At 44.8% G+C, this 112,071-nt stretch carries 126 protein-coding genes and 1 tRNA gene (2 of these 127 running past the window's edge); 92 read left to right on the forward strand and 35 right to left on the reverse strand.

The window, feature by feature from the left end; all coding sequences use genetic code 11:
* From rpsJ to dsbD, 31 genes are all read left to right on the forward strand, one after another.
* Positions 1 to 173, forward strand: partial view of a 30S ribosomal protein S10 gene (gene rpsJ / locus A8O14_RS00300; protein ID WP_011901899.1) — the 3' portion only. It extends 139 nt beyond the left edge of the window; only the last 173 of its 312 coding nucleotides appear in the window; its start codon lies beyond the left edge, outside the window; it ends in the stop codon at positions 171 to 173.
* A 197-nt stretch (positions 174 to 370) separates the two neighbouring features.
* Entirely contained in the window at positions 371 to 1,027 is a 657-nt protein-coding gene (rplC, locus tag A8O14_RS00305) for a 50S ribosomal protein L3 (RefSeq protein WP_068949633.1), read from the forward strand.
* An 11-nt stretch (positions 1,028 to 1,038) separates the two neighbouring features.
* A complete protein-coding gene (gene rplD, locus A8O14_RS00310) occupies positions 1,039 to 1,659 on the forward strand; it encodes a 50S ribosomal protein L4 (RefSeq protein ID WP_011901901.1) in 621 nt (206 codons plus the stop codon).
* Positions 1,656 to 1,970, forward strand: coding sequence for a 50S ribosomal protein L23 (gene rplW / locus A8O14_RS00315; protein ID WP_068947693.1), 315 nt, complete (start codon positions 1,656 to 1,658; stop codon positions 1,968 to 1,970). The genes rplD and rplW overlap by 4 nt, the downstream gene beginning before the upstream one ends.
* 2 nt (positions 1,971 to 1,972) lie before the next feature.
* Positions 1,973 to 2,803 carry a 50S ribosomal protein L2 gene (gene rplB / locus A8O14_RS00320; RefSeq protein ID WP_068947694.1) on the forward strand — a complete coding sequence of 277 codons (831 nt, stop codon included), beginning with the start codon at positions 1,973 to 1,975 and terminating at the stop codon, positions 2,801 to 2,803.
* Between the two features lie 19 nt (positions 2,804 to 2,822).
* On the forward strand, positions 2,823 to 3,101 hold the full coding sequence (gene rpsS / locus A8O14_RS00325) for a 30S ribosomal protein S19 (protein ID WP_011901904.1): 279 nt from the start codon (positions 2,823 to 2,825) through the stop codon (positions 3,099 to 3,101).
* A gap of 7 nt (positions 3,102 to 3,108) precedes the next feature.
* On the forward strand, positions 3,109 to 3,441 hold the full coding sequence (gene rplV / locus A8O14_RS00330; RefSeq protein WP_197712017.1) for a 50S ribosomal protein L22: 333 nt from the start codon (positions 3,109 to 3,111) through the stop codon (positions 3,439 to 3,441).
* An 8-nt stretch (positions 3,442 to 3,449) separates the two neighbouring features.
* A complete protein-coding gene (gene rpsC / locus A8O14_RS00335) occupies positions 3,450 to 4,277 on the forward strand; it encodes a 30S ribosomal protein S3 (protein ID WP_068947696.1) in 828 nt (275 codons plus the stop codon).
* A 2-nt stretch (positions 4,278 to 4,279) separates the two neighbouring features.
* Complete coding sequence (gene rplP / locus A8O14_RS00340; protein ID WP_011901907.1) at positions 4,280 to 4,693, forward strand: 50S ribosomal protein L16; 414 nt, start codon at positions 4,280 to 4,282, stop codon at positions 4,691 to 4,693.
* 14 nt (positions 4,694 to 4,707) lie between these two features.
* Positions 4,708 to 4,902 carry a 50S ribosomal protein L29 gene (gene rpmC / locus A8O14_RS00345; protein WP_068947697.1) on the forward strand — a complete coding sequence of 65 codons (195 nt, stop codon included), beginning with the start codon at positions 4,708 to 4,710 and terminating at the stop codon, positions 4,900 to 4,902.
* 12 nt (positions 4,903 to 4,914) lie between these two features.
* Positions 4,915 to 5,184, forward strand: a complete 270-nt coding sequence (gene rpsQ, locus A8O14_RS00350; RefSeq protein ID WP_011901909.1) for a 30S ribosomal protein S17 — start codon at positions 4,915 to 4,917, stop codon at positions 5,182 to 5,184.
* Between the two features lie 184 nt (positions 5,185 to 5,368).
* Positions 5,369 to 5,737 carry a 50S ribosomal protein L14 gene (gene rplN / locus A8O14_RS00355; protein WP_011901910.1) on the forward strand — a complete coding sequence of 123 codons (369 nt, stop codon included), beginning with the start codon at positions 5,369 to 5,371 and terminating at the stop codon, positions 5,735 to 5,737.
* Positions 5,738 to 5,746: 9 nt separating this feature from the next.
* Complete coding sequence (gene rplX / locus A8O14_RS00360) at positions 5,747 to 6,055, forward strand: 50S ribosomal protein L24 (protein WP_068947698.1); 309 nt, start codon at positions 5,747 to 5,749, stop codon at positions 6,053 to 6,055.
* A gap of 16 nt (positions 6,056 to 6,071) precedes the next feature.
* A complete protein-coding gene (gene rplE / locus A8O14_RS00365) occupies positions 6,072 to 6,614 on the forward strand; it encodes a 50S ribosomal protein L5 (RefSeq protein ID WP_068947699.1) in 543 nt (180 codons plus the stop codon).
* A 9-nt stretch (positions 6,615 to 6,623) separates the two neighbouring features.
* A complete protein-coding gene (rpsN, locus tag A8O14_RS00370) occupies positions 6,624 to 6,929 on the forward strand; it encodes a 30S ribosomal protein S14 (protein WP_011901913.1) in 306 nt (101 codons plus the stop codon).
* Between the two features lie 24 nt (positions 6,930 to 6,953).
* Complete coding sequence (rpsH, locus tag A8O14_RS00375) at positions 6,954 to 7,349, forward strand: 30S ribosomal protein S8 (protein WP_068947700.1); 396 nt, start codon at positions 6,954 to 6,956, stop codon at positions 7,347 to 7,349.
* A 10-nt stretch (positions 7,350 to 7,359) separates the two neighbouring features.
* Positions 7,360 to 7,893 (forward strand): 50S ribosomal protein L6, encoded by a 534-nt coding sequence (gene rplF / locus A8O14_RS00380; protein ID WP_068947701.1) that lies wholly within the window; start codon positions 7,360 to 7,362, stop codon positions 7,891 to 7,893.
* A gap of 13 nt (positions 7,894 to 7,906) precedes the next feature.
* On the forward strand, positions 7,907 to 8,260 hold the full coding sequence (gene rplR / locus A8O14_RS00385; protein WP_068947702.1) for a 50S ribosomal protein L18: 354 nt from the start codon (positions 7,907 to 7,909) through the stop codon (positions 8,258 to 8,260).
* 18 nt (positions 8,261 to 8,278) lie between these two features.
* Complete coding sequence (rpsE, locus tag A8O14_RS00390; protein WP_068947703.1) at positions 8,279 to 8,797, forward strand: 30S ribosomal protein S5; 519 nt, start codon at positions 8,279 to 8,281, stop codon at positions 8,795 to 8,797.
* 24 nt (positions 8,798 to 8,821) lie between these two features.
* The gene (rpmD, locus tag A8O14_RS00395) at positions 8,822 to 9,010 is read left to right on the forward strand and encodes a 50S ribosomal protein L30 (protein WP_068947704.1); all 189 of its coding nucleotides are present in this window, start codon (positions 8,822 to 8,824) and stop codon (positions 9,008 to 9,010) included.
* A gap of 27 nt (positions 9,011 to 9,037) precedes the next feature.
* Positions 9,038 to 9,478, forward strand: a complete 441-nt coding sequence (gene rplO, locus A8O14_RS00400; RefSeq protein ID WP_068947705.1) for a 50S ribosomal protein L15 — start codon at positions 9,038 to 9,040, stop codon at positions 9,476 to 9,478.
* 16 nt (positions 9,479 to 9,494) lie between these two features.
* Entirely contained in the window at positions 9,495 to 10,832 is a 1,338-nt protein-coding gene (gene secY, locus A8O14_RS00405) for a preprotein translocase subunit SecY (RefSeq protein WP_068947706.1), read from the forward strand.
* Between the two features lie 4 nt (positions 10,833 to 10,836).
* Positions 10,837 to 11,055 (forward strand): translation initiation factor IF-1, encoded by a 219-nt coding sequence (gene infA / locus A8O14_RS00410; RefSeq protein ID WP_068320132.1) that lies wholly within the window; start codon positions 10,837 to 10,839, stop codon positions 11,053 to 11,055.
* A gap of 34 nt (positions 11,056 to 11,089) precedes the next feature.
* The gene (rpmJ, locus tag A8O14_RS00415) at positions 11,090 to 11,206 is read left to right on the forward strand and encodes a 50S ribosomal protein L36 (RefSeq protein WP_012357167.1); all 117 of its coding nucleotides are present in this window, start codon (positions 11,090 to 11,092) and stop codon (positions 11,204 to 11,206) included.
* A 24-nt stretch (positions 11,207 to 11,230) separates the two neighbouring features.
* Positions 11,231 to 11,596 (forward strand): 30S ribosomal protein S13, encoded by a 366-nt coding sequence (gene rpsM, locus A8O14_RS00420; protein ID WP_068947707.1) that lies wholly within the window; start codon positions 11,231 to 11,233, stop codon positions 11,594 to 11,596.
* 18 nt (positions 11,597 to 11,614) lie between these two features.
* A complete protein-coding gene (gene rpsK, locus A8O14_RS00425; protein ID WP_015420254.1) occupies positions 11,615 to 12,022 on the forward strand; it encodes a 30S ribosomal protein S11 in 408 nt (135 codons plus the stop codon).
* A gap of 116 nt (positions 12,023 to 12,138) precedes the next feature.
* Positions 12,139 to 12,762: a 30S ribosomal protein S4 gene (gene rpsD, locus A8O14_RS00430; RefSeq protein ID WP_068947708.1), complete on the forward strand. Its 624-nt coding sequence runs from the start codon at positions 12,139 to 12,141 to the stop codon at positions 12,760 to 12,762.
* Between the two features lie 23 nt (positions 12,763 to 12,785).
* The gene (locus tag A8O14_RS00435; protein WP_068947709.1) at positions 12,786 to 13,766 is read left to right on the forward strand and encodes a DNA-directed RNA polymerase subunit alpha; all 981 of its coding nucleotides are present in this window, start codon (positions 12,786 to 12,788) and stop codon (positions 13,764 to 13,766) included.
* Positions 13,767 to 13,782: 16 nt separating this feature from the next.
* Positions 13,783 to 14,178 (forward strand): 50S ribosomal protein L17, encoded by a 396-nt coding sequence (gene rplQ / locus A8O14_RS00440; RefSeq protein WP_068947710.1) that lies wholly within the window; start codon positions 13,783 to 13,785, stop codon positions 14,176 to 14,178.
* Positions 14,179 to 14,245: 67 nt separating this feature from the next.
* On the forward strand, positions 14,246 to 14,596 hold the full coding sequence (cutA, locus tag A8O14_RS00445; RefSeq protein ID WP_068947711.1) for a divalent-cation tolerance protein CutA: 351 nt from the start codon (positions 14,246 to 14,248) through the stop codon (positions 14,594 to 14,596).
* Positions 14,593 to 16,269 carry a protein-disulfide reductase DsbD gene (gene dsbD / locus A8O14_RS00450; RefSeq protein ID WP_068947712.1) on the forward strand — a complete coding sequence of 559 codons (1,677 nt, stop codon included), beginning with the start codon at positions 14,593 to 14,595 and terminating at the stop codon, positions 16,267 to 16,269. Before cutA ends, dsbD begins: the two co-directional genes overlap by 4 nt.
* 3 nt (positions 16,270 to 16,272) lie before the next feature.
* Here the strand turns inward: dsbD and hemB are convergent, their stop codons facing one another.
* Positions 16,273 to 17,298 (reverse strand): porphobilinogen synthase, encoded by a 1,026-nt coding sequence (gene hemB, locus A8O14_RS00455; protein ID WP_099092294.1) that lies wholly within the window; start codon positions 17,296 to 17,298, stop codon positions 16,273 to 16,275.
* On the reverse strand, positions 17,276 to 17,941 hold the full coding sequence (gene yihA / locus A8O14_RS00460; RefSeq protein ID WP_068947713.1) for a ribosome biogenesis GTP-binding protein YihA/YsxC: 666 nt from the start codon (positions 17,939 to 17,941) through the stop codon (positions 17,276 to 17,278). Before yihA ends, hemB begins: the two co-directional genes overlap by 23 nt.
* 115 nt (positions 17,942 to 18,056) lie before the next feature.
* Here yihA and A8O14_RS00465 point away from each other — a divergent pair, with 115 nt between their 5' ends.
* Positions 18,057 to 18,782 (forward strand): c-type cytochrome, encoded by a 726-nt coding sequence (locus A8O14_RS00465; RefSeq protein WP_082913057.1) that lies wholly within the window; start codon positions 18,057 to 18,059, stop codon positions 18,780 to 18,782.
* Between the two features lie 71 nt (positions 18,783 to 18,853).
* Here A8O14_RS00465 and lysA read toward each other — a convergent pair whose 3' ends face one another.
* Together lysA and lptM are read right to left on the reverse strand one after the other, a co-directional pair.
* Positions 18,854 to 20,152 (reverse strand): diaminopimelate decarboxylase, encoded by a 1,299-nt coding sequence (lysA, locus tag A8O14_RS00470; protein WP_068947714.1) that lies wholly within the window; start codon positions 20,150 to 20,152, stop codon positions 18,854 to 18,856.
* A complete protein-coding gene (gene lptM, locus A8O14_RS12000; RefSeq protein ID WP_071608662.1) occupies positions 20,152 to 20,337 on the reverse strand; it encodes an LPS translocon maturation chaperone LptM in 186 nt (61 codons plus the stop codon). Before lptM ends, lysA begins: the two co-directional genes overlap by 1 nt.
* Before the next feature lie 2 nt (positions 20,338 to 20,339).
* Between lptM and cyaY the strand changes: the two genes are divergently transcribed.
* Complete coding sequence (cyaY, locus tag A8O14_RS00475) at positions 20,340 to 20,768, forward strand: iron donor protein CyaY (protein WP_228385082.1); 429 nt, start codon at positions 20,340 to 20,342, stop codon at positions 20,766 to 20,768.
* Here the strand turns inward: cyaY and aroB are convergent.
* The 4 genes from aroB to A8O14_RS00495 are packed head-to-tail and all read right to left on the reverse strand — an operon-like array spanning position 20,765 to position 24,149.
* Positions 20,765 to 21,847, reverse strand: a complete 1,083-nt coding sequence (gene aroB / locus A8O14_RS00480; protein WP_191904678.1) for a 3-dehydroquinate synthase — start codon at positions 21,845 to 21,847, stop codon at positions 20,765 to 20,767. The genes cyaY and aroB overlap by 4 nt on opposite strands.
* Positions 21,848 to 21,855: 8 nt before the next feature.
* A complete protein-coding gene (locus A8O14_RS00485) occupies positions 21,856 to 22,380 on the reverse strand; it encodes a shikimate kinase (protein ID WP_071608663.1) in 525 nt (174 codons plus the stop codon).
* Positions 22,381 to 22,392: 12 nt separating this feature from the next.
* Positions 22,393 to 23,493 (reverse strand): type II and III secretion system protein, encoded by a 1,101-nt coding sequence (locus A8O14_RS00490; RefSeq protein ID WP_099092295.1) that lies wholly within the window; start codon positions 23,491 to 23,493, stop codon positions 22,393 to 22,395.
* Positions 23,490 to 24,149, reverse strand: a complete 660-nt coding sequence (locus tag A8O14_RS00495; RefSeq protein ID WP_145915326.1) for a hypothetical protein — start codon at positions 24,147 to 24,149, stop codon at positions 23,490 to 23,492. The genes A8O14_RS00490 and A8O14_RS00495 overlap by 4 nt, the downstream gene beginning before the upstream one ends.
* Before the next feature lie 119 nt (positions 24,150 to 24,268).
* On the opposite strand from A8O14_RS00495, the gene A8O14_RS00500 reads away from it, so the two are divergent.
* The 16 genes from A8O14_RS00500 (at position 24,269) to hisD (ending at position 42,812) form a co-directional block, all read left to right on the forward strand.
* A complete protein-coding gene (locus A8O14_RS00500; protein ID WP_068947717.1) occupies positions 24,269 to 26,605 on the forward strand; it encodes a penicillin-binding protein 1A in 2,337 nt (778 codons plus the stop codon).
* 12 nt (positions 26,606 to 26,617) lie between these two features.
* On the forward strand, positions 26,618 to 27,322 hold the full coding sequence (locus A8O14_RS00505) for a transposase (protein WP_068947718.1): 705 nt from the start codon (positions 26,618 to 26,620) through the stop codon (positions 27,320 to 27,322).
* Between the two features lie 184 nt (positions 27,323 to 27,506).
* On the forward strand, positions 27,507 to 32,252 hold the full coding sequence (locus A8O14_RS00510) for a glutamate synthase-related protein (protein ID WP_068947719.1): 4,746 nt from the start codon (positions 27,507 to 27,509) through the stop codon (positions 32,250 to 32,252).
* 50 nt (positions 32,253 to 32,302) lie between these two features.
* Positions 32,303 to 33,766 carry a glutamate synthase subunit beta gene (locus tag A8O14_RS00515; RefSeq protein WP_068947720.1) on the forward strand — a complete coding sequence of 488 codons (1,464 nt, stop codon included), beginning with the start codon at positions 32,303 to 32,305 and terminating at the stop codon, positions 33,764 to 33,766.
* Between the two features lie 10 nt (positions 33,767 to 33,776).
* Positions 33,777 to 34,625, forward strand: coding sequence for an ABC transporter ATP-binding protein (locus A8O14_RS00520; RefSeq protein WP_068947721.1), 849 nt, complete (start codon positions 33,777 to 33,779; stop codon positions 34,623 to 34,625).
* Positions 34,625 to 35,422 carry a lipid asymmetry maintenance ABC transporter permease subunit MlaE gene (gene mlaE / locus A8O14_RS00525; protein WP_068947722.1) on the forward strand — a complete coding sequence of 266 codons (798 nt, stop codon included), beginning with the start codon at positions 34,625 to 34,627 and terminating at the stop codon, positions 35,420 to 35,422. Before A8O14_RS00520 ends, mlaE begins: the two co-directional genes overlap by 1 nt.
* 21 nt (positions 35,423 to 35,443) lie before the next feature.
* A complete protein-coding gene (gene mlaD / locus A8O14_RS00530) occupies positions 35,444 to 35,926 on the forward strand; it encodes an outer membrane lipid asymmetry maintenance protein MlaD (protein ID WP_068947723.1) in 483 nt (160 codons plus the stop codon).
* 53 nt (positions 35,927 to 35,979) lie between these two features.
* Complete coding sequence (locus tag A8O14_RS00535) at positions 35,980 to 36,684, forward strand: MlaA family lipoprotein (protein WP_228385083.1); 705 nt, start codon at positions 35,980 to 35,982, stop codon at positions 36,682 to 36,684.
* Between the two features lie 59 nt (positions 36,685 to 36,743).
* Positions 36,744 to 37,385, forward strand: coding sequence for an MlaC/ttg2D family ABC transporter substrate-binding protein (locus A8O14_RS00540; protein WP_068947725.1), 642 nt, complete (start codon positions 36,744 to 36,746; stop codon positions 37,383 to 37,385).
* Between the two features lie 15 nt (positions 37,386 to 37,400).
* Positions 37,401 to 37,658, forward strand: a complete 258-nt coding sequence (locus A8O14_RS00545; RefSeq protein WP_068947726.1) for an STAS domain-containing protein — start codon at positions 37,401 to 37,403, stop codon at positions 37,656 to 37,658.
* A gap of 4 nt (positions 37,659 to 37,662) precedes the next feature.
* Positions 37,663 to 38,415, forward strand: coding sequence for an ABC transporter ATP-binding protein (locus tag A8O14_RS00550; protein ID WP_068947727.1), 753 nt, complete (start codon positions 37,663 to 37,665; stop codon positions 38,413 to 38,415).
* Positions 38,412 to 39,212 carry an ABC transporter permease gene (locus tag A8O14_RS00555; protein ID WP_068947728.1) on the forward strand — a complete coding sequence of 267 codons (801 nt, stop codon included), beginning with the start codon at positions 38,412 to 38,414 and terminating at the stop codon, positions 39,210 to 39,212. Before A8O14_RS00550 ends, A8O14_RS00555 begins: the two co-directional genes overlap by 4 nt.
* A gap of 35 nt (positions 39,213 to 39,247) precedes the next feature.
* Complete coding sequence (locus A8O14_RS00560) at positions 39,248 to 39,496, forward strand: BolA family protein (RefSeq protein WP_068947729.1); 249 nt, start codon at positions 39,248 to 39,250, stop codon at positions 39,494 to 39,496.
* Positions 39,497 to 39,550: 54 nt separating this feature from the next.
* A complete protein-coding gene (gene murA / locus A8O14_RS00565; protein WP_068947730.1) occupies positions 39,551 to 40,825 on the forward strand; it encodes a UDP-N-acetylglucosamine 1-carboxyvinyltransferase in 1,275 nt (424 codons plus the stop codon).
* Positions 40,826 to 40,845: 20 nt separating this feature from the next.
* A complete protein-coding gene (gene hisG / locus A8O14_RS00570) occupies positions 40,846 to 41,472 on the forward strand; it encodes an ATP phosphoribosyltransferase (RefSeq protein WP_068947731.1) in 627 nt (208 codons plus the stop codon).
* A gap of 17 nt (positions 41,473 to 41,489) precedes the next feature.
* Positions 41,490 to 42,812 carry a histidinol dehydrogenase gene (gene hisD, locus A8O14_RS00575; protein ID WP_068947732.1) on the forward strand — a complete coding sequence of 441 codons (1,323 nt, stop codon included), beginning with the start codon at positions 41,490 to 41,492 and terminating at the stop codon, positions 42,810 to 42,812.
* A gap of 24 nt (positions 42,813 to 42,836) precedes the next feature.
* Here hisD and hisC read toward each other — a convergent pair whose 3' ends face one another.
* Positions 42,837 to 43,904 (reverse strand): histidinol-phosphate transaminase, encoded by a 1,068-nt coding sequence (gene hisC / locus A8O14_RS00580; RefSeq protein ID WP_068947733.1) that lies wholly within the window; start codon positions 43,902 to 43,904, stop codon positions 42,837 to 42,839.
* A gap of 116 nt (positions 43,905 to 44,020) precedes the next feature.
* Between hisC and hisB the strand changes: the two genes are divergently transcribed.
* The 10 genes from hisB to tatC are packed head-to-tail and all read left to right on the forward strand — an operon-like array spanning position 44,021 to position 49,644.
* Positions 44,021 to 44,608 (forward strand): imidazoleglycerol-phosphate dehydratase HisB, encoded by a 588-nt coding sequence (hisB, locus tag A8O14_RS00585; RefSeq protein WP_068949639.1) that lies wholly within the window; start codon positions 44,021 to 44,023, stop codon positions 44,606 to 44,608.
* Positions 44,609 to 44,657: 49 nt separating this feature from the next.
* On the forward strand, positions 44,658 to 45,314 hold the full coding sequence (gene hisH, locus A8O14_RS00590) for an imidazole glycerol phosphate synthase subunit HisH (RefSeq protein WP_068947734.1): 657 nt from the start codon (positions 44,658 to 44,660) through the stop codon (positions 45,312 to 45,314).
* Between the two features lie 20 nt (positions 45,315 to 45,334).
* On the forward strand, positions 45,335 to 46,096 hold the full coding sequence (gene hisA, locus A8O14_RS00595; RefSeq protein WP_068947735.1) for a 1-(5-phosphoribosyl)-5-[(5-phosphoribosylamino)methylideneamino]imidazole-4-carboxamide isomerase: 762 nt from the start codon (positions 45,335 to 45,337) through the stop codon (positions 46,094 to 46,096).
* Complete coding sequence (gene hisF / locus A8O14_RS00600; protein WP_068947736.1) at positions 46,096 to 46,854, forward strand: imidazole glycerol phosphate synthase subunit HisF; 759 nt, start codon at positions 46,096 to 46,098, stop codon at positions 46,852 to 46,854. The genes hisA and hisF overlap by 1 nt, the downstream gene beginning before the upstream one ends.
* 25 nt (positions 46,855 to 46,879) lie before the next feature.
* Positions 46,880 to 47,275 (forward strand): phosphoribosyl-AMP cyclohydrolase, encoded by a 396-nt coding sequence (gene hisI / locus A8O14_RS00605; protein ID WP_068947737.1) that lies wholly within the window; start codon positions 46,880 to 46,882, stop codon positions 47,273 to 47,275.
* A gap of 48 nt (positions 47,276 to 47,323) precedes the next feature.
* Positions 47,324 to 47,725, forward strand: a complete 402-nt coding sequence (locus A8O14_RS00610; RefSeq protein WP_068947738.1) for a phosphoribosyl-ATP diphosphatase — start codon at positions 47,324 to 47,326, stop codon at positions 47,723 to 47,725.
* Between the two features lie 6 nt (positions 47,726 to 47,731).
* A complete protein-coding gene (locus tag A8O14_RS00615; RefSeq protein WP_068947739.1) occupies positions 47,732 to 48,088 on the forward strand; it encodes a histidine triad nucleotide-binding protein in 357 nt (118 codons plus the stop codon).
* 25 nt (positions 48,089 to 48,113) lie between these two features.
* On the forward strand, positions 48,114 to 48,335 hold the full coding sequence (tatA, locus tag A8O14_RS00620) for a Sec-independent protein translocase subunit TatA (protein WP_068947740.1): 222 nt from the start codon (positions 48,114 to 48,116) through the stop codon (positions 48,333 to 48,335).
* Positions 48,336 to 48,387: 52 nt separating this feature from the next.
* Positions 48,388 to 48,864 carry a Sec-independent protein translocase protein TatB gene (tatB, locus tag A8O14_RS00625; protein WP_068947741.1) on the forward strand — a complete coding sequence of 159 codons (477 nt, stop codon included), beginning with the start codon at positions 48,388 to 48,390 and terminating at the stop codon, positions 48,862 to 48,864.
* 12 nt (positions 48,865 to 48,876) lie between these two features.
* Entirely contained in the window at positions 48,877 to 49,644 is a 768-nt protein-coding gene (tatC, locus tag A8O14_RS00630; protein ID WP_068947742.1) for a twin-arginine translocase subunit TatC, read from the forward strand.
* A 5-nt stretch (positions 49,645 to 49,649) separates the two neighbouring features.
* Here tatC and A8O14_RS00635 read toward each other — a convergent pair whose 3' ends face one another.
* A complete protein-coding gene (locus tag A8O14_RS00635; RefSeq protein WP_068947743.1) occupies positions 49,650 to 51,110 on the reverse strand; it encodes a tetratricopeptide repeat protein in 1,461 nt (486 codons plus the stop codon).
* 208 nt (positions 51,111 to 51,318) lie between these two features.
* Between A8O14_RS00635 and A8O14_RS00640 the strand changes: the two genes are divergently transcribed.
* A complete protein-coding gene (locus A8O14_RS00640; protein WP_068947744.1) occupies positions 51,319 to 52,491 on the forward strand; it encodes a porin in 1,173 nt (390 codons plus the stop codon).
* A 133-nt stretch (positions 52,492 to 52,624) separates the two neighbouring features.
* Here A8O14_RS00640 and A8O14_RS00645 read toward each other — a convergent pair whose 3' ends face one another.
* On the reverse strand, positions 52,625 to 54,631 hold the full coding sequence (locus A8O14_RS00645; protein WP_068947745.1) for a tetratricopeptide repeat protein: 2,007 nt from the start codon (positions 54,629 to 54,631) through the stop codon (positions 52,625 to 52,627).
* A gap of 61 nt (positions 54,632 to 54,692) precedes the next feature.
* On the opposite strand from A8O14_RS00645, the gene A8O14_RS00650 reads away from it, so the two are divergent.
* Together A8O14_RS00650 and A8O14_RS00655 are read left to right on the forward strand one after the other, a co-directional pair.
* A complete protein-coding gene (locus A8O14_RS00650) occupies positions 54,693 to 57,026 on the forward strand; it encodes a tetratricopeptide repeat protein (protein WP_068947746.1) in 2,334 nt (777 codons plus the stop codon).
* Positions 57,027 to 57,080: 54 nt separating this feature from the next.
* Positions 57,081 to 59,141, forward strand: a complete 2,061-nt coding sequence (locus tag A8O14_RS00655) for a tetratricopeptide repeat protein (protein WP_068947747.1) — start codon at positions 57,081 to 57,083, stop codon at positions 59,139 to 59,141.
* Positions 59,142 to 59,151: 10 nt separating this feature from the next.
* Here A8O14_RS00655 and mscL read toward each other — a convergent pair whose 3' ends face one another.
* Positions 59,152 to 59,574 carry a large conductance mechanosensitive channel protein MscL gene (mscL, locus tag A8O14_RS00660; protein ID WP_068947748.1) on the reverse strand — a complete coding sequence of 141 codons (423 nt, stop codon included), beginning with the start codon at positions 59,572 to 59,574 and terminating at the stop codon, positions 59,152 to 59,154.
* A gap of 137 nt (positions 59,575 to 59,711) precedes the next feature.
* Between mscL and petA the strand changes: the two genes are divergently transcribed.
* The 7 genes from petA (at position 59,712) to A8O14_RS00695 (ending at position 64,490) form a co-directional block, all read left to right on the forward strand.
* A complete protein-coding gene (gene petA / locus A8O14_RS00665) occupies positions 59,712 to 60,314 on the forward strand; it encodes a ubiquinol-cytochrome c reductase iron-sulfur subunit (protein WP_068947749.1) in 603 nt (200 codons plus the stop codon).
* A 23-nt stretch (positions 60,315 to 60,337) separates the two neighbouring features.
* Complete coding sequence (locus A8O14_RS00670; protein ID WP_068947750.1) at positions 60,338 to 61,738, forward strand: cytochrome b; 1,401 nt, start codon at positions 60,338 to 60,340, stop codon at positions 61,736 to 61,738.
* A 40-nt stretch (positions 61,739 to 61,778) separates the two neighbouring features.
* On the forward strand, positions 61,779 to 62,552 hold the full coding sequence (locus tag A8O14_RS00675; RefSeq protein WP_068947751.1) for a cytochrome c1: 774 nt from the start codon (positions 61,779 to 61,781) through the stop codon (positions 62,550 to 62,552).
* Positions 62,553 to 62,647: 95 nt separating this feature from the next.
* A complete protein-coding gene (locus A8O14_RS00680; protein WP_068320223.1) occupies positions 62,648 to 63,259 on the forward strand; it encodes a glutathione S-transferase N-terminal domain-containing protein in 612 nt (203 codons plus the stop codon).
* 29 nt (positions 63,260 to 63,288) lie between these two features.
* Entirely contained in the window at positions 63,289 to 63,696 is a 408-nt protein-coding gene (locus A8O14_RS00685; RefSeq protein ID WP_068947752.1) for a ClpXP protease specificity-enhancing factor, read from the forward strand.
* Between the two features lie 53 nt (positions 63,697 to 63,749).
* Positions 63,750 to 64,373 (forward strand): FkbM family methyltransferase, encoded by a 624-nt coding sequence (locus tag A8O14_RS00690; protein WP_228385084.1) that lies wholly within the window; start codon positions 63,750 to 63,752, stop codon positions 64,371 to 64,373.
* A 41-nt stretch (positions 64,374 to 64,414) separates the two neighbouring features.
* Positions 64,415 to 64,490: transfer RNA gene (locus A8O14_RS00695), tRNA-Thr, on the forward strand.
* Positions 64,491 to 64,536: 46 nt separating this feature from the next.
* Here A8O14_RS00695 and A8O14_RS00700 read toward each other — a convergent pair.
* Entirely contained in the window at positions 64,537 to 65,427 is an 891-nt protein-coding gene (locus tag A8O14_RS00700; protein ID WP_068947754.1) for a hypothetical protein, read from the reverse strand.
* 45 nt (positions 65,428 to 65,472) lie between these two features.
* Positions 65,473 to 66,294, reverse strand: a complete 822-nt coding sequence (locus A8O14_RS00705) for a hypothetical protein (RefSeq protein ID WP_068947755.1) — start codon at positions 66,292 to 66,294, stop codon at positions 65,473 to 65,475.
* A 63-nt stretch (positions 66,295 to 66,357) separates the two neighbouring features.
* Here A8O14_RS00705 and A8O14_RS00710 point away from each other — a divergent pair, with 63 nt between their 5' ends.
* The 3 genes from A8O14_RS00710 to A8O14_RS00720 all read left to right on the forward strand — a co-directional run bounded on the left by A8O14_RS00710 (position 66,358) and on the right by A8O14_RS00720 (position 68,671).
* Positions 66,358 to 67,068, forward strand: a complete 711-nt coding sequence (locus A8O14_RS00710; protein ID WP_068947756.1) for a hypothetical protein — start codon at positions 66,358 to 66,360, stop codon at positions 67,066 to 67,068.
* A 162-nt stretch (positions 67,069 to 67,230) separates the two neighbouring features.
* Positions 67,231 to 67,764, forward strand: coding sequence for a glycosyltransferase family protein (locus A8O14_RS00715; protein ID WP_228385085.1), 534 nt, complete (start codon positions 67,231 to 67,233; stop codon positions 67,762 to 67,764).
* Between the two features lie 10 nt (positions 67,765 to 67,774).
* On the forward strand, positions 67,775 to 68,671 hold the full coding sequence (locus A8O14_RS00720; protein WP_068947758.1) for a glycosyltransferase family 47 protein: 897 nt from the start codon (positions 67,775 to 67,777) through the stop codon (positions 68,669 to 68,671).
* Between the two features lie 2 nt (positions 68,672 to 68,673).
* On the opposite strand, the gene A8O14_RS00725 is transcribed toward A8O14_RS00720, so the two are convergent.
* The 11 genes from A8O14_RS00725 to A8O14_RS00780 all read right to left on the reverse strand — a co-directional run bounded on the left by A8O14_RS00725 (position 68,674) and on the right by A8O14_RS00780 (position 81,449).
* Positions 68,674 to 70,002, reverse strand: a complete 1,329-nt coding sequence (locus tag A8O14_RS00725) for an MFS transporter (RefSeq protein WP_068947759.1) — start codon at positions 70,000 to 70,002, stop codon at positions 68,674 to 68,676.
* 20 nt (positions 70,003 to 70,022) lie between these two features.
* Complete coding sequence (gene rmuC / locus A8O14_RS00730; protein ID WP_068947760.1) at positions 70,023 to 71,297, reverse strand: DNA recombination protein RmuC; 1,275 nt, start codon at positions 71,295 to 71,297, stop codon at positions 70,023 to 70,025.
* 12 nt (positions 71,298 to 71,309) lie between these two features.
* Positions 71,310 to 71,618 (reverse strand): Grx4 family monothiol glutaredoxin, encoded by a 309-nt coding sequence (gene grxD / locus A8O14_RS00735; protein ID WP_068947761.1) that lies wholly within the window; start codon positions 71,616 to 71,618, stop codon positions 71,310 to 71,312.
* 89 nt (positions 71,619 to 71,707) lie between these two features.
* Positions 71,708 to 73,270 (reverse strand): tetratricopeptide repeat protein, encoded by a 1,563-nt coding sequence (locus A8O14_RS00740; RefSeq protein ID WP_068947762.1) that lies wholly within the window; start codon positions 73,268 to 73,270, stop codon positions 71,708 to 71,710.
* 43 nt (positions 73,271 to 73,313) lie between these two features.
* Entirely contained in the window at positions 73,314 to 74,168 is an 855-nt protein-coding gene (prmC, locus tag A8O14_RS00745) for a peptide chain release factor N(5)-glutamine methyltransferase (RefSeq protein ID WP_068947763.1), read from the reverse strand.
* Positions 74,169 to 74,187: 19 nt separating this feature from the next.
* A complete protein-coding gene (gene prfA / locus A8O14_RS00750) occupies positions 74,188 to 75,267 on the reverse strand; it encodes a peptide chain release factor 1 (protein ID WP_068947764.1) in 1,080 nt (359 codons plus the stop codon).
* The gene (hemA, locus tag A8O14_RS00755) at positions 75,268 to 76,584 is read right to left on the reverse strand and encodes a glutamyl-tRNA reductase (RefSeq protein ID WP_068947765.1); all 1,317 of its coding nucleotides are present in this window, start codon (positions 76,582 to 76,584) and stop codon (positions 75,268 to 75,270) included.
* A 286-nt stretch (positions 76,585 to 76,870) separates the two neighbouring features.
* Positions 76,871 to 77,647, reverse strand: coding sequence for a uracil-DNA glycosylase (locus tag A8O14_RS00765; RefSeq protein WP_068949640.1), 777 nt, complete (start codon positions 77,645 to 77,647; stop codon positions 76,871 to 76,873).
* A 4-nt stretch (positions 77,648 to 77,651) separates the two neighbouring features.
* Complete coding sequence (locus tag A8O14_RS00770; protein WP_068947766.1) at positions 77,652 to 79,439, reverse strand: M61 family metallopeptidase; 1,788 nt, start codon at positions 79,437 to 79,439, stop codon at positions 77,652 to 77,654.
* A 14-nt stretch (positions 79,440 to 79,453) separates the two neighbouring features.
* The gene (locus A8O14_RS00775; protein WP_068949642.1) at positions 79,454 to 80,182 is read right to left on the reverse strand and encodes a DsbC family protein; all 729 of its coding nucleotides are present in this window, start codon (positions 80,180 to 80,182) and stop codon (positions 79,454 to 79,456) included.
* Positions 80,175 to 81,449 carry an FAD-dependent monooxygenase gene (locus A8O14_RS00780; RefSeq protein WP_082913058.1) on the reverse strand — a complete coding sequence of 425 codons (1,275 nt, stop codon included), beginning with the start codon at positions 81,447 to 81,449 and terminating at the stop codon, positions 80,175 to 80,177. Before A8O14_RS00780 ends, A8O14_RS00775 begins: the two co-directional genes overlap by 8 nt.
* A 40-nt stretch (positions 81,450 to 81,489) precedes the next feature.
* On the opposite strand from A8O14_RS00780, the gene ychF reads away from it, so the two are divergent.
* The gene (ychF, locus tag A8O14_RS00785) at positions 81,490 to 82,584 is read left to right on the forward strand and encodes a redox-regulated ATPase YchF (protein WP_068947767.1); all 1,095 of its coding nucleotides are present in this window, start codon (positions 81,490 to 81,492) and stop codon (positions 82,582 to 82,584) included.
* A 70-nt stretch (positions 82,585 to 82,654) separates the two neighbouring features.
* Here the strand turns inward: ychF and A8O14_RS00790 are convergent, their stop codons facing one another.
* On the reverse strand, positions 82,655 to 83,005 hold the full coding sequence (locus A8O14_RS00790) for a hypothetical protein (RefSeq protein ID WP_068949644.1): 351 nt from the start codon (positions 83,003 to 83,005) through the stop codon (positions 82,655 to 82,657).
* A 134-nt stretch (positions 83,006 to 83,139) separates the two neighbouring features.
* Here A8O14_RS00790 and A8O14_RS00795 point away from each other — a divergent pair, with 134 nt between their 5' ends.
* Positions 83,140 to 83,508, forward strand: a complete 369-nt coding sequence (locus A8O14_RS00795) for a hypothetical protein (protein WP_216217831.1) — start codon at positions 83,140 to 83,142, stop codon at positions 83,506 to 83,508.
* A gap of 169 nt (positions 83,509 to 83,677) precedes the next feature.
* On the opposite strand, the gene trpC is transcribed toward A8O14_RS00795, so the two are convergent.
* The 5 genes from trpC to rpe are packed head-to-tail and all read right to left on the reverse strand — an operon-like array spanning position 83,678 to position 88,303.
* Positions 83,678 to 84,481: an indole-3-glycerol phosphate synthase TrpC gene (trpC, locus tag A8O14_RS00800; RefSeq protein WP_068947768.1), complete on the reverse strand. Its 804-nt coding sequence runs from the start codon at positions 84,479 to 84,481 to the stop codon at positions 83,678 to 83,680.
* A gap of 10 nt (positions 84,482 to 84,491) precedes the next feature.
* The gene (gene trpD / locus A8O14_RS00805; RefSeq protein ID WP_068947769.1) at positions 84,492 to 85,517 is read right to left on the reverse strand and encodes an anthranilate phosphoribosyltransferase; all 1,026 of its coding nucleotides are present in this window, start codon (positions 85,515 to 85,517) and stop codon (positions 84,492 to 84,494) included.
* A 5-nt stretch (positions 85,518 to 85,522) separates the two neighbouring features.
* A complete protein-coding gene (locus A8O14_RS00810) occupies positions 85,523 to 86,089 on the reverse strand; it encodes an anthranilate synthase component II (protein ID WP_068947770.1) in 567 nt (188 codons plus the stop codon).
* Positions 86,073 to 87,578 carry an anthranilate synthase component I gene (trpE, locus tag A8O14_RS00815; RefSeq protein ID WP_068947771.1) on the reverse strand — a complete coding sequence of 502 codons (1,506 nt, stop codon included), beginning with the start codon at positions 87,576 to 87,578 and terminating at the stop codon, positions 86,073 to 86,075. Before trpE ends, A8O14_RS00810 begins: the two co-directional genes overlap by 17 nt.
* Positions 87,578 to 88,303: a ribulose-phosphate 3-epimerase gene (rpe, locus tag A8O14_RS00820; RefSeq protein ID WP_068947772.1), complete on the reverse strand. Its 726-nt coding sequence runs from the start codon at positions 88,301 to 88,303 to the stop codon at positions 87,578 to 87,580. The genes trpE and rpe overlap by 1 nt, the downstream gene beginning before the upstream one ends.
* 49 nt (positions 88,304 to 88,352) lie before the next feature.
* Here rpe and apaG point away from each other — a divergent pair, with 49 nt between their 5' ends.
* From apaG to A8O14_RS00835, 3 genes are all read left to right on the forward strand, one after another.
* Positions 88,353 to 88,727 carry a Co2+/Mg2+ efflux protein ApaG gene (gene apaG / locus A8O14_RS00825; RefSeq protein ID WP_068947773.1) on the forward strand — a complete coding sequence of 125 codons (375 nt, stop codon included), beginning with the start codon at positions 88,353 to 88,355 and terminating at the stop codon, positions 88,725 to 88,727.
* 135 nt (positions 88,728 to 88,862) lie between these two features.
* Positions 88,863 to 89,993 (forward strand): murein transglycosylase A, encoded by a 1,131-nt coding sequence (gene mltA, locus A8O14_RS00830; protein ID WP_068947774.1) that lies wholly within the window; start codon positions 88,863 to 88,865, stop codon positions 89,991 to 89,993.
* Between the two features lie 25 nt (positions 89,994 to 90,018).
* Entirely contained in the window at positions 90,019 to 90,795 is a 777-nt protein-coding gene (locus tag A8O14_RS00835; RefSeq protein ID WP_068947775.1) for an enoyl-CoA hydratase, read from the forward strand.
* A gap of 13 nt (positions 90,796 to 90,808) precedes the next feature.
* Here the strand turns inward: A8O14_RS00835 and A8O14_RS00840 are convergent, their stop codons facing one another.
* The 4 genes from A8O14_RS00840 to bioA all read right to left on the reverse strand — a co-directional run bounded on the left by A8O14_RS00840 (position 90,809) and on the right by bioA (position 95,379).
* On the reverse strand, positions 90,809 to 92,005 hold the full coding sequence (locus A8O14_RS00840; RefSeq protein WP_068947776.1) for a M20 aminoacylase family protein: 1,197 nt from the start codon (positions 92,003 to 92,005) through the stop codon (positions 90,809 to 90,811).
* 80 nt (positions 92,006 to 92,085) lie between these two features.
* Entirely contained in the window at positions 92,086 to 92,805 is a 720-nt protein-coding gene (gene bioD, locus A8O14_RS00845; RefSeq protein ID WP_068947777.1) for a dethiobiotin synthase, read from the reverse strand.
* On the reverse strand, positions 92,805 to 94,037 hold the full coding sequence (locus tag A8O14_RS00850) for an aminotransferase class I/II-fold pyridoxal phosphate-dependent enzyme (protein ID WP_068947778.1): 1,233 nt from the start codon (positions 94,035 to 94,037) through the stop codon (positions 92,805 to 92,807). The genes bioD and A8O14_RS00850 overlap by 1 nt, the downstream gene beginning before the upstream one ends.
* Positions 94,030 to 95,379 (reverse strand): adenosylmethionine--8-amino-7-oxononanoate transaminase, encoded by a 1,350-nt coding sequence (gene bioA, locus A8O14_RS00855; RefSeq protein WP_068947779.1) that lies wholly within the window; start codon positions 95,377 to 95,379, stop codon positions 94,030 to 94,032. Before bioA ends, A8O14_RS00850 begins: the two co-directional genes overlap by 8 nt.
* Positions 95,380 to 95,468: 89 nt before the next feature.
* Here bioA and bioB point away from each other — a divergent pair, with 89 nt between their 5' ends.
* From bioB to A8O14_RS00930, 15 genes are all read left to right on the forward strand, one after another.
* The gene (gene bioB / locus A8O14_RS00860) at positions 95,469 to 96,506 is read left to right on the forward strand and encodes a biotin synthase BioB (RefSeq protein WP_082913059.1); all 1,038 of its coding nucleotides are present in this window, start codon (positions 95,469 to 95,471) and stop codon (positions 96,504 to 96,506) included.
* A gap of 10 nt (positions 96,507 to 96,516) precedes the next feature.
* A complete protein-coding gene (coq7, locus tag A8O14_RS00865) occupies positions 96,517 to 97,146 on the forward strand; it encodes a 2-polyprenyl-3-methyl-6-methoxy-1,4-benzoquinone monooxygenase (protein WP_082913060.1) in 630 nt (209 codons plus the stop codon).
* A 295-nt stretch (positions 97,147 to 97,441) separates the two neighbouring features.
* Positions 97,442 to 97,870 (forward strand): division/cell wall cluster transcriptional repressor MraZ, encoded by a 429-nt coding sequence (gene mraZ / locus A8O14_RS00870; RefSeq protein ID WP_068949647.1) that lies wholly within the window; start codon positions 97,442 to 97,444, stop codon positions 97,868 to 97,870.
* A gap of 12 nt (positions 97,871 to 97,882) precedes the next feature.
* Positions 97,883 to 98,833: a 16S rRNA (cytosine(1402)-N(4))-methyltransferase RsmH gene (rsmH, locus tag A8O14_RS00875; protein ID WP_068947780.1), complete on the forward strand. Its 951-nt coding sequence runs from the start codon at positions 97,883 to 97,885 to the stop codon at positions 98,831 to 98,833.
* Positions 98,830 to 99,096, forward strand: coding sequence for a cell division protein FtsL (gene ftsL / locus A8O14_RS00880; RefSeq protein ID WP_068947781.1), 267 nt, complete (start codon positions 98,830 to 98,832; stop codon positions 99,094 to 99,096). Before rsmH ends, ftsL begins: the two co-directional genes overlap by 4 nt.
* The gene (locus tag A8O14_RS00885) at positions 99,093 to 100,865 is read left to right on the forward strand and encodes a peptidoglycan D,D-transpeptidase FtsI family protein (RefSeq protein WP_068947782.1); all 1,773 of its coding nucleotides are present in this window, start codon (positions 99,093 to 99,095) and stop codon (positions 100,863 to 100,865) included. The genes ftsL and A8O14_RS00885 overlap by 4 nt, the downstream gene beginning before the upstream one ends.
* Positions 100,862 to 102,412 carry a UDP-N-acetylmuramoyl-L-alanyl-D-glutamate--2,6-diaminopimelate ligase gene (locus tag A8O14_RS00890; RefSeq protein WP_068947783.1) on the forward strand — a complete coding sequence of 517 codons (1,551 nt, stop codon included), beginning with the start codon at positions 100,862 to 100,864 and terminating at the stop codon, positions 102,410 to 102,412. Before A8O14_RS00885 ends, A8O14_RS00890 begins: the two co-directional genes overlap by 4 nt.
* Positions 102,412 to 103,854 carry a UDP-N-acetylmuramoyl-tripeptide--D-alanyl-D-alanine ligase gene (locus A8O14_RS00895; protein ID WP_068947784.1) on the forward strand — a complete coding sequence of 481 codons (1,443 nt, stop codon included), beginning with the start codon at positions 102,412 to 102,414 and terminating at the stop codon, positions 103,852 to 103,854. Before A8O14_RS00890 ends, A8O14_RS00895 begins: the two co-directional genes overlap by 1 nt.
* Positions 103,845 to 105,014, forward strand: a complete 1,170-nt coding sequence (mraY, locus tag A8O14_RS00900) for a phospho-N-acetylmuramoyl-pentapeptide-transferase (RefSeq protein ID WP_068947785.1) — start codon at positions 103,845 to 103,847, stop codon at positions 105,012 to 105,014. The genes A8O14_RS00895 and mraY overlap by 10 nt, the downstream gene beginning before the upstream one ends.
* Before the next feature lie 13 nt (positions 105,015 to 105,027).
* Positions 105,028 to 106,650: a UDP-N-acetylmuramoyl-L-alanine--D-glutamate ligase gene (murD, locus tag A8O14_RS00905; RefSeq protein ID WP_068947786.1), complete on the forward strand. Its 1,623-nt coding sequence runs from the start codon at positions 105,028 to 105,030 to the stop codon at positions 106,648 to 106,650.
* Positions 106,647 to 107,918 (forward strand): putative lipid II flippase FtsW, encoded by a 1,272-nt coding sequence (gene ftsW, locus A8O14_RS00910; RefSeq protein WP_068947787.1) that lies wholly within the window; start codon positions 106,647 to 106,649, stop codon positions 107,916 to 107,918. The genes murD and ftsW overlap by 4 nt, the downstream gene beginning before the upstream one ends.
* Positions 107,915 to 108,988, forward strand: coding sequence for an undecaprenyldiphospho-muramoylpentapeptide beta-N-acetylglucosaminyltransferase (gene murG, locus A8O14_RS00915; RefSeq protein ID WP_068947788.1), 1,074 nt, complete (start codon positions 107,915 to 107,917; stop codon positions 108,986 to 108,988). Before ftsW ends, murG begins: the two co-directional genes overlap by 4 nt.
* A complete protein-coding gene (murC, locus tag A8O14_RS00920; RefSeq protein ID WP_068947789.1) occupies positions 108,985 to 110,421 on the forward strand; it encodes a UDP-N-acetylmuramate--L-alanine ligase in 1,437 nt (478 codons plus the stop codon). Before murG ends, murC begins: the two co-directional genes overlap by 4 nt.
* Complete coding sequence (locus A8O14_RS00925; protein ID WP_068947790.1) at positions 110,414 to 111,421, forward strand: D-alanine--D-alanine ligase; 1,008 nt, start codon at positions 110,414 to 110,416, stop codon at positions 111,419 to 111,421. The genes murC and A8O14_RS00925 overlap by 8 nt, the downstream gene beginning before the upstream one ends.
* A gap of 8 nt (positions 111,422 to 111,429) precedes the next feature.
* Positions 111,430 to 112,071 carry the 5' portion of a cell division protein FtsQ/DivIB gene (locus A8O14_RS00930; protein ID WP_228385087.1) on the forward strand. The gene runs 204 nt beyond the window's last position, so the window shows 642 of its 846 coding nt (coding positions 1-642); its start codon is at positions 111,430 to 111,432; its stop codon lies beyond the right edge, outside the window.

Below are 112,071 nucleotides of genomic sequence, written 5' to 3' on the forward strand. Positions count from 1 at the left end.
AGCGTTTTGATATCTTGCGTTCACCACACGTGAACAAGACATCCCGTGATCAGTTAGAGATCCGTACCCATCTGCGTTTGATGGATATCGTTGATCCTACCGAGAAAACAGTAGATGCCTTGATGAAATTAGACCTCCCAGCAGGTGTGGACGTCGAAATTAAGTTGCAATAATTTGTTGTTTCCGGTCTTTTTGCTTGTAAAGATCAGTATTTCGGGATAGAATCTAAGGCTTCGCTCGATTATTTGGGTGAAATTTTAGGCTTTATCAGCATTAAAAACTTTGTAAGTTATTGATTTAGAAGTACTTTTACTTGTAAATCACTTAAATTAATTTTGCCGACCAATCGAAGTCGGCGTGGAGCATGAATATGAGCTTAGGCTTAATCGGCCGCAAGGTCGGCATGACCCGTCTATTTACGGACGAAGGGGAAGCAATTCCTGTCACCGTAATCGACGTGAGCGACAACAGAATCGCTCAAATCAAGACCCAGGCAACTGATGGCTATGATGCTATCCAGTTGGCACATGGCACACGTAGAGCTACTCGCGTTACCAAAGCAATGGCTGGTCACTTCGCCAAAGCTGGAGTGATGGCTGGTAACGGTCTCAACGAATTCCAATTAGACGCAGCAAAAATCGCGGAAATGACACCAGGACAAGTAATTCCTGCTGACGCTGCATTTACTGCTGGTCAAAAAGTGGATGTACAAGGCGTATCGATCGGTAAAGGTTACGCCGGTACCATCAAGCGTTATCACTTCGCTTCTGGTCGTGCATCCCACGGTAACTCTAGATCACACAACGTACCAGGCTCTATCGGTATGGCGCAAGATCCAGGTCGTGTTTTCCCAGGTAAGCGCATGACTGGCCACCTTGGTGACGTTACACGTACCGTACAAAATTTAGTCATCGCACGCATTGATGCAGAACGTAATCTCATCATGGTTAAAGGCGCTATTCCAGGCGCCCCAGGCGGTAAAGTTATTGTTACTCCAGCGGTGAAAACACCGTTGAAGAAGAAATAAGGAGAGCGAATATGGAACTTAAGCTTCTCCAGGACAACGGTACTTTAGGTGCAGGCGTACAAGCTTCGCCAGAAGTATTTGAGCGTGAATATAACGAAGCATTGGTACACCAAGTTGTAGTGGCTTACCAAGCAAATGCACGTAGCGGTAACCGTGCACAAAAAGACCGTGAGCAAGTTAAGCACACAACTAAGAAACCTTGGCGTCAAAAAGGTACTGGTCGTGCACGTGCTGGTATGAGCTCTTCCCCGCTGTGGCGTGGAGGCGGCCGTATATTCCCAAATTCTCCAGAAGAGAATTTCAGCCAAAAAGTAAACAAGAAAATGTACCGCGCTGGTATGAGATCTATTTTGTCTCAGTTAGCACGCGAAGGTCGTTTGAATGTAGTTGATCAATTTAGTCTCGATGCTCCAAAGACCAAAGTTTTAGCTGACAAAGTTAAGGCAATGGGCTTGGATTCAGTCTTGATTATTGTTGATCAGGTTAGCGAGAATTTGTACTTGGCATCACGTAATTTGCATAAGGTTGCTGTATGTGAACCGCAGCACGCTGATCCATTAGCTTTGGTGCAATACAAAAAAGTATTGGTAAGCAAAGCTGCGATCGCAAAAATTGAGGAGTTGCTGAAATGAGCCAAGTCCGTAAAAACGATCACAACCTGATGAAGGTTCTGCTTGGTCCTGTTATCTCTGAGAAAGCCACTATGGTTGCAGAGAAAAACGAACAAGTAGTTTTCCAAGTAGCTCGCGATGCAAACAAGAGCGATGTAAAACAAGCAGTTGAATTGCTCTTCAAAGTGCAAGTGGACTCAGTTCAAATCGTGAATCAAAAGGGTAAGCCTAAGCGCTATGGCCGTTTTGAAGGTCGTCGTGACCACACTAAGAAGGCCTACGTGAATTTGAAGCCAGGCCAAGAAATTAACTTTGAAGCGGAGGCGAATTAATCATGCCTTTGATGAAAACAAAACCGACCTCACCAGGTCGTCGTTCAATGGTCAAGGTGGTCAATCCTGACCTCCATAAAGGCAAGCCTTTTGCACCATTGTTAGAGCCACAGTTTCAAAAAGCGGGCCGTAACAACAACGGTCACATCACTACCCGTCATAAAGGTGGTGGTCATAAGCATCACTATCGTGTTGTTGACTTCAAACGCAACGACAAGGATGGCATTCCAGCTAAAGTTGAACGCTTGGAATACGATCCAAACCGCAGTGCAAATATTGCATTGATCGTGTTTGCTGATGGTGAGCGTCGCTATATTCCTGCTGCTAAAGGCATGACTGTTGGTCAAGCAATCATGAATGGTTCTGAAGCGCCAATCAAATCTGGTAACAACTTGCCGATTCGCAATATTCCAGTTGGTAGCACTATTCACTGCGTTGAAATTCTCCCAGGTAAAGGTGCACAAGTTGCACGTTCAGCTGGTGGTTCAGCGGTATTGCTAGCTCGTGAAGGCGTATACGCTCAAGTGCGTTTGCGCTCTGGTGAAGTTCGCCGTGTTCTGATTGAGTGCCGCGCCACTATTGGTGAAGTTGGTAATGAAGAGCACAGCTTGCGTCAAATTGGTAAAGCAGGTGCAAATCGCTGGCGTGGTATTCGCCCAACCGTTCGCGGTGTGGCAATGAACCCAGTAGATCACCCACACGGTGGTGGTGAAGGTAGAACTGGCGAAGGCCGTGTACCTGTATCTCCATGGGGCACACCAACCAAAGGTTATCGCACACGTCGCAATAAGCGTACAACTTCGATGATCGTTCAACGTCGTCAAAAACGTTAAGCGATAAGGATAAATAGATATGACACGTTCAGCTAAAAAAGGCCCATTCTGCGACGCCAGCTTAGTAAAAAAAGTTGAAGTTGCACAAGCCAACAAGGACAAAAAGCCGATCAAAACTTGGTCACGCCGTTCAACAATCCTCCCAGACTTTATTGGTCTGACGATTGCTGTACATAACGGTCGTCAACACGTTCCGGTTTATGTATCAGAAAACATGGTGGGTCATAAGTTAGGCGAATTTGCCTTGACCCGTACTTTCAAAGGTCACGCTGCTGACAAGAAAGTAACGAAGAAGTAAGGGGATGATGATGGAAGTTAAAGCTATTCACAAGGGTGCCCGCATTTCTGCGCAAAAGACACGTTTGGTCGCCGACCAGATCCGTGGTTTGCCAATTGCTCGCGCATTAAACATTTTGAACTTCAGCCCCAAAAAAGCTGCCTTCATTGTGAAAAAAGTAGTTGAATCAGCGATTGCAAATGCTGAACACAATAAAGGTGCTGACATTGATGAGCTCAAGGTATCAGCGGTAATCGTTGATAAAGGTACTTCCTTGAAGCGCTTCACAGCACGCGCTAAGGGTCGTGGCAATCAAATCGAAAAACAAACTTGTCACATTAGCGTGACCTTGAGTAACTAAGGAAAGATATGGGCCAAAAGATTAACCCCACCGGATTCCGACTCGCGGTAACGAAGAATTGGACATCACGTTGGTATGCGAACAATACTGACTTCGCAAAGATGCTGAAAGAGGACGTAGATGTCCGTAGCTATTTAAAGAAGAAGTTGAAGAATGCATCCGTTAGCAAAGTTGTGATCGAGCGTCCTGCTAAGAACGCACGCATCACTATCTATAGCTCACGTCCAGGCGTTGTAATTGGTAAAAAAGGCGAGGATATCGAAGTTCTCCGTCGTGAATTACAAAAGCGTATGGGTGTTCCAGTTCACGTGAACATTGAAGAAATTCGTAAGCCTGAAGTTGATGCGCAATTGATTGCTGACTCTATTACTCAGCAGCTCGAAAAACGTATCATGTTCCGTCGTGCTATGAAGCGTGCAATGCAAAGCGCAATGCGTCTTGGCGCGCAGGGCATCAAGATCATGTCTTCTGGTCGTTTGAACGGCGCAGAAATTGCTCGTCGCGAATGGTACCGTGAAGGTCGTGTTCCACTTCATACATTGAAGGCTGATATTGATTACGCAACATCAGAAGCTGAAACAACATACGGCATCATCGGTGTAAAAGTTTGGGTTTACAAAGGCGACACATTGGGTCGCGGTGCAGAAGCTCAAGTAGCCGCGCCATCTGCTGAACCAGCTGCCGAAGAAAAGAAAACTCGTCGTGCTCCAAGCAAAACAGCTGCTCGTAAACCAGCTGCTGGTGCTGACAAGCCATTAGTTGCTGCTAAGCCAGCAGTAAAGCGTGTGCGTAAGGTAGAAACACCTGCAGCAGACACGCAGAAGTCAGGAGAGTAAGCATGCTACAACCAAAGCGTCGCAAGTATCGCAAGGAACAAAAAGGTCGTAACACTGGCGTGGCAACACGCGGTAGTTCAGTAGCCTTTGGTGACTTTGGATTGAAGGCCGTTGGCCGTGGTCGTTTGACTGCTCGTCAAATTGAGTCAGCACGTCGTGCAATGACTCGTCACATTAAACGTGGTGGCCGTATTTGGATTCGCATTTTCCCAGATAAGCCAATTTCACAAAAACCTGCTGAAGTACGTATGGGTAACGGTAAAGGTAATCCAGAGTACTACGTAGCTGAAATTCAACCAGGCAAAGTGCTCTACGAGATGGACGGTGTTGATGAGCAATTGGCGCGCGAAGCTTTCAAGCTTGCTGCTGCTAAGTTGCCTTTGCAGACCACTTTCGTGATTCGCCACTTAGGTTGATCGGGATAGAGATTATGAAAAATAAAGAATTAGCAGCTAAAGATCTGACTGCCTTGAACGCAGAATTGACAGAGCTCTTAAAGACAAACTTTAAGCTCCGTATGCAAAAGGGCACTCAGCAACTCACCAATACCAGCCAATTGGGTAAGACTAAGCGCGACATTGCTCGTGTAAAGACTTTTATTGCCCAAAAGACTGCACAGAAATAAGGAAAAAGGGATATGACAGAGTTATCTAAACCCTTGCGCCGCACCCTCGTGGGCCGCGTTGTTAGCGACAAAATGCAAAAAACTGTGACGGTCTTGGTTGAGCGTCAAGTGAAGCATCCCGTGATTGGTAAGTACGTTGGCCAGTCCAAAAAGTACCACGCTCATGACGAAGCTGGCACATACAAGATGGGTGATACCGTTGAAATTGCTGAATCTAAGCCAATTTCACGAACTAAATCTTGGGTTGTGACCCGTTTGGTTGAGGCTTCAAAGGGTATCTAAGGTATTTTTAAGGGATTTTGGAGAAGTTTCTTCCCAAATCCCTGTTTTACGTAGTAGAATAGAAGGCTTCTCTGGTTTTATTGGAGAAGCAGTGTTTTTCATTAATTCCGGGTTTTAGCTTTCGTTAAAGCCCATAGACGGAACCAAGACTGTTTGCCTTTGGCCAATAAGTTGGGGATTAGAAATGATACAAACCGAAAGTAGATTGCAGGTCGCCGATAACACAGGCGCCAGTGAAGTTTTGTGCATCAAGGTATTGGGCGGCTCTAAGCGTCGTTACGCCAGTATCGGTGATGTCATCAAAGTCAGCGTTAAGTCAGCTGCTCCACGTGGCCGTGTAAAAAAAGGTGATATTTATAACGCTGTTGTTGTGAGAACAGCTAAGGGTGTTCGCCGTCCAGACGGTTCATTGATTAAGTTCGATGCAAACGCTGCGGTATTGCTCAACGCTAAGTTAGAGCCAATTGGCACACGTATCTTCGGACCAGTGACACGCGAATTGCGTACTGAGAAGTTCATGAAGATCGTTTCTCTCGCCCCCGAAGTGATTTAAGAGGCTGATATGAAAAAGATTCGTAAAGGTGATTCCGTAGTTCTCTTGACTGGCCGCGATAAAGGCAAGCAAGGAACTGTTACAGCCGTTCTCGATGAGAAGTTAGTCATCGAAGGCGTGAATATTTATAAAAAGAGCGTTAAGCCAAACCCAGCTGCTGGTGTAACCGGCGGCATGATTGACAAGACTATGCCTGTTCACATTTCTAATGTGGCTTTGGTTGACGGTAACGGCAAACCATCACGTGTTGGTATCAAACTCGTAGACGGTAAAAAGCAACGTTTCCTCAAAACCACTGGCGCGACATTAAGCGCATAAAGGGCACGGAGAAATTATGAGCACACGTTTTCAAGAACACTATCAAGCTAAAGTTGTTGCTGATTTGATCGCCAAGTTCGGCTATAAGTCTGCAATGGAAGTTCCGCGCATTACCAAAGTAACCCTGAACATGGGCTTGGGCGATGCAGTGAACGACAAGAAAATTATCGAAAATGCAGTTGGCGATTTAACTAAAGTTGCGGGCCAAAAGCCGGTGGTAACTAAAGCGAAAAAAGCGATTGCAGGTTTCAAAATTCGCCAAGGCTATCCAATCGGCGCCATGGTCACCTTGCGCGGTCAGCGCATGTACGAATTCTTGGACCGTTTCGTTACCGTTGCATTGCCTCGCGTACGTGACTTCCGTGGTATCTCCGGTAAAGCATTTGACGGCCGTGGTAACTACAACATCGGCGTTAAAGAACAGATCATTTTCCCTGAAATTGAATACGACAAAATTGATGCCCTCCGTGGTCTCAATATCAGTATTACGACGACTGCTAAAACCGACGAAGAAGCAAAAGCTTTGTTGGCAGCATTCAAATTCCCTTTCCGCAATTAAGAGGCTAACGTGGCAAAACTATCCCTGATTGAGCGCGAGAATAAGCGCGCAAAAACTGTAGAGAAGTACGCTGTAAAGCGTGCCGAACTCAAAGCGATCATTGCTGATCAATCACGCAGCGATGAAGAGCGCTATGAAGCTCGCTTGAAGCTACAGGCACTTCCACGTAACGCAAGTCCGATTCGTCAAAGAAATCGTTGTTCATTAACCGGTCGCCCACGTGGCACATTCCGCAAGTTCGGTTTGGCTCGTAGCAAGATTCGTGAAATCGCCTTTCGCGGCGAAATCCCCGGTTTAACCAAGGCCAGCTGGTAAGCGGCGAAAGAATTAGGAGAACTCATGAGTATCAGCGATCCAATCGCCGACATGTTGACCCGGATCCGCAATGCGCAAGCAGTGCAGAAGCCCCTGGTCACAATGCCGTCGTCAAAAGTTAAAGTAGCTATTGCAAAAGTTTTGCAAGATGAAGGCTATATCGAAAGTTTCGAAATCAAAGGTGAAGCAGCAAAGCCAGTGCTCCACATTGATCTCAAATACTATGCAGGCCGTCCTGTTATCGAGCGTATCGACCGTGTTTCTACACCAAGTTTACGTATCTATAAAGGCCGCCATGACATTCCAGAAGTAATGAATGGCTTGGGCATTGCAATTATTTCAACCCCTCAAGGCGTAATGACAGACCGTAAAGCACGTGCAACAGGCGTGGGCGGCGAAGTTATTTGCTACGTAGCTTAAGGAGCGAAATATGTCCCGCGTAGGTAAATCACCAATTACAGTTCCAAAGGGCGCTGAAATCAGCATCAATGGTGCAAATATTACTGTCAAAGGCCCATTGGGCACATTGACACATAACTTGCATCCGACGGTTGGTTTGAAACAAGAAGATGGTGTATTGACAGTGGTTGTAAACAGCGACTCTCCAGAAGCTGGTGCACAGTCAGGTACGGCACGTGCTTTGGTTAACAACATGGTTGTAGGCGTAACTTCAGGCTTTGAACGTAAGCTCAGCTTGGTAGGTGTTGGTTACCGTGCTCAAGCCCAAGGCGAAACATTGAAGTTGCAACTCGGTTTCTCGCACGACATTATTTACAACCTTCCTAAGGGCGTAAAAGCAGAGACTCCATCGCAAACTGAAATCATTATTAAAGGCTCCAACAAGCAGCAGGTTGGCCAGGTCGCAGCAGAAGTTCGCGCATATCGTTCACCAGAGCCATACAAAGGCAAAGGTGTTCGCTACGTGGATGAGGTTGTGCATCTGAAAGAAACTAAGAAGAAGTAAGCGAGATTAGAAAATGAATAAAGACGAATCCAGACAAAGACGTGCTCGGCAGACTCGCATTCGCATTGCTGAAGCTCAAGCAAATCGCTTAACAGTTATCCGTAGCAATTCCCATATTTCTGCACAGGTGTATAGCCCATGTGGAACCAAAGTTGTAGCAGCTGCTTCAACAATGGAAAAAGATTTGCGCCAAGCGATCAAAAACGGCGGTAACGCTGAAGCGGCAAAACAAATCGGCAAGTTAGTTGCTGAGCGTGCTGTTAAGGCAGGCATTGTTGATGTTGCTTTTGATCGTTCCGGTCATCGTTACCACGGCCGTATTAAGGCCTTAGCTGAAGCTGCGCGTGAAGCCGGCCTGAAGTTCTAATAGGGTTTAGGAAAAAACATGGCAAAAATGCAAACTAAGATGCAAAACGAAGAGCGTGATGATGGTCTTCGGGAGAAGATGATCGCTGTTAATCGTGTAACTAAAGTGGTTAAGGGTGGCCGTATTCTCGGCTTCGCTGCACTCACTGTAGTTGGCGATGGTGATGGCCGCATCGGCATGGGTAAAGGCAAATCAAAAGAAGTTCCAGTTGCCGTTCAAAAGGCAATGGACGAAGCCCGTCGCAAGATGATCAAAGTTTCCTTACGTAAAGGTACTTTGCAACACACCGTTACTGGTCAACATGGCGCATCACGCGTTTTGATTTCTCCAGCTAAAGACGGTACTGGAATTATTGCTGGTGGTCCAATGCGCGCAATTTTTGACGTAATGGGTGTAACCAATGTGGTTGCTAAGTCACTCGGTTCTACAAACCCGTACAACTTGGTTCGCGCAACGATTGATGGTTTGAGCAAGATGAGTACTCCTGCTGAGATTGCTGCTAAGCGCGGTAAGTCAGTTGAAGAGATTCTCGGCTAAGACCAAAAGATTAGGAATCTACAAATGACAAAATCAAACTCCAAAGTCAAACTGCAATTAGTGCGCAGCTTGATCGGTACACGCGAAAGCCACCGTGCAACTGTACGTGGCTTAGGCCTCGGTCGTATCAATTCAGTTTCTGAATTGGAAGACACTCCAGCTGTTCGCGGCATGATTAATAAAGTTTCTTATCTAGTTAAAGTCATTGGCTAATAACTAGCAAGTAAATAGGCGAAGAATATGCAACTCAACACAATTAAACCTGCAGAAGGCTCCAAGAAAAACCGTCGTCGCGTAGGTCGTGGCATTGGTTCTGGTCTTGGTAAAACTGCAGGCCGCGGTCACAAAGGTCAAAAATCTCGTTCCGGTGGATTCCACAAAGTTGGATTCGAAGGCGGTCAGATGCCTATGTATCGTCGTTTGCCAAAACGCGGTTTCGTGTCTTTGACACGTCGTCACGTTGGTCAAATTACTTTGAACGACTTAGCAAAAATCAACTTGCCAGAAGTGGACTTGTTGGTATTGAAGGCTCACGGTTTTGCTGGTGAGCAGATCAATGCAGTTAAGGTTATCAAGACTGGTGAACTCAAGATTGCGGTAACCCTCAAGGGCATCACAGCAACTGCCGGCGCTAAAGCAGCTATTGAAGCGGCTGGCGGCAAATTGCTTGAGTTGGCTTAATCGGTTTTTATTAGATATGGCATTAGCACCTACCAATAACGCAAGCACTGCAGCAGCAGGAGGCAAGTTCGGCGATTTACGTCGTCGCTTGGTTTTCCTGGTGTTGGCTTTGCTCGTTTATCGTTTGGGTGCGCATATTCCTGTTCCTGGTATCGATCCAGATCAGTTGGCACAGTTGTTTGCTGGTCAAAAAGACGGCATTTTGGGAATGTTTAACTTGTTCTCAGGTGGCGCTTTATCTCGCTTCACCGTATTTGCCTTGGGAATCATGCCGTACATTTCTGCATCGATCATCATGCAGTTGATGACGATTGTGGTGCCTGCATTGGAGTCTTTGAAGAAAGAAGGCCAAGCTGGTCAACGCAAGATTACTCAATACACCCGTTACGGCACTGTCTTCTTGGCGACTTTCCAAGCTTTGGGAATTTCAGTTGCATTGCAAGCTCAACCAGGTTTGGTTATTAACCCAGGTTTGATGTTTGAATTAAACACAGTGGTTACTTTGGTAACTGGCACGATGTTCTTGATGTGGCTTGGTGAGCAAATTACCGAGCGTGGCTTGGGTAATGGTATTTCCATCATTATTTTTGGCGGCATCGTTTCCGGCTTACCAAATGCATTAGCAAGCTTGCTAGAGTTGGTTCGTACCGGCTCAATGAATATTATTTCTGCTCTCTTGATCGTGGTGATCGTAGTAGCAGTAACTTACTTTGTGGTGTTTGTGGAGCGTGGTCAGCGCCGTATCTTGGTGAACTACGCTAAGCGTCAAGTTGGTAATAAGGTTTATGGCGGTCAGTCTTCATACTTCCCACTGAAATTGAACATGGCAGGCGTAATCCCCCCAATTTTTGCTTCTTCAATCATTTTGTTCCCTGCAACGATTGCTGGCTGGTTTACGTCAGGCGAGCCAACCAATATGTTCAGTAGAATCATTAAGGACTTAGCTGCAACTTTAGCTCCAGGTCAGCCTGTGTACACAATCTTGTACGCAGCTGCGATCATTTTCTTCTGCTTCTTCTATACCGCTTTGGTATTTAACAGCCGTGAGACTGCTGAGAACTTGAAGAAGAGCGGTGCCTTTGTTCCTGGTATTCGTCCGGGTGACCAAACAGCGCGTTACATCGACAAGATCTTGGTGCGCTTAACTTTGGCTGGTGCGATTTATATGGTTTTGGTGTGCTTGTTGCCAGAATTTTTAGTGTTGAAGTACAACGTGCCGTTTTATTTCGGCGGTACTTCATTGTTGATTATTGTTGTTGTTGCAATGGATTTCATGGCTCAAGTTCAGTCATTCGTGATGCAGCAGCAGTACGGCTCTTTGATGAAAAAAGCCAACTTTAAGATGGGCGCTTAACTGAATGTCTAAAGACGATGTAATTCAGATGGCGGGTGAGGTTGTAGAGAATTTGCCGAACGCGATGTTTCGCGTGAAGCTGGAAAACGGACATGTGGTTCTAGGGCACATTTCTGGAAAGATGCGGATGCACTACATCCGTATTTTGCCGGGAGATAAGGTGACGGTGGAGATGACTCCTTACGACCTTACGCGCGCCAGAATCATTTTCCGTGCGAAGTAAAGATTAAGTAGTACCTATTTTTAAGAGGTGAGTTATGAAAGTTTTAGCATCCGTTAAGTGTATTTGCAGAAATTGCAAGATCATTAAGCGCAAACGCGTTGTGCGTGTGATCTGTTCTTCAGACGCACGTCATAAGCAGCGTCAAGGCTGATCTGGTTAATTAAGAGGAAATCTCATGGCACGTATCGCTGGGGTAAACATCCCAAATCATCAACATACTGTTATTGGTTTAACAGCAATTTTTGGCATTGGCACAACTCGTGCTCGCAAAATTTGTCAGACTACAGGTGTTGCAATCGACAAAAAAGTTAAAGATCTTACTGACGCTGACTTGGAAAAGTTACGTGATGAAGTAGGTAAGTTCATCACCGAAGGTGACCTTCGTCGTGAAGTAACTATGAGCATCAAGCGTTTGATGGACTTAGGTTGCTACCGTGGCGTGCGTCATCGTAAGGGCTTGCCTGTACGTGGTCAACGTACCAAGACCAATGCGCGTACCCGTAAGGGCCCACGTAAGTCCGGCATCGCACTGAAGAAATAACCAAGAAAGTTTATTGACATGGCAAAACAACAATCCGCTTCCGCCGCCTCACAGCGCGCTCGTAAGAAGGTTAAAAAGAACGTTGCTGACGGTATTGCACACGTTCACGCTTCTTTTAACAACACCATCATTACGATTACTGATCGTCAAGGAAATGCGCTTTCATGGGCAACTTCTGGTGGCCAAGGCTTCAAAGGCTCACGTAAATCAACACCTTTTGCTGCTCAGGTAGCCGCAGAAGTTGCTGGTAAGACAGCTATTGAATGCGGTATCAAGAACTTGGAAGTTCAGATCAAAGGCCCAGGCCCAGGTCGTGAATCAGCAGTTCGTGCATTGAACTCATTGGGCATCAAGATCACTGAAATTCAAGACGTAACTCCAGTTCCACACAATGGTTGCCGTCCTCCTAAGCGTCGTCGTATCTAAGCTGGGAAGTTGGCAGTACAAGTTTTAGTAGTTTTTTATTAAAGCCCACTGTTCATCTGATTTAAAGGGTGAACTCACCGCCGGTCGTAAGACTGCGGCAAAGAAAGGAAAGCATCGTGGCACGTTACTTAGGGCCTAAGGCCAAATTAGCACGTCGGGAAGGTACCGACTTATTTTTAAAGAGCGCACGTCGCGCCCTGTCAGACAAGTGCAAGTTAGATACTAAGCCTGGTCAACATGGTCGTACATCTGGCTCAAGAACATCAGATTACGGTAATCAATTGCGTGAAAAGCAGAAGGTTAAGCGTATCTATGGCGTATTAGAGCGTCAATTTCGTCGTTACTTCGCTGAAGCTGAGCGTCGTAAGGGTAACACTGGTGAAACATTGCTCCAGTTGTTAGAGTCACGTCTCGATAACGTGGTCTATCGCATGGGCTTTGGTTCTACACGTGCAGAAGCACGTCAGTTGGTTTCTCATGGCGCCATCATGCTTAATGGCGGTGCTGTGAACATTCCATCTATTCAGGTTAAACCTGGTGACGTTGTTGCAATTCGTGAAAAAGCGAAGAAGCAAGCACGTATTACGGAATCACTCAATTTGGTTCAGCAGATGTCTGCAGTCACCTGGGTTTCAGTTGATGCAACTAAGCTGGAAGGAACATTTAAGCAAGTGCCCGACCGCGAAGATATTAGCGGTGAAATTAATGAAAGTTTGATCGTCGAATTGTATTCACGCTAATTAGGCACTCTCAAGGAAAAAATATGCAAACAAATTTGCTCAAGCCAAAGATTATTTCTGTTGAAGCGCTTACCGCCAACCAAGCTAAGGTTGTTATGGAGCCGTTCGAGCGTGGCTATGGCCACACACTCGGAAATGCATTACGTCGCGTACTCTTGTCCTCGATGGTTGGTTATGCACCAACTGAAGTAGCTATTGCAGGTGTAGTACATGAATATTCCACTTTGGATGGTGTTCAAGAGGACGTAGTAAATCTCTTGTTGAATCTCAAAGGTATCGTATTTAAGTTGCAATCCCGTGATGAAGTCACTATCAATTTGCGTAAAGAAGGCCCAGGCGTTGTTACTGCAAAAGATATCGACCTGCCACACGATGTAGAAATCATCAATCCTGATCACGTAATCGCTCACTTGTCTGCTGGTGGCAAGTTGGATATGCAGATCAAGGTTGAAAAAGGTCGTGGTTATGTTCCAGGTAACGTTCGTCAATACAATGACGAAACTACTAAGATCATTGGTCGTATCGTATTGGATGCTTCATTTAGCCCGGTTAGCCGTGTTAGCTATGCTGTTGAATCTGCTCGTGTTGAGCAACGTACCGACCTTGATCGTCTCGTAATGACTATCGAAACAAACGGTGTCTTGTCTCCTGAAGAAGCAATTCGTCAAGCAGCTAGCATCTTGGTTGATCAATTGGTTGTATTCGCAGCTCTTGAGAGCAGCGAAGCTTCTGGTGATCTCGCACCAAGCCGCTCTTCAATGGTTGACCCAATGTTGATGCGTCCAGTTGATGATCTCGAGCTCACAGTTCGCTCTGCAAACTGCTTGAAGGCTGAGAACATTTACTACATTGGTGACTTGATTCAACGTACAGAGAATGAATTGTTGAAGACGCCTAATCTGGGTCGTAAGTCTTTGAATGAAATCAAAGACGTATTGGCTGCTCGTGGCTTAAGTCTTGGCATGAAACTCGAAAGCTGGCCTCCAGCTAACCTCGAGAAATAATTAGAAAGGAAGCATCATGCGTCACGGAAACGGCTTACGCAAACTAAACAGAACATCTTCACATCGCTTGGCGATGCTGCGCAACATGTCCAATTCACTTTTGGAACACGAAGTGATTAAGACCACTTTGCCAAAAGCAAAAGAATTGCGCATGGTTGTTGAGCCTTTGATTACCTTGGGTAAAAAAGATAACTTGGCAAACCGTCGCTTGGCATTCAATCGCACACGTGATCGCGATATCGTGACTAAACTCTTCACAGAGCTCGGCCCACGCTATGCAACACGTCCAGGTGGCTATCTTCGTATTTTGAAGTTTGGCTTCCGTCATGGCGACAATGCTCCAATGGCATTGGTTGAGTTAGTTGATCGTCCAGAAGTTGAAGAAACAACAGCTGTAGCAGAAGAGGCTTAAGTCTCCCAGCTATTGAAAAGCCAGGCTTCGGTCTGGCTTTTTTCATTTATAGGTTTATAAATACGGTATGCCTCAAAACCGCTCAGTCAATCCCAGCAAGCTTTTGGTAGTCGTCACCAGTCTTCCGAATGTGGAGGCTGCTAAGGGCTTGGCTCGTGCCTTGGTAGAGGAAAATTTGGCGGCTTGCGTGCAATTGATTGATGGCATGCAATCTGTCTATCGCTGGGAGGGTAGGGTTTGCGAAGAGCATGAAGTGCTTCTCTCTGCAAAAACTACCGCCAGTAAATGGTTAGATATTTCAAGCTTTATCCAAAAGCAGCATCCCTATGATATCCCAGAGATTCTGGCATTTTCACCGGAGCAATATGCGCAGCAATATGGTGAATGGGTACAAGCTGAGGTAAATTCAAAGACATGAAAATTCAATCTTTTCTGAAAGCAGTTATCACAGCACTTGTGTTGTTCTCAGCACAGGTTTTTGCGTCAACTGATTTCTTGCCCCCAGAAAAAGCCTTTCGAGTAGAGGCTACTTGGTTAGAAAACTCAAATCAGGTTGAGCTTGAATTCTTGCCTGCTAAAGGCTATTACCTCTATCAAGAATCGTTGCAATTTGAGGTAGGCTCAGAAGCTGGGAAGCTATATAAAATAAGGCCAAAACTGCCATTAGGCGTTGAAAAGTTTGATGAAACTTTTCAGAAAAAACTGCAAGTTTATAAGCAACCATTCTTGGTGTTGCTTGATGTCAAGCCTGTAGCGGGCAAGCCAATTCATATTGAAGCAAGTCTTCAAGGTTGCGCAGAAGCAGGCATTTGTTATCCACCAATGACCATGAAATTTTTATTGGCCGCACCTGGTGTTAAGGCTGCACCAATTCCTGAAGTTTTTGAAGGTGCGCAAACTCAACAAAATACTGATGCTGAATTTAGCTTGACTGATTTATGGCGTGAGCGTGATGACGTGAATGCAATCGGTCGCTTCTTGCAAAACACTTCTACCGCATACTTATTTCTTGCATTCTTTGTCTTGGGTTTGGCTTTGGCCTTTACGCCTTGCGTTTTGCCAATGCTCCCAATTCTTTCAAGCGTAATTTTCGGCACCCAAGATGGCAAGGCAGTATCTAAGGGGCGTGCGAGCGTATTGGCATTGGCCTATGTCTTAGGAATGGCCTTGGTCTATGCCTTGGCTGGAGTGCTGATGGCTGCCCTTGGGGGTAGCGTTCAAAGAGCTCTGCAGAGCCCATTTGCTCTAGCTGCCTTTGCACTTCTGCTTTTAGGCTTATCTGGCAGCTTATTTGGCTTATATGACCTCAGATTGCCACAATCATGGCACCACCATATTGATCGATTAGCTGGGCGCCAAAAGGGCGGCAGTATCGTCGGAGCTTTCGCTCTAGGTGGAATCTCCACCTTAGTTGCCAGTCCCTGTATTACCGCCCCATTAGCTGGTGTGTTGGCTTTTATTGCTCAAACCGGCTCCATGAGCTTAGGCGCAGGACTGCTTTTTGTGATGGCCTTAGGAATGGGCTTACCACTTCTCTTTATTGCAATTGAGGCACGTATTTTGATCCCATCCACAGGTATTTGGATGGTGTATTTGCAGCGTACTCTGGGTGTTTTATTAGTGGCCACAGCAGCCTGGATCGCCTCCCCACTGATTCAAAAAAATGAAGCAGCTGGGTCAGCAAAAATTATTAACGGTCAAAGCATTCGTCAAGTTGGAAATTTATCTTTTGTGGTGATTCATTCGCCAGCAGATTTAGATGTGCAACTGAATAAAGCCAAACAAGTACAGAAATTGGTCCTGCTCGATTTTTATGCTGACTGGTGTATCAGCTGCAAAGAAATGGAAGTGAATACCTTTGCTAATCCAGAGGTCAGCATGGAACTTCAGCCCTTTGTTTTGTTACAGGCCGACGTGACTGCCAATAGTCCTGAGAATCAGGCGCTACTACAGCGCTTTGGTTTATTTGGTCCCCCCGGTATTTTGATCTTTAATCAAAATTCTGAAGAGCAAAAAGAGAAACGTGTGATTGGCTATATGCCGCCACAGCGTTTTTCTGAGCGCTTAAGAAAAGTAAAACAAGCTAACTAACTTTTACTTTGTTGCTTTAAGTAAGCGCGCTGCCTCTAGAGCAAAATAAGTCAGCACACCATCCGCACCCGCACGTTTAAAAGCCAGTAAAGACTCCATCATGACGGCATCGTGATCGAGCCAACCATTTTGTGCTGCAGCTTTAAGCATCGCATACTCCCCGCTCACTTGATATGCGTAAATAGGGTAATCAAATTTTTCTCTAACGCGGCGTACGATATCTAAATAGGGCATGCCTGGTTTGACCATCACCATGTCTGCACCTTCGCTAATATCGAGAGCAACCTCCCGCAAAGCCTCGTCCCCATTGGCGCAGTCCATTTGATAGGTTTTTTTATCGGCTTTACCTAGGTTCTTTGCAGAGCCTACTGCATCTCTAAACGGGCCATAAAAAGCAGATGCATATTTGGCTGAGTACGCCATGATACGGGTATGAATTAAATTCTTTTGCTCAAGCGCTTCACGAATTTTTCCGATGCGACCATCCATCATGTCTGATGGTGCAACGATATCGACACCTGCCTCCGCTTGCGTAATTGCTTGCTTTACCAAGATCGCAGTTGTTTCATCGTTGAGAATGCGACCTTGCTCATCGAGTACACCATCTTGGCCATGGCTTGTATAGGGATCAAGCGCAACATCAGTCATGATGCCTAAATTGGGAAAACGTGTTTTCAGCTCGCGAACAGCCGTGGGAATAAGACCATTTGGATTAAAAGCTTCTTTACCATCAGGCGTTTTTAACGATGCCTCGATTACTGGAAATAATGCCAATACTGGAATACCAAGGTCAACGCACTCCTGTGCAACTGGTATGAGTAAGTCTAATGAAAGCCTATTCACACCAGGCATAGAGGCTACTGCTTCAGATTTGCCTTGGCCTTCAAGTAAGAAGACGGGGTAGATCAAATCATTTGCAGAAACAGAATTTTCTTGCATAAGACGGCGTGACCAATCATCACGACGCATGCGACGAGGGCGATGCCCTGGGAAGTTAAGCAAAGAGTTAGCTGGTGATTTCATCTTCATGAGTTTCTGATTCAAATAGCCATTTAATAACTAAATTATCTGCCTCTTCAAGTCCAATACGTTTGGTGCTTGAGAATAATTGTGCCGTAAGTTGTTTTGATTCACCCATACCGTCAGGAAGCGCAGGGTCGTATTGTTGAAGTTGTTTGCGAACCGCCTCTAAAGCATGTTTGCACTCGCTTTTATTGAGTTTGTCGCACTTACTCAGCAGAATGTGAATTGGCTTACCTGTTGGCACAAACCACTGAATCATTTGTTCATCTAAATCAGTAATACCGCGTCTGGCATCCACAATCAGCACCATGCCCACCAGTTGTTCTCGTTCCTGCAAATAGTCGCTTAGAAGGGTGTTCCAGTGGTATTTAGTCTCGTGGTTCACGGCGGCATAGCCGTAGCCTGGTAAGTCCACTAAATAGGCCAAAAGATCGTCTTTTGAGAAAAGACCAAAATAGTTGATGTGTTGGGTGCGCCCAGGGGTCTTGCTGGCAAAAGCAAGCCTTTTTTGGTTGCAAAGGACATTAATGGCGCTCGATTTGCCCGCATTTGAGCGACCTGCAAAGGCCACCTCACGTAGGGCCGTGGTAGGCAGGTAATGGGTGTCATTGACTGTGGTGGCGAATCGGGCTTGAAAGAGTTTAGACATGTCCAGAAGCTATTGTAAAATCACGCAAAATCATGAAATATCTCATGGTGTTGGGTAAAAAGGTTGTAAATGTAGGGCCCAAACACTTTTAGGAATTTTTGCCAAGGTAAACATAATGCGTCAAACCTCCCAAATCTCCAAATTCACTAGCTTGCGTGCTGGTTTTGCAGCCCTCTCCATTTTCGCCTTGATTGGTGTTTCTGGGGTGGCAATTGCATCCGATGCTGCTCCTATGGCTCCAGCTGCTGAAGCGAAAGCTGCCGTACCAGGAAAGCCAAAGGTTGATCTTGCTGCTGGCGAAGCTTTGTATTCGAATGGTGATGCTAGCCGTGGCATAACAGCCTGCTTAACTTGCCATGGTCCTAAAGGTCAAAGTGCAACAGGTACATGGCCTAAGTTATCAGCTCAACATGCTGCCTACACAACTAAACAATTGAAAAACTTTAAAGAAGGTAGCCGTGCAAATCCAGTCATGATGGGTATGGCTGCAAACTTAACAGAGCAAGATATGCAAAACATTTCTGCATTCTTGTCTAGGCAGCCGATTTCACAAGGCCTTGCGCAAAACAAAGACACCATTGAATTAGGTCAAAGCATTTATCGTGGTGGCATTGCGGCAAAAGGTGTTCCTGCTTGTGCTGCATGTCATAGCCCAACTGGCGCTGGTATCCCGGCTCAGTATCCACTCGTCGGCGGACAGTGGGCTGAGTACACTAATGCTCAATTGCTTGCATTCCGTGAAGGCGTTCGTAAGAACAGCAGCCAGATGACCACAATCGCTACTAAGCTTTCTGATAATGAAATGAAAGCAGTTGCTGATTACATGGCTGGTTTGCACTAAGCAATTACAAAGCTTTAAATAAAAACCCCGCTCATGTAGCGGGGTTTTTATTTGTCTAAGAAATTGAAAAATTATTTTGGTAAAACACTTTCATTTGCGAATAAATCAGCAGTGTTCTCACGTGAACGTATGACATAAGCATTTTTGCCATCAACCATAATCTCTGCTGGTTTTGGGCGTGTGTTGTAGTTTGATGCCATCACAAAACCATAAGCGCCTGCAGAAAGAATAGCCAGAAGATCGCCTTCTTCAACAACAAGACTTCGATCTCTACCAAGCCAGTCACCTGATTCACAAACAGGGCCAACGACATCATAAGTCAGACCCTTCGCTTCTTTAGTACGTGCTGGAACGATGCCGTGATGCGCTTCATATAGAGCAGGGCGCATCAGTTCAGTCATTGCCGCATCTACGATGCAGAAATTCTTTTCGGCGCCTGGCTTGAGGTATTCAACTGTGGTCAGAAGTACGCCAGCATTGCCCACCAAGGATCTTCCGGGCTCCAGCACCACGTCTAAATGAGCAAAACCACGCTCTGCTACATGGTTTAAAAGTGTATTAGTGAACTCTGTAATGTCGGGCGGAGTTTCATCGCCGTAAGAGATTCCCAGACCTCCACCCAGGTCCAGATGGTGAATGACGATACCTTCTTTTTTGAGGTGCTCTACCAAATCTAAAACTTTATCAAGGGCATCTAAGTAGGGTGCAGTCGTCGTGATTTGAGAGCCAATATGACAATCAATGCCAACTACATCAATTTGAGAAAGTTGTGATGCTTCGCGATAAGTCTTTAAAACTTCGTGATAGGCAATACCAAACTTATTTCCCTTTAAGCCTGTAGAAATATAAGGATGCGTTTGTGCATCGACATCAGGATTGACTCTTAAAGAGATGGGTGCGCGCAGATTAAGTTCGGTGGCAACGCGATTTATTTTGTGTAGCTCTGCAATGGATTCCACATTGATGCATTTGACGCCTGCTTTAAGCGCAGTCGCAATTTCAGAGGCTGACTTGCCAACACCTGCAAATACTAGGCTCTTTGGGTCTGAACCAATTGCTAATGCACGAGCCAGTTCACCACCACTTACCAAATCAAAGCCTGCACCGAGTTGTTTAAAGTAATCAATCACTGCTAAATTGCTGTTAGCTTTCATGGCGTAATGAACGCGGGCGCGACGAGCGCCTTTTGTATCCACGCAGGCTTTGTCATAGGCTTGGTAAGCCTCAGTCAATGCTTTTTTGCTGTAAACGTAGAGTGGCGTACCAAATTCTTTTGCTAAATCTGCCAGTGGAATTTCTTCGGCAAACCAATTGCCGTCACGCTCAGTAAACCCAGATAACTTTGGAAGAGGAATTGCTTTGCTTGTCATTACTTAACCGAAGAAGAGGGGGTGGTGCTAGTGGGTGACGGATAGAGCGTACCTTTAGTCTCTGGTTCTGTAGGAGCCGTAGGGGCGGGTGGCACATTTGGCATATATAGAGGCCCCCTAACCCCACATCCAACAAGGGATATTAGGAGGCTAATACCGAGGGCTCTATTAAGAATCGCTATCATGAATGTCTCTAAAACGAATGGTTGAATATAGCATGCAGGGCTCGGATATGAATCCAAATAATTCAGGTGTTGAAACCATTGATGACAAGCAGTTTTACCAATTGGGTAGCAATTTACTGCAGTCAATTGAGGTTGCATTAGAAGCCGCTGACGACCAGTTGGATCTGGATTTAGATGTCGAGCGTCAGGGTGGTAATGTTATCAATATTCACTTTCGGGATAAAAGTGTGATTGTGGTCAATACCCAGCCACCTTTACATGAAATATGGGTGGCGGCTAAATCCGGCGGATATCACTATCGCTGGGCTGGGACTATGGCCAAACCTTTGTGGCTCGATACCAAGACTGGTAAGGAGCTGTTAAGTGATTTATCAGAATTCGCTAGTGCCCAAGCAGGGCAACCGGTCAAGATTCAGCTGATCAAAGCTTAAGCGGCGCCAGTTGCAGCTAAGGTCTCAATCACCTGAGCGTTTGGCACGCTCTTGATTTGGGCCTTACCCATTTTTTCTAAAACAACGTAGCGGATCTGACCACCCTCTGTTTTTTTATCCACTTGCATGAGCTCCATGTAGCGCTCGGCACCAAATTTTGGTGGGGTGATCGGAAGATTCATCGACTGAATAATCTTCGTAAGACGCTCAACTTCCGCCTTGCTAATGAAATTCAGTCTGCAAGATAAATCTGCACCAAGCACCATGCCACAGCCAACAGCTTCACCATGCAACCATTCACCATAACCCATGCCAGCTTCAATCGCGTGGCCAAAGGTATGGCCAAAATTCAGGGTAGCCCGGATACCGCCTTCTCTCTCATCAGCAGAAACGACTGCGGATTTAATTTCGCAAGAACGCAATACGGCATGTCCCATCGCATCGGTATCGCAGGCCAGCAATGTTTTTGAGTTAGCTTCGATCCAATCCAAAAATTGCTCATCAGCAATGGCGCCATGCTTGACTACTTCTGCAAGACCTGCGGAGAGCTCACGTGGGGGTAATGTCTTGAGGGTGTTGAGATCTGCAATCACAGCAGCGGGTTGATGAAAGGCGCCAATCATGTTTTTGCCTAGAGGATGGTTGATGCCAGTTTTTCCACCAACAGAAGAATCTACTTGGGCTAAAAGTGTTGTGGGCACTTGAATAAAACGAATGCCACGCATGAAGCTAGCAGCCGCAAAGCCAGTCATATCGCCAATAACGCCACCACCCAGAGCTACCAACATCGTTTGGCGATCGGCGCCAAACTTTAGTAGGTCATCAAAAATGAGTTGGAGATTTTTCCAGTCTTTATAAGACTCACCATCAGGCAGAACAATCGTTCGTACTGGTTTGCCAAAGGTCTCTAAAGTTTTAGTAAGGCGTTGCGCGTACAAGGGGGCAACAGTTGTATTGGTCACGATGTAAATCGAGGTTGATTTTTCACAAGCGTTAAAGAGTGCAGGCTGATCAATTAAGTCAGTACCAATATGGATGGGATAGCTGCGGTTACCAAGATCAACTTCAAGTGTTTTCATCATAGTTTTCAAGCGGAAAGTTCAAGCTGCATGATTAAGGTATTGACCAGTTGATTGACACTAGGCTTGCCAGTTTCAATTACATGATCAGCAATCTCGCGATACAAAGGATCACGAATTGCATATAAATTTTCTAGAATTTTTTTTGCATCCCCATTACGAAGTAAGGGACGACCTTCGCCACCTTTGGTGCGATGCCATAACTCAACTGGATTAGCGTGTAGGTAAATGACAGTGCCTTGTTCGCTCAAAGCCTTGCGATTGTCAGGGAGCAGTACTGCACCACCGCCAGTAGCGAGAACGATATTTTTTTCATTGGTGACTTCACGAATAGCTTGCGCTTCGCGCTTGCGAAACCCTTCTTCGCCTTCCATCTCAAAGATGACCGGTATTTTTACGCCACACCGCTCTTCAATGACATGATCGGCATCTAAAAATCGACGCCCTAACTTTTTTGCGAGCACTTTACCAACGGTCGACTTACCGGCACCCATCAGGCCGATTAGGAAGATATTGTTTGTCGCAGAGTTCACCTCCTGATTTTATTAGTGTTTATCTAGAACGGTAGGAGTTAGGAAGACCAGGAGTTCAGTTTTATCTTTTAATTTGGATTTATGGCGAAATAAGTGGCCAATAAAGGGGATATCCCCCAATAACGGTACCTTGACCTCATCCTCTCTTTCGGTGGTTTGGAAGATTCCGCCAATAATTGCAGTCCCACCATTTTCAACGGTGACTTCTGAACTCAAGCTTTTGGTATCGATTGCATACCCTTGCTCTGTTTTCATGCCAATAGTGTCTTTGTTGATGCCAACCAACATCGAGATCTTTCCATCTGGATGAATTTTAGGTAGAACCTCTAAGCGCAGGTTGGCTTTTCTGAACTGCAATTTACTGCCATTTTGTGATGTGGTTTGATAGGGTAGTTCAGTACCTTGCTCAATCGTTGCCTTCACCTGATCTCCAGTCATGATCCGTGGGTTGGACAGAATCTTTCCCTGACCCTCTGATTCGAGTGCTGAAAGCTCCAGTTGCAAAAGACGACTGGCGTTTTTGGAAACTAAGGTTGCTGCGACTGCAGCAGGGTTAAAGCCATTTAAGCCTGCGCCAGCTAAATCAAAGTTGCCATCTATCTTGTTGTCTGGAACTCCACCAAAAGAGTGGGCCTGGTAGCCTAGCTTTGCACCAAGTTCTCGGGCGAACCGTTCGTCTGCCTCAACGATACGGGCTTCAATCAAGATTTGCTGGGGGCTATTGATGTGGTCTCCACCAAAAGGTAGTGCTGCGTCTTCGCGTCGATATTTCTGAAATGCTGCAATTTCTGCGTGTGGACCAATCCAATAAATATCTCCATTTCTGATTAAGCGCAAACCTCTGCTAGCCAAAATGGAGTGCAGAGCAGTTTGCCAAGGAGTATGGTGAAGTTCGACTGTGATCTTGCCTTTAATGGACTCACTTAATAAAAAATTGGTACTACCTAGCTTGGCAAGAATTTGTAAAAGTTCGGCCACATCAATGTCGGTAAATTGCAAGCTGATGGGTGCCTCAAATTGCTGCTTAGGTGTAGTCGAGCCCTTTGCAGATGGATCTAAAAAAATCACAAATAGACTTAACCCTAGGATGAGGTTTTTGAGTTGAATGGTCATTCAGTTTTGGATGGTTTGAGTGTGAGGGATTTGCCTTGGGAGTGGCTGAAGGTGGCAAGCTCTTTTTCAATGTTGTGCAACCTCCAATCACCCAGCGCTGAGGATCCTTTTTCAAGCATGACCGTTCCCTTTCCATTGTGGAAAAATGCCCGCTGCGACGAGTTGATTTGGCTAAGCCCCAAGTAGCGCCAACTGCGTAGTTCCGCTTCGAAAGGGATTGCTATAGGCTTAGGTTTTGAGACTATAGAAGGTGTATTCTTTCTTAGTGAGTGAATGCTCACTTCTAATAAGTCAATTGATTCATATAAATCATCTTCAATTTCGAGGACTTGTTCGTGTAAAGATGCTAGCTCCTTTCTTAGCTCAATAATCTCCTTTTGATTGCTCTCAAGTGGCAAGTCTTGATGGGAATTCATAGAGTCGTAAGCAGTAAATAGGGCAAGCCCGAGACCAATGAGTCCAATACCTAAAGCGATGAATAAGCCAATCTTTTTCAGATCTGCCAGGGGTAGAGTTTGGCTTGGGGGCTCTGATTTTGGAGGGGCCTTGGGGCTGCTGGATTTACGAATTCCATGGGGGTCTGGGATTGCTGGATCATCCCCAAGTTCGCTCAGAATTTCATCAAAAGACTGCGGGGAGATATGGCGTGATGGCATGCCCATATTTTGGGAATATGGGTGACAAAAAACTATCAGTCTTTATTGACTTGGTAGTCAGAAAACAAGGGTTTTGGAGCTTTCGGTGAAATTGCCTAAGCACCCTATAATTTGAGCATATGGCGCTTCCCCCAAAAGACAAGCAGACGTTTAATCAGCGTCCTATTCGTCAGCCCGACAGACGTCCACGTCAACCTCGAGTAGACCCAGGCTCGCCTCGTAAATCTTCAGGCAGTCCCCTTATTAAAGCACTCCTCATTATTGGAGTTGCTGCTGCATTGGTGGTAACGCTTTTGTTGGGTTACGCCTTTTTGGTAGCCAAACCTAATTTGCCAAAGATTTCCGCATTAACGGATTACAACCCTAAAACTCCTTTGCGTATTTATACGGCTGACAAAGTATTGATTGGTGAGTTTGGTGAAGAGCGCCGCAAGGTTATTCCTTTGAATGAGATTCCCATGAGCATGCGTAATGCGGTACTAGCAATTGAGGATGATCGCTTCTACTCCCATGGCGGTGTCGACTATGTGGGCATTCTTAGGGCTGCAGCAACAAATCTGCGGGGCCATCTCTCTCAAGGCGCATCGACTATCACGATGCAGGTCGCTCGCAACTTCTTCCTCAGCAATGAGAAAACCTTCAGTCGCAAAATCTATGAAGTCTTGTTGGCTTGGGAAATCGAGTCACAGTTAACCAAAGACAAGATTCTTGAAATCTATATGAATCAAATTTTCTTGGGTCAGCGTGCTTTTGGATTTTCTAGTGCGGCACAAATTTATTTTGGTAAAGAATTAAAAGACATCACGATTGCAGAATCTGCGATGTTGGCAGGTTTGCCTAAAGCACCTTCAGCCTATAACCCGGTAACCAACTTTAGGCGCGCCAAGATTCGTCAGGAATACATCTTGCAGCGTATGCGCGATCTTGGCTATATCAGCACTGAGGAATATCAAAAAGCAATGGCTGAAGAATTGCATATTCGCGGGCTAGGCAATGAGTTTGCGGTACGCGCAGATTTTCCTGCAGAGATGGTGCGTCAACTGCTCTTTAATCAATATGGAGAAGCGATTTACTCTCAAGGCATCGATGTTTACACCACTATTTTGAAGGCTGACCAAGATGCCGCCTATAAAGCGGTTCGTCGTGGAATCTTTGAATACGATTTGCGCCATGCTTACCGTGGGCCAGAAGGCTTTATCGAGCTACCTGAAGATCCAGTCAAACGTCAGCGTGCTATCGATGAAGCTTTGCTAGCCTATCCTCAGTTAGATGATTTGCAGTCTGGTGTAGTTTTGGATGTGAAGCCAAAAGAGATGCAGGTCATGATCTCTACAGGGGATACGATCACGATTAAAGGTGAGGGAATGAAGTTGGCTGCTGCATCTCTGACGGATAGCACTCAGCCCAAGAAAAGACTTCGTCCAGGTGCAATTGTGAGGTTGCTGTCAGAAGGGGGTATTTGGAAGCTAGCGCAGTTACCACAAGTAGAAGCCGCTTTTGTTTCGATGAATGCCGAAACGGGCGCGATTCTATCTTTGGTTGGTGGCTTTGACTTCCGTCGGAATCAATTTAATCACGTTACTCAGGCTTTGCGCCAACCAGGCTCCTCTTTCAAGCCCTTCATTTATGCTGCAGCAATTGAAAAAGGCTTTACGCCCAGCACGATGGTCAATGATGCGCCCCTCTCAATCGGTAGCTTAGAAACGGGTAGCCAGGCTTGGGAGCCAAAAAACTATGACGGTAAATATGACGGCATGATGCGTTTACGTAACGCATTGGCTAAATCTAAGAACTTGGTTTCCGTTCGTATTATTCGTGCGATTGGTCCTTCATATGCTCAAGAATATATTCAGCGCTTTGGCTTTGAGCCAGAGAAGCATCCACCGTACCTCACCATGGCTTTGGGTGCGGGATCTGTAACCCCTTTACAAATGGCTTCTGCATATAGTGTATTTGCTAATGGTGGTTATCGTGTTGATCCGTTCTTAATCGATAAGATGGTTGATGCTAAGGGTGCCGTTTTATTTGAAGCTAAACCTATTCGAGTGGGTGATGGCGCGCCTCGCGTCCTAGATGCACGTACCGCTTTTGTAATGGATAGCATGTTGCAAGAAGTCACTAAGACGGGTACTGCCGCGTCAGCACGTGCCAAGCTAGGGCGCAGTGATATCGCCGGTAAGACAGGCACCACCAACGAATCCCACGATGCTTGGTTCGCTGGGTATAACCCGAAAGTAGTTGCGATTGCCTGGATTGGATTTGATAAGCCAGCAAGCTTGGGTGATCGTGAAACCGGTGGTGGCCTCGCCTTACCAATGTGGATTTCGTATATGTCCACTGCCTTAAAAGATGCTCCACAAGAGTCACGTGCTGTTCCAGAGGGCGTCACTCAAGCTGATGGCGATTGGTTTATCCCAGAGTTCTCTCGTAGTGGTGGGGTTCGCGAACTACAGTAGTTCGTCATCATCATGGCTCGGCAAGCGCGCACTGTTATACCTGGCCAAGTAATGCATGTGATGGTTCGTGGCAACAACCGCGAAACGCTTTTCTTTAACGATGATGATCGTCGTATTTATTTAGAGTGGTTACGCGAAGCAGCTAGACAATTTAGATGTGCTGTCCACGCCTTTGCTTTAATGCCCAATCATGTACATTTACTGCTGACCCCTCAAAATGAAGATTCGTTGGCAAAGACAATGCAATCTTTAGGTCGTCGTTATGCACAGTATTTCAATCAACAACATCAACGATCGGGAACCATTTGGGAGGGAAGATACCGCTCTTCGCTGATTGACCCAGACTATTTTTTACGCTGTCAGCGCTACATTGAGTTAAATCCAGTACGAGCCGGTTACCAATCTAGCCCCCAAGATTCAGACTGGACAAGTTTTGCTACACACATTGGCGGTAATGCTGAACCATGGCTGGTTGATCATCAGTATTTTTGGAAATTGGGTAACACCCCTTTTGAGCGTCAAATGAAATGGGTAGATTTTGTGAAAGAGGGCGCTCCCCACTGGGAGGATCGCCAAATTACGGAATCCTTAATCCGCTCCAAGCCCTGGGTAAGCGATATTTATGCAAAAAAGCTATTTAAAGACACTCCTGAATTAACTCAGATCCGCCATCGTGGCCGCCCAAAGAAAATAAATTCTTTAAATTCAGTAAGATAGGGATTTTTAGCCATTTTTAGGGTTGTGAATTATTTTAACTCTGTCCCCATTTTAAAAATTCATTTTGGTGCGGCATCAAAATAAATGGGACAGACTCATTTTATTTCTATTGCATCGATATGGGTATTCACCTATATTTGATCTTCCAAAAGTTATTGAGCCTTTGTCGTTCCTCGGAAATACTATGACTACACAATTAAATTCAGATCTTCGCCCAATTGCACAGGGTCTATACGATCCACGAAATGAGCATGACGCTTGCGGCGTAGGTTTCGTTGCGCACATCAAAGGCAAGAAATCTCACGAGATCGTTTCTCAGGGTTTAAAAATTCTAGAGAACTTAGATCATAGGGGTGCGGTTGGTGCAGACCCATTGATGGGTGACGGTGCCGGTATCTTGATTCAGATTCCTGATACCTTGTATCGCGAAGAAATGGCCAAGCAAGGCATTACATTGCCACCATTTGGTGAGTATGGCGTTGGCATGATTTTCTTGCCAAAGGAACATGCATCCCGTTTAGCTTGCGAACAAGAATTAGAGCGCACAGTGCGTTTAGAGGGACAAGTTGTTTTGGGTTGGAGAGATGTCCCGGTTGATGTGAAATTGCCGATGTCGCCAACGGTGCAAATGACAGAGCCATTCATTCGTCAAATTTTTATCGGTCGTGGTCGCGACATTATGACAACCGATGCGCTTGAGCGGAAGTTGTATGTGATTCGCAAAACTGCAAGTCATGCAATTCAAGATTTGCATTTGAAGCACGGTAAAGAATATTTCGTTGCTTCGATGTCTGCGCGCACCATTGTTTACAAAGGTTTGCTCTTGGCAAATCAAGTAGGGGCCTACTACCAAGATCTGCAAGATCCACGCACTATATCGGCGCTAGCCCTTGTGCATCAACGCTTCTCGACCAATACATTCCCTGCTTGGGAGTTGGCTCACCCATATCGCATGATTGCTCATAACGGTGAAATTAATACCGTTAAAGGTAACGTAAATTGGGTTAACGCACGCGAAGGCGCAATCAGCTCTCCAGTGCTCGGCGATGATTTACAAAAATTATGGCCATTGATTTATCCAGGCCAATCAGACACCGCTTGCTTTGATAACTGTTTGGAGTTGTTGGTGATGTCGGGTTATCCATTGGCTCAAGCAATGATGATGATGATTCCTGAGGCATGGGAACAGCACACATTAATGGATGACAATCGCCGCGCATTCTATGAGTATCACGCAGCAATGATGGAGCCATGGGATGGCCCTGCTGCGATGGCATTTACTGATGGCCGTCAAATTGGCGCAACCTTGGATCGCAATGGTTTGCGTCCAGCACGTTATTACGTAACTGATGATGATTTAGTCATCATGGCTTCTGAAGCAGGTGTATTACCAATTCCTGAAAGCAAGATTGTTCAAAAATGGCGCTTGCAACCAGGCAAGATGTTCATGATTGACATGGAACAAGGTCGCATCATTGATGACGTTGAGCTCAAGAATGCTGTTTCTAAGGCTAAGCCATATAAGAGCTGGATCGATGCGGTTCGCGTCAAGTTGGATGAAGTCGATGCCAGTAAGGCAGACTTGGTTGATGAGAAAACAACTATTCGTCCAGCGGCAAAATTATTAGATCGCCAACAGGCATTTGGTTACACCCAAGAAGATATCAAGTACCTCATGGCTCCAATGGCTATGAATGGTGAAGAGGCGATTGGTTCAATGGGTAATGACAGCCCATTGGCAGTCCTTTCAAATAAGAACAAGCCTTTATATAACTACTTTAAGCAATTGTTTGCGCAAGTGACCAATCCTCCGATTGATCCAATTCGCGAGAACATGGTGATGTCTTTGGTTTCTTTCATTGGGCCTAAGCCGAACTTGTTAGATACCAACAATATTAATCCTCCAATGCGCTTAGAAGTGAGTCAGCCTATTTTGGATTTTGATGACATCACCAAGATTCGCCACATTGGCCACTACACCAATGGTAAGTTCCGCTCATATGAGTTAGATATTTGCTACCCAGCCGCATGGGGTAAGGCTGGTATTGAAGCGCGTTTAGCTTCTTTGTGCGCCGAAGCTGCTGATGCAGTTCGTTCTGGCTATAACATTTTGATCGTGAGCGATCGTCAGGTAGATGAGAAACACGTTGCTATTCCTGCGTTGTTGGCTACCTCAGCAATTCACCAACACTTGGTGGAAAAAGGTTTGCGTACTAGCGTTGGTCTCGTTGTTGAAACTGGCAGCGCACGTGAGACCCATCACTTTGCGCTCTTGGCGGGTTATGGTGCGGAAGCCGTTCATCCGTACCTCGCGATGGAAACGTTGACAGACTTAGCTAAAGGTTTATCAGGCGACTTGTCTGGTGAAAAAGCAGTGAAGAATTTTGTAAAGGCTGTTGGTAAGGGCTTACAAAAAGTCATGTCCAAAATGGGCATCTCTACTTACATGTCTTATACCGGATCACAGATTTTTGAAGCAATTGGCTTAAACCGCGACATCATTGATCAGTACTTCAAGGGCACCCCATCAAACGTTGGCGGCATCGGTGTATTTGAAGTAGCTGAAGAAGCATTGCGCATGCACAGTGCCGCATTCGGCAATGATCCTGTGCTGACCAATATGCTCGATGCTGGTGGCGAATATGCATTCCGTATTCGTGGCGAGAATCACATGTGGACTCCTGACACGATTGCGAAGTTGCAACATTCAACACGTATTGGTGCAGATAAGGGCTATCAGACTTATAAAGAGTACGCCAACATCATCAACGATCAAACCAAGCGTCAAATGACTTTGCGTGGCTTGTTTGAATTCAAGATTGATCCAAGCAAAGCGATTCCATTAGATGAAGTTGAGCCAGCAAAAGAGATCGTCAAGCGTTTTGCGACGGGTGCGATGTCTTTGGGTTCAATCTCTACTGAGGCGCATGCTACCTTGGCGATTGCCATGAACCGTATTGGCGGCAAGTCCAACACTGGCGAGGGCGGCGAGGATCCAAATCGTTATGTCAACGAACTCAAAGGGATTCCAATCAAGAAAGGCGAAACCCTTTCTAGCATTTTGGGTAGTGATGTTGTAGAGGCCAATATTCCATTATTGGATGGCGACTCATTGCGCTCCAAAATTAAACAAGTAGCATCTGGCCGTTTCGGCGTAACTACTGAGTATCTGCGCTCTGCTGATCAATTGCAGATCAAGATGGCCCAAGGCGCTAAGCCAGGTGAAGGCGGTCAGTTGCCAGGTGGAAAGGTGTCTGACTACATTGGTAAGTTGCGCTTCTCAGTGCCAGGCGTTGGTTTGATTTCTCCCCCTCCGCACCATGATATTTACTCAATTGAAGATATTGCTCAGTTGATTCATGACTTAAAGAATGTCAATCCAAAAGCTGACGTTTCAGTGAAGTTGGTTTCTGAAGTCGGTGTTGGTACAGTTGCTGCTGGTGTTGCTAAGGCTAAAGCAGATCACGTCGTGATCGCTGGTCATGATGGCGGTACCGGTGCATCACCACTTTCTTCCATTAAGCATGCTGGTTCACCATGGGAATTAGGCTTGGCTGAAACACAGCAAACCTTGGTTCTCAATGGCTTGCGTAGCCGTATCCGTGTTCAAGCGGATGGTCAAATGAAGACTGGTCGCGATGTGGTGATCGGCGCTTTATTGGGTGCGGATGAGTTCGGTTTTGCAACTGCTCCATTGGTTGTTGAGGGTTGCATCATGATGCGTAAGTGCCATTTGAATACTTGCCCAGTCGGCGTTGCTACTCAAGACCCAGAATTGCGCAAGAAGTTCTCTGGCAAACCAGAGCACGTCGTGAATTTCTTCTTCTTTATTGCAGAAGAGGCGCGCGAGATCATGGCGCAATTGGGTATTCGTAAGTTTGATGACTTGATCGGCCGCGTTGATTTGCTCGATACACGTAAGGGCATTGAAAACTGGAAAGTGCATGGCTTAGATTTCAGCAAGATTTTTGCTGCACCACAGGTAGCAAGCGATGTTCCTCGTTACCAAGTGTTGACACAAGATCATGGCTTGGCAAGTGCCCTAGATAACATCTTGATTGAGAAGAGTGAGCCTGCCTTAGAGCGTGGCGAGAAAGTCTCTTTCATCGTTCCGGTGAAGAATGTGAACCGTACAGTTGGCGCAATGCTCTCAGGCGAAGTAGCCCAGCGCTATGGTCATGCAGGCTTGCCAGATGACACGATTCATATTCAATTAAATGGCACTGCAGGCCAAAGCTTTGCAGCATTCTTGGCTCACGGCATCACCTTGGATCTAGTCGGTGACGGTAATGACTATGTAGGTAAAGGTTTGTCAGGCGGTCGCGTAATCGTTCGTGCTCCACATGAATTCCGTGGCGATACTGCAAAGAACATCATTGTTGGTAATACCGTTCTATACGGTGCAATTGCTGGCGAAGCATTCTTTAATGGCGTTGCGGGCGAGCGTTTTGCAGTTCGTAACTCTGGCGCAACTACTGTTGTTGAAGGTACTGGCGACCACGGATGTGAGTACATGACTGGCGGTACCGTGGTAGTTCTTGGTACAACCGGCCGTAACTTTGCCGCAGGTATGAGTGGTGGTATTGCTTATGTTTACGACGAAGATGGTTTGTTCGATAAGCGTTGCAATACCAGCATGGCAACTTTGGAAAAAGTTCTGCCTTCTGCAGAGCAAAACGCCAAGATGCCGAAGTCTGAATGGCATGCCCCCGTTGACGTAAAAGATGGTGGTGAGCGCTTAACAGATGAGCAAATCTTGAAGACCTTGATTGAGCGTCATTTCCGTTACACCGGCTCAGAGCGCGCTAAAGCACTCTTGGCTGATTGGGAAAATGCTCGTGGTCGTTTTGTGAAGGTTCTCCCAACTGAGTACAAGCGTGCTTTAGGTGAGTTGTGGGAAAAGGCTCAGAAAAAAACAGTTGCTGCTTAAGTAGCTCAAATAGACAGATGGATATTAAGAAAAGATACTAAGGATTAGATATGGGTAAGGTCACTGGATTTATGGAGTTTGAGCGTGTCGATGAAACATACGAAGCGCCAGTTAAACGCCTCCACCATTACAAAGAGTTCGTTGCCGCATTAACTGACGAAGAAGCAAAAGTACAGGGCGCACGCTGTATGGATTGCGGTATCCCGTTCTGTAATAACGGCTGTCCTGTTAACAACATCATTCCCGACTTTAATGATTTGGTGTTTCATAACGATTGGAAGAATGCCTTAGATGTTTTGCAATCTACCAATAACTTCCCAGAGTTCACTGGCCGTATCTGTCCAGCACCTTGCGAAGCTGCTTGCACATTAGGCATCAATCGTGCACCAGTTGGCATTAAGTCAATTGAGCATGCGATTATTGATAAAGGTTGGGAAAGCGGTTGGGTAAAACCTCAGCCATCTAAAACCAAGACTGGTAAAAAGGTAGCGATTGTTGGTGGTGGCCCTGCTGGTATGGCGGCTGCTCAGCAATTGGCACGTGTCGGTCATGATGTAACTGTATTTGAAAAGAATGATCGCGTTGGCGGTTTACTTCGCTATGGTATTCCTGACTTCAAGATGGAAAAATGGTTAATTGATCGCCGCGTAGAGCAAATGCAAGCTGAGGGTGTGAAATTTGAAACCAGTGTTTTCGTCGGCAAAGAAGTAATAGGCGCTGAAGTCAAAAACTACTCAACGAAAACTGTCTCACCTGAACAATTGATGAAAGATTTTGATGCAGTAGTAATTACTGGTGGCGCAGAGCAACCACGGGATTTACCTGTGCCTGGCCGTGAATTGGCTGGTGTTCACTATGCATTGGAATTTTTGATTCCTCAGAATAAAGAAAATGCTGGTGACTTTAAAAACGAAATTCGTGCAACTGATAAACATGTTGTTGTGATTGGCGGTGGCGATACTGGATCTGATTGCGTTGGTACTTCCAACCGTCATGGCGCAACCAAGATTACTCAGTTCGAATTACTCCCTCAGCCACCAGAAGTTGAAAACAAGCCTTTGGTATGGCCATATTGGCCAACGAAGTTGCGCACCTCTTCTTCTCATGAAGAAGGTTGCGATCGTGATTGGTCAGTTGGCACTAAGCGTTTTGAAGGCAAAAACGGCAAAGTTGAGAAATTGATTGGCGTTCGTTTGGAGTGGAAAGACGGCAAGATGTCCGAAGTTCCTAACTCTGAATTTGAGATCAAGGCAGATTTAGTACTTTTGGCAATGGGCTTTGTATCTCCAGTTCAGCAAGTCCTTAATGCATTCGGCGTTGAGAAAGATCCTCGCGGGAATGCAAAAGCAACAGTAGATGGGCAAAACGCTTACCAAACCAATGTTCCTAAGGTATTTGCTGCTGGGGATATGCGCCGTGGTCAATCTTTGGTGGTTTGGGCAATTCGTGAAGGCCGCCAATGCGCTCAAGCAGTAGACCAGTATCTGATGGGGTCATCTGTTTTACCCCGATAATATCGGGGATATGAACATTTTTCAGCCAAGCGCATTGGATGTCAAAAAGCCACTAGGTGAAGTTGTCGTTTCGATTAAGGACGTCAACTTTTCCTATGCGCCTGGTGAGCGACAAATATTGTCGGGACTCAATATGGAGTTTCGTCGAGGTCAAGTGGTTGCTGTCATGGGTGGTTCTGGTTGCGGTAAAACGACCATTCTGCGTTTGATCGGTGGTCAATTCACAGCTCAAGCAGGACAGGTTTTATTTGAGGGTCAAGACATTGGCAAGATGAGTGGTGATGCACTCATGGCTGCTCGTCGGCGCATGGGTATGCTTTTTCAGTTTGGCGCCTTGTTCACCGATCTCAGTGTTTTTGAAAACGTGGCCTTTCCATTACGCGAACATACTGATTTAAGTGAAGAGCTTTTGCGCTCATTAGTTTTGATGAAACTCAATGCAGTGGGTTTGCGTGGTGCGCGTGATTTAATGCCATCGCAAATTTCGGGTGGCATGGCTAGGCGGGTTGCTCTTGCTAGAGCGATTGCGTTAGATCCTCCGCTCATCATGTATGACGAGCCATTCGCTGGTTTGGATCCGATTTCTCTTGGCATCACTGCACGCTTAATTCGTGATCTCAATAATGCCCTGGGAGCCACGAGTTTATTAGTTACTCATGATGTTGAAGAAACTTTTGAAATCGCTGATTACGTCTACTTCATTGCCGATGGAAAAATTGGAGCGCAAGGTACGCCAGAGGATTTAAGTCGCTCTACAGATCCTTTTGTAAGGCAGTTTTTGGATGCCGCACCTGATGGTCCTGTGCCATTTCATTACCTAGGACAAAGCTTGGCTGAAGATTTTGGAGTGAGAGTTTAATGACTGCGCTTCACAAACTTTTAGATCTTTTAGGCGATCTCGGTTTTTTTATTCGTCGTAATTTAGCGAGCCTTGGTCTTGCAACACGTATGTTTGCTGCTGTCATTTGGCGCTCAGGTTTTTTATTAAAAAGACCACGTTTAGTACTTGATCAAATTTTATTTGTTGGCAATCACTCTTTTGTAATCATTGCTGTTTCTGGTTTATTTGTTGGATTTGTTTTGGGGCTTCAGGGTTACTACACCTTAAATCGTTATGGCTCAGAGCAAGCCTTGGGTTTATTGGTTGCTTTGTCTCTGACGCGTGAACTAGGCCCCGTCATTACTGCTTTATTGTTTGCAGGGCGGGCTGGTACTTCACTAACTGCAGAAATTGGCTTGATGAAGGCTGGTGAGCAGCTCAGCGCTATGGAAATGATGGCCGTAGATCCTTTGGGTCGAGTAATTGCCCCGCGGTTATGGGCGGGCATTATTTCCATGCCTATTTTGGCCACCATCTTTACTGCTGTAGGCGTTATTGGGGGCTATTTTGTTGGCGTGCCATTGATTGGTGTCGATTCTGGGGCATTCTGGTCGCAAATGCAGGGTGGCGTTGATCTTTTTTCCGATATTGGAAATGGCCTGATTAAAAGTTTGGTATTTGGTGTGGCAGTGACATTTATTGCCTTGTACCAAGGTTATGAAGCAAAACCAACGCCTGAGGGTGTTTCGCAAGCAACTACACGTACCGTGGTGATTTCTTCTTTGTCGGTTTTGGCATTGGATTTCTTGCTAACCGCGATGATGTTTTCGAATTAGAAAGAATAAACTGAGGCTCTTATGAGAAAAAGTGCAATTGATATCTGGGTAGGAATTTTTGTTGCCATCGGTTTATTGGCCGCATTATTTCTGGCATTGAAAGTTGGCAACATGAATGCAGTGTCATTTGCACCGACATACAAAATCTCAGCGCGCTTTGACAACATCGGTGGATTAAAACCACGTGCGCCTGTAAAGAGTGCCGGTGTGGTGGTGGGGCGTATTGCCAACATCTCGTTTGATGACAAAACCTATCAAGCAACCGTCATGATGACCATCGAAGATTCTTATAAGTTCCCTAAGGATTCATCTGCAAAGATTTTGACTTCAGGTCTATTGGGCGAACAGTACATTGGCCTTGAGGCTGGCGGGTCAGATGATATGTTGGTCAACGGCGAAAAGATTTCGCAAACCCAATCAGCAATTGTTCTTGAGAATTTAATCAGTCAGTTCTTGTACAACAAAGCGGCTGATAGTGGTCAAGAGAAGAGTGCAGCAAAATAATGTTCTGCGCGGCCAAAATTATTAGCAAGATTCGGCAATTTATCTTGCTTAGTATGGCCGCTGCGTTAGTAGGCTGTGCTTCCATTCCTGCTGGGGTAGAGCCCTCTCCAAATGATCCATGGGAGCCATTTAACCGTTCCGTATTTGAATTTAACGAAGGCTTAGATGCCTATTTGTTAAAACCTGTGGTGGCGGGATATCGATTTGTATTGCCTGAGCTTGTTCGCGATGGTATCTATAACTTCTTTAGCAATTACAACGATATCTATAACGTTGCATATAACTTGCTTCAGGGTAAACCAGGCTATGCCTTCAATGATTTAATGCGCGTGGTTGTGAATACGACGATGGGTTTGGGAGGCTTCATCGATTTGGCGACACCAGGCGGTCTTGAAAAGCATAAAGAAGATTGGGGTCAAACTCTTGGCGTATGGGGTGTTCCTTCCGGCCCATATGTCGTTCTGCCATTCTTTGGGCCAAGCAACGTACGCGATACCTTTGGTACGGTTGCCGATTTAGAGTCCGACTACCTCTTTAAGTACGTTAAGGATGTAGGCTTGCGTAATAGCATTACTGGCTTGCGTGTAGTGAATGCCCGCAATACCTACTACGAGGCTGGCGACTTGCTAGATGGCGCCGCAATTGATAAGTACAGTTTTATGCGTGATGCTTATATTCAAAGACGTGCGTATCAAATTAATGAGGGTCGAGATGACGAAGAACCTCAGATGCCTGTTTACGAGAATCCTTACGAGTAAGCGTATTGTATGAGGGGCTAAAATCAGCCCTGACGAGATAACTAGAGCGAGACAGAAAAATGAAGAGCTTCAAACGGATATCTAAATACCTGGGCATGACTTTGCTTTTGGTTTCTGGTGCGCTATTTGCGCAAGTGCCTGACCAGGCAACTCCTCCAGACGCCCTAATTAAGATGGTCGTTACAGACGTGATGGCTTCTGTAAAGGCGGATCCAGAAATTCAAAAAGGCAATATTCCAAAAATCGTCGATTTGGTTGAAAAGAAAATTGTTCCGTATGCCGATATGCGTCGTACTACTGAAATGGCGATGGGTCCGAATTGGAAAAAAGCAACTCCTGAGCAACAGGCTCAACTCACTTCTGAATTTAAGGGCCTGCTAATTCGTACTTACTCTGGCGCTCTCAGTCAATTACGTGATCAGACCGTGCAATTTAAAGCGCTACGTGCAGCCCCAGACGACAAAGATGTCGTTGTTAAAACTGTTGTTCTTGGCCGCGGTGATCCGGTACCTTTGGATTACCGCCTGGAGAAAACGGATAAAGGTTGGAAGGTATACGACATGAACATCATGGGTGTTTGGTTGGTCGAAGCCTATCGAAATCAATTTTCAAATCAAATTAGTCAAAACGGTATTGAAGGTCTTGTGAAGTTTTTGCAAGATCGCAACAAACAATTAGCCACTGCTAAGCCAGCAAATTAATATAAGTACTTGGACATGCCATTTCTTTTGCCACAAACAGTTACACAAGAAAATGCTCTGCAGTTGCAGAAAGAGGGCTTACTAAACGCCGCCGCATTAAAAATAATCGACTGCTCTGCGCTTAAAGATTTTGATTCGACTGTTCTGACTGTATTGCTGGCTTGGCAAAAAAAGTTACAGGCTGATGGACAATCTTTATCGGTTCAGAACTCTCCTGAAAAACTTAAAGTGTTGGCCAATGTATATGGCATCTCTGCATTGCTAGGTTTGTAAGAGCATGCATTCAGCAATTTCTATTAAGAACATATCAAAGCAATACGGAGCTCTTCAAGCGCTCGATGATGTTTCATTGGCAATCGAGCCTGGGGAGTTTTTTGGCCTCCTGGGGCCCAATGGCGCTGGAAAAACTACGCTAATTTCCATTTTGGCTGGCTTAGTGCGAGCAGACAAAGGCCATGCAGCGATTTTGGGTGCCGATGTTCAGACTTCATTTCGTGAAGCCCGTCGTATGCTTGGCGTTGTTCCCCAAGAATTAGTGTTTGATCCATTTTTTACTGTTCGCGAGACCTTGCGCTTCCAGTCGGGTTACTTTGGCATCCGCAACAATGATGCATGGATCGACGAGATCATGGCCAATTTAGATCTCACTGGTAAAGCCGATAGCAATATGCGTGCATTATCGGGCGGTATGAAGCGCCGTGTATTGGTTGCTCAAGCCTTGGTCCATAGACCACCCGTCATTATTTTAGATGAGCCTACAGCGGGTGTTGATGTTGAGTTACGTCAGTCCTTGTGGCAATTTATTAGCCGTTTGAATCAAGATGGCCACACCATTGTGTTGACGACGCATTACCTAGAAGAAGCAGAGGCTTTGTGCCAGCGCATTGCAATGCTCAAGCAAGGCAAGATTGTTGCTTTGGACACTACCGCTAACTTACTAGCGCGTTATGGCTCCGTGAAAAAAGATGGCGAAGGCAAAACCGATCTCGAAGAGGTTTTTGTCAACATCATGTCAGGGGGTGCATTGTGAAGAATGCTTCAAATAAGGCTTTAAGCAAGCCTACTCTTGAATATGGCAGCGGCTTTCCAACTCTATTACTAAAGGAAGTAAAGCGTTTTTATAAGGTGGCGTTTCAGACCGTAGCTGCACCAGTATTAACCGCAGTGCTTTACCTCATGATCTTCGGGCATGTATTAGAGGGTAGAGAAGTCTACGGGCGTTTAAGTTATACCGCCTTTTTAATTCCAGGTTTGGTCATGATGAGCGTATTGCAAAATGCGTTTGCTAACACTTCGTCATCACTCATTCAGTCCAAAGTGACTGGTAACTTGGTATTTGTATTACTTGCGCCTTTGAGTCATTTTGAGTTTTATGCGGCGTATATTTTGGCTGCGGTATTTCGTGGAATTGTTGTTGGCCTAGGCGTATTTTTCATTACTATCTTCTTTGGGCTGCCTTCGTTGGAATATCCTTTATGGATTTTGGCATTTGCTTTTTTGGGTGCTGCCATTTTGGGTAGTCTGGGCTTGATTGCGGGCATTTGGGCTGATAAATACGATCAGCTGGCTGCTTTTCAGAACTTCATCATCATGCCTGCCACGATGCTGTCAGGAGTTTTTTATTCCATCCATTCCTTGCCGCCAGCTTGGCAGGTGGTATCCCATTTCAACCCATTCTTTTACATGATTGACGGATTTCGCTATGGGTTCTTTGGAGTCTCTGATGTATCCCCATGGAGCAGCCTCGCAATCGTCTTGTGTTTCTTTGTAGTGGTTTCAGCGATTGCTTTGCGCTTATTACAAAAGGGCTATAAGCTCCGACATTAATTATTGATACTGACTAGATTTATTAGGAGAGAAGTATGTTGCCAACCCCCGAGCAAATTGAGGGCTATATCAAAAACGGTATTAACTGTACTCACATTCAAGTTGAGGGTGATGGACAACATTTTTTCGCAACGATTGTTAGCCCAGAGTTTGAGGGCAAACGTTTAGTGCAGCGTCATCAATTGGTTTATGGTGCAATGGGCGATCGCATGAAGGCTGAAGTGCACGCACTTTCAATCAAGGCTTTTACGCCTGAAGAGTTTGCACAAAACCCAGCTGCCTAAGAAAACAGCAATCAGATTTAAATCACATTAAAAAGATTTTATTGGAATCGTTTCATGGATAAATTAAGAATGGTAGGCGGGACCTCACTCAAGGGTGAGGTCAAGATTGCTGGAGCCAAAAATGCCGCTTTACCAATTCTGTGTGCTTGTCTGTTGACCAATGAGACAGTAGTCTTACGTAATCTTCCAGATCTGCAAGATGTGCGCACCATGCTTAAGCTTTTACAGGAGATTGGTGTGGAGGTAAGCTATCCAAATACTGGAGATCGTAATCATGTTGTGCTCAATGCCGCAGTAATTAAGAGCTCAGAGGCAACCTATGAGATGGTGAAAACCATGCGCGCCTCTATCTTGGTGCTCGGCCCGCTTCTCGCCAGAATGCATAGCGCTAAGGTGTCATTGCCCGGTGGCTGTGCAATTGGCGCCCGTCCAGTTGATCAGCACATCAAAGGTCTAAAGGCTATGGGTGCAAGCATCAAGATTAAGAGTGGCTATATTCAAGCAGAAACCAAGCCACAAAAAGATCGTCTTAAGGGCGCTTCGATTTTGACTGACATGATTACGGTCACTGGCACAGAAAATTTATTAATGGCTGCTACATTGGCCTCTGGCACTACGATTTTAGAAAATGCTGCGCGTGAGCCAGAGGTTGGTGACTTGGCTGAGTTGCTCGTCAAGATGGGTGCCAAGATTTCCGGGATCGGTAGCGATCGTTTGGTGATTGAAGGTGTCGAGAAATTGCATGGTGCTGAGCATTCCGTGATTCCGGATCGTATTGAAGCAGGCACTTTCCTGTGTGCGGTTGCTGCTGCTGGTGGCGAGATTTTGGTAACGCACTGCCGTCCCGATACGCTTGATGCTGTAATAGTAAAACTTAAGGAGACTGGTCTTCAGATGGAGATGGGCCCTGATTGGATTAAAGCTTCCATGCATTCTCGTCCTAAGGCAGTGAGTTTCCGCACATCAGAGTACCCAGCATTTCCAACCGATATGCAGGCCCAGCTGATGGCAGTCAATGCTGTGGCAACCGGAAGCTCGACTATTACCGAGACGATCTTTGAAAATCGTTTTATGCACGTTCAAGAACTCAATCGTTTGGGAGCTGATATCGCAATTGAAGGCAATACTGCCATTGCCCAGGGCGTAGACAAGCTCTCTGGCGCGATTGTGATGGCAACCGATCTTCGTGCTTCAGCTAGCTTGGTAATCGCTGGTCTTGCTGCCCAGGGCGAAACCCAAGTGGATCGGATTTACCATTTGGATCGGGGATATGACCGTATGGAGCAGAAGTTGACGCTATTAGGCGCCAACATTGAGCGCGTCAAGTAAGGCTGAGGGATAATTAAGTCATGAAATTGACTTTAGCCCTCTCTAAGGGCCGCATCTTCGAAGAGACTGCAGAGATTCTGTCTAAGGTCGGTATTGTGCCGAAAGAGGATCCTGAGAAGTCTCGCAAACTCATTATTGAGACATCCAATCCGGATGTGCGCTTGATTATTGTGCGCGCTTCAGATGTGCCAACCTATGTTCAATTTGGTGGAGCTGATTTTGGTGTGGCAGGTTTAGATATATTAATGGAAAAAGGTACTGACGGTTTGTATGTCCCTTTTGATCTGAATATTGCCAAGTGTCGTATGTCAGTCGCAGTGCGTGAAGGCTTTGATTACGCTGCAGCAGTCAAACAAGGCTCACGCTTAAAAGTTGCGACAAAGTATGTCAATTGCGCGCGTGACCACTTTGCCAACAAAGGTGTGCATATCGATACGATTCAGCTCTACGGCTCAATGGAGCTTGCTCCCTTGGTGGGCTTAGCTGATGCAATCGTAGATTTAGTTTCTACTGGTAATACGCTCAAAGCAAATGGCTTGATTGAGGTTGAGCCTATTGCGGATATCAGCGCACGTTTAGTGGTGAATCAAGCTTCGTATAAACGTAAGCGTGCTCAGCTACAACCTATTTTTGATTTGTTGAAGTAAGCCAAAAAACACATTCAATGTCTTCACAAGTTAAGGTCAAGCGTCTCAACAGCAAAGATGCGGGTTTCAAAGAAACACTGCTCTCTAGCCTTTCTTTACCAATGGTTGATGATGAGGCGATTGATACTGTTGTAGTCAAAATTTTGGCGGCAGTGAAGGAGCAGGGCGATGCAGCTGTGCTTGATTTTACAAAGCAATTTGATCGCTTAAATGTTTCCAGCATATCTGAGTTAGAAATCCCTCGTAAAGATTTAGAGCAAGCCTACAAATCTTTGTCGACTGAACAGAAAAATGCCCTTGATATCGCCGCTAAACGAGTGCGTGCGTATCACGAGAAACAAAAGATCGAAGCAGGCTGTCACTCTTGGGAATATGAAGAGGCGGATGGTACTCGTCTTGGTCAAAAAGTAACACCGTTGGATCGTGTTGGAATCTATGTGCCTGGCGGTAAAGCAGCTTATCCCTCGTCCGTGCTGATGAATGCGATTCCTGCAAAGGTTGCAGGTGTAGCAGAGGTCATCATGGTTGTGCCTACACCAGATGGCGCCCGCAATCCTTTGGTATTGGCTGCAGCGTATTTAGCTGGCGTAGATCGTGTTTTTACTATTGGTGGCGCCCAAGCTGTGGGTGCCTTAGCTTACGGTACAAAAACGATTCCATCGGTAGATAAGATTGTTGGTCCAGGCAATGCTTATGTCGCTGCCGCTAAGCGCAGAGTCTTTGGTGCGGTGGGCATTGACATGATTGCAGGGCCTTCTGAGATTTTGGTTTTATGCGATGGCTTTAGTAATCCTGATTGGGTTGCAATGGACTTGTTCTCACAGGCAGAGCATGATGAGCAGGCGCAATCAATCTTGTTATGTCCAGATCCAGCCTATATTGAAAAAGTGCAGGCAAGCATCAACAAGTTACTTCCTGAAATGCCTAGAGCAAAAGTCATCGAAAGTTCTCTAGCCAATCGTGCCCTGCTGATTGAGGTTGGGGATATGGCGGAGGCTTGCGAAATTGCCAATGCTATCGCTGCCGAACACTTAGAGATTTGTGCCGCAGAGCCACGGAAGTGGGCTGAAAAAATTCGTCATGCGGGTGCTATTTTTATGGGTAATTACACCAGTGAATCTCTTGGTGACTACTGTGCTGGCCCTAACCATGTATTGCCGACGGCTAGGACAGCTCGTTTCTCATCACCACTAGGTGTTTATGACTTTATCAAGCGCTCAAGCATGATTGAGGTGAGTGAGGCCGGCGCTCAAACCTTAGGTGCTGTGGCTAGTACGTTAGCCCATGGTGAAGGCTTACAGGCACACGCACGTGCCGCTGAAATGCGTTTGAAGAAATAAAATCGAAAGTAATTAAGTAAAAAGTTAGGCGAGGATTTCTTTTAAGGCGGCGACAAGTTCGCCGCTTTGTTCATCCGTGCCAATCGTAATGCGCAAAAATTGTTCAATGCGTGCCGATTTGAAATGGCGAACGATGATTCCACGATCTCTCAAGGCTTGATATAACTTAGCCCCGCTATGTTTTGGGTGGCGAGTAAAAATAAAGTTTGCTGTTGATGGCAAGGTATCAAAGCCCAAGGCATTTAATTGCTCAACTAATTTTGTGCGCGTCTGAATGACTTTGGCGCTAGTTGCCTCTAAATGCGCTTGATCTTCAATTGCAGCAATTGCGCCTACCTGAGCCAGTCGCCCTAAAGGGTAGGAGTTAAAGCTATTCTTAACGCGCTCTAAGCCTTCAATCAGGGCAGGATGGCCAATGGCAAAGCCTACTCGCAGGCCAGCCAATGCTCTAGATTTTGAGAGTGTGTGAACTACCAAAAGATTTTCAGGACAGCTGCCGCCACACAATAGTGGAATGCATGATTCAGTTCCGTAGTCTACGTAGGCTTCATCAATGACTACTACTGAGTCTTTATTCTTCGCAAGTAGTTTTTCAATCTCTGAGCGAGCAATTGATCTTCCAGTTGGAGCATTGGGATTGGGAAAAATAACTCCACCGTTTGGCGCGCTGTAGTCGCCTAGATTGATTTCAAATTCTGATCCCAGCGGAACTGTTTTGTAGTCGATGCCAAAGAGTTTGCAGTAGACCGGATAGAAGCTGTAGGTGATGTCTGGAAAATAAACAGGCTTGCTTTGTTTGAGCAAGCCAGCAAAAATGTGAGCCAAAACCTCATCAGAACCATTTCCTAAAAACACTTGATTTGGATTAAGGCCATGCAATTTGGCAATGGCTTGTTTTAGAGCTGCACCCTCTGGGTCTGGATATAGGCGCAAGTCATCATTGGTTTGGCTGTTGATTGCTAACAGTGCTTTGGGGGATGGGCCATAAGGACTCTCGTTGGTGTTGAGCTTTACCAGCCGCTGCATTTGCGGTTGCTCCCCAGGAATATAGGGGGTCAAAGTCTGAACAACAGGGCTCCAAAAACGGTTCATGAGGGTACTCGGGTCAAAAAACAGAAAGAAAGTGAGGCAACTACAGCATTTATATATCTTCTAGGAATGATATTATGAGGCTTCAATTAACACTTCGCCTCGCGGCGCAACGAAGCATGCGGCAAGCCGACGTTACCCGAAACACTTCGGAAACCAAAATTCAAATTTCCATCAATTTAGATGGTAATGGTAAGGCTGAGCTAGCCTCAGGCGTGCCTTTCTTGGACCATATGCTCGATCAGATTGCCCGCCACGGCATGATTGATCTCAAGGTAATTGCCCAAGGCGATACCCACATTGATGATCATCACACCGTTGAGGATGTGGGCATTACATTGGGTCAAGCTTTTGCTAAGGCAGTTGGTGACAAGGCGGGCATCACCCGTTATGGCCATTCTTACGTTCCTTTGGATGAAACCCTCTCACGTGTAGTGATCGACTTTTCTGGGCGTCCAGGCCTAGAATTTAATGTCCCATTTACTCGTGCTCGAGTGGGTGACTTTGATGTTGATCTAAGCATTGAGTTCTTCCGTGGTTTTGTAAACCATGCGGGGGTGACTTTACATATAGATAATTTGCGCGGTATCAACGCGCACCACCAGATTGAAACGGTCTTCAAGGCCTTTGGACGTGCGTTACGTATGGCTTTAGCAATTGATCCCCGTGCATCTGGTACCGTTCCTTCAACCAAAGGCAGCCTCTAATCTAGATCTTCTAGTTGCCCGTTAGATAACTGCAAAGATAGGCTAAATTTTGGCGCAAACTATTGCGATCGTGGATTACGGAATGGGCAACCTTCGTTCCGTGTATCAGGCATTTCATCATGTTGCGCCTGATGATAATGTGCTGATTGCGCATCAGCCAGAAGAAATTCGTTCGGCGGATCGCGTAGTCTTACCAGGTCAAGGTGCTATGCCTGATTGCATGAAGCATCTTAAAGAATCCGGACTACTCGAAGCATTACTAGAAGCCTCTAAAAACAAGCCCTTATTAGGTGTTTGCGTTGGTGAGCAAATGCTCTTTGATAGAAGTGCAGAAGTTCGTACCAATGAACAATGGACATCATGTTTAGGATTGATTCCTGGTGAGGTCCGTCGTTTTGAGTTGACGGGTAAAAAGCAGGCTGATGGATCCGCATATAAAGTACCTCATATGGGTTGGAACCAAGTGCGTCAAGATCGTACACATCCTATTTGGAATGGAATTCCGGATTTAACGAGCTTTTACTTTGTTCACAGTTACTATGTTGTGCCGCAACGTAAAGAAGATGTTGCCGGATCAACAGAATATGGTGATTGGTTTACTTCTGCGGTGGCACGAGATAATATTTTCGCAACCCAATTTCATCCAGAAAAAAGTGCAGAATACGGTTTAAAGCTTTACCAAAATTTTGTTTCTTGGCAACCTTAATTAATTTCTAACGTCTCACTATGCTGCTCATCCCTGCAATTGATCTTAAAGACGGCCACTGCGTTCGATTGGAACAAGGTGATATGGACAAAGCCACGGTATTTTCCGAGGACCCAGGAGCGATGGCTGCGCATTGGATTAGCAAAGGCGCGCGACGTTTGCATTTAGTTGATCTCAATGGCGCATTTGCCGGCAAGCTCAAGAATGAGTCTGCTATTAAATCGATTTTGAAAGCGGTTGGAGATGAAATTCCTGTCCAGCTCGGTGGCGGTATTCGTGATTTAGAAACCATCGAGCGTTTGTTGGATGATGGTATTAGTACTGTCATTATTGGTACTGCTGCAGTTAAAAATCCTGGTTTTGTACAAGATGCTTGCACCGCATTCCCCGGCCATGTCATGGTCGGTCTTGATGCTCGTGATGGCAAAGTGGCTACTGATGGTTGGAGCAAGATCACGGGTCACGAAGTAATCGATCTTGCTAAGAAGTTTGAGGATTGGGGTGTAGAGGCCATTATCTATACCGATATTGGTCGTGATGGCATGCTCAAAGGTGTCAATATTGACGCCACGATTAAGCTGGCTCAAGCCATTCGAATTCCGGTGATTGCTAGTGGCGGACTCTCTAATAACCAAGATATTGACGCGCTCTGCAAGGCTGAAGAAGAGGGCGTCATGGGCGTGATAGCTGGGCGCTCCATCTATGCAGGCGATCTTGATCTTGCTGCCGCTCAAAAATATGCTGATGAGTTAACGCTCAAATATAAAAAGAAAATTATCTAGTGTTAACCAAAAGAATTATTCCTTGTTTGGATGTCACAGCAGGGCGTGTTGTTAAAGGGGTGAACTTTGTTGGTTTGCGCGATGCGGGAGATCCCGTTGAAATCGCTAAGCGTTACGACATTCAAGGCGCTGACGAGCTTACCTTCCTGGACATTACCGCAAGCTCAGATGGGCGCGATCTCATTTTGCATATCATCGAGGATGTTGCATCACAAGTTTTTATTCCCTTGACAGTTGGCGGTGGTGTGCGTGCAGTCGCTGATGTTCGTCGCTTACTAAATGCAGGCGCAGATAAAGTGAGCATGAACTCATCTGCAGTAGCTAATCCAGATTTAGTTTCAGATGCGGCTGCCTATTACGGCTCTCAATGTATTGTGGTTGCAATCGATGCTAAGCAAACTGAAGCCGGTAATTGGGAAGTATTTACACATGGCGGTAGAACAGCAACTGGTATTGATGTAGTTGCTTGGGCTACTGAAGTTGCTAAACGCGGGGCGGGTGAGATTTTATTAACCAGCATGAATCGCGATGGCAGCAAAGATGGTTTTGATTTGGCGCTCACGGCTGCCGTTAGTGATGCGGTCACTGTTCCAGTAATTGCCTCTGGTGGCGTAGGTAATCTGCAGCACTTGGTTGATGGTATTACCAAGGGTCATGCTGATGCTGTTTTGGCTGCAAGCATTTTTCACTATGGTGAATACACAGTTCAGCAGGCAAAAGAATATATGGCTGCTCAGGGAATTTCAGTTCGTATTTGAACCCTATTCAGGGTAAAGTTTAGGTATGAGTACATTTACCCCGATCGAATCCATTCAGCCAGGCCCTTGGCTAGACACTGTAGCTTGGAATGAACAAGGCTTGGTTCCAGTGATTGCACAAGAGTTCGGCAGTAATGACATCTTGATGATGGCTTGGATGAATCGCGACGCGCTATTGGCAACCTTGCGATTGGGTGAGGCTGTGTATTGGACCCGCTCACGCCAAAAGCTTTGGCATAAGGGTGAAGAGTCAGGGCATACCCAGAGGGTCAAAGAAATTCGCTTAGATTGCGATGGCGATACGATTTTGCTCATCGTTGAACAAAAAGATGGCATTGCTTGCCATACTGGGGAGCACAGCTGTTTTTTCCAGCAATGGGATTCAAGTCAATTCGCTTGGGTCGATGAGTCAAAATCCTAGAAATAATGGATAGTGAAGGTCTTTAAATAAAAGACATAAAATGAACCCATGAGTAGTTCAGCAAATAAGCCCTCTAATTTAGATTCTGCATTAGCCCATTTGGCTGATGTGGTCGATCAACGTCGGGATGCATTTAAAGCTGGAAATGCCGATCCAAAAACTTCCTATACTGCGTTGCTTTTTTCTAAAGGCGATGATGGCATTCTCAAAAAGATAGGCGAAGAGGCAACTGAGGCTGTGATGGCGGCCAAGGATGCTCGTACTTCAAAGCTCGCCCCAGAGCAGCAAAAGCTTTTGGTTGGTGAGATGGCAGACCTCTGGTTTCACTGCCTGATTGCACTCTCTCAATTCAATTTACGTCCTGAGGATGTGATTGCGGAGCTTGACCGTCGCTTGGGCACTTCAGGAATCGAAGAAAAAGCAGCCAGAAAAGCAGCCAATAAGGATTAAATTCAAATGAGTCACGATCCCAATTGCCTGTTTTGCAAGATTTCTCAGGGCTTGATTCCTTCCCAAAAGGTGTATGAGGATGATGAGATCTACGCATTTAAAGATATCAATCCAGCTGCGCCAGTACATTTTTTGATGATTCCAAAGAAGCATATTCCCATGCTTGAGTCAGCAGAAAGCGCAGATGCGCCTTTGCTGGGTAGAATGATGGAATTAGCGCCACGTCTTGCCAAAGAGCAGGGCTGCCGACCTGGAAGGGATGGCGGCTTTAGATTGATGGTAAACAATGGGGCAGATGGTGGGCAGGAGGTTTATCACTTACATTTACATGTGATGGGCGGTCCCCGCCCCTGGAAAAAGTAATTTAAGCATTCCAAGGAGATTAGACATGGGTTCATTTAGCATTTGGCATTGGTTAATTGTTTTGGTTATCGTGATGTTGGTATTTGGAACCAAAAAATTGCGCAATATTGGCCAAGACTTAGGTGGTGCTGTTAAAGGTTTTAAAGATGGCATGAAAGCATCTGAAGAGCCAAAAGAGCAAATTTCTCAAGGCGCTGCTGCAACAGATAAAACTGTTGATGTTCAAGCCAAAGATCTCAATAAATAATTTTTACAAAGCGCAAATTGAAACTCGTGCGGTTCTCTTTTAGCTCCTTGAGATGATTGATTTAGGGGTTTCAAAGCTTGCGCTGATAGCTGTAGTCGCTCTAGTGGTGGTTGGTCCTGAGCGCTTACCTAAAGTGGCTCGTATGGCCGGCAACTTATTTGGTCGCGCGCAGCGCTACATGGCTGACGTTAAATCAGAAGTAAATCGGCAGATGGAAATTGAGGAATTTAAAAAGTTCCGCGAAGAAAGCGCCTCGGCTTTAAAAGAAGTCGAAAACAGTATTCACTCAGTTGCGAGTGAGGCAAATGCGAATCTTACAGACCAAGCGGATATTTTCGAAACTAGTTTTGAGAAACCCCCTCTTGATGAAAAAGAAGTTTTACGCAAGACCAAGCGTCAAGGTCGGAATAGTTGGGGCGTTCGGCGCGCAGCAAGACCGATTTGGTTTAAACGTTCTGCAGGAGTGCGCACTCGCGTGCAATCTGGTGCTGCCAGAATGAAGCGCTTTCATCATAGTTCTGGCAAATAAAATTAGATTAGCATGACAGAAAATAATTCCACTGAAGATTCAGGGCTGCAAGAATCTTTTCTATCGCATTTATTTGAACTACGTGATCGTGTAGTCAAGTCTGCATTAGCGATCATCGCCGTGTTTATTTGCTTGGTATATTGGGCGCCAGATATTTTTCATCTATTTGCACAGCCATTGTTGGAGGCTTTGCCTGCGGGTGGAAAAATGATCGTGACTGATGTTACGGGCTCCTTCTTTGTGCCGATGAAAGTCACGATGTTGGTGGCATTCTTGATCGCATTGCCAGTGGTGATGTATCAATTATGGGCTTTTATTGCGCCTGGGTTGTATTTGCATGAGCGCAAACTTATCTTGCCTCTTGTAGTTAGTAGTTACAGCCTTTTTATCATTGGGATGGCCTTTGCTTACTTCTTGGTATTTCCAACCGTATTCAAGTTTATGGCAAGTTACAACGCACCATTAGGTGCAGAAATGTCTACTGACATTGATAATTATTTAAGTTTCGCAATGACTACCTTTCTGGCATTTGGTATTACATTTGAAGTGCCGGTGGTAGTAGTTGTGCTGGTACGAATGGGTATGGTCACTTTGGCAAAACTCAAAGAGATTCGTCCCTACGTCATCGTTGGGGCATTTGTGATCTCTGCGGTGGTGACACCGCCTGATGTGCTCTCTCAGTTGTTACTCGCAATCCCAATGACTCTGCTTTATGAATTGGGGTTATTAGTAGCGCGTCTTTATGTACCAAAGCCGTCCGTGGATGACCAGAGCAACTAAGCCGACTAGACCATTTCTGTGTCTTGGTTTTTTAGATTCTTAGAAAAAGTGGCGTTTAACCAGTCAGTGAGTTGGTCAAAGCGATATCGTCTTTGACGTAAATTTCCCTCAATCTCTGCATCGGCACTTGCAAAGGCTTTGCCTGCAGCTAAGAGAGCGCGGCGCTGTTGAATCGTCTCAATCTGAATGAGTCTGGGCAATATCTTTGGAAGCTCCCAGCGAATGTCTACTACAACACAATGCTCATGTTGCAGCTGACCAACTTCGGAGAGCAATAACTCTGCCTTGCTAAAGTTAAATTGATTCGCAATGATGATGCGGTGACAAAGTAGCAACCAGTCTTCATCTAGTTTATGTTCTGCATGGTGGTTAATTGCTTGGTCTGCATGCTTAGCAAGCTCATACCAGTCATTCTTTCTAGGTTCGGGGCAGCTGACCAATATTTTGCTTAGCAGTTGAGTTGCTTCATATAAACCTTGCTGGTGAGCCTGCCAAACCCAATAAGACGCCTGTAATCCACGAACTTTTTCTTCAATCTTTTCGCGTTTGCGCCAGAGATTCGCACCCTTTCGAAATTGCGCTTGCGCATGACCCAGGTCAGCAGCGCGATCAAAGCAGCGATCGCTTTCTGCGGCACTGTATCCAGAAAATTGAGGGCGACGATATATTTCTCCCAAGGAATACCATGCATCACTGTCACCATCTTTGGCAGCAAGCTCAAGCCAATAGGCCGCCTTTTTGAGTGATGCATTAGATTTGCTTGCTGCATTGCCGTCTAACTGCGCCAAACGTAAGCCTAAAGTGAGCTTTGCAACAGTAAGCCCCAATTCAGCAGCTTGAATCAATGCATTTTCATTCTGCTCGTTAAGCCAAACATTCCAAAGCGAAGAGAGTGCTTCATTTTTTGGCTGTAACTTGATTTGCAATTCTTTTGCTTGGCTGGCAAATTGAGAGCTTCCATCAGCAAGCTCCTGCAAATACTGTCGAGCAATTTTCTGGAGTTCATTAAAACTTAGCCCAGATAGTTTTTCATTTAAAGATTTAGACTTTTGTTTTTGAAGCCATTCCACAAGTAGAGATTGAACTTCTTGATTACAAGGGCTGATAAGCAACTCTACAAGTTGCCATTTCGCTGCAGCTGTTGCAGTTGAAGTTGTATTTAATTCTGCGAGTTGCCAAAAAGATTCCCAGCCAAATTGAAATGCAGGAGAGTTAAAGGTCTGAACAAGCGGAATATTTGCCGTTAGCTCTAAGACCTCCGTAACCCCAATATTTTTTAAGACCTCATCTTGGTCCTCATGATTTTTTATGGATAAGTACGATTTTTCAAGCCAAATCAGGGCATTAGATGGTTGAATGGGGGTTTTGAAGGCGCCCGTAAGATATGTAAGGGCTAATTTTTGTTGCGCCAATACATCACCCATACGGGCTGAGCCAAGTATTTTTAAGAATTCGCGACTTGCCATATGACAATTTTGACATTCCAGCTACCTAAACGGGCAGAAATCAAAGCCCTTGTTGCCCTGATACAACGAAGAAAGCCAAAAAACTGCCTTTTGACAAGCAAAAAGCGCTCATAAATACCCTTACCCTAAGTCTCGCTAGGCAAAAGACGGAAAATTCATAGGTCCCAGACTTATTGGGCATTACTTTCAATTTATGGAGATTTACAGAATGAAAAAATCGCTATTTGCAGTTGCAGCTTTGTCAGCTATTGCTGGCGCAGCTCAAGCTCAGTCCAGCGTAACCGTATACGGTATCGTTGACGTTGGTTTTATCGGTATTAATGAGCGCGCTACAGCTGGTGCTACTACAACTAAGGGTACAGTAAATACCTTTGGTAGCAGTGCTGAGCAATCAAGCCGTTTAGGCTTCAAAGGTACTGAAGATTTGGGCGGCGGTTCAAGCGCATTCTTCACTTTGGAAACTGGCCTTAACGCTGACAACTCCACTCTCTCTGCATTTAATACACGTCAAGCATTTGCTGGCTACAAAAAGAATGGTATTGGTAACGTAGCTTTCGGTACACAGTACACACCAATCCACAACGCCGCTGGTTTAACTGACCCAGGTCAATTGAACAACATGATCGGTAACGTAATTTTCGCTACAACACCACAAGCTAACGGCAACACTTCTCCGTTTGCTACTAACCCATCAATTGGTTCTGGTCAAACTGACGCTTACACGGTTCGTACATCAAACACTTTGACAGCTACAACAGATACATTTGCCGGCTTCCAAGGTACAGCTTTGTATACTTTGAATAACCAAAACCAAACAGTTACTGCTACCTCTGCTGGTGGTACTACTAACAACTCTGGTTGGGGTCTTGGTTTGAACTACACTTGGAATAAGTTATTGGTTACAGCTAACTACCAAGCATTCAAGAGCTTGTCACCTACTTCTAGTGCAACTACTGTTACTCTCTACGGCATAACTGGCGGTACAAACGTAAACGACCAACAGTCTTACTTTGCTGCTACTTATGACTTCGGTATTTTGAAGGCATACGCACAGTATGTAAGCCGTAAAGCAACAGCCGCACTAAACTCTGGCTACTACGCTAAGCGTACTGCTGAGCAGATTGGTGTTCGTTCATTCATTACTCCAACAATCGAAGCTTGGGCTTCAGGTGGTATGGGTAAAGTGAATGCCTACGGTCAAGGCGAGCCTAATACAAGCTTCACAGCTTGGCAGCTTGGTTCTAACTACTGGTTGAGCAAGCGTACTAACTTGTACGCTATCTACGGTCAGTCACAAGCCTCAAACGTAACTTCTGTTGCTGGTACACAATACAGCTACGGTGGCAGCAACTACGCAATTGGCTTGCGTCACACTTTCTAATTTAACGCTAGCGTAAGCTAGCTTTGATTAGTTTGGTATTAAATCAACCCACTGTGGAAACACAGTGGGTTTTTTCTTGGGTAAAGACGTCAAGTAGGAAAGAGTTGTCTATTTGATCTTGGTATTGCAGTAATTAAACGATCTTCGTAAAAGTAGTGTTATTGATGGTAGATGTTAATTCAAGGCGAACTTCATCAATAACTTGTGCCCAGTCGCCATGTTGCTTCTGGTGAAATAGCTTTGCTGTTGGGTACCATGGGGAATCTTTGCGGTTAACTTGCCATCGCCAGCAGGCATCAAAGCGATTAAGAATCCAAACTGGTTTACCCATCGCTCCAGCTAAATGAGCGGTTGAGGTGTCAACCGATATCACTAAATCTAGGTTATCAATTAAGGCTGCTGTATCTGAAAAATTGTGTAGTTCTGATACGTAATTGCAGAAATTAGCATTGGGCCAGAATTGATTTTTTTGAGACAGGAGCTCTGATTCTGCTGGCTCACCTTTTTGAAGGCTAAAGAAATCTACGCCAGGCACAAGTCTTAAGTTTGCAAAGATTTCAAATGGAATATTCCTTCTTTCATTTATAGACCATACCTCTGGCTGATCTGCTCGAAAGCCCCCATTCCAGACGAGGCCGACTTTCAATCTGTTATCCCCATTGGCAAGGCGAGATTTCCAAATCGCTGACTTAATCGGATCAGCCTTCAAATAGGGGGTTGCAACTGCAGTGTTTACAAAGAGTCTTGGCAGACTCAAAAGAGGGCATTGGAAATCAAATTTTTCTGATGGTAGGTCTTCATGAGAGTAAATTTGGCAATAGTTTCTCAGATCCCCTAAAACCTCTACTAGCGAGGGTTGGACAACAAGGCTAATACTTGCGGCATATTTTTTTAAAAGAGTTACATACCGACAGAATTGAATAGTATCTCCTAGGCCTTGTTCAAACCAAACGAGGATGTTTCCCCCTCCAAGCTGCTCAAGAGAATTTAGTCTGGGAATGTGAGTAAATTGCTTGGGTATGGGGTTGCTGATATCCCATCGATATTCATAATTATTCCAACCCTCTGAAAATTTACCAGTAGTCAACTGGCTAATTGCCAGATTCCAGCGAGAATCAACATAGGTTTTATCAAGATTTATAGCCTTGTTATAGCAATCGATCGCTTCATCAAATTGCTTTAGAAAGCTTAAAGATACGCCTTTATTCGACCACGCTTCAGCATAGTTTGGATTGATCTCAATAGCTTTATCAAAACATTGAATTGCCTCAGGAAATTGGGATGCAGAATGGAAATTATTACCCTTATTCAACCACGCTTCAGCATAGTTTGGATTGATCTCAATAGCCTTATCAAAGCATGCGGTAGCTTGATCAAATTTTCTGAGCTTGCTTAGTGTAATTCCCTTATTGGACCATAAATCAGGGGCATCAGGAATCAGTGAAAAGGCTTTTTCATAGCAAACTAGAGCTTCCTCAAAGCGCTTAAGTTTTGAAAGTGTGACGCCTGTATTCAATAGAGCATCAGCCCAGTCAGGCTTTAGCTGGAGTGTTAGTTGGTATCGCTCAAGAGCTTCATTGAGCCGCCCACTTTTTTGAAATGCGACCCCAGAGTTTAGCAAGGCATCTAGATGTTGAGGATTTATTGCAAGAACTGCCTTGAAATCCTGGAGTGCCAGATCAAATTGTTGATTTTCTAGATGAATTAAGCCCCTTCTAATAAGAGCATCTAAAAAATGAGGTTTTATTTTTATCGTACGGCTGAGATGATCAAGCGCCAGCTTAGAATTCTTTTCCAGCATGAAAACAACGCCAAGATTAAAGTGTGCCTCGGCGAGTAGGGGATTTAATTGAATAGCCTTTTCTAGACTCTTCTTCGCCTCGGTAAATTGCGATAATCTTAAGTAAATTACTGCTTGATTGTAATGCGCATCAGTATTGTGTGGATTTTCATGGATCGATTTTGTTAGTAATTCGAGGCCTTTTAACAAATTACCTCTTTGTGCCTCAAATAACCCAAATAAAAAAAGCCCTTTTGGATCATTGGGGTTCTGCTCAAGAAATTGTGCGTAAAGATTAAACGCTTGAGTAAAATTAGTGCGTTGTTGTTCTAAAACGGCCTGGCGCAACAACGGATTCATTTTATCTTTATGGGCAAAAATTGCTGTGTTTCAGTATTGGTTAATATAACAAATAAGCCCTATGAACAAACCAAATCCACCGTCGAAAATAGATAATTTGATAGCACAAGGCCTCACTTTTCAGCGCTGCGGTCAGTTTGAGCAGGCAAAATTGATATATGAGCAAATCTTAAGCACAAATGATCGTCATTACGATGCATTGCATTATTTAGGAATTTTGTTAGCGCAGCAGGGTCAATTAGCTAAGGGGGAATTGCTATTAAGAAAAGCGATTTTAGTTAATGGACAAGATGAAAAAGCTTACAACAATTTAGGCTTAGTCTTGCAGGGGCTAAATAATGAGCTCGAAGCTTTAGCTGCCTATGATCAAGCCATAGCCATTAACGGTTCGGGGGTTGAGGCTCACTATAACCGAGCATGTTTGTTACAAAACATGGGTCAATTACAGGCTGCGATCGAAGGTTTTGACGATGCGCTTCTATTGAGGCCGGATCATGTCGAGGCATTGAACAATCGCGGTAATGCCCAAGATGAAATTCATCTGTACGAGGAGGCAATTAAGAGCTATCGTCGCGCGCTCCAGTTAAGACCAGGGTATGCCGAGTGTTTATATAACCTGGGCCTTACCTTGGGGAAGGTGGATCGCGTTGCTGAGGCTCTAGAGTGCTGTCAGAAGGCGCTTGCACTTCAGCCACTTGATCCCGAAATCTTGAATGTTATTGGTTATATGCAAATGTTGTTGGATCAAGATGTGCAGGCATTGAGTTCTTTCGAAAAATCGATCAGTCTTTTTAATCATTCTCCTCAAGTCTATTTTAACTACGCATATCTTCTTCATAAGCTACAAAAATACGAAGCTGCTCTAGCTGCTTACAACAGGGCAATTGAGTTAAAGCCAGACTATACAGATGCTATTTTCAATCGAGGTAATACTCATCACAGAGTGGGAAATTACTCGCTGTCAATCGCAGACTATAAAAGAGCTCTTGAGCTTGATCCAGAAGATGCTAGAGCAAAATGGGCGCTTACGATCTCGGCAATACCTCCCGTAATCCACTCTATCGGAGAGCAGAATGATTCCCGTAAGAATTTCCGAGAATCATTGACTGCTCTAGATGCTTGGTTCAACATAGCCAGAGAAGGCGAAGGGCATAAGGTGGTTGGCTCAAGACAGCCTTTTTATCTAGCCTATCAGGATCAGAATAATAAACAACTTTTAGAGCAATACGGAGATATCTGCATTCGCTTGATGAGCGTTTGGCAGAAAAAGAATACCCAAAAGATTGTTGATCGAGTGCCAAATGAAAAAATGCATATTGGCATCGTCACTAACCATATTCATGATCACTCTGTATGGAATGCTATTGTTAAAGGCTGGGTGAGCGAACTTAACATGGACCAATTTGAGGTAAGTATTTTTTATCTAGGTAATGTATTTGATGAGGAAACCGCATTTGCTCGCTCAAAAGTGAAGGGATTTATCAATACCAAGCAACCACTCTTAGCTTGGATGAAGACTATATTAGATAGCAATATCGATGCTTTAATTTATCCTGAAATCGGGATGCATACAGAAACCTTGCAGTTAGCAAGTATGAGGCTAGCCCCACTCCAGATAGCAAGCTGGGGACACCCAGAGACAACCGGCTTAAAAACGATTGATTGCTATCTATCGGCCGAATTAATGGAAACTGAAAATGCACAAAATCATTATGTAGAAAAAGTAGTGCGCCTACCCAATCTAGGTTGCTACTATTTTCCACTCGATATTAAGCCAGTCGATATTGACTTAAGTGCATTGGGCTTGGATGTGAAGAAGTTGATTTTATTATGCCCTGGAACACCATATAAATATATTGAAAAGTATGATGATGTCTATGTTGAAATTGCCAAAAGTCTTAAGAACTGTCAGCTGGTATTTTTTACGGCAGCACATTGGGCCTCGTTTGGCTTAGAGGCTAGATTGCGGAAAAAATTTGAGGCCGAAAATATAAGCTTCGAGGATCATATCAAATTTATTCCATGGCTTAGTAGAGGTGAGTTTTTTGGATTGATGAGCAAAGCGACTATGTATTTAGATACCATTGGATTTTCTGGTTTTAATACGGCGATGCAAGCAATTGAATGTAATTTGCCAATCGTCACAATGAAAACACCTTATTTACGTGGAAACTTGGCGACCGCGCCTTTGAGTTTGATGAAGATTTTCGACTTGGTGGTCAATAATGAACAGGAGTACGTCAATCAAGTTATTAAACTAGCAATAGACAAAAAATATTTGCAGCAGATCAAGAGCCAGATTGAGGAGCGTAAACATATCCTATTTAAAGATAAATCGGTTATTCAAAAATTAGAGCAGTTTCTCCTAGAGTGGCGCTCCAAAAACTTGCTTTGAATATTTCATATTCAAAGATAGACATTAAATTACGATTGATTAACTAAGCACTCGATGAACCAACAAACTGAGTTTATGTTTCAGCAAGCATTACAGGCGCTACAAAATGGTAATGTCAAATATGGTGAGTCCATTTTGCTTGGTCTTTTGAAGTCGAGCCCTAAATATTTTCCTGCCTTGCATGTGATGGGTCTCAGTAGGGCAAGAGCAGAAGATCATCTAGGGGCACTCCAATACTTTCAAAAGGCAGTAAAAATTAATTCATCAGATGCGGGTCTTCAGTACAATTTGGCGAAAGCTTATAGCGCCCTTGATCGTCATCGAGAGTCGCTTCCCCATCATGTTCAGGCAACAAAGTTAGCACCACAGAATCCAGAAGGTTGGCTAAATTACGGTAAATCACTTTCTTTTTTAAAAAGATATTCCGAAGCTATTAGCAATTATGAGGAGTCTTTACGATTAAACCCAAATTACTTTGAAGCATGCATTAATTTGGGGATGGTATTTATAGCTCAAGGTGAGTTTTTAAAAGCTTTTGAGTATTGCCAGCATGCTATCAAACTACAGCCTGCTTCTTATGAGGCCTGGGTTAAATTTGCTGGAGTTTTATTGAGCCTTTATAGGTATGGTGAAGCAGTCATTGCTAGCGAGCGGGCGATTGAGCTTGATCCTACAAGCTGTGAGGCATACATAGTAGGAGGCATGGCAAATGCAGAGTTACATCAGATCCCAATTGCATTAACCCTTTTTGAAAGGGCTCTTTCCATTAATCCAAATGAAGACTATTTGCTGGGGCGAATTGTTAATATGAAGCGGCAAATCGCCTCTTGGGAGAATCTAGAATCTCTGACAAGGCAATTGATCAATGATATTAAGTTTGGTAAGAAAGTTTGTCCGCCTGGTAGTACGCTGGTTTTTGATGACTCCGCAGAGCTTCAAAGCTTGGCAGCCCAAATCTGGGTGCAGGATAAATTGGGACTGGTAACTCAGAGAAGTATTGCTAGAAAAAAAGGTACCAACGAAAAAATTCGACTTGCCTATTTTTCTTCCGACTTTCGAGAGCATCCTGTTGGTGAGTTGATGCAAAAAATTATCGAACTTCATGACCGCTCAAAGTTTCATGTGCTTGGTTTTTTCCTAAATCAAAAATCGGGAGATGGAGTTGAAAGAAATTTAGAAAGTCTATTCGACGAGTCAATCAATATTTCGGAACTTTCTGATGTGGAGGCAGAGAAATTAATAGATAGCCACAACATTGATATTGCAATTGATTTAAATGGTTATACCGATGGTAATAAGACACAGCTCTTCGCAAAAAGAGTAGCCCCAATACAGGTAAATTACTTGGGCTATGCTGCCACTATGGGTTGTAACTTTTTTGATTACATAATTGCCGATAAGAACGCGATTCCTGAGGATAAACAAGCTCAGTTTTCTGAAGTTGTGGCGTACATGCCGGACTGTTTTTTCCCTGCTACTTTTGATGTATTAGGTGAAGATTCCGACGATATTCCAAGTAGAGTAAGTCAGGGTCTTCCGGCAGATGGAGTAGTTTTTGCTTGTTTCAATAACATTTTTAAGATCTCTCCTGCTATCTTTACTATCTGGATGAAGCTATTAAAAGCAGTGCCTGATAGCGTGCTTTGGATTTCTAGCGCTCGTCCAGAGACAGTTCAAAACTTCAGAACGTATGCGCAGGTACAGGGAGTGGCGCCAGAAAGACTCATTTTTGCGGATCGCGTTCCAAGTAAGGCAGACCACCTTCGCCGTATTCGAAATGTAGATCTATTTTTAGATACCCCTAATTACAATGCGCATACAACAGCAGCAGAGTTCTTATCGGTAGGAGTTCCGGTATTAACGCTATCGGGAAATACATTTGCTGGGCGAGTTGCTGAAAGTCAGCTACTCACTCTTGGAGTGCCCGAGCTTATTGCAAAGTCTGAAGAAGAGTATTTGAATAAAGCTTTGGATTTCGCCACTGATCAGACTAGGTTAAATCAGATCAAGGAAAAGTTGCAGATCCTCAGAATGAGTAGCCCTTTGTTTAATATCGCTGCCTATGTAAAAAATCTTGAAATCTTATATCTGCAAATGCAGAATCGCCAAGAATAACCCCGACTTTTTATTTTTTAAGACTGTCGCGAATTTCGCGTAACAGCACAATATTCTCTGGCTCTGGAGGCGGCGGCGGAGAGTCTAACAAGCGGACTTTATTAACTACTTTTACCATTTGAAAAATGACAAAAGCTAGCAGGATAAAGTTGATCGAGATGGTAATGAAGTTTCCATAAGCAAAGATCGGCACTCCAGCCTTTTTCAGGGCATCGTAAGTTCTGGGTACTCCTTCAGGAGCGTCCCCTAAAACAATAAAAAGGTTGGTGAAATCAATATGCCCCCCTAAAAGGGTGGAAATTACTGGCATGACGACGTCATTTACCAGGGAGTCCACGATTTTCCCAAAGGCGCCGCCAATAATGACGCCCACTGCCAAATCGATCACATTCCCCTTAACCGCAAAGTCCCGAAATTCCTTTAAAACGCCCATAAATACTCCCTTTTTTGACCAAATCCTGATTAACCCGAGATTAACCCCATAACTTTCTTGCTTACCCTACTTTTTACTTTAAAATCCTACCTTTAAGCAATTTCCACCCATAAATACCCTTTCTAGGAATTTTGTAAATGAGTGACAAGCCCTGTATGGACAAGGATCGCCGTAATTGGCTGATCGCCACATCCGCAGTAGGTGGCGTAGGTGCGGCAGCAGCCCTTTACCCTTTTGTTGATAGTTTTGAGCCATCTGAGCGCGCAAAAGCTGCTGGCGCTGCTGTTGAAATCGATATCACTGGGATGCAGCCAGATGAAATGAGAACAGTAGAGTGGCGCGGTAAGCCGGTTTGGGTGGTGCGTCGCACTCCTGAACAAGTTGCTGAATTGTCAAAGATCGATAATGAATTGGCTGATCCGAATTCATTGCGTGATCCAACTGCGCTGACCCCTCCGTATGCGCAAAACCAATGGCGCTCAATTAAACCTGAGTACTTAGTAGTAGTGGGTATTTGCACCCATTTAGGTTGCTCTCCAAACGCTAAATTTGAGGCAGGACCTCAGCCTTCTCTGCCAAATACTTGGCCAGGCGGTTTTCTTTGCCCATGTCATGGTTCCACTTTTGACATGGCTGGCCGAGTATTTAAGAATAAGCCAGCTCCAGATAACCTTGAAGTACCACCACATATGTATTTGAGCGAAACCAAGATTTTGATCGGCGACGATAAGAAGGCTTAAAGAGATACTAAAGAGAGATCAATATGGCATTTCAAGAAAAACAAGTCCCAGCAGACGCTTCTGCAGCTCAAAAGTTAATGGCCTGGGTTGACTCGCGTCTACCAGTAACAGAAGCATTTAAGCGGCATATGAGCGAGTATTACGCGCCGAAAAATTTAAATTTCTTCTACATTTTTGGCGCATTGGCTATCGTAGTGTTGGTAAACCAGATACTGACTGGTATTTTCTTAACCATGAACTACAAGCCTGATGCTGCAAAGGCTTTTGAGTCAGTCGAATACATCATGCGCGAAGTTCCATGGGGTTGGATGATTCGCTATATGCACTCTACCGGTGCTTCTATGTTCTTTGTAGTGGTTTATATGCATATGTTCCGTGGTTTGATCTACGGCTCTTATCGCAAGCCACGTGAATTGATTTGGATTTTTGGTTGCGCAATTTTCTTGTGCTTGATGGGTGAAGCCTTCTTTGGTTACTTGCTTCCATGGGGTCAAATGTCCTATTGGGGCGCACAAGTGATTGTGAACTTGTTCTCTGCAATTCCATTTATTGGCCCAGATTTGTCTTTGTGGCTACGTGGCGACTATGTAGTGGGCGATGCAACTCTCAACCGCTTCTTTGCATTCCACGTGATTGCGATCCCATTGGTTTTGGTTGGTTTGGTTGCGGCACATATTTTGGCTCTGCATGAAGTGGGTTCAAACAATCCAGATGGTGTAGAAATTAAAGAGAACCTCGATGCGAATGGCCACCCAGTTGATGGCATTCCATTTCATCCCTTCTACAGTGTCCACGATGTGATGTATCTTGGGGGCTTCTTGCTAATCTTCGCGAGTATCGTATTTTTTGCTCCAGAGATGGGCGGATACTTCCTCGAAGCAAATAATTTTATCCCTGCAAACCCATTCCAAACCCCTCCGCATATTGCGCCAGTTTGGTACTTCACGCCGTTTTACTCAATGCTGCGTGCAACCACTTCCAACTTCTTATTGCCATTGTGGATTTTCTTGGCAGTGATTTTGGGTATGTTTGCTAAGACCACTAAAGACATCAAGATCAAGGGCGTTTGTGCTGCTATTGCCTTGGTATTGGCTGGTGGTTTCTTCCTGTTTGATGCGAAGTTCTGGGGCGTTGTGATCATGGGCGGTTCAGTCGTTATCATGTTCTTCCTGCCTTGGTTAGATAATTCTCCCGTGAAATCTATTCGCTATCGTCCACAGTTCCATAAATATATTTATGGTGTGTTTGTAGTGAGCTTTGTGATTTTGGGTTACTTGGGTATTCAACCACCATCACCAGTATTTGAAAAGATTTCTCAGGTTTGCACGATTTATTATCTGGGCTTTTTCTTGGCAATGCCGTTCTGGAGCAAGCTTGGTACTTTCAAGCCTGTTCCAACCCGCGTTACTTTTAAGTCCCATTAATTTAGCCTGAAATATCAGCAAAGAGAAATTAGGAACTAGTATGAAACGAATTCTGCAAACTTTGATGGGCGTCTGCCAAGCAACGTTAGTCGTTGTTGTCCTCGGTTTTGGCGTGACTGCCAACGCCAATGAAGGTGGCTTCCCATTGGATCAAGCCCCTGATCGGGTAAGTAAAAATGCTTCTTTGCAAAACGGTGCAAAGATTTTTGTGAACTATTGCTTAAACTGCCACGCAGCATCGAGCATGCGTTACAACCGTTTGCGCGATATTGGCTTGACTGATCAACAAATTAAAGACAACCTGATTCTGAATGACGCGAAGGTTGGTGACTTGATGACAGTCTCCATGACGCCAAAAGAAGCAAAGGCATGGTTTGGTAAGACTCCGCCGGACTTATCGGTTGAAGCCCGGGCTCGTGGAACAGACTGGCTCTACACATATTTCCGCACATTCTATAAAGACGACACTACTCAAACCGGCTGGAATAACTTGGTATACCCAAACGTTGGTATGCCACATGTACTCTGGCAGTTGCAGGGTGAGCGCGCTGCAAAGTTTGAGGAGCATAAAGATCCTCACGACGAAGGCAGAATGGAAAAGGTATTTGTAGGCTTTGAACAGCTTACCCCGGGCACAATGAAGCCCCAAGAGTACGACGATAATATCGCCGACTTAGTTGCCTTCATGTCATGGATGGCTGAGCCAGTTCAGTTGCAGCGTAAACGCCTTGGTGTTGTAGTTTTATTGTTCTTGGCAATATTCACGATCTTGGCTTGGCGCTTGAATAAGGCTTACTGGAAAGATATTCACTAAAAAATTACACGAGGTAAAGTGCCTCGTGTAATAGTAAAAGCCGCTTGTTGTTGTGCGTTTGTTGTATTGAAGTAGAAATTTAAGGAAATAAATTTATGATGGTGTTGTACTCGGGTACTAATTGCCCATTCTCGCAACGCTGCCGTTTGGTGCTTTTTGAAAAAGGCATGGATTTTGAAATCCGCGATGTTGACTTGTTTAATAAACCAGAAGATATCTCAGTAATGAACCCTTATGGCCAAGTGCCAATTTTGGTTGAGCGCGATTTAATTCTCTATGAATCAAATATCATTAACGAATATATTGATGAGCGCTTTCCTCATCCACAATTAATGCCGCCTGATCCAGTAGCACGCGCACGCGCACGCCTTTTCCTCTTTAATTTTGAGAAAGAGCTCTTTGTTCATGTTGCTGCCTTAGAGAACGAAAAAGGCAAAGCTGCAGAGAAGGTTCATGAAAAAGCACGTTTAGCTATTCGTGACCGCTTAACTCAGTTGGCACCAATTTTTGTTAAAAATAAGTACATGCTCGGCGATGAGTTTTCCATGCTCGATGTGGCGATTGCCCCGCTGTTATGGCGTCTTGAGCACTATGGCATCGATCTCTCGCGTAATGCTGCAGCCCTATTGAAATATGCTGAGCGTATTTTCAGCAGACCAGCTTACATTGAAGCCTTGACTCCATCTGAAAAGGTAATGCGCCGCTAAGTAGTTCTAGCGGTTCATTTTGAGTCGGCATGTCTGACGTCCCAAGCAACAAGCCCTACCTAATCCGTGCTCTACATCAGTGGTGCACGGATTTTGGTTTTACGCCCTTTATAGCGGTATTCGTCGATGGAAGGGTTGAAGTGCCAATGGAATTTGTGAAAAACGACGAGATCGTTTTAAACCTATCCTTAGAGGCTTGTCATCAGCTGCAGATGGATAACGATTGGATAAGCTTTCAGGCGCGATTTGGGGGGATTCCTAGGAAAATTATGGTTCCTGTTAGCCATGTTCTGGCAATTTATGCTCGGGAGAATGGCCAGGGGATGTCATTCCCTTTTGATCCTGTCCAAGCGAGAGCTTTGCATGCAGTGGATGTAAATGAATATGGATCAGAACAGCCAAAAACCCCGAGACCATCTTTAAAGATTGTGAAATAGTTGAGGACTAGTTAATGGGCCTATATGTCCAGGATGTTAAAAGATATTTTGGGTTGAATAACCTCGATGAGAAGCTTGAAAAATATCTAAATTACGATAATGGTTATTTTATAGAGTTAGGTGCCAACGATGGTGTGCATCAGTCCAATACTTTATATTACGAAAAATATCGAGGATGGGGTGGGATACTCGTAGAGCCAACCTTGCATAATTATTTATTGTGTCGACAGAACCGGTCAGCTAAAAATAAGTTTTTTTGTAATGCCTGCACATCTTTTGAATATGAAGAAAAATTTGTAGAAATAATTTACTCTAATTTGATGTCGATACCGCTGGGTTTGGAAACTGACATAGTAGATCCAACTGGTCACGCAAAGGAAGGCAAGCAATTTTTACAATCATTTGAAGAAAATGTAAGTTTTGGCGCAGTTGCAAAAACCCTAAATCAAATAATGCTAGATGCACAGGCGCCAAAGATGATCGATTTCCTTTCACTAGATGTTGAGGGTGCGGAGATTGAGGTGCTAAAAGGTATAGATCATCATCAATATAAGTTTAAATTTATGTGTATTGAGAGCAGAAGTTTTGATAGATTGAACGAATACTTGACGAGTAACGGCTATGTTTTTGTTGAAGGTTTGTCGCACTGGGACTATCTTTTTGCCTTGAAAAAGTAGTTTGACCCTAGGCATAAAAAATAGGCTAAAATACTACCGTTGCCCCTTTAGCTCATCTGGTAGAGCAACTGATTTGTAATCAGTAGGTGGTCTGTTCGAGTCGGACAAGGGGCACCAAAATTGATGGGCTTGTAGCTTTTGCTACAAGCCCATTTTCATTTGGTTAATCAAAGAAATCATGCATTGACATAATTCCAAGGTTAGAGGTTTTGTCTGCTAGGGTATCGTCATTGACCCAATTAAAGTAGCTGGATAGTTTGGTTGGGAAAGCCTTGTTTGCTTGCAGGCGACCCCAATCTGAAATGGCATCTTTATAGCCATAGTATTTTTCTTTAAAGCGTAGTTGATTCTCATCAACATAAGCTAAGTGCCTGAAAACTAATCCATTAGCTTCCGTTTCTTGGTGTGAAAATATACCTCGATTTCGGACGACCTTAATTTCGCCACTAAATGTTTTCTCTACAAGTGTGGGTGGCTCATGTGATGCCCATCGAAAGTGCGGTAAAAATCGCCAAGTTCTTTCCCATTCAAATGCTGGATTGTTTGCATAACCGCCTCTGGTGCTAATTACTATATCTCGGCCGACAAAATACTCACACCAATAAAATGCCGAGAATTTATTAGGGTTATTTATGAATAGTTGGTACGCGTTATTCATCTGGGTTGTGGACCAGAACTCATCAACATCAATTTGCCACAGCAAAGATTCTTCGATTATGAAAGGAAGCGGAGCGTTAACCATTTCTTTTTTTCCATTCCAAAACTCCCCTTTCAATTTTCTGTAGATGGAAATTTGTGTTGGGTATTTTTCTTTAAGGGAGTTAATATATTCCGAAGTGCCGTCAATGGAAAGCCCATCTTTGTGAAAACTACTGTCAATTTCTCCACCATTAGCAATAGACCAAGATGTATCATTTTTGAGGTCAGCAACTCCCTCAATAATATGCCAATGCCATGCTGGGCTTATCTTTGAAAATCTTTCAATATGCTTCTCGATAAAGGGCATGCCATTGAGGACAATAGTAAAAAAATGTATTTTTAAATCCTTCGCCATAATATTTTTTTAAACTGTTATTGACATCTTTTAATTACGATAAATTTAAGATTTTGAGGCTAAAAATGCAGCTTTGAGAGGTTCCGAGTGATCCGTAAAATCTGTATTAATCAATGCAGGGTTTATAAAAATCTTGCCACCATTTTCTGTTATGGATTTATGAAGAGACACATGCTCACAAATTTCATTGCCATTACCGTCTAATCCCACATACTGTCCATGATTCAAATAAGAGCGCAAATATACTGCAAGTCCTCCGAAAGATGATTGAACCTCCAGCCAATCTGATTTTGGCTCAATAAAGATCATTTTTGAATAAATTGCAGAGAATTTTGCTGGATTTTCATGAAGACCATGATTAACTAAAAAATAGAATTGCCTCCAGCAATCTGCAGGACACCACTCAAAATGCCTTAACGCCCAAATATCATAGTAGGGACCACTCTGATTTGCAGTACATACCGCCCAATTACTTTTATCAAAACAGCTTCTTACGCCTTGTGGAGTGAGTTGGGAGTTATTCCTATCAAAATCTATTACCGCAACATAATTTATGCCTAAGTATTCTGGCTTATTTCTTAGTTCATCTAAATAAATATTACGTAAGTAGGCTAGCCTAGCAGTTCTCTTTGGAATGATATTTTCTAGATTGCCAAGAGAGAGGAATTTGAAATTTCTTATTTTATTTTGAAGTCTATTTAAAGTACCAATGGTGTCATCGATACTATCAGACTCTATTAACAGCCAACTGACCTCATCAAATTCCCCGAAAGCAGTGCCTACCTGCCGAATTTCTTCTGAAAGGCTGCTGGCTAAATTTCTGACAAGTCCAGTAATAAGTAATTTATTGCCATTATTATTTTGCATATAGTTTGGCTATTTTTAGCATGGTAAAATCAGTTTACGTTATTAACTTTACATTATGCTCAAGTGAAAAAAATTCTTTTGTTTCAAGTTTTTGATTGCAAGGATCAAGCTCGGGCACTAGAGTTTGATCAGTGTGTTAGACATAATTTAGAACTTGGATTCGATGAGATTATCATATTTAACGATAATGTTCCTCCAAGGTATTTCGGCAAAAATATTCGTAACATTGAAGTTGATAAGAGGCTTACCTACAAAGATTTTATAGAGCTAGCGCAGAGCCCTAAAAATTATGGTAATTTTCTGGTGCTAATCAACACAGATATAAAACTCGATAAAAAGATGTTTGAGCTTGAGCGGATTCTTGGTGAAAAGACATTAATTGCGTTGGCTCGATATGAGGTAGGTGATCGATTGGCGGATATGCCATGGTGTACTCAGGATGTGTGGGTCCTTGTCGGACAGCCGATACCCAAAAGTATATTGTTCCAGTCAGACATTCCCCTTGGGGTTCCTGGTTGTGAGCTTAGGTTTTCTGAATTAATGTTCAATGTGGGTTTTCAAGTTTTTAATCCTTGCATGGACATTAAAAATCTACACGTACATAAGAATCAAGTTCCCCATTCCGATGAGAATCGCGTATTCGGTGCTTATTTATTCACCCCAGCTTGTGGCCTAAATGATGTTTTTAATAAATCTGCAAATGCTTGGCCTATACCTCATTATCTAACAAGCTTTGTACCCAAGCTTTTCACAATGCAGGAATGTAAAGATTAAAAGGCAATTAACACTTATATGTCCAGAGGAATAATCTCAATTTACTGGGGCGATGAGTCCAAGCTTCCAATCGAGCGTTTAAAGACCTCGTTAAAAAAGTTTCATCCAAATCTTCCGCATGAGATTATAAAAGTAGATGCTCCTAGTGGAGATGCTAGCAGCTTGAACAAAAAAGCTGCAATGCTGGATCTCTCGCCTTTTGATGAAACACTCTTTTTAGATCTTGATACCGTGGTGCTGGGAAATCTTGACTTTGGTTTTGAGAAAGCAAAGCAATTTGGCTTGGCAATAGCCATTTGTGAGTCACCCTGGGGTAAAAGGTACCCTGCAATATTTAATGGTGATGAAGTTGAATACAACACTGGCGTGATCTTTTTTTCAAAAAAAGCAAAAGTTGTGTTTGATAAGTGGAAAGAATTAGCTTCATCTATTGACTCGTCACATGTTGGGGTTCATCAGCAGGGCTTATATAAAATGCCTGCTAATGATCAAGGGTCTTTTGCTCTAGCAGTAGAGTCAACAAAATTTAATCCTTTTGTGTTGCCGCTAAACTGGAATTTTCGCCCACAGTGGCATCGAAGTTTTTTTGGTCCAATAAAGGTTTGGCATGACTATTCAGATCCTCCAGCTTTCTTTGATGAATTGAATACTTACTACCAAAATGCGGATTCAGTGATTCAATACCACCAAGGTTAGATTTATTTCGATGAGAAATATACAAATCATTAGCACTCCTGACACTCTCAATTCGGCCCTAGAGACTTGGTTTATTCAGAATGATCTTTTTGCTGGCGCCCCCTATAGCCTTGGCCTAAACCCTGCCTTATTGGGCGACTCAGCTATTGTTTATTTAGAGCTTAACCAGATTAATGTTGACCTAATCCGCCACATTAAATCACTTGGCAATAAAGTGGTTCTTTATCACATGGGTGGTGAACGGCTTGATAAAGATATTTCAGCATACGCTGAGTGTGACCTTGTCATCCGGAACTATTATTTTCCGAGCGTTATTAATTCTTCTGAAATTGGAAAAAAGATTTTATGGGCTCCAAATGGATTTAGAACTGGTGTTGGCCCACGAAATAAAACTGTGCTGAAGAAGGCTTCGCAGCGACAATGTCTTTCTGCGTTTCTTGGATGGATCAGTAACTCGGCCTCCTATAACAATGAGCGTGCAACCTTTGCTGGTCCAGCAGCAGCTTGTGGCGAGAATTTATACGTGATGCCATCTAATGGGTTTGCTGGCGGTTATAACGTTGGTTTGTACTCTGCAATTATGGAAGATAGCATTTTCGCACCATGCCCTTCAGGAAACAATCCTGAAACAATTCGTTTATATGATGCATTAGAAATGGGCTGTATTCCTATTTCACTATCGCATGATTTTTTATTATCTCGAGATGCACTAGCCATGATTGGACCCGTTCCATTTCCTCTTCTCGGGGCCTGGTCTGAATTACCTCAATTCTTAGATCAAATGAAGTTAAAGGCTATAAATAATCCTAGTGAAATACTTGGACTTCAGCAACGCTGCATTGATTGGTGGGCAAACTTTAAAATGAATATGCAGCAAAAAATTACTAAACATATTGATGCTTTATAAAGCTACTTAGATAGATTTACTATTTTTGTTTCTGGTAAATATAACAAAGCCATAAACCCGGCTACCCCAAGAAAAAGTGTTGGATACCAAAGTCCTGCGAGGCTATTTCCCCATATTTGATTTAACCAAGTAACAATGAGTGGCAGCAGGCCTCCGATCCAACCTGCTGCCAAGTTATGGGGAAGTGTGGCTGCGCTATTTCTATTTTTGGCAGGAAAAAGTTCTGCAAGAAGGGCAGTTTGTGGCCCGATTACGAGTCCGAGAGATAGAGAAAGAATAGTCAATATCAAGCCCATTCCCAGGAGTGCGCTAATTGCATGTGATTCGGTATATTCAGCGCCAAGTGTTTGAAGCATTTGAAATGCTGGATATATAAATATTGCCCCAAGAAAAATTCCACCCAATACAACAGGCTTTCGATCAATTCGATCTGATAACCATCCCGCAAAAATCGTAAACGGAAAAAGTGTAAGCGTTGCAAAGATGCTTAATTGATCAACTAATGCCGGATTGAGCTTCACAGAACTTTTTAAAAAGATTGCTGTGTATACCTGTACACAGAAAAATAGAATTGCTCCGCTAGATGAGATGCAAAAAAATAAGATAAACATTCTTTTGCGAATTTCTGCATCTCTAAAATTATTAATTAGCTGCGATTCATTTTTTTTATATTGTTTAGAAAGCTCTAAAAATACAGGCGTTTCTTCTAGTGATCTGCGCATATAGACTGCAGTCATTAAAAGCAATAGCGAAATCCAAAATGGTATACGCCAGCCCCATGACTGAAATTCTTGGGAGGATAACCATTGTTGTAGGAAGGCAACTTGTAGTGTTGATACCAAAATTCCAAGCGGACCCATTAACTGCAAGAAGCTCGTTTTAAATCCCCTACGCTCGTTACCGGCATGTTCTGTGAGATAGATGGCGCTACCGCCAATCTCACCGCCAGCAGAAAGGCCCTGAAGTAAGCGTAAGCTAACTAAAAGAATAGGTGCCCAAATGCCAATTTGTGTATAGGTCGGTAAAAATCCTACGCTGACAGTTGCCAGACCCATTAATGTAATGGTGATCATGAAGACGGGTTTGCGACCTATACGATCCCCTAAAGATCCAAATAAGGCCGATCCAATAGGTCTGACTACCATTCCAACACCAAAAGTCGCTAGGCTCGCTAAAAGACCCATATTTGGATCATTGGAAGGAAAAAATAAAGGACCAAGAACCACTGCCAATGTCGCAAAAGTGAGAAAGTCATACCACTCCAAAAAAGTTCCAAAGCAAGCTGCAATGGCTACTTTTCTGTAATGCTTCGCGCTTCCGATGTCATCCATCGTTTTTTAGGCGGCTCAATTTATTCCGAGTCAGCTGAAGAGTCAATTAAGGATGCAGATAGATTCTTGCTTGGTTTAACACCAAGCTCACGTACCTTCTCGGCAGAGCGAATGAGATTACCTTTACCGGTCTTCAGCTTGTTAAAGGCATCGTGATAGCTAGTCTGAGCTTGATCCAAACGCTGACCCAGTTTTTCAAGATCATCTACAAAGCCTACAAACTTATCATAGAGACTGCCGCATTGTTTCGCAATTTCTAAAGCATTGCGATTTTGATGATCTTGTCTCCATAAATGAGCAACAGTACGTAGCGTGGCCATTAAGGTGCTTGGGCATACCAATACGATATTTTTAGCTAAGGCTTCTTGATAAAGATTTGGAGCGGTTTTAAGGGCCAGCAAGAATGCAGGCTCAATTGGAACGAACATAAGTACAAAGTCCACAGAGCCAACACCATAAAGAGAGCTATAGTTCTTGCTTGATAGGCCTTGTATATGTTGACGTAATGATTGAATATGGGCCGCTAACTCACGCTCTGCGGTATCCGAGTCAGTTGTTTCGGCATGACGGGCATAAGCAGTGATGGACACCTTGCTATCAACTATTAAACTTCTGCCTTCAGGAAGTTTAATGACTACGTCGGGCTGTAGGCGTGAACCATCAGCTTGTGTATGACTATCCTGCACTAAATATTCTTCGCCCTTACGTAGACCTGAAGACTCAAGAATAGACTCCAGTACTAGCTCACCCCAGTTACCTTGAACCTTAGAGTCGCCTTTTAATGCCTGCGTTAAAGAGCGTGTCTCATCAGACATACGTAAGTTCAGATTAGCAAGACGTTCAATTTCGCTTTTGAGGGCGAATCGCTCTCGAGCTTCATTGTCATAAGAGTTATTGACCTGCTCTTTAAACTCTGTGAGCTTGATTTGTAATGGCCTTAAGAGGGCATCAAGGCTCGCTACATTTTGCTCTGTGAAGCGCTTGGATTTATCTTCCAGAATTTCATTGGCCAAGTTTTTGAATTGACTAGTAAGAGCCTCTTTAGCTTCATTGAGTGACTGAATCCGTCCGAGCCCTTGCTTACGCTCTGAATCGAGCTCAGCTTCAAGGCGAATGGCATTTTGTAAGGCTTGATCACGTTCAGCCCTAAGCCCCACAGTTAAAGCACTTTCAGCTTCAACTTGGAATTCAGCCCGCGCAAGGCTAGAGCGCAAATTTAGCGCATAAACCAAAAGGCCTGCACACAATCCCAGTGGCAGGCCAAATAGCAGAAGGGAGCTTAAATCAAATGTCACTAGGCTAAAAAATTAGGCTTTAACTAACTTCTGCAGTTCGCCAGATTGGAACATCTCAGTCATGATATCTGAGCCGCCAATGAATTCACCATTGATATAGAGCTGCGGAATAGTTGGCCAATTCGCATACTCCTTAATTCCTTGGCGAATCGCGGCATCTTCCAATACGTTCACAGTATGTAGTTTCTCAACACCACTAGCGCGAAGAATATTGACTGCATTACCTGAGAATCCGCACTGAGGGAACTGGGCAGTACCCTTCATAAACAATACAACTGGATGGCTGGTAACGATTTCTTTAATTTGAGCTTGAGTATCCATAGATTCTTTCTAGAAAACGGTAAAATTGAAATGAAGCTGTAAAAAGCAATTGTCGTAATTTTAAAACTTTATGAAGCAAAGTGTTAGTGTCAGCAATTTTCTTTTAGCTCAGTTATGGTTGTTTGGATGCAAGATTCCCAGTCTCCTGGGGACGGTTGCCTAATTAGTCTCATCGTTGGATACCAGCGACTGGATTTATCTTCTAATTGCCAGCGCCACTCTGGATTCCAGGGCAGGAGAGCATAAGTAGGCTTACCTAGAGCCCCGGCTAAGTGGGCTATCGAGGTGTCAACGGACACTATTAAATCCATATTACTAAGGATGGCTGCTGTGTCCTCAAAGGATTGAATTTCTTGTTCGAGATTAATGATATCAAGGTGGTATTTTAGGAACTCCTCATCTATAGGACGAATATCTTTCTGAGTAACAAATAATTGCCCCATTTTTGTTAGGGGCTCAAGGTATTTTGGATCCATGGATCTAGCAGCATCATTCCTATGAGTTGGGCGACCCGAGAAGGCGATGCCAATGTTTAAGCGTCTCTTATCTAGTTTTAGCCGCTCGTGCCAGAAAGCAAGTTTTTCTGATGAACTGCTTAAATAGGGGGTGTAATTAGGAGTCGTTTCAATTAAAGCCCCTAAAAGGTATGGAAGAGACAATAAGGGAATTTGAAAATCAATCGAATCTTTAATTGGCTCACCTTGAGCTATTACACGACAGGTTTTTAATGTATTTTTTAGTAAACTTTTCAGAGGTGCCTGAACCTCAAAAATAATATCTGCACCTAGATTAATGAGATTATTGATATACCTACTAAATTGAATGGTGTCACCGAAGCCTTGTTCAGACCATACCAATATTTTTTTCCCTAAAAGATCATCTAAATTACGTAAAGGGTGAATTCCAATATGTCGATATGGTTCTGCATGCTCTATTTGCCAGCGTTGCTCATAATTGACCCAACCATTTTTAAAGTCCCCTAAAAGTAATTGTATGAGTGATAAATTCCAGGCTGCCTCACTGTCATTGGGATTAATTTTTAACGCCTGTTTATAAGACTTCAAAGCTTCTTCATAACGTCTCAGTTCATTCAGGGTAACGCCTTGATTCGACCAAGCCTTACAGGATTGTGGATCAAGTTCAAGAGCTTTCTTGTGGGCGGCTAAAGCTTCTTCATAACGTCTCAGTTCATTCAGGGTAACGCCTTGATTCGACCAGGCTTTAGAAGAATTCGGATCCAATGCAATTGCATTCTTGTGGGTCAATAGAGCCTCATCGTATTGCCTTAGCTCGTTTAACACTGCTCCTTTGTTGATTAACGCCTCTATAGAATAAGGGTTTAGTTGAAGTGCTTTATTGAGTAAATCAAGGGCTGTAATATAGTTTTTGAGATCTTTCTCAATCAAAGCCAAATTTAAATAAGCCTCGCTGTTGGCTGGGTCCAACGCAATTGCTTTTTTTGCTGAGGTTTTTGCTTCGAAATATTTTTTTAGTTTAAATTGAGCTGCTGATAAATTCGTTAGTGTAGAAATTCGATTGGGTAAAAATTTTAAAGACTCAAGAAAATGAAATTCAGCATTCTGAAAATCTTGATTTTCTAAATAGGCCATCCCCTTTAAAAAGTGATCTTTTGCTAATTCAAAATTATCCAAAATTGTGCGCCTTATTTCAGGATTCAATGAATGATATTTGATATCAGACTGACATAGCTGAAGTTACTCGAAAATGACCTGATAAGTCTTGATGGACTCGAATATTTTGGAGACCCGCGGACTTCATGAGCTCTCCAACCGCTTCTGACTGATCAAATCCATGCTCTACTGCAATCAGGCCCATTGGCTTTAGATGATTTAGTGCTCCTTTAATAATTACCTCAAGACAGGTAAATCCACTGGCATGATCGGTCAGCGCCGAAATCGGTTCAAAGCGTAGGTCACCTTGACTCAGATGGGGGTCTTGAATTGCAATATACGGTGGGTTGCTTAAGATGACATCAAACAAGGCCTTATCAGCTAAAGCTTCATACCAGCTCCCTTGCAAAAGCTGTATGCGAGAATTTAGACCTAAATGTTGTGCATTAGCTTGGGCAATTGCGAGAGCTTCGAAAGATTGGTCGGTTGCAGTCAGCAGTGCAGTCGGGGCTTCGTGAGCAACCGCCAATGCAATAGCACCAGAGCCAGTTCCGAGATCCAGCACATTTGGGGCGGTGACTTCCTTTTGAATTCGTTTAATTTCACGCAAACCAATTTCAACCAATAGCTCTGTTTCTGGGCGCGGAATTAATACCCCTGGTGCAACTTGCAACTCAATATTGTGAAAGCCTCGTTTGCCAATCAGATAGGCAATCGGATGGCCTTGAAGGCGTTTGGATACAAGGGATCTCCAGTTTTCTAGTGCTCCGTCATTAAGCTGCATATCATCACGGGATAGCAGGGCAGAGCGTGGCAGTTGATAGTGTTTATCGAGCACGTGAGCCATCAAGATCCGGGCTTCACTTGGAGGAAGTAAAGTGCTACCCAATAAAGAGCGCAGACTCAAATCTTTACTCATTAAATGTTTTGGTTATTGCTTAATTATCACCAAGCGCAGCCAGCAACTCAGCTTGATGTTCTGATGCAAGTGCATTACAAAGATCGTCAATGTCACCATCCATCATGGCATCGATTTTATAGAGCGTGAGATTAATGCGGTGATCAGTGATGCGGCCTTGTGGGAAGTTATAAGTGCGAATGCGATCGCTGCGATCACCTGACCCAATCAGCGACTTTCTAGTTTGTGCTTCGAGTTGATGCTTCTCGCGTTCGCGCGCATCCATGATTCGTGAAACTAAAACTTTCATTGCCTGCTCGCGATTGCGATGTTGACTGCGATCGTCCTGGCATTCCACCACGGTACCTGTTGGTAGATGCGTAATACGAACGGCAGAGTCCGTTTTATTAATGTGCTGACCGCCAGCACCAGAAGCGCGGAAGGTATCGATACGTAATTCAGCGGGATTAATTTTGACTGCTTCCAGTTCGTCCGCTTCCGGCATTACTGCAACTGTGCAAGCGGAGGTATGAATGCGACCCTGAGTTTCGGTTTGCGGAACTCGTTGAACACGGTGGCCTCCAGATTCAAATTTCAGACGCGAGTAAACAGATTGACCTACCAAGCGCAGAACAACCTCCTTATAACCCCCCAAATCTGATTCAGCGGCGCTGACCACTTCAACTTTCCAGCCTTGGCGCTCCGCAAAGCGGGTATACATCCTCAGAAGATCGCCAGCAAAGAGGGCGCTTTCATCTCCGCCAGTACCTGCGCGAATCTCCAAGAACACATTGCGTTCATCGTTCTCATCTTTCGGTAGCAATAACTTTTGAAGTGCGCCCTCAAGCTCTTCCATTGTTGCTAACGCTTGCTTCTGCTCTTCATCCGCAAAGTCCTTCATTTCAGGGTCTTTGCGCATCTCTTCTGCAGCTTGAGCATCTGCTTCAGCTTGCTTATACAGGCCGAATTGCTCAACGACAGTGGCAATATCAGAATGCTCGCGCGTGAGCTTCCGATAGGCATCCATGTCTTTGGTTGCCTCTTCAGATGTTAAAAGGGAATTGAGTTCGGCTAAGCGCGTGTCTAGATGATCTAGCTTAGCCCGCATGCTGGGCTTCATCTAATGGTCTTCTGGTTTTGAATGTGAAGCGAAAAGTTTTGGTAATAGCTTGATCAAGGCGTCACGCTCAGCACCATTTGAATGTTGCAGCGCATGGAGTGATCCATGCAAAAACTTATTAGTTAAACCTTGTGCCATGGCATTGAGCACTTCTTGTGGATCATCACCACGCATTAAGCGCTTCATGGCACGTTCTAGTTCAAGCTGTCTTAAGTGCTCACCTTGTTGCTGAATGTCCTGAATTAAAGGCACCGCATTACGACCTTGCATCCAATGCATAAAGTTGCCAACGCGATCTTCAATAATGGCTTCTGCTTGGCTTACGGCTGCTTGACGCAAATTTGTACCCGTTTGAATCATGACTCCTAGGTCATCAACGGTATAGAGATATACGTCATCCAATCTAGAAATTTCTGGCTCAAAGTCGCGTGGTACCGCTAGATCAATCATCACCATAGGCTTATGGCGACGTTGTTTTAGGGCGCTCTCCACCATGCCTAAACCAATGATGGGTAATGAAGATGCAGTGCTGGAAATAACAATATCAAACTCGTGCAGGCGACCTGGAAGTTCAGATAACTTAAATGACTCCGCTTGGATATCTTGCGAAGCAATTGAGTTGGCCAATTCTTGCCCACGCTCAATCGTACGATTTGCGATGGCTACGTTTTTGGGTTTGCGAGCAACAAAATGTGTTGCACACAAGGTGATCATTTCACCTGCGCCAATAAATAGAATTTTCTGATCAGAAATTTTTTCAAAAATGCGCTCAGAGAGTCGCACAGATGCAGCAGCCATTGAAATTGAGTGTGCGCCAATCTCTGTAGAGCCGCGAACTTCTTTTGCAACGGCAAATGTTTTTTGAAACAATTGATTGAGATAAGTTCCCAAAACACCAGCATCATTTGCGGTCCGAACTGCATCTTTCATCTGGCCCAAAATTTGGGTTTCACCAATTACCATTGAATCTAGGCCGCAAGCCACTCTGAAAGCATGGCGAACGGCATCTGATTGCGGGAGAGAGTAAATATGGGGCTCAAGGCTACTTGGGGCGAGCTGTTGGGTTTTTGCTAACCAGTCAAAAGTCGCTTCATGAAGAATCCCAGCAGCGTTTGCATCATTTGCGGCGCAGTAGACTTCTGTTCGGTTACAAGTTGACAAGATGGTGGCTTCAGGCAGGCCAGATTGATTCGCCCCCAACAAATGCTGGCGGAGATCATGCAACGCTTCTTGAAGAAATTCAGGATCAAAGGCGACCTTTTCCCGAATGGCGACCGGCGCTGTGTGATGATTGATGCCGAGTGTCAACAACTTCATAATGGTGATTATAGATTTGATGGCTCAATTAATGGGGGTAAGAATGGGGTTTTTGGCTTTTCTGCTGATTGGGGGCGTATCCGGGGCCTGTACCTGGATTTTTTACCCTAAGCGATCTCATGATTCAAATACCCGCGGATTTTTTATAGCGACAGCTCTAGGTTTCATCGCTGCAGCCGGGAGCTCCTTTTTGGGTCAATACACTGGGGTTTTTCAATCCGGCCAAATGCTAGAGTGGGCTAGTTCCATTTTGGCGTCTTGCGCCTTAGGATGGGTTTATACCGCTTTAGCTAAATAGGTTGGCTTGCGACCCTTTGCTTGAGGTCTTCTCAGAAGTGTTGATCCATTGAATCGGTTTAAGACCATGCCCTATCAACCAGTTATTTGCTTGAGTGAAGTGTTTGCAACTTCCAGTACCGCCTGGTTCTAAAAAAGGCTTAGCAGTTTTATAGACACCCAGACCTGACGGATGTGACGATTGCAAAATCAATGGATCTTTGCCAGTTTCGATGAGTGGTAATTTGGACTGTGCATGTCCGCCCCAAAGCATCCAAATTAAAGAGGGTTTCTTCATTGCTAGCGCAAAAATTAAACGATCAATCAAATTTTTCCAGCCTAAATTCGTATGACTACCAGCTTCACCCAATTTAACGCTCAGAGCGGTGTTGAGTAGTAGCACTCCTTGTTTGGCCCAGTGATGTAAGTCGCCGCTTGGAAGAGCACCAAAACCCTCAAGAGCTAGAGCTTTGCTGATATTGCGAAGTGAGCTTGGAAACTCGCGAGAGTTTGTTGGAATATTTGCTGGAATGGAAAATGCAAGACCTTGTGCCAGTCCGGGTGAGTGATAAGGATCTTGTCCAAGTATGACTACTTTTACTGAGTCAACCGGCGTTAAAGCGAGTGCTTTAAAAAAATTTTGTGGTTCAGGTCGAACACTCGTAAAGTCGTTATCGAGGACCGCTTGAATATTGCACTCTAATTCAATCCAAGCAGAAGACTCAAAGTAATCACCTAAAAGCTCGCGCCAATCCTTTGGGATATCGTCTTTTGAAAAAGAAGGCATCAAATTATTTGGAGTTGGTTATTGCTGGAATGAGTTCGTATTGTGCGGGCAATTGAGAGGGCGCTAAAGTTAAAAAGCGTTCATGCTCAAGATCATCGCGATAGAACGATAAGTTAAGCCCCTGATTCTCTGAAAGGCTACTGAGTACCTTGTCTAGGCGGGCGCTAGTAATGCGTTGACCATTGATGCTGGCTAATAAGTCTCCAGGAGCCAAGCCTGCAGATTGCGCAGCTCCACCGTCTAAAACATGCGTTACCTTAAGCCAGCCATTTGAATCTGTATGGCGCATTCCAAGTTGCAACTTGATTCTCTCTAGATTCGTCTGCGTTTTTGTTTTTACTGAGATGAGTTTTGAGGTAATCCACTTTTGTAGTGGGATATCTTCAGTGCCAAAAATATAGCGAGACTTGATCTCATTCCAAGAATTAATAAATCCCTGGCCCAGCAACTCAAAAATTAATTCATCCAAGCCATTCTCAGAAATACCATCAAGCGTGGCACCATGTTTTTGCCAAATCAAGCGCATGAGGTCGTCTAAAGACTTTTTATCCCTAGAGAATGCGCGTATCTGCAAATCTAAGCCTAGGGCTAGCAGCGCGCCTTTACCGTAGTAACTCACAACGATATTAGGTGTGTTTTCATCGGCTTGGTAATACTTTGTCCAGGCATCAAACGAGCTATCTGCCAAACTTTGTTTGAATCTTCCCGGCCCACGTAAGACCCCATTCCAATTGTCGGCTACGAGTTTTAAATAAGTATTGAGATCAATTCTTTTGCTGCGGAATAATTGCAGATCATCGTAGTAACTTGTAAAGCCCTCAAACAACCAAAGTAGGCTTGTGTAATTTCGGTTGCCAAGAGCATAAGGCTGAAAAGCTTTTGGTTGGATGCGCTTGACTAACCAGGCGTGGAAATACTCATGACTGCATAAGCCTAAAAATTCCCGATAGCTTGCTTCGTCTAAAGGATTATTTTTTTGCGGGATTTGATCTCGACGACAAAGAAGTGCAGTGCTGTTGCGGTGTTCAAGACCGCCATAACCATTCAGAACGCCATTTACTAAAAACAAATAATTAGTAAATGGCGACCTTTTTGTTTTGGGCTCAAAAAGATTGATGGTGGAGGAGCAAATTGCCTGTAAGTCGCTAGCTAGACGTGCAGCGTCAATTGGATGTATGCAGCCCTGAATGGCCATGCTGTGAGAGGTATTATTTGATTTCCACTGCACCATCTGGAACTCACCCATAGCTACTGGATGGTCAATTAAGTCATCGTAATTTTGGGCAAGATAAAACCCAAAACCGCGCCCATCAGTTTTTGCTGCCCTCAAACCAGTCTGTACAGTCCAATGCTCAGCATATGCTCCGTCTGGAGAGGTTATAGCTAAAGAGCAGGGGATATTTTCTTGTCCCTTTACCGCAAGGCAAAGACTCGTCGGATTGAAAAATGCACGCTCCGTGTCTAAATAGGCTGCGCGAACAGAGTTATCGAAGGCGTAAACCGTTGTTAGGATATTTACAGAACCATTTACTCTGGGTAGAAGCCACTGATCATTATCAATGCGCTCTAAGACAAGTTTTTTCTTTGTCCCATGAGCGGTGAATGCTTCAATTGTTTCAATATGTTTTGAGAAGTCACGAATCAAATAGCTACCAGGTATCCAAGCAGGCATCTGCACAATCTGCCCATCAGGATTGGGATTGGCAATATGCAGTTTTACTTGAAAACGATGACCATGAAGGTCTGCAGGCCATACGGTGTACTGGATTTCTGGCAGATCAGTTTTATTCATATTTCTTCAACTATTTATTTCAGAGAAGCAAATTTCTTTTCAATATCGGTAACTTGGACTGCGCCAGGAAAGCGGCTGCCATCAGTAAAAAATAGTGTTGGAGTACCAGTAATCCCATAGGTCTTTGCAAAAGTCAGATTTTTATCTAATGGGTTGCTGCAATCAGATTTGCCGCTAGGAGCAACTCCATTGACCATCCAGTCTATATAAGTCTTGTTAGGATCTGCAGAGCACCAAATTTGCTTTGCTTTTTGTATGGAGTCAGCCGAGAGAATGGGAATCAGATAGGTATAGATTGTGACATTGTCTAACTGCTGCAGTGATTTCTCGAGACGCTTGCAGTAGCCACAATTTGGATCAGAAAAAATAGCTAATTGACGAGTGCCATTGCCGCGCACAGTCTTAAACGCATTAGCTGAATTGAGGTCTGTCCATTTAATTCGATTTAAATCAGCCTGTCTTTGTTCTGTAATGTTTTTACCAGATGTAAGTTCAATGATCTCACCCTGAATTAAATACTTCGCGCTAGCGTCGGTATAAAAAATATCATTGCCTACTAGTACCTCATATAGTCCTGACACAGGAGCGGGTGTGACACTTCGCACTTTTGCATTAGTGCCCAGCTTTTTCTGGATCTCAGTTTTGATTTGCTGATCTGCTTGCGCTTGAGTGGATCCAGAAAATATGAGGCTAGCGCAAACAAGTGCAAGTGTAGATAAAGTAACGGATAAAAGTTTAGTCAAAATCAATTTCCCCTAACGCTCTTTCGATGAGGCGCTGTTTAATGAAGTGACTTTTGTTCACCAACCCAAGTCCCCAATTACGTAACTGCTTTTCTGTGCCACTGGTACCAGAAAATAATTTCTTTAGCTTGTCGGTAACCCATAAGAGCGCACTAGTATCGCCTTGTCGTTGGCGTTCATAGCGGCGTAGTAAGGTTAGATCGCTTAATGAGCGGAATGCTTCACGCTTGCTATAAATATTGAGCAATACGGCGACATCTCGCAAACCCAAGTTCAGCCCTTGCCCTGCCAAGGGGTGCATCACATGAGCTGCGTCACCTATCAGTACTACTTTGGGGTCAGATTCTGGGCCAATAAAACGCGCCGCCCTCATTTTTCTTAATGGAAATGCGGCAGGATTGGAGTTTAGAGTGAGATCACCTAGTTGTTTTGTAATCGCGCCATTGGCAACTGATGCGAAACGATCTAACCATTGGGATTGATTGAGTTGCAATAATTCTGCGGCATGTTCTGGTGATGTCGACCATACCATCGACACTTGCTTATTTGGTAGGGGCAACATGGCAACAATGTCACCGCCTGGTAGAAACCACTGGAAAGCAGTCTCAAGATGAGGGTAAGTACAAGTCCAGTTTGCTACCACAGCACTTTGCGCATAACTTTCTTCACTGGCTGCAATGCCAATTTCTGAGCGAATGGGAGAATTTGCACCATCAGCTGCAATCACGAGTTGTGCGCGAATGATGCCGCCATTTTTTAAATGTAGCGAACCCCCCTCTTCATCAACCTCAATTTTTTCTACAACATCTGCTATGCGCTCTAACTTATTCTGAAAGCGTGATGCCTGGTCAAGGGTGTGCTCAATCAAATTGGCTTCACCAATCCATGCCAATTGAGGTGTGCCTGCCTCAAATGCAGACAGATGAAGTTGATCATTCTTTTCGCCGCGATCACCATAGATACGCATATCGCGTACGGCTTGTAAACGAGTGTGATCTAGCGCATCCCAAATTTGGAGATGGGCTAGCAATTTTTGGGTGCTTGGTGAAAAAGCGTAAATTCTTTGACCCCATTGATCACCATGCGGGCTTGGGACCGCTTGGCCTAAATCAGGGGCGATTTCTAAGGTTTGTAGCCCGAGTTGAGCCATACCCAGGGCGCAAGCCTTGCCAGCAATGCCTCCGCCCACTACAACTACATCAACAGAGCGAATTTGTGAGGAATTAGTAGGTTTTTTGGCTAAATGATTTTGGTGAACTTCTGACATAACTTGATGATATCGAAACTAGCCCCTTTACAATAAGGCCATGTCTTTGAAATGTGGCATCGTCGGCCTGCCTAACGTCGGCAAATCTACCCTCTTTAATGCGCTTACCAAAGCTGGAATCGCAGCGGAAAATTACCCTTTCTGCACGATTGAGCCCAATGTAGGCGTGGTTGAGGTTCCTGACCCCCGTCTAGCGGCTTTGGCTGAGATCGTGAAGCCTGAGCGCATCCTGCCTGCTGCAGTCGAGTTTGTGGATATCGCAGGCCTTGTGGCTGGCGCCTCAAAAGGGGAGGGCCTCGGAAATCAATTCTTAGCCAATATTCGGGAAACAGACGCTATCACCCATGTGGTGCGCTGTTTTGAGGATCCCAATGTGATCCACGTTGCAGGCAAGATCGATCCAATTGCTGATATTGGTGTAATTGACACTGAGTTGGCCTTATCTGACTTAGCGACTGTTGAGAAAACCCTCAATCGATCCAGTAAGGCCGCAAAGTCCGGCAACGATAAAGAGGCTGCAGCCTTGGTTGCAGTGCTTACAAAAGTTCAGGCGCATTTGGATTCTGCCCTACCTGTTCGTAGCTTAGATTTAAGCGAGGACGAACAACTGTTAATTAAGCCGCTGTGCTTAATTACTGCCAAGCCTGCGATGTATGTAGCGAACGTTAAGGAAGATGGCTTTGAAAACAATCCTCATCTTGAGGCTGTTAAGCAGCATGCTGCCCAAGAAAAGGCCCCTGTAGTTGCTGTGTGCGCAGCGATCGAAGCTGAAATTGCTGATTTAGACGATGCTGATAAATCCGAGTTCTTGGCTGACTTAGGAATGGACGAGCCAGGCTTGGACCGTGTTATCCGTGCCGGCTATGCTTTGCTGGGCTTACATACTTACTTCACAGCAGGCGTTAAGGAAGTACGTGCGTGGACAATCCATCAAGGTGATACTGCTCCACAAGCTGCCGGTGTGATTCATACGGATTTTGAGCGCGGTTTTATTCGTGCGCAAACCATCTCCTATGACGACTTTATCCAATTTAAGGGCGAGTCAGGTGCGAAAGAGGCCGGCAAGATGCGCGCTGAGGGTAAAGAATATGTTGTAAAGGATGGGGATGTCTTGAACTTCTTGTTCAACGTTTAATTCACTTGAGATCTAAACAAAAAAGCCCTGATTTCAGGACTTTTTAATGGTGATGTCAGTCACAAAATGCCTATGCTGATCGAACAGCCTTCTCTAAGCATCTTGAGATCTCTTCGTAGCGCTTGATTGCTGCTTTGGTAGGCAACACTTCTTTTTTGCGACCATCTTCATTGGCTACCATCTTGATATAGCCCATAGCACTCAGATTTTTCAGGCGACTATGCAAAGTGGCTTGTGAACCTAGATCAGCCATGGAAATGAGGTCTCCCACTAATATCGGCTGTTTAGCGTGCGCGGAAGTAACAATTTTGTCCAAAAGACTTTCTTCAATAGCATCAAGCTTTTTGCCAGGGTTGATACGATCAAGAGCATCGATCAGGTTTAAGAAACGAAGATAGGGTGATTGCTTGGTATTGGACATTGTTTGAGTAAAGACAAATAAAGGTATTGGCTGTTGAGCTAGCCCAATTTTACGCCTTGCTTCACGATTACTCAATTGAGATGAGTTAATAAAATTGGTCTATGCCTATGGTAGTGTCAAATTTCCCCTCACTTATGCGCACAGCCCTTCTTGGTTTTGTAATCAGCGCGATTTCCTATACCGCTCTGTTTTATATCAATTCCTGGCTCACTTCTGAGTTGATATTTGGCGCAGGCGTCAATTGGATTTATTTGCCAGCTGGCTTACGCTTGTTTATAACTTTGATCTTTGGATTACCTGGCACTTTTGGAATTACATTCGCTTCGTTTCTCATTAGCTACTCTGGTGCTCTCACTAACGATTTAACAATTTGTATCGGCTTTGGTCTAGTCTTGGGTTTTGCGCCATGTCTTGCTAAAGTTTTTGTTTTCAGCAATATTCTGCTTGAGTCAGATTTAAGCAATCTAAGCCTCCAGAAACTGTTGATTTGTATTTTGATATAAGCGCTTCTGGGTACGGGTTTGTATCAGCTTTGGTATGCGTCACAAGGTCTTGAGAACACGGGAAACTTTAATCGCTTTTTAGTGATACTAATTGGCGATGTATTGGGATTGTCGCTACTGATTTATTTGATTAAGAGTAGCTTAGATAGTTTAAAGCAGTTGAACTAACTTAAGAAAACAGCTCACTGAGCGAGGCACCAGGATCTGCAGAGCGCATAAATGCTTCACCTACTAAGAATGCATTGACGTGATTGTTACGCATCAACTCAACATCGGCACGACTTAAAATGCCAGATTCGGTTACGAGGATTTTATTTCTTGGAGCCGATGATAGTAAAGACAATGTTGTTTGCAATGTGACCTCAAATGTTTTGAGGTTGCGATTATTGATACCCAGTAGTGGAGTTTTTAATTCAAGAGCTTGATCCAGTTCGTCGCCGTTATGTACTTCTACCAAAACATCAAGACCTAACTCATGAGCGCAGGCTTCTAGCTCTTTCATCTGATTTAGCTCAAGGCAGGCCACGATGAGCAAAATGGCATCAGCACCAATAGCACGTGCTTCATAAATTTGATAAGGATCAACTATAAAGTCTTTACGTAAAACGGGAATGTTGCAAGCAGCTCGCGCTTCTTCAAGATAAGCATTGCAACCCTGAAAGTAATCAACGTCAGTTAGGACCGATAAACAGGCAGCGCCATGCTTTTCATAAGACTGGGCAATTTCTGATGGAATGAAAATCTCACGTAGTATTCCCTTGCTTGGGCTGGCTTTCTTAATTTCGGTAATAACGCCTGCTTTACCAGATGCAATCTTTTGTTCGATTGCGCGAATAAAGCCTCTAGGCTTTAATATCGCGTCTTGATTATTCGTCTGTGCTTTCTCACGTTGATTTGCGAGCGAAAGTTGTTTTAAATTGTGCGCAATCTCAATCTTTTTCGTTGCAATAATTTTTTCGAGAATATCGCTCATGAATAGTAATTTATTTAGATTGTGTTGCAGTAACGAAGGCATCTAATTTTTGGCGCGCAGCACCAGATGCAATGGCTGCCTTGGCTTTACTAATACCGCTCGAAATATCAGGTGCAACACCAGCTACATAGAGTGTGGCACCAGCATTTAAACAAACAATATCGCTTGTAGCCCCAGGTTTGTTGTCAATGACGTCAAGAACAATACGCTTGGATTCTTCAGCATTAGCAACTTTGAAGCTATTGGTTGGCGCTGTATTTAAACCAAAGTCTTTTGGATGAATTTCATATTCACGAACGGCGCCATCTTTGAGTTCGCCGACAAGAGTAGGGCCCTCGAGAGAAATTTCATCAAGGCCATCGCGTCCATAAACTACCAGTGCATGTTCCATACCTAACGCTTGTAATACGCGAACTTGGATGCCGACCAAGTCTGGATGAAATACGCCCATCAAAATACGTTTGGCATCAGCTGGATTGGTTAACGGTCCCAAGATATTGAAAATCGTACGCACACCCAGTTGTTTGCGAATAGGTACAACATTTTTCATTGCGGGGTGATGATTAGGGGCAAACATAAAGCCGGCACCTACTTTAGAGATGCATTGAGCAACTTGGTCGGCAGATAGTGCCAGGTTGACACCTAGTGCTTCGAGTACATCAGCGCTGCCTGACTTACTACTAACACTACGATTTCCATGCTTAGCAATTTTTGCCCCAGCTGCAGCAGCCACAAACATTGCAGCAGTGGATATGTTAAAAGTGTGAGCGCCATCGCCACCAGTACCTACTACATCCACTAAGTGAGAGCGATCTTCTACATGAACCGAGGTAGCAAATTCGCGCATTACCTGTGCAGCAGCAGCAATCTCGCCAACGGTTTCCTTTTTAGTTCGTAGTGCAACTAACAAGCCAGCAACAAGCTCCGGTGACATTTCGCCACTCATGATCAGACGCATCATTGCTGTCATTTCATCGTGAAAGAGTTCGCGATGTTCTATGCAGCGTTGTAGGGCTTCTTGTGGAGTAATTGACATGAGTATTATTGATTTTGTAAAAAATTCTTGAGCAGGGCATGACCATGCTCAGAAAGAATGGATTCTGGGTGGAATTGAACACCTTCAACTGCGAACTCTTTATGACGCACACCCATTATTTCACCATCGGAAGATGTCGCGGTCACTTCTAAGCATGCTGGCAAAGAGTTTTTCTCAATTGCCAAAGAGTGATAACGAGTGACCTTAAATGGATCTGGAATATTTTTGAAGACACCGACACCAGTGTGATGAATGCTGTCAGTTTTGCCGTGCATCACTTTCTGGGCACGAATAACTTTACCGCCAAAGGCTTCGCCGATTGCTTGGTGGCCCAAGCACACACCTAAGATTGGAATCTTTCCTGCATATTGCTTGATGGTCTCTACAGAGATGCCTGCTTCGGCTGGGCTGCACGGGCCTGGAGAGATGCAAATACGTGCAGGATGAAGTTTTGCAATTTCCCCAACTGCAATTTCATCATTACGAAATACTTTGACCTCTTCACCTAGCTCTGCAAAGTACTGTACGAGGTTATAGGTAAATGAGTCGTAGTTATCAATCATTAGGAGCATCAAGTCCTCCTTGTACTAAATCAGCTGCTGTTAGGACTGCGCGCGCTTTTGCTTCAGTTTCCTTCCATTCTGCTGTTGGGTCTGAGTCTGCAACAACGCCAGCACCCGCTTGTGAATGTAGTATGCCGTTGCGTATGACGCCTGTGCGAATTGCAATCGCCACATCCATATCACCCGAGAATGAGAGATAACCAACTGCACCACCATAAACTCCCCGTTTCACAATTTCCATTTCATCAATGATTTCCATCGCCCGAATCTTTGGTGCTCCTGAAAGAGTGCCTGCAGGGAAAGTTGCGCGCAAGACATCCATATTGCTCATATTGTCCAAGAGATCGCCTTCTACAGAGCTCACAATATGCTGAACGTGAGAATATTTCTCAATCGACATAGAGTCAGTCACTTTGACGGAGCCAGTTTTAGCAATACGACCTACATCATTGCGAGCGAGGTCAATCAGCATGACGTGTTCAGCAATTTCTTTTGGGTCAGCTAAGAGTTCTTTAGCTAAACGCTCATCTTCTTCTAAATTAGCGCCACGAGGGCGGGTGCCAGCAAGCGGGCGAATAGTCACAATCTTCTCGGCAGCACGCTTTTCTTGGCGAACTAAGATTTCTGGGGAAGAGCCAACGATTTGCAGGTCACCAAAATCATAGAAATACATATAAGGTGATGGATTTAGTGAGCGCAAGGCTCTATACAGGGCTAGCGGTGAATCAGTGAATGGCTTGCTAATCCTTTGACCGATAACTACCTGCATGCAATCACCTGCCAAAATATATTCTTTGGTTCTGCGAACGGCATCTTCAAAGTCAGCCGCTTTAAATTTACGGATCAACTCAGTTTTTGTACTAGCCAAAGAAGGTGGCATGCTCACTTGTTGGTTAAGGCAGCCCAACAATTCTTTTAAGTGTGCTTGTGCCTTTTCAAAGCTATCGGCAATGCTTGGATCGGCATAGACGATGAAATAAATTTTGCCGGCGACGTTATCAATGACTGCCAACTCTTCAGTTAGCATGAGTTGAATATCGGGAACACCCAATTCATCTGGCAAGTTATGTTTAGCAAGACGTGATTCGATATAGCGAACTGTGTCATATCCAAAGTAACCTGCTAGACCGCCACAAAAGCGTGGCAGGCCAGCTTGCACTGCAACTTTAAAGCGCTTGAAATACGCATCGACAAAATCAAGCGGATTATCAGTGTTGGTCTCAACTACTTTGTCATCCGTAACCACTTCGTTAATAGGCTTCGATGGTGTGCCTACCGTACGAACGATAGTCTTAGCAGGCAGGCCAATAAAGGAGAATCGACCAAAACGCTCCCCTCCCAAAACTGACTCAAGAAGGTAGGTATTTTTCTTGCCAAATGTTTGACTCAATTTGACGTAGAGCGAAAGTGGCGTTTCTAAATCAGCCAAGACCTCTTTGACTAGAGGAATACGATTGAAACCCTGCTTTGCTAGGGCATTAAATTCTTCACGCAGCATTAGGCTTTTCCTGACTTTCCTAACTCTGTACGCATGGCATCAATGACTTGCTTGTAATCCTCTTTTCCAAAAATAGCTGAGCCTGCAACAAATGTATCTGCGCCTGCTTGCGCTACCTGAGCGATGTTGTCGACTTTAATTCCGCCATCTACTTCAAGGTGAATATGGCGGCCGGTCTCAGCTTCATAACGATCTAGGCGTGCACGCACTTGAGCAATCTTTTGCAGAGTGCTTGGGATAAACGATTGACCACCAAAGCCAGGGTTAACCGACATTAGCAAGACTAAGTCGAGCAACTCAAGCGTGTGATCTAGGTGATCAAGTGGTGTTGCGGGATTGAATACGAGTCCGGCCTGACATCCTTGATCACGAATTAAATTTAGTGTGCGATTCACATGAGGACTTGCTTCGGGATGAAAGCTAATGAGATCGGCACCTGCTTTTGCAAAATCGGGAACGATACGATCAACCGGTTCAATCATTAAGTGGACATCAATGACTGCAGGCTTGCCATTTTTGTTGGCGTAAGGACGAATAGCCTCACACACTAAAGGGCCAATAGTGAGGTTAGGAACGTAATGGTTATCCATCACATCAAAGTGAATCCAGTCGGCACCAGCGACTAAAACATCTTGTACTTCCTTGCCTAGGCAAGCAAAGTCGGCCGACAAAATAGAGGGAGCGATCAGAAATTGACGATGAGATGGGTTTTTTTGGCTTTCCATCCCTAGATTCTAGCTTGCAGTTGGCCTTGGGATGGAGCAGAATTCGAGCATGAATCCCCATGAAATCAGCATTACGGTCAAGACCCAGTACCTTCCGGACCAATCTGACCCAGATAACCGCCAATTTGCCTTTGCCTATACGGTCACCATCCGCAATGCCGGGTCGGCCAGTATTCAGCTGATTGCCCGTCATTGGTTCATTACCGACGGGGATAATGATGTTCAGGAGGTACGAGGTCTAGGTGTTGTTGGCCAGCAGCCTTTATTGCGTTCTGGCGAGCATTTTGAGTACACCAGTTGGGCTACGCTACCAACCCCTGCTGGAACCATGCGAGGCGAGTATTTTTGCGTGACCGAAGATGCCCAGTTCTTTCAAGCCCCAATTCCAGAGTTTGTTTTAGTAATGCCACGTACTCTGCATTGAGAGCTTACCTAAGCAGCAGAAAATTATTTCTTACCTTTGCCAGTCCACAGGACAATGAATAATAAAAGTCCTAAGGCAATAGCGCCTTCAAGAACAAACAGGAGCATCGGGTATTCATCGAGTAAATTGGCGATCATGATTTCAAAAATTAAATTGTTCCAAGCAAGTGTATTCGCTATTGTGATTACAAGTTTAATTGTTGGGTGCTCAACGCCGCCAACTCGTGGAACAGGATATCGATCTGGCGGTTCAGGCGCTGCGCCCTCAACCTATAGCTCACCCATTGCCAGTTTTAGTGCTGTTTCATGGCAAGCCTTACCTGGCTGGCAAGAGGATGATTTATCGCAAGCTTGGCCAGCTTGGCTCAAGAGTTGTAATGCTTTGAGTAAGCGTGCTGGCGAAGTCAATTGGCGTCAGGTTTGCGCACAAACTACTGGCGTATCAAATCATGATAGCCAGGCAATTCGTCGTTATTTTGAAAATTACTTCCAAGCTTATGAAATTCGCAATAGCTCTGGAATTGAGGCTGGCATGATCACGGGTTACTACGAGCCGGTGATGAATGGATCACAAACACGAACTAGTATTTATAACGTGCCACTCTATGGCTACCCTAATGCTTGGAAAAAATCTAAACCCAATCCAGCGCCAACTCGAGCAGAACTAATAAGCTCTGGAATATTAAAGGGATCTGAGATTGCTTGGGTGCAAGATCCAGTTGCCGCTGCGTTTATGCAAATTCAAGGATCAGGGAAGATTCGCCTTGAAGATGGCCGTGTTTTGCGCTTGGGTTATGCCGGCACTAATGATCAGCCTTTCAAATCTTTTGCACAATGGTTGCTTGATCGAAAAGAAATTACCCGCAGTGAGGCCACAATGCAGGGCATCTCACAATGGGCTAAGCGCAATCCTGATCGTGTAAATGAAATGCTTAATGCCAATCCACGCTTTGTCTTTTTTAAAGAGTTATCGGGTAATGTGGAGGCAGATTTGGGACCCACAGGAGCTTTAGGTGTTCCTTTAACTGCTGAGCGGAGTATTGCTGTCGATCTTCAGGCTATGCCTCTCGGCGCACCCGTATTTTTGGCTACTACCAAGCCCTTAAGCAATCAAGCGCTACAAAAGCTGGTAATGGCACAGGACACTGGAAAGGCAATTGTCGGCGGTGTCAGAGCTGATTACTATTGGGGATCGGGTGAGGCTGCCGGAGAAATGGCAGGGCGTATGAAGCAAAATGGCAAGATGTGGTTATTGTTGCCCCGTTAATGAATGAGATATAAGAAAGAAAGCTATGAGCTACAAAACAATTTTGACTGAAGTGAATGGTAAGGTTGCCACGATCACTTTGAATCGTCCTGAGGTGCTCAACGCGCTCAATGATCAGCTAATGGATGAGTTAGGCGCGGCCCTGCTTACATTTGATGCTGATGACAATATTGGTTGCATCATCGTTACTGGAAGCGAGAAGGCGTTCGCTGCTGGCGCAGATATTGCATCTATGGCAAAGCGTAGCTTGCAAGATGTGTATCGCCATAACTTCATTTCCCGCAATTGGGAACATATGCAAAAAGTTCGTAAGCCTGTCATCGCTGCGGTATCGGGCTACGCTTTAGGTGGTGGTTGTGAGTTAGCTATGATGTGTGACACCATCATGGCGGCTGATAACGCCAAGTTTGCACAGCCAGAAATTAAGCTAGGAATCATTCCTGGTGCTGGTGGTACGCAACGTTTGCCGCGCGCAATATCGAAAGCTAAAGCAATGGACTTAGCATTGACTGGCCGTATGATGGATGCCGCTGAAGCTGAGCGCTCTGGCTTGGTAGCACGCGTATTTCCAAAAGCAGATTTGTTGAAGGAAGTGAAAGCAATTGCTAAAGACATCGCTGATATGCCTTTATTGACAACCATGATGGTGAAAGAGGCTGTGAATACTGCTTATGAAACCACGCTTTCACAAGGTATTCATTTTGAACGCCGCTTGTTCCATACTTGTTTTGGAACCAACGATCAGAAAGAGGGTATGGCAGCGTTTATTGAAAAACGCCCAGCCAAATTTACGAACTCTTAATGCGATTAATTGCTTAATTTTTTGCTAGGTAGCGTTGAGCTAGTTTGACCCAATAGCTCACGCCTACTGGAATCAAGGCGTCGTTGAAGTCGTAAGAAGGGTTATGGAGATGGCATGGTCCCATGCCATGACCTATCGACCGATGATCGCCATCTCCATTGCCCAAAAAGACATAACAACCAGGTTTCTCAAGCAGCATAAAAGCAAAATCCTCAGCGCCCATCGTTGGGTCGGTGGAGGTGTTTACATTTTGTTTACCAACCAGCTCGCTCATCACTTCGCTGGCAAACTCCACTTCTTTTTCATGATTGATGAGCGGTGGATAGTTTCTAGAAAAACTGATATCTGCTTTGCAATCAAATGCACCTGCAACGTTATGCGCAATTTCTCGTAGCCGTTGTTCGATTAAATCTAAAACCTCTAGCGTGAAAGTGCGCACGGTGCCGCCAATGAATGCACTATCAGGAATGACATTACTGGTTTCGCCAGTATGAAATTGAGTCACGGAGAGAACTGCCGCATCAACAGGCCGTTTATTACGAGTAATGATGCTTTGTAGCGCCAGTACTACCTGTGCTCCAGCAAGTACGGGATCGGCACTATTGTGAGGTAGGGCAGCGTGTCCGCCTCGACCGGTGATGGTGATTTCAAAAGCATTGCTTGATGCCATCATGGGGCCGGCGGTAACTCCGAAATGACCTTCGGCTAAACCGGGCCAGTTATGCAATCCAAATACAGCATCGCAGGGGAATTGCTCAAATAAGCCATCCTTGATCATTTCACGAGCGCCAGCGCCACCTTCTTCAGCGGGTTGGAAAATAAAAACCACCGAGCCTTTGAAGTCACGGTGATTAGATAAATACTGTGCCGCCCCTATGAGCATCGCAGTATGGCCATCATGGCCACAGGCATGCATCTTTCCAGGATTGCGGGAGGTATGCGAAAAGTTATTGTGTTCTTGTAGTGGTAGTGCATCCATATCGGCTCGCAAGCCAATCATTTTTCCTGGCCCCAACTCTCCATCTAAGCGGCCAACAACCCCAGTTTTTCCCATGCCTCGGAAAACGGTAATGCCCCAACTCGATAATGCTTCTGCAACGAGATCCGCTGTACGGTTCTCTTCAAAGCGCAATTCAGGGTGTGCATGAATATTGCGACGAATATCTCGAATTGCTTCGGCGGATTCAACTATTTCAGGAAGTAAATGCATTCCTTCATCTTATCTGAAACTTAGCCAAGAAGCACTCTAGAAGGGCTTGATAGGGCTATTACAGTTACTTAATACTGAATTTAAAGGCTGGGTAGGCGAATGTGCTGTGCAGCAAATGCCAGCGCTTCAATGCAATAGGGTCTGTTATCCGGCTTTTTAATTGCAGGTGGCAATTGAGGAATGGAGCCCAAAAAGGGCGCGTCTATTTTGGAGCGAAGCGTTTCAATATTCTCAGCTAATAACTGCATTTCAGAGGAGAGGGTATTTGCAATCCAGCCAGCCACTTTCAAATTGCGTGTCTTGAATGCTTCCATGCTGAGGAGGGCATGATTTATGCAGCCCAGTTTCATGCCCACTACCAGAATGATCGGCAGTTGAATTTGGTTTGCAAAATCACCTAAATTCTCCTGATTGTTGAGAGGCGTTAAAAACCCGCCCGCCCCTTCAACCACAATACAATCGCCTTGCTGTTGAATCTCGCTGTAAGCCTGTATCACAGTATTAAGCTCAAGGCGAATGCCTTTGGATTCGGCAACCAAATGAGGCGCGGCTGGCATATCTAAAACGTAAGGACACAGACTGGGTTGACCCGCAGTCAAGCCTAAAGCGAGGCGTAAGGTCTCTAAATCTTCATTGAGTAATTGACCTTCATCACTTTGGTAAGTGCCTGCAACTACAGGTTTGAAGCCCAATACTTTTTTGCCTTGTTCTCGTAGTTTGAGAATCAATGCACCGCTTACTAAAGTTTTTCCAACTTCAGTATCTGTGCCAGCAATAAAGAAACCAGTGTTTTTATACATTAACCATTTTTCTCGATGACATGTTGTTCAATCATCTGCAATGTATTGATGAGGGCGCGAAGGTCATCTTCGCTATGGTTTGCCGAAAATGTAATGCGTAGACGTGAACTGCCAACAGGAACAGTAGGAGGTCGAATGGCTGGAATCCAGTACCCCGCCTCATCTAACAACTGAGCTGTCAATAAGGCATTTGCATTACTACCCAGAATTAATGGCTGAATCGGCGTGCAGGAAGAAATCTTTTCCCATCTCGAGAAATGCATTTCTTGCTGCCAAATATCAATGAGTCGATGAAGGTGCGCACGACGCGCTTGGCCTTCGTCTGATTCAATGATCTCCAGACTCTTAAGTAAGGCATGTGCAATTGCGGGCGGGGTTGCTGTGCTGTAGATATAGGGACGCCCTTTTTGTACAAGCCACTCTATAAAAGTATCTTGGGCGCAGATAAATGCACCACTAACGCCTGCCGCTTTGCCTAATGTGCCGATATAAATGATGCGATCGGAAGAGATATTTTCCAACTCTAAGATTCCGTGACCTTGTTTTCCCAGAACGCCAAACCCATGCGCATCATCTACCAATAAGAGGGCATCGTATTCTTCGGCAATGGCTAGCAGCGTTTTGACGGGCGCTAGATCGCCATCCATACTAAAAACACCATCCACCACAATCAACTTGAGAGCACTAGTATCTTTTTTTAGCTTCTCGATCAATGCGTCGAGTTTTGTATGATCAAACAGAGTTACTGTTGCATGGGTTTGTGCACTCGCTAAACGAACACCATCGATCAATGAGGCGTGATTGAGTTTTGCAGAGTAAATGCTGGCATTATTTTGAGGGGCTAATCTCATCAAGCCAGTAATAGCAGTCAAGTTGGCTAGATAACCAGTGCTAAAAAATAATGCCCTGGCTTTGGGTATATGCCCATCCTGAAAAGAGGCTAGTCGTTTTTCTAGTAACTCATGCGCAATGCTGTGCCCGCTAATGAGGTGTGATGCTCCACTACCTACACCATATTTTTGTGCCCCCTCTGCTAAGGCTTTGGCAATTGTTGCATGGCTTGCCAGCCCAAGATAGTCATTACTACAAAAGGCCTTCAGCTCTCGATCGCCCACTACCGCCTTGGTATCACAGGGAGATGTCGTGATGCGTAGTTTACGCTTGAGTAATTGCTGATCTAGGTCTGCAATTTGCTCTTCCGCTAGCTTGAGTGCATTAAAAGTGCTAGCCATTGATGACCTGATTCAATGCACGTTGAACAGCTTGACCCATTTGCTCAGTCTCTTGCGCCGACAAAATATATGGTGGCATCACATAAATCGTATTGCCGATAGGCCGAATTAAAACACCTTCATTTAAGCACTTGGCAAACATTTCACGAGGGAACACATGGCTATTTTTTAGTGCTGATGATTTGACATCAAACGCCAAAATCATGCCTTGCTGGCGCCAATGGTCAATGCGTGTGTCTGATTTGGCCCATGCAAATGCTGTCGCTAAATTTTGTGAACGCGCAATGTTGTTTTCAAGTACTTTTTCTGCTTCAAAAATCTCAAGGCAAGCTAAGGCAGCTGCACAAGCTAATGGATTGCCGGTGTATGAATGTGAGTGCAAAAAACCATGTTGCGTTTGATCGCTATAAAAGGCGCGGTAAATTTTGTCGGTCGTCATGCAAAGAGAAAGCGGCAAATAACCACCGCTAATGCCCTTAGAAAGAGTGAGAAAGTCGGGCCAAATCCCTGCGTGTTCGCAAGCGAAGAACTTGCCACTACGCCCACAGCCCACGGCGATCTCATCGGCGATGAGGTGGATTTGATAACGATCACATAAGTCTCTAACAAGTCGTAAATACTCAGGTGAATGCATTGCCATTTGGCCGGCACATTGCACAAGCGGCTCAACAATCATTGCAGCAATATTTTTATGTTCTTTTGCGAATAACTGTTCCAGCGCATTTGCTGCTTCTCTTGCGACATCTTCCGCACTTTCACTAGCTTTTGCTTTGCGTGCGTCTGGAGATGTCACTGTGAAGACATCTTGCAAAAGCGATCCATAAGCTTCACGAAAAATAGCAACGTCTGTTACGGCAAGCGCGCCAAGCGTTTCTCCGTGGTAGCCGTTTTCAAGGCAGACAAATTTTTTCTTTTCTGGCTTGCTATTCAGTTGCCAAAAGTGATGACTCATCTTTAAAGCAATCTCAACCGCGGATGCACCATCAGATGCATAAAAAACATGACCTAAATTGCCATTGGTTAGTGCAGCCAGTTTTTCAGAAAGCTCCACCACCGGAGGATGTGTGAAACCAGCAAGCATGACATGCTCAATTCGCTCTAATTGCTGGGTAATTGCTTGATTAATTTTTGGATTGGAATGACCAAAGAGATTGGTCCACCATGAGCTAATGCAATCCAGAAGCGCATTTCCGTGTTCGTCGTAGAGCCAAGCCCCCTTACCTTTGGTGATGGCAACCAGTGGAAATGATTCATGGTGTTTCATCTGGGTGCAGGGGTGCCAAACAGCGGAAAGACTGCGATTGACAAGGGTGGCTTGATTTAGATCAGAAATAACCTTCATGTTTGATATTTGACCACTAGTTTTTCCTAATTCAGACCTGTATCTGTTATGTTTATGCCTTGGATTGACCTATTTTCTGGAATTTACCCATGCTGGACGCCCAAACCATAGAAAAACCCCTCACTCAAGTCAAATCGAAGGCTGATTTGCGCAAGGAGCTTGATGCGTCTGGTGCTTGGTCTGTAGCCCAAATAGAGGCTTTATTTGCCCTACCTTTCAATGAGTTGATGTTAAAAGCCCAAGAGACTCATAAGGCCTATTTCCCCGAAGGTGATGTGGAATTGGCTACCTTGTTGTCGATTAAGACCGGCGGCTGCCCTGAGGATTGTGGATATTGCCCCCAGGCTGCTCGCTATGACACTGACGTCAAAGCCGAAAAGTTGATGGGTCTCGAGGAAGTTTTAGAGGCTGCAAAAGCAGCTAAAGCAGCAGGCTCAAATCGTTTCTGTATGGGTGCTGCGTGGCGTGAGCCAAAAGACCGTGATATCGAAAAAGTCACTGCCATGATTAAGGGTGTTAAAGCTCTTGGTCTTGAGACCTGTGCGACCTTAGGAATGCTCGAAGAGGATCAAGCAAAAGCACTGTCCGATGCAGGCTTAGATTTTTATAACCATAACCTAGATACCAGCGAAGATTTTTATCGTTCAGTAATTTCTACTCGCGGTTATCAAGATCGCTTGGATACGATTTCTCATGTGCGTTCAGCTGGCATGTCAGTGTGTTGTGGTGGCATCGTTGGAATGGGTGAGTCACGTGAACAACGCGCAGCTTTTTTAGCTCGCTTAGCAAACTTAAGCCCTTATCCAGAGTCAGTCCCAATTAATCATTTGGTGCCTGTTGCTGGCACTCCATTGGCTGATCAAAAGCCTTTAGATCCACTTGAGTTTGTGAGAACAATTGCAGTTGCGCGCATCACAATGCCGAAGGCGCGCGTACGTTTATCTGCTGGTCGACAAGAGCTTGGCAGAGCTGTGCAAGCCATGTGTTTCTTAGCTGGCGCCAACTCAATTTTCTATGGTGAGCAACTACTCACTACCGGTAATCCCGAGGCAGAACAAGACCGCGCACTCTTATCTGAGTTAGGTTTGAAGACTAAGCAAAGCTGTAAGGCCGAGGTTTTAGTCTAAGTTTTTACTGATGTCACCCATTGATCGCCTGATTATTGAGTTTGATACTGCGCTTCGCTCGATTGTTGGCGGAGCAAATGCAGGTCGACCAACACCGGGGTCTGCAACATCGCCCAATCAATCTTTGGATGCGGCAGAACGTAAACATGCTGCAGGTCTAATGCGCGTTAATCACGTTGGTGAAGTTTGTGCGCAAGCACTCTATCAATCACAAAAATTAGTTGCACGAAATTCTCAAATTCAAGAGATGCTCAATCATGCTGCTCAAGAAGAGATGGATCACTTGGCATGGTGTGAAACGCGCCTTCAAGAACTGGGTTCTCACACGAGTTATCTCAATCCATTGTGGTACGCAGGATCTTTTGCAATTGGTTTGGTAGCAGGTTTAGCGGGTGATAAATGGAGCTTAGGTTTTGTTGTTGAAACTGAAAAGCAGGTCGAAAATCATCTCGAGAGTCATCTTGAAAAATTGCCGATAGAAGATCATCGTTCACGTGCCATTGTTGAGCAAATGCGCATCGATGAAATTGAGCATGGACAAGCAGCGCTACATGCTGGTGGAGCGACGTTACCCGAGCCAATTCAGAAGGTAATGCAGGCTATGTCTAAGGTCATGACAACTACTGCCTACAAGATTTAAGTTTTTAATTGGTGGCGCAGAAGTATTTGAGAATAATTTTTGGATTTATTTTTCAAATACTGTTTTTAAATACAGTATATTTAGACATTATCTAGCCCTATAGCTAAGATCTATTCTTAAGTATATTTTCCAAGCCATTGTTTCAAGTAGCTATTTTATTATCACCATTTTGTGAACATACGACGCTAAGTGTTTGTAAACACTAGAGAAATTCCCAAAAAAATACCCAAAAACACTTGACCCTCCTAGTGCGATCCTCTAAAGTGGGAGGAAGTGTGAAAAAGTGGGGTAAATGGTGTTTCAAGGCGCGTCAGCTCTCAATTTAGATGCAAAAGGTCGGATGTCCATTCCGGCAAAGCATCGTGACGCCCTGTTAGTTCAGGGTGAAGGCCGTGTCACGCTCACAAAACACCCCGATGGATGTCTGTTGCTGTTCCCAAGACCTGAGTGGGAAAGTTTTAGATCTAGAGTTGCGCAGCTTCCAATGGACGCCCATTGGTGGCGCAGAATTTTTCTTGGCAATGCTGCTGAGATAGATCTCGATAGCGCTGGCCGTGTTTTAGTAAGCCCAGAGTTACGTGCTGCAGCAGGAATAGAAAAAGAAGTGATCTTGTTAGGTATGGGTAGTCACTTGGAATTGTGGGACGCAGCTACATACGCTGCAAAAGAGCAGGCTGCGATTACGCAAGGCATGCCTGAAGCACTCAAGCAATTTAATTTTTGATGACAGGGTGCTATGAACATAACTCATCGCCCAGTGTTACTGGCCGAGGCGGTGACGGCGCTAACCAATGGCCCGCTCATTCAGAATCAAAACGCAGCGCAAAACATTTTAGTAATCGATGGAACTTTTGGGCGCGGCGGTCATACGCAAGCATTGCTGAAGCAGTTACCAGCATCAGCGCGCATGATTTCTTTCGACAAGGATTTAGATGCAATCGCAGTTGCAAAACAAATCAACGATCCACGCTTAACAATTGTGCACGACAGTTTTGCGCAGATGGATCAGTACATGGCAGCAGAATCAGTCGATGGAATTTTGCTAGACCTGGGAATCAGTTCACCCCAAGTAGACGAAGCGCATCGGGGATTTTCATTTCGTCGAGAAGGTCCCCTCGACATGCGAATGAATACTGATCAAGGTATGACAGCGGCAGAATGGTTGGAGCAGGCGCCGCAGGAGGAAATCACGCACGTGATTAAGACGTACGGGGAGGAGCGTTTTGCATTTCAAATCGCGAAGGCCATTGTGGCTAAGCGAGAAGAGGGCTCGTCTCCTAAAACAACTACGCAATTAGCTAGCTTGGTTGCAGGTGTAGTGCGTACTCGTGAAGCTGGTCAAGATCCTGCCACGAGAACTTTCCAGGCATTACGCATTTTTATTAATCGCGAGTTGGAAGATTTGGAGCTGGGCCTAAAGGCCGCTTTGAAATTATTGAAGCCAGGTGCAAGACTTGCTGTTATCAGTTTTCACTCATTAGAAGATCGTATTGTTAAGCAGTTTTTGCAGGCTCATGCAAAAGTAGAAGTTCCCCGTGGCCTACCTGTGCGAGAAAAAGATTTGCCCCAAAGCGCGCTTGAAATTATTGGCCGTATTAAGCCTAGCGATCTTGAGATTTCGGAAAATCCTCGTGCACGCTCAGCCATTATGCGGGTAGCAGAAAAGCGTATGGGGGTGCTTGCATGAACCGCGCCACGTTAACGTTGCTAGCCCTGCTCTTAGTTTGTGCACTATCTCTAGTCGCCGCCCAACAACGCGCGCGCAAATTATTTATTGCTCAAGAGCGCGCACAAATTGAAGAGCGCAAATTGAATCAAGAATGGTTGCGCTTGGAATATGAGCAACGCAATCTTTCTAAATCTGCTCGTATTCGTGATGTAGCGCGTAATCAATTGCATATGGTGCCCATTTCTCCTGAACGTACTCTGTACTTGAAGGAGGCTCAATGAGACCGGTTGGTTTTTCTACAACCCCAAATTTAGTGTTGCGTCTGCCTATGTGGCGGTCACGCCTCATGCTGTTTCTCTTATTTTTCGTTTTCATGATGTTGTTGCTTCGTGCATTCTGGATTCAAGGTCCAGGAAATGCATTTTATGAAGCCAAGGGTGTGCGTGGTACTCAACGTGAGTTGGAGTTACCGGCTAGCCGAGGAAAAATTTTGGATCGCAACGGTCAAGTTATTGCTACGAGTCTTGAGGCCAAGTCTGTAATTGCTTACAACGATACGGTTCCCGATGATTTGGCGGCCGATAAGGTAAAAAAACTGGCTAGCCTCTTGCAAATTAGCGAAGCAGATCTTCGTAGGAAGCTTAAGGAAGAGCGAAAGCAGATTTTCTTAAAGCGCCAAGTTGATCCGATTGTTGCTCAGCAAATTAAACAATTAGAAATTCCGGGTATTGGGCTGAATAATGAATATCGCCGTTTCTATCCCGAAGGCGAAGCGATGGCGCACGTTGTTGGATTTACCAACGTAAACGATAAAGGTCAGGAGGGCATGGAGCTCTCACGAGAAAATGATCTAGCTGCACACCCAGGACAAAGACGGGTTGTGATCGATCGCCTTGGACGTGTAGTAGAAGATGTAGCAATTGAGCAGTTGCCACAAAACGGCAAAGACTTACAGCTCTCGATTGATAGCAAGATTCAGTTTCTTGCATATAACGCTGTGAAGAGCGCAGTTGAGCAGCATCATGCAAAAGCTGGTGGCGCAGTAGTGTTGGACACACAGACGGGTGAAATTCTGGCTCTAGCCAATTACCCAAGTTACAACCCAAATGATCGCAGAAATTTAAGTGGTGAGCAATTACGTAACCGAGTATTGACAGATACGTTTGAGCCGGGCTCAACGATGAAGCCACTCACTATTTCAATTGCTCTGGAAAAAGGATCTGTGGCACCAAATACCAATATGGTGATTGGTGCAAAGTATTTAGTGGGGCCTAAGCCGATTACGGATACTCACCCTTACGGAAATCTGACTGTTGCTGAAGTAATTCAGAAGTCAAGCAATATTGGTACTGCCAAAATTGCGATGAATAATCTCTCTCCAGAAGAGATGTGGGATTTTTATACCGCAGTAGGTTTGGGCCAATCCCCAAAAATTGGGTTCCCAGGTGCAGTTGCGGGAACTGTGCATCCATTTAAGAAGTGGATGCCAACTGATCAGGCGCGCATCGCGTTTGGATACGGAATTTCTGCTTCGCTATTTCAAGTAGCACGCGCTTACACGATCTTTGCGCGCGATGGCGAGTTAGTGCCCCTAACGATCGAACGTAGTCCTGAATTCAAGCCTGGCACAAGAGTGCTTTCTGCCAAGACCGCCATTGAAATGCGTGAAATGTTAGAGACGGTGACGCAGCCGGGCGGCACAGCAATTAAAGCGCAGGCTGAAGGATATCGAGTTGGCGGAAAAACAGGAACAGCTCATAAATTAGTAGGCAAAGGATATGGCAATTCGTATCGCGCCTACTTTGCTGGTTTAGCGCCTATTAGTGCGCCACGAATTGTGGTGGCGGTCATGATTGATGAGCCAACAGGTGGCAGTCACTACGGTGGTGATGTGGCGGCACCCGTATTTTCAACCATTGTTGGTGAGACCTTGAGAACGCTCAATGTTCTTCCTGATAGCAAAGTGAAGCAAATGGCTCTTGATGATAAGGGCCCTGCAGAAATTCGTATGACAAATACGCAGACACAACATGTGGCTTTGAAAAGATGAGGGTGGCATTGAACATAGAACCCAATCATTTGATTGACCACTTACACTCATTGGCAAATTTGTCTGCCAAGGTGAGCGCGGACAGTCGCCAGATTCGGCCTGGCGATATCTTCTTTGCATATTCTGTTGGGCACGGGAATGCACTTCGTGATGGCCGCAAATTTATTGATGCTGCTTTATTAAATGGAGCCGCTGCAGTAGTCTTTGATCCAGCTGGATTAGATTTAAATTACTTAGACCATCCTCAATGTTTTGCGATCGAAAAGCTCGCTGAAAAAGTAGGAAAGCTCTGTTCCCAATGGTATGGCGATCCGAGTAAGGAATTAAAAATGATTGGGGTCACTGGTACTAATGGCAAGACCAGTATTACTCAGTGGTTGGCAAAATCCTTGGACCAAGTAAGTCACCGAACAGCAGTACTGGGGACCTTAGGCACAGGCTTTCCTGGTGCTTTGGAAAAGACGGGGTACACCACTCCAGATGCCCCGAAGTTACAAACTCAGTTAAAAGAATTACTGGATGCTGGTGCTAAACAAGTAGTAATGGAAGTGTCATCGCATGCATTACATCAAAATCGAATTGCTGGAACTTTATTTAATTGCGCCGTATTTACTAATTTGACGCAAGATCATTTGGACTACCACGGCAATATGGCAAACTACGCCGCAGCAAAAGCAAAGCTATTTAGTCAGCCAGGTCTAGAGCATGCTGTGGTGAATTTAGATGATACATTTGGGCGTGAATTAACTATAAATCTACTGGCTAGAAAAGACCTGAAGGTTTGGGCATACGCTTTGAGTGCGTCTGCTTTTAAAGGCTTTGAAAAGTTTGGTGATCGTCTGCAGCGTATCTACGCAGCAGAGACCGCCCTCAATCATGCTGGATACGATTCTGTGTTCACTTATGAAGGGGTCGGTACATACACTTTGCATGTTCCCTTGCTTGGCGAATTCAATCTCAGTAATGCGCTTGCAGTTTGGGCAACTTTGTTGACGCAAGACGTTACCGGTAATGAAGCTAGCAAACGAGTAAGTCAATTGCATGCAGTGATCGGTCGCATGGAGCTGATCTCATTAGGCAAGAATCCAAAATCAGAAGGTCCATTGGCGGTTGTAGATTACGCCCATACACCAGATGCTCTGCAGAAGACTTTAAAAGCATTGCGTCCGATTGCCGAGCAACGTGGCGGAAAATTGTGGTGTGTATTTGGTTGCGGCGGTGATCGCGATAGTGGTAAGCGCCCTCAAATGGGTGCTGTAGCAGAGAATTTTGCAGATCAAATCATTATTACTAGTGATAACCCACGCTCTGAAGATCCGCAAGCAATCATGGAAATGATTTGCAAAGGAATTCAAAAGCCTGGTGCAAATATTCAGGTAATTGCAGATCGTGCATCAGCAATTATGGCTGCCATTCGTCATGCGGATTCACGCGATATTGTTTTAGTTGCGGGTAAGGGTCATGAGACTTCACAGGAAATTAGTGGCAAGAGTTTTGATTTTTCTGATCAAGAGCATATTCGTTTAGCTGCTGGAGGCATGGTCTGATGTCGATGATGACTCTTGCTCAAGCACATGCCATGCTACCTGGAAGTAGGCTATTAAATGTTTCTGCTGAAGCAGCAAAAATAATAGCGCTATCAAGAGTGGGAACCGATAGTCGCCAAATTGATACAGGCGAATTATTCGTTGCTTTGGCTGGTGAGCGTTTTGATGCCCATGACTTCTTGGCCGATGTCGCAAGATCTGGGGCTGGTGCTGCATTAGTCAGCAATGCTGAACAGTGCCCAACAAATTTGCCCGGTATTTGTGTTGCCGATACACGCATCGGCTTGGGCAATCTGGCGAAAGCCTGGCGTGCAAATTATGAAATTCCTTTGGTGTTGGTTACCGGAAGTAATGGCAAAACCACCGTTAAAGAAATGATTGCTGCAATTTTTAAGGCTGCAGTTGGAGAAGCTCATACTCTGGTTACCAAAGGTAATCTCAATAATGACATTGGCTTGCCACTGACTTTATTAAAACTGCGCTCTACTGATCGTCTAGCAGTAGTTGAGTTGGGTATGAATCATCCCGGAGAAACAGCGCAATTGGCTGCGATTGCGCAAGCTAATATTGCCCTTATTAACAATGCCCAACGCGAGCATCAAGAATTTATGGCAACGGTTGCTGCCGTTGCTGAAGAACACGCCGATGTAGTTCGTACCTTGCCCAAGAATGGCATTGCTGTATTCCCTGCAGATTCTGAGTTTACTTCTGTATGGCGTGAGGCTGCTGGTGCACGAAGGGTGATTGACTTCGCTTTGATCTCAACTCAGATAAACCAAACTGCTTCAGTTAAAGGTCGTCTATTAAGCAATGGACGGGTAGAAGTAGTTGCGGAGAATGGCTCAGTTGAGATTCAGCTCAATACCCTTGGAAGTCACAATGTACGTAATGCCCTGGCTGCTAGCGCTGTTGCTATAGCGGCAGGCATCGGCCTAGAAATAATCAAAGAAGGTCTTGAGTCATTTACTCCCGTAAATGGACGCATGCAAGCGAAGAAGATTGACCCTAATCACACATTAATTGACGATAGCTATAACGCGAATCCAGATTCGGTACGAGCTGCAATTGATGCGCTTAAGCAATCTGGAAATATTTCTTGGTTGATTTTGGGAGACATGGGAGAGGTTGGCAATCAAGGTCCTGAGTTTCACCGTGAAGTAGGCGCGTATGCAGCTGAGCAGGGGGTTGCTAAATTATTTGCTCTTGGCGAGCAATGCCAATTTGCGATCAAAGGCTTTGAGGGGGTTGCAAAAAATACTACAGCATCCAAAGCAATTCACTTTTCCGATATGGACAGTTTGATTGCACAGTTACGAGATGCATTACATGCGCAGTCAACCGGCAGTAATCAACATCTCAATATTTTGGTTAAGGGTTCACGATTTATGCGCATGGAGCGTGTAGTGCAAGCCTTGTTAGAGGAGGCTAAAACATGCTCTTAATTTTGGCGCAATGGTTGCAAGATGATTTTGGATTCTTCAGAGTCTTTAACTACATTACCTTTAGAGCGGTGATGGCTACAGTTACTGCATTGCTGATTGGTTTAGCTGCAGGTCCCTGGGTTATTCGTAAGTTAACGGCATTAAAAATGGGGCAGGCAGTACGTACCAATGGCCCACAATCCCACCTAGTGAAATCAGGTACACCAACGATGGGTGGCGTATTAATTCTGATCGGCATTTTTGTATCTTGTATGTTGTGGGCCGATCTTAGTAATCGCTTTATCTGGATTGTGATGATTGTGACCTTTGGATTTGGAGCCGTAGGTTGGGTAGATGACTACCGCAAAGTCGCTCGCAAGGATCCTAAAGGTATGGCATCAAGAGAAAAATTCTTTTGGCAAACATTGATTGGTTTGTTTGCTGCTATTTACTTGGCGTTTTCCGTTTCTGAGGTCAATAACCTCAAGGTGCTGCAATTATTCTATGAATGGCTAAAGAGCGGTTTTGCTTTAAATCTTCCTGCAAAAACAAATTTACTTTTGCCGTTCATTAAAGAGGTGAGTTACCCATTAGGAATGATGGGCTTCATCATTTTGAGTTACTTGGTTATTGTTGGTAGTAGTAATGCTGTTAATTTGACCGATGGTCTAGATGGTTTGGTCATCATGCCAGTGATTTTGGTTGGTGCCGCATTAGGTGCTTTTGCCTATGTGATGGGTAATGCGATTTATGCCAAATATCTACTCTTTCCTTATATCCCGGGAGCTGGAGAATTAATGATTTTCTGTGGTGCCATGGGAGGCGCTGGTTTAGCTTTTCTTTGGTACAACACGCATCCAGCTCAAGTATTCATGGGCGATGTGGGCGCGCTGGCTTTGGGCGGTGCGCTTGGAACTATTGCGGTGATTGTGCGTCAAGAGATTGTGCTCTTTGTGATGGGCGGAATCTTTGTCGCCGAAACACTGTCTGTGATGCTGCAAGTATTTTGGTTCAAGCTCACCAAAAAACATTTCGGCGAGGGGCGTCGTATTTTCCGTATGGCTCCACTGCACCACCATTTTGAATTGGGTGGCTGGAAAGAAACACAAGTGGTAGTTCGTTTTTGGATTATCACAATTCTCTTGGTGCTAATTGGTTTATCAAGTTTGAAATTACGGTGAACCACAAATAAATATGCTGACTCTAGAAAATACTTTCGCTAACCCTACTGCCCTAGCTGATGCTGGCTATAGGGCTCCACATCAATTCCTTATTTTGGGATTGGGTGAGTCTGGTGTTGCTATGGCGAGGTGGTGCTTGCGTAATGGTGCAGCTGTGCGCTTGGTAGATACCCGCGATCGGTCCCAGTTTTCCACGCTTCAACTTGCATGGCTTGCAGAGCTAGAGTTTGCTGGCTTAAAAGACATGCAGTTTGGTCCACTGAGTGATGATTTACTCACTGATATTGATGTCGTTGGCATTAGTCCAGGTTTATCACCATTACAAGAGCCAACAGAGTCCTTCCTAGTAAAAGCGCGTAAAGCAAGGGTAGATGTTTGGAGTGAAATTGAATTCTTTGCTCGTGCCATTGCCGCTATGGCACGTATGGCAGAAGAAAAGCAATCTAGTTATGTAACGTCGGTGCTTGCGATTACGGGTACTAATGGCAAGACAACGACCACTGCATTAACTGGTCAATTGTGTGAGCGCGCTGGTAAGAAAGTGGCAGTTGCTGGAAATATCAGCCCTGCTGCTCTCGATAAGCTCATGACTTGTTTGGATGGCGCCGATCAAATTGAAGATATGCCCGATGTTTGGGTATTAGAGCTATCGAGCTTCCAGTTGGTTTACACCGACTCATTAAATGCAACTGCTGCAACTGTATTGAATATTACTCAAGATCATTTGGACTGGCATGGCGATATGTCTGCTTATGCGACCGCTAAAGCCAAAATATTTGGCCCCGACACGATTTGTATTTTGAATCGGGATGATCCGGTAGTCATGGGCTTAATTGCTGATGAGCAAAAAGCAGAAAAGTTGATTGTGACCTTTGGTTCAAATCGCCCTGATGAGCAGGGTGCATTTGGGATTGAGCATGATTTGCGTGCGGGCGGTATCGATTGGTTGGTGTGGGCTGAAGTAGATGAAGATGTGGAGCCTAAACCAAAGCGCCGCCGTAAGTCAGTAGCAATCGAAGAGGATGAGCCATTACGTCTCAAGCGCTTGATACCAGCAGATGCATTACGTATTCGTGGTCGACATAACGCTTTAAATGCACTGGCCGCCCTTGCTCTTGCGCGCGCTGCTAATTTACCGATGAATGTTTTATTACATGGTTTGCGTGATTACCATGGTGAGCCACATCGAGTGCAAAGCATTGCGATTGTGAATGACGTTGAATATGTTGATGACAGTAAGGGCACCAACGTTGGGGCTACAGTTGCCGCCTTAAATGGTTTAGGTAGCAATGAATCTGGTAAGCGCATTTGGTTGATCGCAGGTGGAGATGGCAAAGGTCAAGACTTTAGTCCATTGCGCGAGCCTGCCTTACGTTTTGTCAAAGGCGTCTTCTTAATTGGCAAGGATGCTGCAAAGGTTGCCGAGGCAATGGGTGCTGATATTCCTTGCGTAAACAGCGGAGACTTACAAGCAGCTGTCCAAGCCGCTGCAGCCAAGGCGGTATCCGGAGATTTAGTTCTACTATCCCCCGCTTGCGCAAGTCTAGATCAGTTCCGCGACTACAAAGAGCGTGCACAAGTATTTGTAACAGAGGTTGAAGAATTGGGAATGCGCTTTGAAGGAATTCAGGCATGAGCTTAAGAGAAAAATTCTTCCCAGAAAACCGCTTAGGATTAGATCGATTCTGGAATTTCTCTAGAGGCGGGATTGATAATTTCCGTACCGGTTTGCGCGATGCCGTCTCAGGTGTAGAGCAAACCCGTTCACGCATGATGGAGTATGACCAGTTATTGGTGTGGGCTGTGTTATCGCTAATGTTGATAGGCTTGGTTATGGTCTATTCCGCATCAATCACTTTGGCCGATGGCCCTAAATACGCTAACTACAGCAGCAACTTCTTTTTGATTCGCCATTTGATCTCATTAGCAATTGCTATTGGAGTAGGTGTTTGGGCTTTCAAGATTCCAACTAAGGTGTGGGATCGTTACTCGCCCGTGATTTTTGGCTTCACTGTGTTATTGCTGATCGCTGTACTTATCCCAGGGATTGGTAAAGGGGTAAATGGTGCAAAGCGCTGGATTCCGTTGGGCTTGATGAATTTCCAGCCGTCTGAGTTAATGAAATTTGCTGCAGTCATTTTTGCTGCTAGTTACACAGTTCAACGTCAAGAGTATTTACATTCCTTTTCGAAGGGAATGTTGCCAATGGGTATTGCGGTTGCTCTAGTTGGTGGTCTCTTGATGAAAGAGCCTGATATGGGTGCATTTGTGGTCGTCGCATTAATTGCATTTGGAATCTTGTTCTTGGGCGGCATTAATGCAAAGTTGTTTGGTGGCTTGATTGTGGTTGGCTTGCTCAGCGGTGCTGCAATGATTGCACTCTCACCATTCCGTCGCGGCCGTATGTTGGCATTTATGGATCCATGGCAAGTGGATAACGCAGCGAATAAAGGTTATCAATTGACGCACTCACTGATGGCATTTGGTCGTGGTGAATGGTTTGGAACTGGTCTAGGCGGGAGCGTCGAAAAGCTGCATTACCTACCTGAGGCACATACTGACTTCATCATGGCAGTGATTGGCGAAGAACTCGGCTTTGTGGGTGTAGTTGTCATGATTTTCTTGTTCTACTGGATTGTCCGTCGCGCATTCCTGATTGGTCGTACCGCCTTGCAATTGGATCGCAGCTTCGCAGGTTTAGCGGCAAAAGGTGTTGCCATCTGGATTGGTTGGCAGGCTTTTATCAATATGGGTGTGAACTTAGGTTTACTTCCAACAAAAGGTTTGACTTTGCCGCTAGTGAGTTATGGCGGCTCTGGAATTTTGATGAATGCAGTAGCTATTGCAATGTTGCTGCGTATTGATTATGAGAATCGTATTTTGATGCGTGGAGGGAAGTTGTGACAAGACCCTCAATATTGGTGATGGCCGGTGGTACTGGCGGGCATATCTTCCCAGGCCTTGCTGTTGCCCAATATTTACGGATTTGCGGTTGGAACGTTGCATGGTTGGGTAACCAAAGTGGCATGGAGTATCGCCTTGTGAAGTCCTGCGACTTTCCATTTGAAGCAGTTGAGTTTGGTGGCTTGCGTGGTAAAGGCCTCAAGGCAAAACTGATGCTCCCAATCAATTTGATGCGCGCATGTTTTCAGAGTTGGAAGATCATGCGTCGCTTAAAGCCGAGCGTTGTATTGGGTATGGGTGGTTACATTACCTTCCCAGGCGGCTTAGTCAGCAAACTCCTAAAGCGCCCATTGGTATTGCATGAATCAAATTCTGTAGCAGGTAGTGCTAATCGAGCGTTATCTAAGATTGCGATGCGCACTTTGACTGGTTTTCCTAACACCATGCAAAAAGCAGAGTGGGTTGGGAATCCGATTCGTGAAGAGTTTGACCATATACAGAAACCAGAGCTGCGCTATGAGCAACGTCAGGGACCAATATCTATATTGGTTGTTGGCGGTAGCTTGGGAGCGGCAGCTCTAAATGAAGCTATTCCTGCCGCGTTGGCATTAATTCCAAAAGATGTTCGTCCAACAGTAACCCATCAGGCGGGCGATAAGCATTTAGCAGATTTGCAAAAACGTTATGCGGAGTTTGGTGTTGAAGCAGACATTCGTCCATTTATCGACGATATGCCTAACGCCTACGCTAATGCGGACTTAGTAATTTGTAGATCGGGTGCGATGACCGTTTCTGAGTTAGCGGCATGCGGCGTAGCTTCATGCTTAATTCCATTTCCACATGCAATTGATGATCATCAAACTGCAAATGCCCAATTTTTGTCTAATGCGGGTGCTGCTGTTCTATTGCCGCAGCAATATCTTAATCCCCAAGATTTGGCTTTGATGATTCAAAACTTTAATCGAGGTGACCTTAAAGAAATGGCGATGCGTGCGCAAGCATTGGCTAAGCCGCATGCGACTCAGCGTGTTGCTGAAGTATGCGCTGATTGTGCGGGGGTAGGCGTATGAAACATATCGTTCAGCAAATTCACTTTGTCGGTATCGGTGGTGCGGGTATGAGCGGTATCGCCGAAGTACTTTTGAATTTGGGTTATCAGGTCACTGGTTCGGATTTGGCTGAGAGCCTGACTACAAAGCGCCTTAAGGAATTGGGTGCAGTTATTTATATTGGTCATGATCCAAAGAATGTCGGCACGGCAGAGGCGGTGGTAATTTCAACTGCAGTGGCAGGAAACAATCCTGAAGTATTGGCTGCACGTGCGGCCAAAATCCCGGTGATCCAACGTGCTGTGATGTTGGGCGAGTTGATGCGTCTAAAACAAGGTATTGCTATTGCTGGTACACATGGCAAAACTACGACAACAAGTTTGGTAGCTTCTGTATTGGCAGAAGGTGGTTTAGATCCAACCTTTGTGATTGGTGGCAAGCTCAATTCAGCTGGTGCAAATGCACGCTTAGGCCAAGGTGACTTCATTGTGGTTGAGGCAGATGAGTCAGATGCTTCATTCTTGCAGCTATTCCCGGCAATGGAGGTGGTTACCAATATTGATGCTGATCATATGGATACTTACCAGCACGATATGGCGAGGTTGAAGCAGGCCTTTGTGCAATTTATCCAGCGCATGCCTTTCTATGGCATTGCAGTCTTGTGTATTGACGATGCAAATGTGCGTGACATTATTCCTTTTGTCTCACAACCTGTATTGCGTTATGGACTTTCTGATGATGCGGATATCCGTGCCAGTAACATACGCGCTGATGGTACTCGAATGCATTTCACAGTAGAGCGTCGCACAGTTCGTCGTCATGGAAATAAACCGGGTCCACTGAATGTGACATTGAATCTTCCTGGCCTACACAACGTACGTAATGCGCTTGCAGCAATTGGAATTGCAACTGAGTTGGGTGTTGGAGACGAGGCAATTACTAAGGCCTTGTCTGAGTTTGGTGGTGTTAGCCGCCGCTTCCAGCGCTATGGTGAGATTCCACTTGCCTCAGGTGGTAGCTTTACCTTGATTGATGACTATGGCCACCATCCGGTAGAGATGGCTGCTACTTTGGCTGCAGCACGAGGCGCTTTCCCAGATCGTCGTTTAGTTCTGGCTTTTCAGCCACATCGCTTTACTAGAACGCGCGATTGCTTTGGTGAATTTGTACAAGTGCTTCGAAATTTTGATGCCTTGGTATTAACCGAAGTTTATCCCGCTGGTGAAGCGAAGATTCAGGGCGCGGATGGAAAGAGCTTGATGAAAGCGGCTTTAGCTGAAGACAAGCAATCCAAAGCATCCCTCAATTCTGCTGCGGTGGTATTTGCATCCAATGTTGCTGAGATGCCAGAAAAGTTAAGTCAAGTTTTAAAAGATGGAGATGTATTAATTACGATGGGCGCAGGTTCTATTTCAGCTTTGCCACACACCTTGTCGGAGGCAAAGAATGTCTAAGCAAAGTCTTAGCTTATGGGGTGATCGTGTAAAGACACGGTTGGCCAGCTTGGATGTCAAAGCCTTTGGTCGAGTGGGTGTCCTGCTGGGCGGTCGTTCTGGCGAGCGCGAGATTTCGTTGATGTCGGGTAATGGCGTGTTACAGGCACTTATATCTAGAGGCGTTGACGCTCACGCATTTGATCCAGGAGTACGCAATCCAACAGAATTAGTTGCGGAGAAATTCGATCGCATATTTATTTCTTTGCATGGTCGCTATGGTGAAGATGGAACTATTCAAGGTTTGCTTGATTTACTTGAGCTGCCATATACCGGTAGCGGTGTGCTTGCTTCAGCATTAGCCATTGATAAGATTGTCACAAAGCAAGTTTGGATTAGCAATGGACTTGCTACCCCTGAATTTGAAGAGTTAAAGGCAGATAGCGACTGGAATGCAGTTGTGAAGCATCTTGGTTTGCCATTAATTGTGAAGCCGGCGCATGAGGGTTCTTCGCTAGGCTTAACTAAAGTAAGGTCTGTAGAAGAGCTACCTGCTGCATATCAGCTGGCTGCTGGACTTGATAAAAAAGTGATTGCAGAAACTTGTATCGTGGGTGATGAGTTGACTTGTCCATTGGTGGGCCAAGGCAATAGTGCCGAAGCATTACCTGTAATCAAAATTATTCCACCGCAAGCCAACTATGATTTTCATAACAAGTATTTTTCCGATGAGACCCAATACCTGTGCCCAACAGGATTAGCTCCTGAGGTAAATGAGCGAGTACAAGAACTTGCTTTGGCCGCGTATAAAGCCCTTGGTTGTCGCACCTGGGGTCGTGCTGATGTGATGTTGGATCAAAAAACAGGTAAACCCTATTTACTTGAGATGAATACCTCTCCTGGCATGACTTCACACTCATTGGTGCCGATGGCAGCCAAGGCTGCTGGCGTTGAATACGCTGATTTAGTTCTGTGGCTACTTAGTCAAACCTTGCCAGAAAAAGAGGTTACGACTGTATGAGTAACTTCATGGACCGGTTCGGCGAAATTTTCGCCATGCTGATGTCTCCGCTCTGGAATCATCCGGATCGGATGCAGAAAGTAAGCCGTTTCTTAATGCGTTGTTTTATAGCGATGATGGTTATTGGTATTTTGGTCTGGCTAAGTCAGCATCCTGTGTTTGTGCTCAAGCAAATTCAGGTTGAGCCAGTGGCTGGTCAAACGCTGCAGCATATTAATAAATCGGTTGTGAAGCGGCAAGTGCTCGAAACCGTGCAAGGTAATTTCTTTAGCGTACGTCTTGAGGATGTGAAACGTGGCTTTGAAAGTATGCCGTGGGTCCGTCATGCTAATGTGCGCCGAGTTTGGCCTAACGGCTTGATAGTCAGCATTGAAGAGCAAAAGCCCTTTGGTACTTGGGGTGGTGCCGAAAGTCATACGTTAATTAACAATCACGGTGAAATCTTTGCTGGACGTATTTCTGAGGTTAATGACGACGTCCGATTGGTAGATTTCCATGGGCCTGAGGATGCAGGCAAAGAAGTAATGAGTCTTTATGAAAAGGCCAATAACTGGTTTAAGCCTTGGGGCGCAGAAGTGACCAGCCTTGCTTTAACTGAACGTTATGCATGGCATATCAAGCTCTCTAACGGTATGAAAGTCGAATTTGGG

Source organism: Polynucleobacter wuianus, from assembly GCF_001659725.1.
In the GTDB taxonomy this organism is placed as follows: Bacteria; Pseudomonadota; Gammaproteobacteria; order Burkholderiales; family Burkholderiaceae; genus Polynucleobacter; species Polynucleobacter wuianus.

Coding starts and splice junctions, on each gene's coding strand:
- rpsM (WP_068947707.1), top strand. CDS start 11,231: ATGGCACGTATCGCTGGGGTAAACATCCCAAATCATCAACATACTGTT.
- rpmJ (WP_012357167.1), top strand. CDS start 11,090: ATGAAAGTTTTAGCATCCGTTAAGTGTATTTGCAGAAATTGCAAGATC.
- hemB (WP_099092294.1), bottom strand. CDS start 17,298: ATGAAGATGAAATCACCAGCTAACTCTTTGCTTAACTTCCCAGGGCAT.
- rplV (WP_197712017.1), top strand. CDS start 3,109: ATGATGGAAGTTAAAGCTATTCACAAGGGTGCCCGCATTTCTGCGCAA.
- A8O14_RS00835 (WP_068947775.1), top strand. CDS start 90,019: ATGAGCTACAAAACAATTTTGACTGAAGTGAATGGTAAGGTTGCCACG.
- yihA (WP_068947713.1), bottom strand. CDS start 17,941: ATGTCTAAACTCTTTCAAGCCCGATTCGCCACCACAGTCAATGACACC.
- ychF (WP_068947767.1), top strand. CDS start 81,490: ATGTCTTTGAAATGTGGCATCGTCGGCCTGCCTAACGTCGGCAAATCT.
- ftsW (WP_068947787.1), top strand. CDS start 106,647: ATGAGCTTAAGAGAAAAATTCTTCCCAGAAAACCGCTTAGGATTAGAT.
- rpe (WP_068947772.1), bottom strand. CDS start 88,303: ATGGAAAGCCAAAAAAACCCATCTCATCGTCAATTTCTGATCGCTCCC.
- apaG (WP_068947773.1), top strand. CDS start 88,353: ATGAATCCCCATGAAATCAGCATTACGGTCAAGACCCAGTACCTTCCG.
- rsmH (WP_068947780.1), top strand. CDS start 97,883: ATGAACATAACTCATCGCCCAGTGTTACTGGCCGAGGCGGTGACGGCG.
- rpmC (WP_068947697.1), top strand. CDS start 4,708: ATGAAAAATAAAGAATTAGCAGCTAAAGATCTGACTGCCTTGAACGCA.
- A8O14_RS00635 (WP_068947743.1), bottom strand. CDS start 51,110: ATGGCAAGTCGCGAATTCTTAAAAATACTTGGCTCAGCCCGTATGGGT.
- A8O14_RS00680 (WP_068320223.1), top strand. CDS start 62,648: ATGATGGTGTTGTACTCGGGTACTAATTGCCCATTCTCGCAACGCTGC.
- A8O14_RS00500 (WP_068947717.1), top strand. CDS start 24,269: ATGGCGCTTCCCCCAAAAGACAAGCAGACGTTTAATCAGCGTCCTATT.
- A8O14_RS00770 (WP_068947766.1), bottom strand. CDS start 79,439: ATGAATAAAACTGATCTGCCAGAAATCCAGTACACCGTATGGCCTGCA.
- secY (WP_068947706.1), top strand. CDS start 9,495: ATGGCATTAGCACCTACCAATAACGCAAGCACTGCAGCAGCAGGAGGC.
- hisB (WP_068949639.1), top strand. CDS start 44,021: ATGCGGCAAGCCGACGTTACCCGAAACACTTCGGAAACCAAAATTCAA.
- A8O14_RS00510 (WP_068947719.1), top strand. CDS start 27,507: ATGACTACACAATTAAATTCAGATCTTCGCCCAATTGCACAGGGTCTA.
- cutA (WP_068947711.1), top strand. CDS start 14,246: ATGCCTCAAAACCGCTCAGTCAATCCCAGCAAGCTTTTGGTAGTCGTC.
- A8O14_RS00780 (WP_082913058.1), bottom strand. CDS start 81,449: ATGTCAGAAGTTCACCAAAATCATTTAGCCAAAAAACCTACTAATTCC.
- A8O14_RS00895 (WP_068947784.1), top strand. CDS start 102,412: ATGTCGATGATGACTCTTGCTCAAGCACATGCCATGCTACCTGGAAGT.
- A8O14_RS00670 (WP_068947750.1), top strand. CDS start 60,338: ATGGCATTTCAAGAAAAACAAGTCCCAGCAGACGCTTCTGCAGCTCAA.
- mraY (WP_068947785.1), top strand. CDS start 103,845: ATGCTCTTAATTTTGGCGCAATGGTTGCAAGATGATTTTGGATTCTTC.
- lysA (WP_068947714.1), bottom strand. CDS start 20,152: ATGACAAGCAAAGCAATTCCTCTTCCAAAGTTATCTGGGTTTACTGAG.
- prfA (WP_068947764.1), bottom strand. CDS start 75,267: ATGAAGCCCAGCATGCGGGCTAAGCTAGATCATCTAGACACGCGCTTA.
- A8O14_RS00550 (WP_068947727.1), top strand. CDS start 37,663: ATGCATTCAGCAATTTCTATTAAGAACATATCAAAGCAATACGGAGCT.
- A8O14_RS00490 (WP_099092295.1), bottom strand. CDS start 23,493: ATGACCATTCAACTCAAAAACCTCATCCTAGGGTTAAGTCTATTTGTG.
- murD (WP_068947786.1), top strand. CDS start 105,028: ATGCTGACTCTAGAAAATACTTTCGCTAACCCTACTGCCCTAGCTGAT.
- rpsQ (WP_011901909.1), top strand. CDS start 4,915: ATGACAGAGTTATCTAAACCCTTGCGCCGCACCCTCGTGGGCCGCGTT.
- prmC (WP_068947763.1), bottom strand. CDS start 74,168: ATGAGTAAAGATTTGAGTCTGCGCTCTTTATTGGGTAGCACTTTACTT.
- A8O14_RS00885 (WP_068947782.1), top strand. CDS start 99,093: ATGAGACCGGTTGGTTTTTCTACAACCCCAAATTTAGTGTTGCGTCTG.
- rpmD (WP_068947704.1), top strand. CDS start 8,822: ATGACAAAATCAAACTCCAAAGTCAAACTGCAATTAGTGCGCAGCTTG.
- rplB (WP_068947694.1), top strand. CDS start 1,973: ATGCCTTTGATGAAAACAAAACCGACCTCACCAGGTCGTCGTTCAATG.
- murC (WP_068947789.1), top strand. CDS start 108,985: ATGAAACATATCGTTCAGCAAATTCACTTTGTCGGTATCGGTGGTGCG.
- A8O14_RS00535 (WP_228385083.1), top strand. CDS start 35,980: ATGGCCGCTGCGTTAGTAGGCTGTGCTTCCATTCCTGCTGGGGTAGAG.
- rplC (WP_068949633.1), top strand. CDS start 371: ATGAGCTTAGGCTTAATCGGCCGCAAGGTCGGCATGACCCGTCTATTT.
- rpsS (WP_011901904.1), top strand. CDS start 2,823: ATGACACGTTCAGCTAAAAAAGGCCCATTCTGCGACGCCAGCTTAGTA.
- hisD (WP_068947732.1), top strand. CDS start 41,490: ATGTCTTCACAAGTTAAGGTCAAGCGTCTCAACAGCAAAGATGCGGGT.
- A8O14_RS00545 (WP_068947726.1), top strand. CDS start 37,401: ATGCCATTTCTTTTGCCACAAACAGTTACACAAGAAAATGCTCTGCAG.
- A8O14_RS00645 (WP_068947745.1), bottom strand. CDS start 54,631: ATGAATCCGTTGTTGCGCCAGGCCGTTTTAGAACAACAACGCACTAAT.
- mltA (WP_068947774.1), top strand. CDS start 88,863: ATGATTTCAAAAATTAAATTGTTCCAAGCAAGTGTATTCGCTATTGTG.
- rplW (WP_068947693.1), top strand. CDS start 1,656: ATGAGCCAAGTCCGTAAAAACGATCACAACCTGATGAAGGTTCTGCTT.
- rplO (WP_068947705.1), top strand. CDS start 9,038: ATGCAACTCAACACAATTAAACCTGCAGAAGGCTCCAAGAAAAACCGT.
- coq7 (WP_082913060.1), top strand. CDS start 96,517: ATGTCACCCATTGATCGCCTGATTATTGAGTTTGATACTGCGCTTCGC.
- mlaE (WP_068947722.1), top strand. CDS start 34,625: ATGACTGCGCTTCACAAACTTTTAGATCTTTTAGGCGATCTCGGTTTT.
- hisI (WP_068947737.1), top strand. CDS start 46,880: ATGAGTACATTTACCCCGATCGAATCCATTCAGCCAGGCCCTTGGCTA.
- rplN (WP_011901910.1), top strand. CDS start 5,369: ATGATACAAACCGAAAGTAGATTGCAGGTCGCCGATAACACAGGCGCC.
- rplQ (WP_068947710.1), top strand. CDS start 13,783: ATGCGTCACGGAAACGGCTTACGCAAACTAAACAGAACATCTTCACAT.
- A8O14_RS00705 (WP_068947755.1), bottom strand. CDS start 66,294: ATGCAAAATAATAATGGCAATAAATTACTTATTACTGGACTTGTCAGA.
- rpsE (WP_068947703.1), top strand. CDS start 8,279: ATGGCAAAAATGCAAACTAAGATGCAAAACGAAGAGCGTGATGATGGT.
- hisC (WP_068947733.1), bottom strand. CDS start 43,904: ATGAACCGTTTTTGGAGCCCTGTTGTTCAGACTTTGACCCCCTATATT.
- A8O14_RS00650 (WP_068947746.1), top strand. CDS start 54,693: ATGAACAAACCAAATCCACCGTCGAAAATAGATAATTTGATAGCACAA.
- A8O14_RS00675 (WP_068947751.1), top strand. CDS start 61,779: ATGAAACGAATTCTGCAAACTTTGATGGGCGTCTGCCAAGCAACGTTA.
- tatB (WP_068947741.1), top strand. CDS start 48,388: ATGATTGATTTAGGGGTTTCAAAGCTTGCGCTGATAGCTGTAGTCGCT.
- mscL (WP_068947748.1), bottom strand. CDS start 59,574: ATGGGCGTTTTAAAGGAATTTCGGGACTTTGCGGTTAAGGGGAATGTG.
- rpsC (WP_068947696.1), top strand. CDS start 3,450: ATGGGCCAAAAGATTAACCCCACCGGATTCCGACTCGCGGTAACGAAG.
- bioD (WP_068947777.1), bottom strand. CDS start 92,805: ATGTATAAAAACACTGGTTTCTTTATTGCTGGCACAGATACTGAAGTT.
- tatC (WP_068947742.1), top strand. CDS start 48,877: ATGACAGAAAATAATTCCACTGAAGATTCAGGGCTGCAAGAATCTTTT.
- rplD (WP_011901901.1), top strand. CDS start 1,039: ATGGAACTTAAGCTTCTCCAGGACAACGGTACTTTAGGTGCAGGCGTA.
- lptM (WP_071608662.1), bottom strand. CDS start 20,337: ATGATAGCGATTCTTAATAGAGCCCTCGGTATTAGCCTCCTAATATCC.
- A8O14_RS00495 (WP_145915326.1), bottom strand. CDS start 24,149: ATGCCATCACGCCATATCTCCCCGCAGTCTTTTGATGAAATTCTGAGC.
- A8O14_RS00610 (WP_068947738.1), top strand. CDS start 47,324: ATGAGTAGTTCAGCAAATAAGCCCTCTAATTTAGATTCTGCATTAGCC.
- A8O14_RS00540 (WP_068947725.1), top strand. CDS start 36,744: ATGAAGAGCTTCAAACGGATATCTAAATACCTGGGCATGACTTTGCTT.
- A8O14_RS00725 (WP_068947759.1), bottom strand. CDS start 70,002: ATGGATGACATCGGAAGCGCGAAGCATTACAGAAAAGTAGCCATTGCA.
- A8O14_RS00700 (WP_068947754.1), bottom strand. CDS start 65,427: ATGGCGAAGGATTTAAAAATACATTTTTTTACTATTGTCCTCAATGGC.
- A8O14_RS00520 (WP_068947721.1), top strand. CDS start 33,777: ATGAACATTTTTCAGCCAAGCGCATTGGATGTCAAAAAGCCACTAGGT.
- murA (WP_068947730.1), top strand. CDS start 39,551: ATGGATAAATTAAGAATGGTAGGCGGGACCTCACTCAAGGGTGAGGTC.
- hisA (WP_068947735.1), top strand. CDS start 45,335: ATGCTGCTCATCCCTGCAATTGATCTTAAAGACGGCCACTGCGTTCGA.
- A8O14_RS00925 (WP_068947790.1), top strand. CDS start 110,414: ATGTCTAAGCAAAGTCTTAGCTTATGGGGTGATCGTGTAAAGACACGG.
- A8O14_RS00515 (WP_068947720.1), top strand. CDS start 32,303: ATGGGTAAGGTCACTGGATTTATGGAGTTTGAGCGTGTCGATGAAACA.
- trpC (WP_068947768.1), bottom strand. CDS start 84,481: ATGAGCGATATTCTCGAAAAAATTATTGCAACGAAAAAGATTGAGATT.
- rplX (WP_068947698.1), top strand. CDS start 5,747: ATGAAAAAGATTCGTAAAGGTGATTCCGTAGTTCTCTTGACTGGCCGC.
- petA (WP_068947749.1), top strand. CDS start 59,712: ATGAGTGACAAGCCCTGTATGGACAAGGATCGCCGTAATTGGCTGATC.
- hemA (WP_068947765.1), bottom strand. CDS start 76,584: ATGAAGTTGTTGACACTCGGCATCAATCATCACACAGCGCCGGTCGCC.
- A8O14_RS00435 (WP_068947709.1), top strand. CDS start 12,786: ATGCAAACAAATTTGCTCAAGCCAAAGATTATTTCTGTTGAAGCGCTT.
- A8O14_RS00795 (WP_216217831.1), top strand. CDS start 83,140: ATGCGCACAGCCCTTCTTGGTTTTGTAATCAGCGCGATTTCCTATACC.
- dsbD (WP_068947712.1), top strand. CDS start 14,593: ATGAAAATTCAATCTTTTCTGAAAGCAGTTATCACAGCACTTGTGTTG.
- bioA (WP_068947779.1), bottom strand. CDS start 95,379: ATGAAGGTTATTTCTGATCTAAATCAAGCCACCCTTGTCAATCGCAGT.
- trpD (WP_068947769.1), bottom strand. CDS start 85,517: ATGTCAATTACTCCACAAGAAGCCCTACAACGCTGCATAGAACATCGC.
- rplF (WP_068947701.1), top strand. CDS start 7,360: ATGTCCCGCGTAGGTAAATCACCAATTACAGTTCCAAAGGGCGCTGAA.
- hisG (WP_068947731.1), top strand. CDS start 40,846: ATGAAATTGACTTTAGCCCTCTCTAAGGGCCGCATCTTCGAAGAGACT.
- A8O14_RS00615 (WP_068947739.1), top strand. CDS start 47,732: ATGAGTCACGATCCCAATTGCCTGTTTTGCAAGATTTCTCAGGGCTTG.
- trpE (WP_068947771.1), bottom strand. CDS start 87,578: ATGCTGCGTGAAGAATTTAATGCCCTAGCAAAGCAGGGTTTCAATCGT.
- bioB (WP_082913059.1), top strand. CDS start 95,469: ATGCTGGACGCCCAAACCATAGAAAAACCCCTCACTCAAGTCAAATCG.
- A8O14_RS00720 (WP_068947758.1), top strand. CDS start 67,775: ATGAGAAATATACAAATCATTAGCACTCCTGACACTCTCAATTCGGCC.
- A8O14_RS00765 (WP_068949640.1), bottom strand. CDS start 77,647: ATGCCTTCTTTTTCAAAAGACGATATCCCAAAGGATTGGCGCGAGCTT.
- cyaY (WP_228385082.1), top strand. CDS start 20,340: ATGTCTCTAAAACGAATGGTTGAATATAGCATGCAGGGCTCGGATATG.
- A8O14_RS00560 (WP_068947729.1), top strand. CDS start 39,248: ATGTTGCCAACCCCCGAGCAAATTGAGGGCTATATCAAAAACGGTATT.
- A8O14_RS00685 (WP_068947752.1), top strand. CDS start 63,289: ATGTCTGACGTCCCAAGCAACAAGCCCTACCTAATCCGTGCTCTACAT.
- infA (WP_068320132.1), top strand. CDS start 10,837: ATGTCTAAAGACGATGTAATTCAGATGGCGGGTGAGGTTGTAGAGAAT.
- aroB (WP_191904678.1), bottom strand. CDS start 21,847: ATGAAAACACTTGAAGTTGATCTTGGTAACCGCAGCTATCCCATCCAT.
- grxD (WP_068947761.1), bottom strand. CDS start 71,618: ATGGATACTCAAGCTCAAATTAAAGAAATCGTTACCAGCCATCCAGTT.
- A8O14_RS00640 (WP_068947744.1), top strand. CDS start 51,319: ATGAAAAAATCGCTATTTGCAGTTGCAGCTTTGTCAGCTATTGCTGGC.
- rpsH (WP_068947700.1), top strand. CDS start 6,954: ATGAGTATCAGCGATCCAATCGCCGACATGTTGACCCGGATCCGCAAT.
- A8O14_RS00840 (WP_068947776.1), bottom strand. CDS start 92,005: ATGCATTTACTTCCTGAAATAGTTGAATCCGCCGAAGCAATTCGAGAT.
- A8O14_RS00810 (WP_068947770.1), bottom strand. CDS start 86,089: ATGCTCCTAATGATTGATAACTACGACTCATTTACCTATAACCTCGTA.
- ftsL (WP_068947781.1), top strand. CDS start 98,830: ATGAACCGCGCCACGTTAACGTTGCTAGCCCTGCTCTTAGTTTGTGCA.
- A8O14_RS00505 (WP_068947718.1), top strand. CDS start 26,618: ATGGCTCGGCAAGCGCGCACTGTTATACCTGGCCAAGTAATGCATGTG.
- rplR (WP_068947702.1), top strand. CDS start 7,907: ATGAATAAAGACGAATCCAGACAAAGACGTGCTCGGCAGACTCGCATT.
- A8O14_RS00850 (WP_068947778.1), bottom strand. CDS start 94,037: ATGGCTAGCACTTTTAATGCACTCAAGCTAGCGGAAGAGCAAATTGCA.
- rplE (WP_068947699.1), top strand. CDS start 6,072: ATGAGCACACGTTTTCAAGAACACTATCAAGCTAAAGTTGTTGCTGAT.
- A8O14_RS00655 (WP_068947747.1), top strand. CDS start 57,081: ATGAACCAACAAACTGAGTTTATGTTTCAGCAAGCATTACAGGCGCTA.
- A8O14_RS00890 (WP_068947783.1), top strand. CDS start 100,862: ATGAGGGTGGCATTGAACATAGAACCCAATCATTTGATTGACCACTTA.
- rplP (WP_011901907.1), top strand. CDS start 4,280: ATGCTACAACCAAAGCGTCGCAAGTATCGCAAGGAACAAAAAGGTCGT.
- mlaD (WP_068947723.1), top strand. CDS start 35,444: ATGAGAAAAAGTGCAATTGATATCTGGGTAGGAATTTTTGTTGCCATC.
- A8O14_RS00465 (WP_082913057.1), top strand. CDS start 18,057: ATGCGTCAAACCTCCCAAATCTCCAAATTCACTAGCTTGCGTGCTGGT.
- tatA (WP_068947740.1), top strand. CDS start 48,114: ATGGGTTCATTTAGCATTTGGCATTGGTTAATTGTTTTGGTTATCGTG.
- rpsK (WP_015420254.1), top strand. CDS start 11,615: ATGGCAAAACAACAATCCGCTTCCGCCGCCTCACAGCGCGCTCGTAAG.
- A8O14_RS00790 (WP_068949644.1), bottom strand. CDS start 83,005: ATGTCCAATACCAAGCAATCACCCTATCTTCGTTTCTTAAACCTGATC.